Below are 114865 nucleotides of genomic sequence, written 5' to 3'. Positions count from 1 at the left end.
GCGAGCGTTATCAGGGGCGCATTACTCGCGCCGACATCCGCGAGGCAACCCCCTACAATACTTACGTGATCGATGGCCTTCCGCCCACGCCCATCGCCATGCCGGGGCGCGCCTCGCTGGAGGCGGCGGTGAATCCGTTGCCGGGTGAAACGCTCTACTTCGTTTCCCGTGGCGATGGTACGCACCACTTTTCGCGCACCCTGCGCGAGCACAACAATGCGGTGAATCGCTATATTCGCAACCGCTGACACACAGATCATGGCGAGCATTATCATGGCGTATCTATTCCGTAAGGGGCAGCAATGAGCAAGCGTGGTCGCTTCATCACCCTGGAGGGCGGTGAGGGCGTCGGAAAATCTACCAACGTGGCGTTCGTGGAGGCCTGGCTGAAAGAGCAGGGGCTCGACGTAGTGCAAACCCGTGAGCCCGGTGGCACGCCGCGTGCCGAAGCCATTCGCGAGCTGCTGCTGGATCCTGCACCTCAGGAGCCGCTGAGCGTAGACGCTGAGCTACTGCTGGTCTTCGCGGCCCGAGCACAGCATCTGGCCGAAAAAATCGTGCCGGCTCTGGAGCGCGGGGCCTGGGTGGTATGTGACCGCTTCACCGATGCTACTTTTGCGTATCAGGGTGGCGGGCGTGGCATCGATCCGGCGCGCATTGCTCAGTTGGAGTGCTTCGTTCAGCAAGGGCTTTCGCCGGATTTGACGCTGCTGCTGGACATGCCCGTCGAGGCTGCCCGCCAACGTCTGGAAGGGCGGTTGCGTGATCTCAATACCCAGCGCGACCGTTTCGAACAGGAGCAGGCCTCATTTTTCAGCGCCGTGCGTGAGGCCTACCTGGCGCGGGCCCAGGCGGCACCGCAGCGCTTTGCCGTGGTCGATGCGGCACAGCCTCTCGAAGGCGTGCAGGCGGCCATTGCGTGCGCACTGGAAACACGGATGGCGCAATGGTCGTGAATGAGATCTTGCCGTGGCACCAGGCGACGTGGCGGCAGCTGGTGCGCCTGTCCGACAGCGGTCGCATGCCCCATGCGCTGCTGCTCAGCGGCGCCCATGGGGTGGGAAAGCAGCAGCTTGCCGAAGCGCTGATCGCACGCACGCTGTGCGCGCAGCCCGGTGACCAGGCGTGTGGTCATTGCCATGCCTGCCACATGCTGGCGTCAGGCTATCACCCCGACCTGCTGAGGGTGTCGCCGGAGGAGGGCAAGCGTCAAATTCGCATAGACCCCATTCGCGAGGTCAACCGTTTCGTGTCACAAACGGCCCAGCAGGGTGGCTACCGAGTTATCGTCGTGTCACCGGCGGAGGCCATGAACATCGCGGCGGCCAATGCGCTGCTCAAGAGCCTCGAGGAGCCAGGTGAAAAGACGCTGTTCATTCTGCTCTCCGATGTACCCTCTCGCACGCTGCCCACCATCCGTTCGCGCTGCCAGCAGTGGGCGCTACCCAGCGTGGCATTCGACGAGTGCCGTGGCTGGCTGACCCAGCAGTTGGGCGGTGACGAGGCGCACTTCTGGTGGCAAGTTTCAGGCGGACTGCCCTTGCTGGCGGTAGAGCTGGCGGCGCCGGAGGAGCGGGCGCTACGCCATCAGATTCATGACTGCTTCGAGCAGCTGGTCAGAGGTGCCGAGCCGGTGGCGGAGGCGGCGCGGTTGGATCGCCAGGCGATCGATTCGATCTTGTGGTACGGTATCGCCTGGCTTGAAGACTTGATCCGGCTGGGGTTGTCGGGCGAGCAAAGTGCTTTGCATAACCCCGATCTTGCGCCGTTGTATCGGCAAGCCGTCAAGAATGGTCGCGTGCAGGATTGGTTTCGGCTGCTCGATTACGCCCGCGAGCAACGTCGGCTATTGGCTGTGGGGGCCAACCCCAATCCGCAACTGGTGCTGGAGGCCTGGCTGGTGCGCTGGTCGGCCCTGCTGCGCTCATGACAACGTGTTACTGACGAGGTGGTGATGGTTGCTCAAAAAGCACTCTCCTTGACCATACCGGATGTGCCCACGCTGCTCGCTGCCTATATGCCTTTTCTGGATCGCGGCGGGATCTTCGTCCCCACGTCTTCGCTCTATCGTCTCGGGCAGCCGGTGGTATTGCTGTTGACGCTGCCGGGAGAGACCGAACGCCTTTCTGTCAGCGGTCAGGTCATCTGGATTTCGCCCGAAGGTGTCAGCGGCCGGCGGATGCCGGGCATCGGGGTGCACTTCAGCCAACAGGATTATCCCGTTCGCGACCGGATCGAGACTTTGCTGGCCGGTCAGTTGGACAAGGCGCCGCCTTCGTTCACGTTGTAACATCGTCGTCACGCCACTCATCCCCTGCGAGATTTTCATGTTCGTTGATTCACACTGTCATCTGGACCGCCTATCCGAGCTTACTCACGGCGGCGACGTTGCTGCCACGCTGGCAGCAGCGCGTGCTGCTCACGTGCATCAGTTTCTGGCCATCTCGACCTCACTGGAAGCGTTGCCTGGTCTGGCCGCCATCGCCAGAGAATATGAGGACGTGGTGATATCGGCAGGGCTGCATCCACTGCACCAGGCTCCGGTAGAGCCCAGCGTGGAGCAGATCGTGGAGGCCGCCCAGCAGTACGACGTGGTGGCCATCGGGGAAACCGGGCTGGATTACCACTATCAGGAGAGCGTGCCTCAGGCCGCTCAGCACGAACGCTTCAAGCGTCACCTGATGGCTGCTGCCGAGCTGGAGCTGCCGGTCATCGTGCATACGCGAGAGGCCAAGAAGGACACCTTGGCCCTGCTGCGTGAATATGCCGATCCTCACGTCGGTGGGGTACTGCACTGCTTCACCGAAGATCTGGACATGGCCCGAGAGGCGGTTCGGCTCGGCTTCTACATTTCGCTGTCGGGAATCATCACGTTTCGTAATGCCGCGCCATTGCGAGAGTTGGCTCGACAACTGCCCCTCGACAGGCTGCTGATTGAAACCGATAGTCCCTATCTGGCCCCCGTGCCTCATCGCGGTAAGCCCAATGAGCCTGCCTGGGTCGTCGAAGTCGCCGAGTGCATTGCTCAGCAGCGCGGTATCACCACCGACGAGGTCGCCATGCAGACCACCGCCAATTTCTACCATCTGTTTCGTGGTGCCGTTCCCGATGCACCGCCTCATGTCAAAGAAGCGCTGGCCCAGTCGGGTCTGTTGGTATAGCGCTCGGCGCAGTTCAGGAGAAGGGCGATGACGCTGGATCGGCTACTGCAGCAACGGGGTGACGCGGCAGATATTCCCCCGCTGGATACCTGGCACCCTGCGCTGTCTGGCGACATGGATATCGTGATTCATCCAGACGGCACCTGGCAGCACGAGGGGCAGCCGTTTGCGCGTCCGGCGGTGGCGAAGCTGCTGGCAAGCCTGCTACGCCTGGACGATGAGGGGTACTGCCTGGTGACACCTGCAGAGCGCTGGCGCGTTCAAGTAGTGGATCGTCCTCTGCTGATCGTGGAAGCGGATTTCTACGATGATGCCTGGTGGTTCAAGACTCAGTTCGACGATGTGGTGCGGCTGGACCACCAGCACCCGCTGACGCTGACCGCCACCCCCGACGGAGAGCTGGCCCCCGAGTGTGCGGTGCGCTTTGGCCTGGCCGCGCGCCTGCATCGCAACGTGTTCTATCGGCTGGTCGAGCAGGCCCAGATACACGAGCTGGCCGGTGGCCGCAGCGAATGCCGCCTCTACAGTGCGGGTGAATGGCATCGGTTGGGCATTTGGGATAACGGCGTGGCGGGTGAGGTATCGTGAAACTGACCGCCGAACAGCAGGCCGTCGTTCGTCATGGTGCCGGGCATGCGCGGGTGGCGGCGGTAGCAGGAGCCGGTAAAACGACCACCATGGCCGCACGCGTGCTGCACCTGTTGGCGCAGGGAGTCTCCCCACGTCGGATGCTGGTGCTGATGTTCAACCGCTCGGCCAAGGATGATTTTCAACGCCGCCTTGCCAAAATGGCACCGCAGGGGCAAGCCCTGCCGGATGTGCGTACCTTCCATTCGCTCGGGCATCGGCTCACGCAAAGTTTGTGTCGTTGGGGGGCGTTGGCGCCGCGGCGACTGCTCTCTGCCGAGTGGCAGATGGAGCGTCTGCTGCGCCATGCAAGCCTCAATGTGCTGGACGATGCCGAGCAACGCGATGCCGCCCTGGAAGGGGACCGCCTGGAAGCGCTGGCCCATTTTTGTGCTCTGGTCAAAGCAGAAATGTTGCCTGCTGCCACGCTGTATGAGCAACTGAGCTACGAGCCTGACACCGATTACTTTCCGGCGGCCTTCGGCGAGGCCGAGCGCCTGCTGGAAGCCGAAGGCGTCATGACTTACGCGGACTTGCTCTACCGCCCGCTGCAAGCGCTGGAGGCCGAGCCTGTTTTGCGTCAGCGGGTCGAAGGGTTCCTCGACCACGTCATCGTGGATGAATACCAGGATATCAATACCGTTCAGCAGCGGCTGTTGGCCGTGCTGGCAGGCCCTGATGCCAGCGTCATGGCAGTAGGAGATGCCAATCAGTGCATCTATGAATGGCGGGGTGCCAGGCCGGACACCATGCTGGAAAACTTTACCGCCACGTTCGGCACCGCCACGGATTACCCGCTCTCCACGACCTTTCGCCATGGACACGCGCTGGCGCTGACGGCCAACCACGCCATCATGGCGAACCAGCGCCGCCCCGACCAGCTATGCCTGGCGGCTGCCCAGAATCCGAAGACTCAGGTCCGCGTGGGGCAGGGCAGCCGCCTGTTGCTGGATGCCTTGATGGACTGGCAGGCCCAGGGGCGGGCATTGAGTGATGCCAGCCTGCTGGTGCGCAGCTGGGCGCTTTCGGTGCCTTTTCAGCTGGCGCTGCTGCAGGCCGGGGTGCCTTTTCGGCTGCTGCGTGAGGATCGCTTCGTGTTTCGCCTGCCGCTGGTACAGGCACTGGCAGGCTATTTGAAGCTGTCGCGGCGGGCCGAGTTGCTGCACGATCCCGAGCATCTGCTGCTGTTGCTGTCCCAGCCCGCGCCGTTCGTGGCCCGTGAGCGCCTGCAGCGCCTGGCGTCTCAGCTGGCGGCCACCCAGCGCTGGCCAGAGCGAGATGACGCCGTGCTGTCCGCGCTCAAACCCTTGCAGCGGCGCACGCTGAAAAAACGCTGGGAGCTGCTGTGCGAGCTGCCGCGTTTGGCTGGCTGGCCGCCAGCCCGGCTGCTGCATCACGTGGTGGATACCATCGATGCCGAGAAAACCCTCAAGCGCGCGGCTGCTCGGCGCGATAAAGGCGAGGAAGACGTGCGTCTGCTGGACGTGTTGATCGAACAGGCGGAGAGCGTCCAGGATCCTGATGCCTTCATCGAGCTGCTGGAGCGCCCAGTGGAAAATCAGGCTCAGGGCGTGTTGATTACCACGGTGCATGGTGCCAAAGGTCTGGAGTGGCCGCTGGTGGCGGTGGCCGGCGTCAATGAAGAGGACTTTCCCCACTACAGCCGTGACAACCCGCTCAGCGATGAGCGTCTGGAAGAGGAGCGGCGACTGTTTTACGTGGCCATCACCCGCGCCAAAGAGCAGCTATTGGTGCTGCACGACGGTGGCGCTCATCGCCCCAGCCGGTTCATTGGTGAAAGCGCCTGGCAGGATGCCGTGCGTATTGCTGAATGCCTGCATGATGAGGGCGGTAGCGCCGAGGCGCTGGAGGTATCGTCGCCTAGCCTGGTGAGACGCTACCTCGACCGGTTGGGGCGCAGTGATATCGTTCTGGCCGCCGCGCAGCTCAAGGAAACCCCTGCGGATTATCAAGTGACCATGTCGTTCTACCCGGGCCAGCGTCTGCGACATGCCGTGTTTGGGGAAGGGGAGGTGGCGGCCGTGGAGGGCAACCCGTCGGACCCCGTCATCGACGTGAGGTTCGTGCAAGCGGGGCGCCGACGGCTGATCGCACGACGTGCGCCCATCGAACATATTGAGACACCGGTGTCGCCAGTCTGACCAGCGCCACCGGTGTTGGGTAGGCTTACATGTTCGGATAGTTCGGGCCGCCACCGCCTTCGGGGGCTACCCAGGTGATGTTCTGGGCCGGGTCCTTGATATCGCAGGTCTTGCAGTGTACGCAGTTCTGGAAGTTAATCTGGAAGCGTGGCTTGCCCTGATCATCCTCAACCACCTCATACACCCCTGCCGGGCAGTAGCGCTGAGCGGGTTCAGCATACTTGGGCAGGTTGTCACGAATCGGCAGCTCTGGGTCTGCGAGGCGCAGGTGGCAGGGCTGATCCTCTTCATGGTTCGTATTGGACAAGAACACCGAGGTGGATTTATCAAACGACAGTTTGCCATCTGGTTTCGGGTAGTTGATCTTCTCGAACTCAGCGGCTGGCTTTAACGCGCCGTGGTCGGTAGTGGTGTCATGAATGTTAGGTAGTTTATTGCCCAACAGCTGGTTCACGAAGTTATAGGCGCCGCCGCCAACCGTGCCATATTTGTGAATGGCAGGGCCGAAGCTCGCACTCTCTTTCAACTCCTGGTAAGCCCAGCTGGCCTCCCACAAGCGTTCGAAGCTGGCCAGCGTCTGGCCACCCTCGTCGCCGCCCTTGATGGCCTCGAAGACGCTTTCTGCCGCCACCATGCCTGATTTCATGGCAGTGTGCAGCCCCTTGATCTTGGCAAAGTTCAGCGTGCCCGCGTCACAACCAATCAGCAGGCCACCGGGGAAGGTCATCTTGGGCAGGCAGTTGAAGCCTCCCTTGGCAATCGCGCGCGCGCCATAAGCCACCCGCTTGCCGCCTTCCAGATATTGGCTGAGCACCGGGTGATGCTTCATGCGCTGGAATTCGTCGAAGGGCGAGAGCCACGGGTTCTGGTAGCCAAGATCCATGATCAGCCCCACCACGACCTGCTGGTTTTCGGCGTGATAGAGAAACCAGCCGCCGTGGGTCTTGCTGTCCAGCGGCCAGCCGGAGCCGTGAACTACCAGGCCGGGTTCGTGCTTCTCGGCGGGTACATCCCACAGCTCTTTCAGCCCGATGCCGTAGTGTTGGGGGTCTCGGCCAGCATCCAGCGAGAACTGCTTGATCAGACGTTTGCCTAGATGGCCTCTGGCACCCTCGGCAAAGAGCGTGTACTTGGCGCGCAGCTCCATGCCGGGCATATGGCCATCCTTGGGGGTGCCATCGGCACCGATGCCCATGTCACCAATCAGGATGCCGCGCACCACGTCATTCTCGATGATCACTTCCTGGGCGGCGAAGCCCGGAAATATCTCGACGCCCAGCGATTCCGCCTGCTCACCTAGCCAGCGGCACAGGTTGCCTGCGCTGATCACGTAGCGAGTCAGTTCACCCCCGGTGTTGTGCATGCTCTTGGGTACCAGCGCATTGGGGATTTTCTGCGCCTTTTCGGCATCCTTCAGCAAATAGACATCGTCGCGCGTGGCGGGCGTATTCAGGGGAGCGCCGCGCGCTTCCCAGTCGGGAAACAGCTCCGCCAGGGCACGGGGTTCGAATACCGCGCCAGACAGAATATGCGCTCCCACTTCAGACCCTTTCTCGACCACGCAAACGGTCAGCTCTTGCTCCGCTTCGTTGGCCTGCTGCATCAAACGGCAGGCGGCGGCCAAGCCAGAGGGGCCTGCGCCCACGATGACCACGTCAAAATCCATTACATCGCGTTCAACGGTTTCCACCTGGTTTCTCCTTATTCTCATAAGCGCCACCCACCGATGCTAGCGATTGAGCACTAGCTTATGAAAAGATGGCCTTAATTTAAAACGGTCGTTTGCTTCTGGTTGTCTCCCATGATAGGCATAATACCTGTGTCAGGTAACCCCTACGATGGCAAAAGCGCACTTTACGGTAAAAGCCGCCAGCGACTACGACCAAGGCCGCAGTGATTAGGTGTTGTTGCATAAAGGTAGGCTGTGGCAAATTGATAGGGTTTTTCATTTACTAGCCTATCAAACGCTTGCATGAATTTTTTTACGCTGCCATCCGAGCAGCGTCTGTTCAGGTCAACGGCTGTCATCCAGGCCAAGCGAGGAACCTATGAAAGTATTGGTCGCGGTAAAACGCGTCATCGACTACAACGTCAAGATCCGCGTCAAGGCGGATCATTCCGATGTGGATCTGACCAACGTCAAGATGGCCATGAACCCCTTCTGCGAAATCGCCGTGGAAGAGGCCGTGCGCCTGAAAGAGAAGGGCGTGGCCACCGAGGTCGTGGCCGTGACCGTGGGCCCCAAGGCCGCCCAGGAGCAGCTGCGCACCGCGCTGGCGCTGGGGGCCGACCGCGCTATCCACATTGAAACCGACGAGCGCGCCGAATCGCTGGCGGTGGCCAAACTGCTGGCCAAGGTGGTGGATGAGGAGCAGCCTGGTCTGGTGATTCTTGGCAAGCAGGCCATCGACACCGACAACAACCAGACCGGCCAGATGCTGGCGGCGCTGACCAATCTGCCCCAAGGCACTTTCGCCTCGGAAGTCGCCATCGATGGCGACAAGGTGAACGTCACTCGTGAAATCGACGGCGGCCTGCAAACCGTCGCCCTCACGCTGCCCGCCATCGTCACCACCGACCTGCGCCTCAACGAGCCGCGCTACGCCAAGCTGCCGGACATCATGAAGGCCAAGAAAAAGCCGCTGGACGTCAAGACCCCCGCCGACTACGGCGTTGAAGTGGCCTCCAAGGTCACGCTGCTCAAAGTAGAATCCCCGGCGGAGCGTAAAGGCGGTATCAAAGTCGCCTCGGTGGACGAGCTGATCGACAAACTGAAAAACGAAGCCAAGGTGCTTTAAAAGGAGCTGATCTCATGAGCATTCTGGTACTTGCCGACCTGCATGAAGGTCAGTTGGCCAGCGCCACCGCCCACGTCGTGGCAGCCGCCCAGGCGATCGGTGGCGATATCGATGTACTGGTCGCCGGTGAAGGCGTCCAGGCCGCCGCCGAAGCCGCCGCGACACTCGACGGCGTGAGCAAGGTGCGCGTGGCAGACAACGCCGTCTACGCCCATCAGCTTGCCGAGCCCATGGGCGCGCTGCTGGTTGAGCTGGCGGGCGATTACACCCACGTGCTGACCAGCGCCTCCACCACCGGCAAGAACGTGCTGCCCCGCTGGCCGCGCTGAAAGACGTCAGCCAACTGTCGGAAGTGATTGGCGTCGAGAGCGCCGACACCTTTCTGCGCCCGATCTACGCCGGTAACGCCATCGCCACGGTGAAAAGCGACGACCCGCTGAAAGTCATCACCGTGCGCACCACCGCCTTCGATGCGGTAGGCAGCGGCGGTAGCGCCAGCGTGGAAGCCGTGGACGTGGTCGTCGACAACGCCCAGTCCAGCTTTGTGAAGCAGGAGCTGGCACAAAGCGACCGCCCGGAACTCGGCGGTGCCAAGGTCGTGATCTCCGGCGGCCGCGGTATGGGCAATGGCGAGAACTTCAAACTGCTGGACGGCATTGCCGACAAGCTGGGCGCGGCCATCGGTGCGTCTCGTGCGGCGGTGGATGCCGGCTTCGTACCCAACGACATGCAGGTCGGCCAGACCGGCAAGATCGTCGCCCCCGAGCTCTACATTGCGGTGGGTATTTCAGGCGCGATTCAGCACTTGGCGGGTATGAAAGACTCCAAGGTGATCGTCGCGATCAACAAGGACGAAGAGGCCCCGATCTTCCAGGTAGCCGACTACGGCCTGGTGGGGGATCTGTTCGAGATCCTGCCGGAGCTGGAGAGCAAGCTGTAAGCAGGAACGCCGTTTTACCAAAAGCCGACGTCGCAAGAGGTCGGCTTTTTTAATGGCGATGAATTCGATAAACTGAAAATAGTTGACTAAAGTACTGGGATAAAGAAGTCGTCGCGCTGGCAGAAAAATTGCGGGGGCGGCAGTTGAAAAGGGTGAAGCAAGACCGCACCTTAGGTAGTGAACGTTATAGAAGCCACTCAAGGAGAAGATAGCATGGCCCATACCCTTCCTGAATTACCGTACGCTTACGATGCACTCGAGCCGCACATCGATGCGATGACGATGGAGATCCACCACTCTCGTCACCACAACACCTACGTGACCAACCTGAACGGTGCCCTGGAAGGCACTGGTCTGGAAGATATGCCGGTAGAAGAGCTGGTTGCCAATCTGGATCGCGTGCCGGAAGAGAAGCGTCAGGCCGTGATCAACAACGGTGGTGGTCACGCCAACCACTCCATGTTCTGGCAGATGATGTCTCCCAATGGTGGCGGTCAGCCCCAGGGTGATGTTGCCAAGGCCATCGACGCCGAGCTGGGTGGCCTCGATGCGTTCAAGGACGCTTTCAAGAAAGCGGCGCTGGGCCGTTTTGGCAGCGGCTGGGCGTGGCTATCTGTCACACCCGAGAAGAAGCTGGTCGTCGAGAACACGCTCAACCAGGATAGCCCTCTGATGCATGGCAACACGCCGCTGCTGGGTCTGGATGTATGGGAGCACGCGTACTACCTCAAGTTCCAGAACAAGCGCCCCGACTATGTTGACGCATTCTTCAGCGTCGTGAACTGGGAAGACGTCGAGCGTCGCTACCAAGCTGCCAAGGCCTGATAATGGTCGAAAATTGCGCCTGAGCGCGTGATTTTGCAGCCAAAGCCGCCCCCTTTCAGGGGGCGGCTTTTTTTGTTTCTGGGTATAGCGCTGGGTATGGCTTGTCAATAACCTGTGGATGAAAAAATACCATATATGCTTGAATTGATTTTCTGGTGGTCTATATATAGTATGCGTGGAGAATTTCAGAGGGGTGGCGCCATTGCCATGCGTTACCCGAAAAGTGTCGCTATGAAAAGGAAAATAGCCATGGAAATCCAAATTTATAGCAAGCCTGCCTGCGTACAGTGCACCGCTACCTATCGTGCGCTGGACAAGCAGGGTTTGGAGTACACCGTGATCGACATTACGGAAGAGTCAGGCGCGCAGCAGCAGGTCGAAGCTCTGGGCTATCGTCAGTTGCCGGTCGTCGTGGTAGGTGAGGATCACTGGTCCGGCTTCCGCCCTGACCGTATCCAGGCGCTGGCGTAGCTCCGCTGCCATGCACACGGCCACGGTGGAAACCAGACAGGCGGGTACGCTGGTCTATTTTTCCACCAAGTCAGGCAATACCCACCGGTTTATCGAAAGGCTTGGCTTGAGTGCCCAGCGGCTGCCATTGAATCGTGAAGAGCCCACTCCACGCGTCACGCAGCCTTACATATTGGTGACGCCTACCTACGGCGGTGGCCATGCACAAGGCGCCGTACCGGGGCAGGTGATTCGCTTCTTGAACGATGAGCACAATCGGCACCTCATTCGAGGTGTCATTGCCTCGGGTAATACGAATTTTGGTGAAGCTTACGGGTTGGCAGGGCGCATCATCGCGCAAAAGTGCCAGGTACCGTTGCTTTATCGCTTTGAACTGTTTGGCACCGATGACGATGTCGCCAAGGTCCGCAAAGGAGTAGAAGAGTTTTGGAAACGTCAAGCTCAGTCTCTAACAACGTAGCGTCCACCAGCGCCGCTACCAAGAAGTCGGCAGAAGCGAAACGTCCTGCTGCGGGTACCACCGAAGCGCGTACGCTGGATTATCATGCGCTCAACGCGATGCTCAATCTGTACGGTGCCAACGGTGAACTGCAGTTGGACAAGGACCGCGAAGCAGCGCGTCAGTACTTCCTTCAGCACGTCAACCAGAACACGGTTTTCTTCCACTCGCTGGAAGAGAAGCTGGACTACCTGGTGGAAGAGGGCTATTACGAGGCCAACGTACTCGATCAGTACAGCTTCGAATTCATCAAGTCGCTGTTCGAGCAGGCGTATGCCTACAAGTTTCGCTTCCCCAGCTTCCTGGGTGCCTTCAAGTACTACACCAGCTATACGCTGAAGACCTTCGATGGCAAGCGTTACCTGGAGCGCTACGAAGATCGCGTGTGCATGGTTGCGCTGACGCTGGCTCGTGGGGATGAAGCGCTGGCCAAGTCGCTGGTGGATGAAGTGATCAGTGGTCGCTTCCAGCCAGCCACGCCGACTTTCCTGAACTGCGGCAAACAGCAGCGCGGTGAGCTGGTGTCATGCTTCCTGCTGCGTATCGAAGACAACATGGAGTCGATCGGTCGGTCGATCAACTCGGCGCTGCAGCTCTCCAAGCGTGGTGGGGGGGTGGCGTTCCTGCTGACCAACATCCGTGAGTCTGGCGCGCCGATCAAGCGTATCGAAAACCAGTCGTCGGGCATCATCCCCATCATGAAACTGCTGGAAGATGCGTTCTCTTACGCCAACCAGCTGGGGGCTCGTCAGGGTGCCGGGGCTGTGTACCTGAATGCTCACCACCCTGACATTCTGCGTTTCCTCGACACCAAGCGTGAAAATGCCGACGAAAAGATCCGCATCAAGACGCTTTCGCTGGGCGTGACCATTCCGGACATCACGTTCGAACTGGCCAAGCGCAACGACGACATGTACCTGTTCTCTCCCTACGATGTAGAACGGGTCTACGGGGTGCCGTTTGGCGATATCAGCGTCACCGAGAAGTACCATGAAATGGTGGCGGATGCGCGCATTCGCAAGCAGAAGATCAATGCTCGCGCCTTCTTCCAGACGCTGGCTGAGCTGCAGTTCGAGTCCGGTTACCCGTACATCATGTTCGAAGATACGGTCAATCGCGCCAACCCGATTGCCGGTCGCATCAACATGAGCAACCTCTGCTCCGAGATTCTGCAGGTCAACACGCCGACCGAGTATGACGACGACCTGGGATACCGCGACATCGGTCAGGACATCTCCTGCAACCTGGGCTCGATGAACATTGCCAAGGTCATGGATTCGGGCGATATCGGCACCAGCGTCGAGATCGCCATTCGCGGCCTGACTGCCGTGTCCGAAATGAGCAACCTGAGCAGCGTGCCCTCGATTGCCGAAGGGAATGCCAAGTCGCGTGCGATTGGTCTGGGGCAGATGAACCTGCACGGTTTCCTGGCGCGTGAGCACATCTATTACGGCTCGGAAGAGGGGTTGGATTTCACCAACCTGTACTTCTACTGCGTCGCGTTCCATGCCATTCGTGCCTCGAACCAGCTGGCCATCGAGCATGGCGCCACCTTCGCCGGTTTCGAAGACTCCACCTACGCGTCGGGCACGTTCTTCGACAAGTACACCGACCAGGCCTGGCTGCCGCGTACCGAAAAAGTACGCCAGCTGTTCGAACGCAGTGGTATTGCGCTGCCGACCCAGGAAGATTGGCAGGCCCTGAAGGCCTCGGTCATGGCGCACGGCCTGTACAACCGCAACCTGCAGGCAGTGCCGCCCACGGGCTCGATTTCCTATATCAACAACTCCACCTCCAGTATTCATCCGGTGGCGGCGAGAATCGAGATTCGTAAAGAAGGCAAGCTGGGGCGGGTCTATTATCCGGCGCCGTTCTTGAATGAAGAAAACTTCGATTATTTTCAGGATGCCTATGAAATTGGCCCCGAGAAAATCATCGATACTTATGCAGAAGCGTCGAAGCATGTGGATCAGGGGTTGTCACTGACACTGTTCTTCCCTGATACCGCTACCACTCGGGATATCAACAAGGCGCAGATCTATGCATGGCGGAAGGGCATCAAGACCCTTTACTACATTCGCTTGCGCCAAAGCGCGCTGGAAGGCACCGAGGTAGAAGGCTGTGTCTCCTGCACGCTGTAACGATATCCCCACTGGCATGTGATGACGTTTAGAAGAGAGCGCTGATGACAACGATGCAACGCCTGTCGCGGGTTAATGCGATCAACTGGAACCGTCTGCAGGACGATAAAGATCTGGAGGTGTGGAACCGCCTGACCAGCAACTTCTGGCTGCCGGAAAAAGTGCCGCTGTCCAACGACATTCAGTCGTGGAACACGCTGACTCAGCAGGAAAAGCAGCTGACCATCCGGGTCTTCACCGGCCTGACGCTGCTCGATACCATCCAGAGCAGCGTGGGTGCGCCGGTGCTGATGGAAGATGCGCGTACGCCCCACGAAGAAGCGGTGTATACCAACATTGCCTTCATGGAATCGGTGCATGCGCGCTCCTACAGCTCGATTTTCTCGACGCTGTGCGCGACCCGGGACGTGGACGATGCGTTCCGCTGGAGTGAGGAGAACCCGTCGCTCCAGCTGAAGTCCGAGCTGATCCTCAAGCGCTATCGCTCCGATGACCCGTTGATGCGCAAAGTGGCCAGCGTTTTCCTGGAGTCGTTCCTGTTCTACTCTGGCTTCTATCTGCCCATGTACTGGTCCAGCCATGCCAAGCTGACCAATACCGCTGACCTGATTCGTCTGATCATTCGTGACGAAGCGGTGCACGGTTACTACGTGGGCTACAAGTTCCAGCAGGCGCTGGCGGAGGCCACCCCGGAACGTCAGCAGGAAGTGAAGGATTATGCCTACGAGCTGCTGCTGGAGCTGTACGACAACGAAGTGCGCTACACCGAGTCGCTCTATGATGCGGTGGGCTTGACCGAAGACGTGAAGAAGTTCCTGCACTACAACGCCAACAAGGCGTTGATGAACCTCGGTTTCGAGCCGCTGTTCCCCAGCAGCGTCACGGACGTCGACCCGACGATCATGGCGGCGCTGTCCCCCAGCGCAGACGAGAACCACGACTTCTTCTCGGGGTCCGGCTCGTCCTACGTCATCGGCAAGGCGGTCGCTACCGAAGACGACGACTGGTCGTTCTGATCGGTCCATTAGTGTGCCACTCAGCGGGAGCCTCAGGGCTCCCGTTTTTTTATGGACGATGAAAAGATTTCGTTATTGAATGTTAATGATAAATATTGTCATTTCTTCTATTGATGGTAGGCTATGCACGCTAACGATTTAAACGCAAATCGTTCTTATATTTGGTGAGCCTTGGCGAGCTGGTGCAGATGGCGCGCTGAGCAGTGATGGAGAGACGACGTGCTGAAAAGGCCCTTCTTTGCCTTGAGCGGATATTGGCTTGCTGGAATGCTGGCCAGTACATCGCTGATGGCGAGCGATGAAACGATGGATCAGGCGGCCCAGAGTGTCGAGGCCCAGCAAGTGCAATCTGAGCTGCAGCAGCAAATCGACAGGGCCGACGAAGCAACTCGAGAACAGTTGGAAGAACTGCGCCAACTGGAGCAGGAGACGCGGCAGATGAGCGCTTCCAATGCTGCCCTGAGCAGTCGCCTGGCCAGTGAGGCGGAGCGCCAGCAGCGGTTGGCCCAGGCGTTGGATACGCTGAGCGATACACGTGCTGCGCTGCCGGTCATCGAGCAGGATATGGCCGAACAGCTCACCCGATGGATCGAGTCGGATCTGCCTTTCCTGCGTGGCGAGCGTTTGGCACGGGTAGAAGGGGTAGAGGTATCCTCCCAGGAGAGCGCCGAACGGATTGCCGAGCTGCTCGAAGCCTGGCGTGCAGAGCTGGCATACGGCCGCCAGGTAGATAGCTGGCGGGGGCGTTTGCAACGCGACGGCGGGGCTCCTCGGGAAGTCGATTATCTGCGTATTGGGCGTATTGGCCTCTATTACCTGACGCCGGATGGCCGTGAGGGCGGCGTATGGGACCAGCAGCGCGGCGAATGGCTGGCGCTGGAAGAGCGTGCACGCCGAGAAGTGCGTAATGGCCTGCGTATTGCCGATGATCAGCGTACGCCTGAACTGCTGCAATTGCCGCTATCGATCACCGCCACAGGAGCGCCGTAATGAAACTATTCAGCTATCGGCGCGGCGTGCACAAGATGGCCTGCCTGCTGCTGGCCATGAGCGTTTGGGCGAGCGCCCCGGCCATCGCCCAAAGCAGTGATGTCACGACGCTACGTGATGCCCGCGAAGCAGCAGAGGCGCGAGACCAGGCGCGGCTGCAGTCGTTTCTGGAAGATCAGGACGCCCTGGCCGCGGCCCTGGAGGAAGCGCGCGCCGCGCACGCAGCCGCCGAGCAGGAGCAAGCTGCCCTGCAGGCGCAACAGCAAGAGCAGACCGAACAGGCCGAGGCTCTGGCTCAGCGTCAGGATGAGCAGGGGGAGGCCCTTGCGGCACTGTTGGCCGATCTGACACGGCACAGCGAGGAGTTGCGTAACGAATTGGGGGGTGAAAGCTGGCTGACGTTGACGCCCAACGCATTGCCCCCGCGCCTCAACGACGTCGAAGTGCTGGAGCGTGAGCACCTGGAGAGCGTGGTAGACCGGCTGGCAGCCTTGACCATGAACACCGGGCAGGCCGAGCGTCTCGAGCTGCCCGTGGCAGACGGTGCTGGCGAGGTTGCGCCTCGTCAGGTGGTCCGTTTGGGGGATTTTGCCGCTTTCACGGAGTCGGCACTGCTCCGCAAAGGGCAGGATGACCAGAGCCTGGCCGAGCTGCCGCGTACGCCGTCGGAAATCCGCCGCCTGCTCGCCGCCTACCACCAAGGTGAGAGCCGTGAATTTGCCATCGACCCTACCCAGGGCAGCGTACTGCAGGCGTTGGCACAGCAGCCCAGTCTCTGGGAGCGTTTCCAGCAGGGGGGGTATGTCGGCTATGTGGTCGTGGTGCTGGGGGGTATCGGTCTGTTGGTGGCGCTGGCGCAATACCTCTATCTGCTGCTGGTGAGCGCACGGGTGCGTCGTCAACGCCGTCAGTTGGAACAGCCGCGAGCCGACAATCCGCTGGGCCGAGTGCTGCAGCGATTCAAGGACATGGACAAGCATCAAACGCCCGAAGCCCTCGAAGCCCGCCTGGATGAAGCGGTGCTGGCAGAGCTGCCGCGTATCGAGCGAGGCCAGCCCATCGTCAAACTGTTGGCCGCCATTGCGCCGCTGCTGGGCCTGTTGGGTACGGTGACGGGCATGATCGTCACCTTTCAGGCCATTACCGTGTTCGGTACCGGTGACCCGCAGCTCATGGCCGGGGGGATCAGTCAGGCGCTGGTGACGACGGTGTTGGGGCTGGTGACGGCGGTGCCGCTGCTGTTTGCACAAACGGCACTGTCCAGCCGAAGCCGGTTCATTACGCAAGTGATCGAAGGGGAGGCCAGTGCCACCCTGGCCGATCACCTGGAAGCGCAGTCTGCCCATCCCGGGCAAGCGGTGAACTGATATGCCGACGTTGCCCCTTTGGCTGGAGCCGGTGGAGCGGCTGTTGGACGCCGGTGGCGCGGTGCTGGTGGTGCTGGCGCTGGTGGCCGTGCTGGTGTTCGCCATGGCCATCGAACGCTGGTGGTACTACCGCATCAGCTGGCGACGTGCGCGGCGTCAGCTGGTGCACCGCTGGGCAGCACGTAGCGACCACCGCAGCTGGAGCGCACGGACGCTGCGCGATGTGTGGAGTGCGGCCCTGGTGGCCAAGCTGCGTCGGCCGCTGCCCTGGATCAAATTGCTGGTGGCGTTGTGCCCGCTGTTGGGTCTGCTGGGCACGGTCACCGGCATGATCACCGTGTTCGACAGCCTTTCCATGAGTGACACCCATCAGGCCAGAGCCATGGCCGATGGCGTGGCCCGAGCCACGCTACCCACATTGACAGGCATGGCCATTGCCGTGGTGGGCATGCTGTTTATCAGCCGTTTGGAGCACGTGATTCGCCGCGAAGACCAGCGTCTGCATGACCGCCTGGCACGTGCCCTGGAGGAAAATGATGCGTAGACGCCGTTCCATAGAGGCCGTCGAAGAGAGCAATGAAGTCAACCTGACCCCGATGCTGGATGTGGTCTTCATCATGCTGATCTTCTTTATCGTGACGACCAGCTTTATCAAGGAGAGTGGCGTAGAGATCGAGCGCCCGGAAGCGGCCGCCGCCACACAGCGTCCGGACGCCCAGGTGCTGATCGCGATTACGCCGGAAGGAGCCGTCTGGGTGGATGGTCGTCCGGTCGATGCCCATCGCATCGGTCAGGAAGTGGCCGGCATGCTCAGTGGCGATGGCTCGGTGGTCATCCAGGCCGATAGAGCGTCCACCACTGGGCTGCTGATCGAAGTGATGGATCGCCTGCAGCAGGCAGGTGTAGAGCAAGTGGCGGTGGCGGCTAGTCGGAGTGCGCCATGATACGCCACGGGTTCTCGCTGCTGGCTGGTGCTGCGCTGGCGATGGGGCTGTTCTGGATGCTGGCGCTGCTGGTGGCACCGCCGGAGCGCAGCGTCGACGAACCAGTCATGTCCATGGCCATGACCATGGTGGAAGCGCCTGAGCAGGCTGCCGAGCCGGAAACGCCGCCGCCAGAGCCTGCCCAGGCGGCTCCTGCAGCTCCCCCTCCTGCACCAGCGCCTGCCCCTGCGCCGGTCGCGACGAGTCAGATTGTGCTGCCCGATCTGGCTTTGCCGGATGCACCGGTAGAGCCGCTGGAGTTGGAGAGTGAACTGCCGGAGCTGACCGAGGCAAGGCCAGAGCCGACGCCACAGCCACGTCCGGAGCCGCAGCCTGCGCCAGAACCCACGCCGGAGCCTGCCGCAGAGCCTGCGTCGCGCTCCGAGCCATCCACGGCACTCGCGACGGCCGAGCGTGAAGCGGCGCCTGCGGCAGAGCCCGCACCTTCCAATGAGCCGATGAGTGTCGGGCAGGTGGCGCCCACGAGTCGCGTCAATCCCACGTACCCCACCCGCGCCCAGCGGCGTGGCATGGAGGGCTTTGTCGAGGTGGAGTTCGTCATTCGGCGTGATGGCAGCGTCGATGGCGGGACGATTCGCGTCCTCAACGCACAGCCGCGCCGGGTGTTCGAGCAGGCGGCGGAGGAGGCCATTGCACGCTGGCAATTCGAGCCTAGTCAACAGCTGCGCCGTGCCACTCAGCGCATCGAATTTCAGTTGCGGTAAGCCCGTCGAGGGAGCGTTATGCAGCGTTTATTGGCAATTGCAGTGCTCTATGTGTGGAGCACGATGGCGGTGGCGGATGTGCCACTGAGTGAAGATATCATTCTCGACCTGAACGGGTTGCAGAGCCAGTTGGCGGAGCTTTCCGGTGCTGGTGCAGAGAATGAGTCGTTGGGCACCATTCTGAACCGTGCGCGCTCCCAGGCCGCCAGGTTGGCCTCGGGCAATCGAGCCGATCAGTGGGCCAGCGCGCTATACCATCAGTTGGCGGCCAGTGCGCTGGTGCGTCAAGAGGCGCCCGAGGCGGCAGCGGATGAGCTGGCCAGTGCCCGCCAGCGTACCAGCGTGCCGAACAGCCAACGGCTGCGCTGGTTGCGTGACGAAGCCTCCCTGCGCCGTGCGGCAGGTCAGCGCTCTCAGGCCATCGAGCTCTACGCGCAGTGGCTCGGCGAGTCGGCGGGTCATGAGCGCTACCTTGAGTCGGTTTGGGCGTTGGTGCGCCTATTGGCAGAAGAGGAGCGCTGGGAAGAGGCCCTCGAATGGCTCACCCCCCAGCTGGAGCCGGGTAGAGAACTGAGTGATGCCCAGCAGGCGCTGGTCAACGTCGTGTTGCGCCATGCAGGCGAAGGCGAGCAGGCACTGGCCTGGCTGCTGGAGAGCCTGAGCGAGCGCAGCAGCGCCGAGGAGTGGCGTCAGGCGGCTGGATTGGCGCAGCAGGCGGGGCTGCTGGGCGCTGCCGCCGGCGTCTGGGAAGCGGCCTGGCAGATGGGCAAGTTCACTGCACCCGAGGATCGTTTGACCCTGATTCGGCTGCACCTGGCAGGGGGCACGCCAGCGCGTGCCGGTGAGCATCTGGAGGCAGCGCTGGAAGCAGGGGAGCTGCCTGATGATGAAGAGACGCTGCGCCTGCGAGCCACGGCCTGGCAGCAGGCCCGGCATGTCGAGCATGCCCTGAACGCTTGGCAGGCGCTGGCTGAAACCACTCGGGCGGCTGACGATTGGCGCCAGTATGGTCAGTTGGCCTACGCGTGGGGCAATGAGTCGCTGGCGAAAGAGGCGCTCTTGCGAGCGGCGGAGCTGGGCGACGAACAGGCCGAGCAGTGGCTTGGCTATTTCGATTGAGGGGGCTCAGGGGCTGAGCCGTGCCGCCCGAGTGGGCGGCAGCCAAGGGGCGGTCAGTCTGCCAGGGTCAGGGAAAAGTCGCTCCAGGTGGGCGCGTGATCCGAAGGTCGCTCCATGGCACGCAGGGGATAGTCGATACCTGCATCGGTGACTCGCTGTGCCAAGGGAGGCGAGACAAGGATGTAGTCGATGCGCAGCCCGCGCTTGGGTTCCTGGTCAAAGCCCTTCGAGCGGTAGTCGAACCAGCTGAACCATTCGCTGTTGTCGGGGTGGCAGAGCCGATAGCTGTCGCTGAGCCCCCACGCCTTGATGCCTGCCAGCCACTCCCGCTCGATGGGTTGAAAGCTGGCCTTGCCATCACGCAGCCAGCGCTTTCGGTTGGCTTCCCCAATGCCGATGTCCTGGTCTTCGGGTGAAATGTTGAAGTCACCCATGACGGCCAGATGCTCTTCCGAGGAGTGCTGCGTGGCCAGCAGATTGGCCAACTGCTGGTAAAAGCGCTCCTTGTGCGGAAATTTGGTGGGGTGGTCGACGTTCTCGCCCTGGGGGAAATAGCCGTTCCACACGGTGACCGGCTGGCCGTCGGTGGTCAGCAGGCGCACGCCGATCATGCGTCGCTGGGCATCTTCCTCATCATCAGGAAATCCGTAGAAAACCTGCTGAGGTTTCTGTCGGCAGAGCAAGGCCACACCGTAGTGGCCCTTTTGGCCATAATGAAAGGTGTGGTACCCCATGGCTTCCACGTCGGCCAAGGGAAACTCGCTATCCTGCACCTTGATTTCCTGCAGGCCGATCACATCAGGGCGATGGGTGTCGATGAGCGCTTGAAGCTGATGCAGCCTTGCCCGGATACCGTTGATATTGAAAGACACCAGACGCATCAGGAGGGCTCTCCCGAAGAGGAGTCGCTCCCCTTGTCGGGGTGGATGGCAATGTTCTGGCCACTTTGCTGGCGTGCCAGCTTGCGCACTGCCTGCAGTTTGCGCTGTTGCTGTTTCTTGGCCACGAAACGGCGTGATGAGGTCACCTGATCCGGGTTTTCATGGCGCCACTTTTTGTAATCCTTGCGGCGACCGGTGCGGATCGTCACCTTGTCTGCCAGTGAACGAGTCTTTTTTTTACGCGTCATCGTCGCGCTCCTTGGGTTAATTTATGCCTCATTCTAACAGGCAAGAGCGCTCCTTCGACAGCAGAGCGCGCTCTTATCGCCAAGCCCTGCTACAATGCGCGATTCGTGATGCCTAACCTCCACAGCAATGGACAGATACACAGCCTATGAGCGAGTCGGAACAGATCACAGCATCGGACCAGAACCGCAAGCCTAAACGCCGTCGTCGCAAGCCGCGTCGTCGTCAGTCGAACTGGGATCTTCGTCAGTTTCAGGTGCCCGCCGTTGCCGGCAAGTGGCGCTTCCATGACTTTGATCTGCCGCTGCCCTTGATGCGCGCTATTCATGCCCAAGGCTATGAATACTGCACTCCCATTCAGGCAGAGGCGCTACGCCACACGCTGTTGGGTGGCGACATTGTGGGCAAGGCCCAGACGGGTACTGGCAAGACCGCTGCCTTCCTGATTTCAGTGCTGGCCTACTTCCTGGAAGAGCCCGCGCCGGACGGTCAGAAGCCGGGGGCTCCCCGTGCGCTGATCATCGCCCCCACCCGCGAACTGGCGCTGCAGATCGAAAAAGACGCCAAGGCGCTCGCCCGCTTCACGTCGCTGAACGTGGCCAGCGTGGTCGGTGGCATGGATTACCAGAAACAGCGTGAGAGCCTCGGCAAGAAGCTCGATATTTTGGTGGCCACGCCTGGCCGTCTGCTCGACTTCCATCAGAAGCGCGATATCGACCTGTCCGAAACCGAAGTGCTGGTGCTCGATGAAGCGGATCGCATGCTTTCCATGGGGTTCATCCCGGATGTGAAGCGCATCATCCGCTATACCCCCAAGAAAGAGGAGCGTCAGACGTTCCTGTTTTCGGCCACCTTCACCGACGACATTCTCAATCTGGCCAGCCAGTGGACGCAGGAACCGGCCCATGTCGAGATCGAAGTCACGGTAGAGAATCAGGCCGATATCGACCAGCGCGTATACCTGGTGTCGGATGACGACAAGCAGCGCCTGTTGGTCAAGCTGCTGGAGCAGGAGAGCTTCGAACGGGTCATGGTGTTCGGCAACCGTCGGGATCTGGTACGCAAACTCGATGACCTGCTGAAAAAGGCAGGCGTGAGTGCCGCCATGCTGTCGGGTGACGTGCCCCAGAATCAGCGGATCAAGACGCTGGAAAGCTTCCGCGAAGGCGAGATCCAGGTGCTGGTGGCCACCGATGTGGCCGGTCGTGGCATCCATATCGAAGACGTCAGCCACGTGATCAACTACACCCTGCCGGAAGACCCGGAAGACTACGTGCACCGTATTGGCCGCACCGGTCGTGCCGGTGCCAAAGGGGTATCGATCAGCTTCGTGGGTGAAGAAGACGCCTTCTCGCTGCCGGAAATCGAGCGCTACATCAACGGCAAGCTGCCCTGCGAGCATCCGCCGGAAGGCATGCTGTAACGCACATGCTGGATAACGCGCTCAAGGCCGATATTCAGCAAGCGTACCGTAACGTGGTGGAGCAGTTAGCGCTGACCCCACGCTACGGTCAGCGGCTGATGATTGCCGAGATTGCCCGCACCCTGGGCGATATTCAGTGCGACAGCGATGGCAAGCGCACCAGCGACAGCCACGTCTGTGTGCTGGAAGCCGGTACCGGCACGGGCAAGACGCTGGCGTATCTGATTGCAGGCTTGCCCATTGCCAAGGCGAAGGGCAAGCGGCTGATCGTGTCCACGGCCACGGTGGCTCTGCAAGAGCAGGTGTTGCATCAGGACCTGCCCTCGCTGGCTGAGCACAGTGGCATCGCCTTTCGCTACGCGCTGGCCAAAGGGCGCGGGCGCTATGTGTGCGTGGCGCGGCTGGACCAGGCCCTTGAGGGCAGTGAGTCGAACCCGACCATGTCGCTGTTCGAGCACTCCCTGCAAAGCGATAGCAGCGACTATCAGGTGCTTGCCAGCGACCTTGCCGATGCCTATGGCAAAGGCGAGTGGCAGGGTGACCGTGATACCTGGCCTGACACCATCGATGATGCCCACTGGCGTCAGCTCACCGTCGATCACCGCCAGTGTACCGGGCGCCGCTGCGGCCATTTCGGTGCTTGCGCCTTCTTCCGCTCGCGCCGTGAGCTGGAAGATGCCGATGTCATCGTGGCCAACCACGATCTGGTACTGGCGGACCTGGCCCTGGGGGGCGGCGCCATTCTGCCGGACCCTGCCGACTGTATCTTCATCTTCGACGAAGGCCATCACCTGCCGGACAAGGCGCTGTCGCACTTTGCCCACCGCTTCGCGGTGCATGGCTGTCTGCGCTGGCTCAAGACCCTGCGCAGCAGCTTGACCGATCTTCACCAGGGGCTGGCGGTTCAGCCCATCGTGGCCCGGCTGCTGGCCAGCCTGCCTGAAGTGCTGCATGGCTTGGAGCCTGCCCTGGGGGACGTGTTCAGCCTAGGGCACCAGCTGGCCGGGCGCGAGCAGGGGCTGGCGGATGAAGAGCCCAGCCACCAGCAGCGTTTCGAGAAGGGCGAGGTGCCGGAAGCGCTGCGCGAGCAGGCGCGGCAGCTGCTGGTGATGTTTGCCACGCTATCGCGCAGCCTGGAAAGCATTGCCGATATTCTGCGTGAGAGCCTGGACCCGGACAAGCAGACGGGGCTGGACCGCGATCAGGCCGAAGCCTGGCTACCGCTGGTGGCGCTGCTGCATGGTCGCGCCCTGGAAGCCCACGCGCTCTGGCAGGCGTTCAGCGAGCAGGACCCGCCCAATGCGCCGCCCTGGGCGCGCTGGATCACGTTGAGTCGTGTGGCCGGGGAGCCCGAAATCGAGTTCTCCGCCAGCCCTGTCTCGGCGGCGCACACGCTGGCCAAGCATTTGTGGGGGCGCTGCCATGGTGCGGTGGTCACCTCCGCCACCTTGACGGCACTGGGGCGCTTCGAACGTATTCAGGAGCGCGCTGGCCTGGCCAGTCGCTATCGGTACCAGGCGCTGCCCAGCCCCTTCGATTATGCCAACGCGGTGCTGCGCGTGCCTGCGGAAGCCACGGACCCCAGCGACCGAGAGGCCCATGAGCGTGCCATCGTGCGCTGTGTCTCCCAGTTGGGGGAGGATGAAGCGGTGCTGGTGCTGTTTTCGTCCCGGGCCCAGCTCAGGGCGGTGGAAAAAGTGCTGCCAGCGGCCTTGAAAGAGCGCCTGTTGGCGCAGGATGCGCTGCCCAAGCGGGAGTTGATCGAACGGCATCGTGCTGCGGTCGATAGCGGCAAGGGGAGCATCATCTTCGGCTTGGCCAGCTTTGCAGAGGGCATCGACCTGCCTGGGGATTACCTGACTCATGTAGTCATCACTCGGTTACCCTTTGCGGTGCCCGATGACCCGGTGGGTGCCACGTTGGCCGAGTGGATCGAAAGCCAGGGCGGCAACTCTTTCATGCGTATCAGCGTGCCCGATGCTTCCATCAAGCTGGTGCAGGCCTGTGGTCGGTTGATCCGCAAGGAGAATGACCGGGGCGTGATCACGTTGCTGGACCGCCGCGTGATCACGCGGCGCTACGGTCAGGCGCTGCTGGATGCTTTGCCGCCCTTCAGGCGTGACATTCAGGCCTGAACTCGGCAGCGGGTGATGCTCATGAAAAACGCCCCGCCAGAGGGATCTGGCGGGGCGTCGACAGGTTGGCTTCAGGCAATACGTTTGGCCAGCACCGGAGCAAGCTTTTCGTTCATGCGCGTAAAGGTTTCGACGGTCGTGTCCCAGTCGATACAAGCGTCGGTGATCGAGACGCCGTACTGCAGTTGACTCAGGTCGGCGGGCACTTTCTGGGCACCCCAGCCAATGTTGGACTCGACCATCAGGCCGATGATGGAGCGGTTGCCTTCCAGAATCTGGTTGGTCACGTTTTCCAGTACCAAGGGCTGCAGGGCCGGGTCCTTGTTGGAGTTGGCGTGGGAGCAGTCGATCATGATGTTGGCCGACAGCTTGGCCTTGCTCAGCTCTTTTTCGGCCAGCGCGACGCTGACGCTGTCGTAGTTGGGCTTGCCGTTGCCGCCACGTAGTACCACGTGGCCATAAGCGTTGCCCCGGGTACGGATGATGGCGACTTGGCCGGCCTGGTTGATGCCCAGGAAGTTATGCGGGTTGGCGACCGACTGCAGGGCATTGATGGCGACATCCAGGCTGCCGTCGGTGCCGTTCTTGAAGCCGACCGGGCAGGAGAGGCCTGAGGCCATCTCGCGATGGGTTTGTGATTCGGTGGTACGGGCGCCAATGGCTGACCAGCTGATGCAGTCCTGCAGGTACTGTGGCGAGATCGGGTCCAGCGCTTCCGTGGCCAGGGGCAAGCCCATTTCGGCCAGGTCGACCAGCAGTTTACGGGCGATGTGCAGGCCTTCGTCGATTTCGAACGAGTCGTTCAGGTGGGGGTCGTTGATCAGTCCTTTCCAGCCCACGGTGGTGCGCGGCTTTTCGAAATAGACGCGCATCACGATGTACAGGCTATCGCTCACCTTGTCGGCCAGCGCGCGCAGGCGGCGGGCGTAATCCAGTGCGGCATCCACGTCGTGGATGGAGCAGGGGCCCACGACCACCAGCAGGCGCGGGTCGTTGCCATCCAGGATGTTCTGAATGACGCGACGGCCTTCCACAACGGAGCGCTCGGCGGCTTCGGTGAGGGGAATGGCCGACTTCAGAGCGTCGGGGGTGGTGAGAACATCCTGAGCGAGGACGTTGAGATTGCTAACCTGTTGATCAGACATCTTGCTACCTGTACATGCGCGATGGGCGAAAAGTGGTTACTACTATGGCGCGTCACGGTGGTAAAAATCAATTGTTACGGAACTTTGCATTAAGGAAAAATGTCAGCCACAGGGTTTCAAGAAAGGGGGTAAGCGCTTTAAGCGCTTGATGCGCTGCTAAGAACGCGTAACATTGGATGACATTGGCGTTATGCCACCAAACGCCCTCCAGAACAGGTGAGCCACCAGGCCTCATGGGCCTCGAGCTCTCCATGACGATTAACCAATGCCCAAGGGACACTATGCTGCTTGCTGTGAAGGCCCGATCAACAGGGCGACAAGAATATGAAGCGGCCGGTGTGACACCGGCGCGGAAGGAGCGTGTGAATGGGCACTCGTGAAACGGACCAGCAGTTGGTTGAGCGTGCCCAGAAAGGCGATACACGCGCTTTCGATCTTTTGGTTAAGAAGTATCAGCACAAGATCATTGGCTTGATAGGACGCTACGTGCACGACCACGCCGAAGTGCAGGATGTGGCGCAGGAAGCCTTCATCAAGGCGTACCGTGCGTTGGGCAAGTTTCGTGCAGAAAGTGCTTTCTATACCTGGATGTACCGGATCGCCATCAATACGGCGAAGAACCACCTGGTATCCAGAGGGCGTCGTCCACCCGGCAGTGACCTGGATATCGTCGATGCCGAAATCGTCGATCAAAGCGGCCGCTTGGCCGACTCCGAGTCTCCCGAAGCTTCCATCGCGCGGGACCAGTTGGAAGCCGCTGTGTTCGAAGCCATCGAGCGCTTGCCGGATGACCTGCGCACGGCCATTACCCTGCGTGAGCTGGATGGGTTGGCCTACGAGGACATCGCGCAAATCATGCAGTGCCCGGTGGGTACGGTGCGTTCGCGTATTTTTCGTGCCAGGGAGGCGGTAGACGAGCATATCCGCCCGCTGGTCACCACGGCGCGCAACAGCCGTGAAGAGCCCTGAGCGTTGGGCCGCTGCCTGCGCATGGACACAAACATTTACGTTTTTACTTTTTTTGTGAACTGTCTGGCGAGTCAGGCGTCATAAGGGCTGCTAGCGTTATTGAGTTGAGCTGCCGAGCAGCCCAATCATGTTGCCTGCCAACTTGGCAATGGCGTTGTGCAGACGGTGATAGATAACCTGAGTCTTGGCCTGTGAGGTTTTGCGGCTAAAACACGCACTAGCCGTGTTGTCGTGAAGCTTCTTCCAACACAGTGTGAGGGTGTGAAGTATGAGTCAAAACACACGGGAGTCACTTTCCGCATTGATGGACGGTGAAAGTGATGAGCTGGAACTTCGCCGAGTGTTGAAATCACTACCTGACGACGCCGACGCGGCAGAGACTTGGCGCCGCTATCATCTGGCGCGCAGCATGATGCAGCGTGAGCGCGAAGTAGATGTCAGCGTCGACCTTTCGGCAGGCATCATGGCTCGACTGCATGACGAGCCGGTACCGATCACCGAGCCGGTCACGGCGGCGAATCATCGTACGGGTGGCATCTCGTTTGCCCGCGGTACTGGCGTGGCAGCGGCCGTATCACTGATGGTGATTACGGGCGTACAGTTCTTCAATAGCGGTACAGGGTCGAGCGGCCAGCCTGATGGCAACATTGCCGTTCAGCCCGGCGCTGGAGTGGGTGCGCAGGTACAACCGGTCAGTTTGTCTGGTGCCCAGACGGGAGCCTTGGCAGCCTCCGATATGCCGATGTTCGAGCCCACGCCGTTCCGGATCAATGGGCAGGCAGGCAATAGCGGCTTGATGAACGTCAGCGAAGCCGGTTTCGCGGCTCCGTCTGCGCCGCAAAGCGTCATGGCTCAGCAGCCAACGTCCATCGATATCGATCAACTGCGCCTGTTGCAGTCCTATCTGGAGCAGCACGCTCAAGGCGCCGCCAGTGGCGGTGGTGACAGCTGGATGCCGCTGATGCGTTCCTCGGTCACTGAGCCGTTGGGCCAACGTTGATGGCGGACAGGGTAGTCTGAGCATTATGGCGATGGACAAGTGCCGACAGTGGGGAATTCAGGCCGTCGCGTCTGCTGGGCTGGTAAGCCTATTCTCCTTCTCCATGCCGGTCATCGCAGAGCAGTCCGCTTTCAGCTGCGATGACCTCACTTCATTGACCGAGCCTGCCAGTGCTCAAGAGTGGCTGGTGCTCAGCAAACAGGCCGGTCATTGCTACGATTTCCAGGCCAGAGCCGTCTCCATCGATGCCTTGGGAGTGCGCACTCTGGCGCTTTCGCATCGTATCCGAGATGGCATTCGACAACAGGTCGTTCAACACCTGGATGGCCCTTCTGTCAGTGTTGAGCGTCAGTCGGCCGTGGGCTATCGCGCCCGCTTCATTCCTGAAGATCGAGAGACCGGCAGCGCAGCGGAAGCCTGGGCGGCTCACGTGGCCCATTATTACGAGATCGAGCTGCTCAACGATGATCGCGTGGCGGGCCGCGAAGCCGTGCAGCTCAAGTTCGTGCCTCAGGATGGTGAGCGCTATCAGCATGAGTGGTGGCTGGACAGAGAGACGGGGCTGCTGCTCAAGCATGTCATGCGCGATAGTCAATCGCGGGCGCTGGAAACGTTTCAGATCACACAACTACAGTCACCGGTGCTTTATGAGGGCGTGATTGCAAATCCTGCTTCGCCGGAGGAGCCTGTAGTGAATTGGCAGGCGGAGTGGCTGCCGGATGGTTTCGTTTCTCAGCCGGTCGAAACGAGTTCGTTGTCGAGTCAGCGTGTCTACAGCGACGGCTTGGCTTCGGTCAGCTTGTTTGCAGCGCCTGTGGAGCAGCAGGCGCTCTCGGAAGGTAGCCATCAGTTAGGCGTTTCTACGGCCACGGTATCGGTCGTGGAGGTCGATGATCAGCGTTGGCAGCTGGTAGGCGTTGGTGAGCTGCCAGCTGCTGTCATGCGCCGTATCGTTCAGTCCATCGTGATTCAGCCCTGATGTCATTGGCCGAGCCCACACCCTGTTCTGCGCTCTATCGCACTGGCCGAGTAACAGGGTATGTCGAAGGGCGATTGGTGGTGGATGTATCGGTGGCCAGTGAATGTGATGCCTGCGCCAAGGGGCGGGGTTGTGGCATGGGCCTGCTGGCGCGCCGCCAGCACCAGCGTGTCGAGGTGCGGCCTGAGTGTCTGGAAAGCCAATTGTCAGAGCGTTACCCTTTGGGCAGTGCGGTGACGCTGACGTTGGAACGGCAAGCCGTTGGCTATCTGGCGCTCTTGGTCTATGCCGCGCCTATGCTGCTGGCGCTGGTCGTGTCGGGGGCGATTGCCAGGGTGGCAGAGAGCCAATGGATCAGCGCGGGTGCCTTTTTTGGTACCTTGGCGTGCGCCTTGGTGGCGCTTAGATTTCTCATGCGCGGTGGGATGGAACGCTTCCGTCCGCGTTTGGTCAGTTAGTTGTCCTGTAGCTCGCTAAGAGTTGCACTTCCATGGTGTCGTCCCTGCTTGACTAGGAGCTGTTTCATGAAGCGCTTGGTTCTCCCCTCAACGTTATGGTTATGCCTGGTTGCGCTGTTCATGGTGGGTCAAAGTGCCCAGGCGCAAACCTTGCCCGATTTCACGGTGCTGGTAGAAGAAGCGGCGCCGGGCGTCGTCAACATTTCTACCACGCGCACGGTGCAGCGCAGCAGCTCGCCGTCGGCACAAGGGTTTGGTGGTCAGGAAATTCCCGAAATCTTCCGCCACTTTTTTGGTGACAGTTTTCCAGCGCCGCCCAGTGGTGGTCAGGGGCGTAGCCAGGAACGACAGTCATTGGGCTCTGGCTTCATCATCAGTGAAGATGGCTACGTGATGACCAACGCCCACGTCGTGCAGGGTGCCGATGAAATTCTGGTGCGCCTCAACGACCGTCGCGAACTGCCCGCCGAGCTGATCGGCAGCGATGTGCAGACCGACGTTGCCTTGCTCAAGATCGATGCCAGCGACCTGCCCGTGCTCACGTTGGGGAATTCCGATGAGCTCAAGGTAGGGGAGTGGGTGGCGGCCATTGGCTCGCCTTTCGGCTTCGACCATTCGGTCACTGCGGGTATCGTCAGTGCCATCAACCGTACGCTGCCACAGGACGCTTACGTCCCCTTCATCCAGACCGACGTGGCCATCAATCCGGGTAACTCCGGTGGTCCACTGTTCAATCTGGAAGGTGAAGTCGTCGGTATCAATTCGCAGATCTTCACCCGTAGCGGTGGTTTCATGGGGCTGTCGTTCGCTATTCCGATCAACGTCGCCATGGACGTTGCCAGCCAACTTCGTGAAGATGGCCAGGTGAACCGTGGTTGGCTGGGCGTGATGATTCAGCCGGTGTCTCGTGATTTGGCCGAGTCGTTTGGCATGGACGAAGCCATTGGCGCGCTGATTGCCGACCTGGACCCCGAAGGTCCCGCCTCGCAGGGTGGCCTGCAGGCTGGGGATGTGATTCTGGAAGTCAATGGCGAAGAGGTCGATCGCTCCAGCACGTTGCCGCGCCTCATCGGGCGTGTTGCCCCTGGCAGCGATGTGGAGCTGACCCTGATGCGTGATGGTGAGCAGGTGACTGAAACCATCGAACTGGGTAGCTGGCCGGATGCTCAAGGCGTCGAGCAAGCTTCCAGCAGCAACAGTCAGATGCGACTAGGTGTCGCTGTGGTCGAAGTGGATGAAGCCACTCGCGAACGGCTCAATATCACAGGGGGTGTTGAAGTTCGTCAGGTAGAGCCAGACAGCGTTGCCGCTCAGGCCGGGCTTCGCCCGGGAGATATTCTGGTTAGCCTGGATCACCGCAGCGTTGCCTCTGCCGATGAGCTGGTGCGCATCGTCGAAAGCTTGCCCACCGACCGCGCTATTCCGCTGCGCCTGTATCGTGATGGGCGCTCGCTGTTCGTGGCGTTGCGTCTGGAATAACCACACCTTTCGTTCCTTCCAGTCCGGCGGTTCTCGCCGGACTGCTGTTCCTATCCCCCGCATATCGCTACAATAGCGCTTATCTTTTGACGAACTTTGGCAATGCAGTGGTGCGGTGTTCACGTTACGCCTTGTTGGCGCTGTCCCCAACACCATCGCTTGCGTACCAATAAGGCAGAACACACTCGATGTCTCATGACGTTTCCGGCGGAAAGCTCAAGCATATTCGCAATTTCTCCATCATCGCTCACATCGACCACGGTAAATCGACGCTTTCCGATCGTTTGATTCAGACTTGTGGTGGCTTGTCCGAGCGTGAACTGAAGGAGCAGGTGCTCGACTCCATGGATATCGAGCGCGAGCGCGGCATTACCATCAAGGCGCAGTCGGTCACGCTGGACTACACCGCGGCCGATGGTCAGGTCTATCAGCTCAACTTCATCGATACGCCAGGGCATGTGGACTTCTCCTACGAAGTATCCCGCTCGCTGTACGCCTGTGAAGGGGCGCTGCTGGTAGTGGACGCCGCTCAGGGCGTCGAAGCTCAGTCGGTGGCCAACTGCTATACCGCCATCGAGCAGGGCCTGGAAGTCCTTCCGGTGCTCAACAAGATCGACCTGCCCCAGGCCGACCCGGACCGCGTTTCTCAGGAAGTGGAAGAAATCATCGGCTTGGATGCCACCGATGCCTGCCAGGTGTCGGCCAAGAGCGGTATTGGTATCGACGCACTGCTGGAGCGCCTGGTGCGTGACATTCCGCCCCCCAAAGGGGACCCGGACGCGCCCTTGCAGGCGCTGATCATCGATTCCTGGTTCGACAACTATCTCGGCGTCGTTTCGCTGGTGCGGCTGTTCGACGGTACGCTGCGCAAGGGTGACAAGATTCGCATCAAATCGACCGGGCGGGATTGGAACGCCACCGAAGTAGGCATCTTCACACCGCTGCGTAAAGAGACCAATATTCTGCGCGCGGGTGAGGTCGGTTTCGTGGTTGCCGGGATCAAGGAAATTCATGGTGCCCCGGTCGGTGATACCATCACCCACACCAAAACCCCCGATGTCGAACGCCTGCCGGGCTTCCAGAAGGTCAAGCCGCAGGTATACGCCGGTATGTTCCCGGTCAGCGCCGATGACTATGAAGACTTCCGCGATGCGCTGGAGAAATTGGCGCTGAACGATGCGTCGCTGGAGTACGAGCCGGAAAACTCGGATGCCCTGGGCTTCGGTTTCCGCGTGGGTTTCCTCGGCACCCTGCACATGGAAATCATCCAGGAGCGCCTGGAGCGCGAATACGACCTGGATCTGCTCACGACTGCACCCACGGTGGTGTATGAGCTGGGCATGAAAAATGGCGACATCAAATACGTCTCCAACCCCTCCAAACTGCCGGACATGGCCGACGTCGACGAGATGCGCGAGCCCATCGTGCGGGCCAGTATTCTGGTGCCCCAGGAGTACGTGGGCAACGTGATTGCCGAGTGCGAGCAGCGCCGTGGTACCCAGCTGGACATGCAGTTTCTGGGCAACCAGATTCAGCTCACTTATGAGCTGCCGATGTCGGAAGTGGTCATGGACTTCTTCGATCGCCTGAAGTCGATTTCTCGCGGTTACGCGTCGCTGGAGTATAACTTCGAGCGTTTTGAAGCCGCCAAGCTGGTGCGTCTGGACGTCTTGATCAATGGCGACAAGGTAGACGCGCTGGCGGTCATCATCCATCGGGATCATGCCCACACCCGCGGCCGTCTGCTGGTGGAGAAGATGAAAGAGCTGATTCCGCGGCAGATGTTCGACGTGGCCATCCAGGCTGCCATTGGCGGGCAGGTGGTTGCTCGTTCTACGGTGAAGGCTCTACGTAAAAACGTCACGGCTAAGTGTTACGGCGGCGACGTCAGCCGTAAGAAAAAACTGCTGGAAAAACAGAAAGCCGGTAAAAAACGGATGAAACAGGTGGGGCGTGTCGAAATTCCCCAGGATGCCTTCCTTGCTGTGCTCAAGGTCAACGACTAGGGACTCGACCTCACATGGATTTTTCATTATTACTGGTACTTGCCGTCGTACTCTCCGGGGCCATCTTTCTGCTGGATGTGCTGGTGCTGCGGCCCAAGCGCCGTGAGCGGGTGGCCACTGCCGAAGCCGCCACGGTAGACGGGCTGGACGATGCCAGCCGGGAAAAGCTTCTCAAGGAGCCCTGGCCGGTCGACTACTCTCGCTCTTTCTTTCCCGTGTTGCTGGTCGTACTGGTGGTGCGTAGCTTCATCGTCGAACCGTTCCAGATTCCCTCGGGTTCCATGAAGCCGACGCTGGAAGTAGGTGACTTCATCCTGGTGAACAAGTTTGCCTATGGCCTGCGCCTGCCCGTGGTGCACCACCGCTTTCTGGAAGTGGACGACCCGGAGCGTGGTGATGTCATGGTGTTTCGCTTCCCTGACGAGCCCTCGGTCAATTTCATCAAGCGCGTAGTGGGCCTGCCCGGCGACCGTGTTCGGTATGAAGGCAAGCAGCTCTATGTGAACGGCGAAGCAGTCAGCAAGGTGCTGGTCGAAGAAGGCCCGGCCTTGTCTCCCCAGCAGCTGTTGCTCGAAGAGCAGCTGGGTGAAGTGAGCCATTTCATTTATAACAATCCGCGTGATCCTGGCCCGCAAATGCGTGAGGTCGTGGTGCCGGAAGGGCACTATTTCACCATGGGCGATAACCGTGATCACTCCAACGATAGCCGCTACTGGGGCTTTGTTCCGGAAGAAAACATCGTCGGGCGCGCCTTTGCAGTCTGGATGCACTGGGATGGTGGTTTGCCCAGCTTCAGCAGCGTGCGTCGCATCGAATGAAGCACCTGTTAAACAACAAGGTCAGCGTGGTTATTTTGTATAACGTCAATGACGTAGGAGCACCGTGAGCAATTCCTTAACCGCTTTTTGCCGACGAATCGGCCATACCTTTGGCGACCCAACGCTACTGGAACTGGCCATGACCCATCGCAGCTATGGTGGTCGCAACAATGAGCGCCTGGAATTTCTGGGTGACTCTATCGTCAACTTTGTCATCGCCGAAGCGCTGTTTCAGCGCTTCCCCCAGGCGCGAGAAGGTCAGCTTTCCCGCCTGCGCGCGCGTCTGGTCAAGGGGCAGACCTTGGCCGAGCTGGCCCGTGAAATGTCGTTTGGCGAGTGCCTGCGACTTGGCTCGGGAGAGATGAAAAGCGGCGGTCACCGCCGTGAATCCATCCTGGCCGATGCCGTCGAGGCCGTGATCGGGGCCATCTACCTGGATGCAGGTATGGACGCCGTGCGTGACCGTGTACTGGCCTGGTATGCGGAGAGGCTGGAAAACATCTCTCTTCAGGATACTCAGAAGGACCCCAAAACGCGCTTGCAAGAGTTTCTCCAGTCACGCCAGGCCGCGTTGCCTCGCTACGAAGTGGTCTCGGTCAAGGGCGAGGCGCATGCCCAGACGTTTACCGTGGAGTGCTACATCGATCTGTTGAGCGAGCATACCACTGGTAAAGGTCCTAGCCGCCGACATGCAGAACAACAGGCGGCGGAAGAAGCCCTGTCCTATCTTGAACAACCCCCTGGAGACAAATCATGAGCCAAACCTGCGGATTCGTGGCCATCGTTGGCCGTCCCAACGTAGGCAAATCAACCCTCATGAACCGGATTCTGGGGCAAAAGATCTCGATTACCTCTCGGCGGCCGCAAACAACCCGCCATCAGGTGATGGGTATCAAGACCGTCGATGAGACGCAGTTCATCTACGTGGACACCCCGGGCATGCACATCATGTCCAAGGATCGCAACAAGGCGATCAACCGATTCATGAACCAGGCAGCCACCCAGGCGCTGCGTGACGTGGATTGTGTCGTCTTCATCATCGATCGTACGCGCTGGACCGAGGAAGACCAGGCGGTGCTCAAGCGTCTGGAGCATGTCACGGCGCCGGTGATTCTGGCAGTGAACAAGGTCGACCGCCTGCAGGACAAGGCCGACCTGCTGCCCTGGTTGGCGGAGGTGGGGGCACGGCGTGAATTTGCTGCCGTCATCCCCATTTCAGCGAAGCACGGCACGCAGGTCGAAGCGCTGGAAGAAGAGGTGGCCAAACACCTGCCAGAAAGTATTCACTTCTTCCCTGAAGACCAGATCACCGACAAAAGTCTGCGCTTCATGGCCGCCGAGCTGGTGCGCGAAAAGGTCATGCGTCAGCTGGGCGACGAGCTGCCCTATCAGATGACCGTCGAGATCGAGGAGTTTCGCGAGACCGAGCGGGTGACCCATATCAGCGCGTTGATTTTGGTGGAGCGCCAGGGCCAGAAAGTGATTCTGATCGGTGAAAACGGCGATCGGATCAAGAGTATCGGCCGAGAGGCGCGGCTGGACATGGAGCGTGCCTTGGGCACCAAGGTCATGCTCAACCTGTGGGTCAAGGTCAAGCGAGGCTGGTCGGACGATGAGCGTGCCTTGAAGAGCCTGGGTTACGACCTGGATTGAGCGCGGCCATGACCCCCGAGCCTGCCTTTCTGTTGCACCGCAAGGCGTATCGGGAAACCAGCGCGCTGGTCGACCTGCTGACGCTCAACCACGGGCGCATCCGTGCGGTGGCTCAGGGCGGGCAGCGCCCCGGTTCGAAATCGCGCCAGCGTTTGCAACCCTTTACACCGCTGTTCATCGCTTGGCGCGGAGAGCGTGAGCTGAAGCGGCTGACCTTGATGGAGTCCCGGGGACAGACCGCGCTGCTGGCGGGTGAAGGGCTGTTGTGTGGCCTTTATGCCAATGAAATTGCCACCCGCTTGCTGCCGCTGGAACTGGCATCCGCGAATGTGTTTGCCTTTTACAGTGCGCTGCTGGAGGCGCTTCCGGTGCCCGCCGCGCGCGGGTTGGCGCTGAGACGCTATGAGTGGGCGCTACTGGAAGCCCTGGAAGCCACACCGCGCTTCTGCACGCCTCAAGGTGCCTCTCTGGACCCTCACGGGCGCTACCGATTCGAGGCGGCCAGTCGTGCATTCTTGCCCGCCGTGCGGGGGATCGACGGCCGCGCCTTGCGCTATATCGAGCAGGGTGACTGGGAATCAGAGAGCCTGGCCAGCGCCTTGAAAGCGCTCATGCGAGCAGCGCTGGCGCCCCACCTGGGGGCAGTGGCACTACGCTCGCGAGAGCTGATGATGGATTTGGCCCGTCGCCGTCAGCGCTAGGCGGGCCTCTCTCATACAAGCAATTCTCAGAGAAGTAATACTCAGACAAGCAATGATGGCCTCTGTGTGCCATCCAATGGAGAGTCACGATGCATCCTCCTCGTATTCTACTGGGTGTCAACATCGATCACGTCGCCACCCTGCGCCAAGCACGGGGCACCCGTTACCCGGACCCCGTTCAGGCAGCGCTGTTGGCCGAAGAGGCCGGTGCCGATGGCATCACGGTTCACCTGCGTGAAGACCGCCGTCATATCCAGCCCCGCGACGTACGCCTGCTGGCCGAGATGCTCAACACGCGCATGAACCTCGAAATGGCCGTGACCGAAGAGATGCTGGTCCTGGCCGAAGAAGTGCGGCCTGCCCACGTTTGCCTGGTGCCGGAAAAGCGCGAAGAGCTGACCACGGAAGGTGGCCTGGACGTGGTGGGTGGGTTCGAACAGATTGCCGCTGCCTGCCAGCGTCTGGCAGCCGCGGGCTGTGACGTATCGCTGTTCATCGATCCCGATGAGTCCCAGATCGACGCGGCCAAGCGCGCTGGAGCGCCCACCATCGAACTGCACACCGGTGCCTATGCCGAAGCTCGGCCGGGCAGCGAAACGGCCAACGCCGAGTATGACCGCCTGAGCTCGGCAGCGGTCCATGCCGTCTCGCTTGGGCTGGTGGTCAATGCCGGGCACGGGCTGCACTACCACAACGTGGAAGCCATTGCTGCCTTACCCGGTGTCAACGAGCTGAACATCGGTCACGCGATCATTGCGCGCGCCCTTTTTGTGGGCCTGAAAGAGGCCATTCAGGAAATGAAGCGGCTGATAATTGCTGGCCAGGAGGCGGGCCTGATGGCCGCGTTGGATGCCCATGAGCACGAGCACGCGCATGACGAGCATGATGGTCATCACGGCTGCTGCGGGCATTGAATGATCGTTGGCATCGGTTCTGATATTGCTCGCGTTGCTCGGTTTAGCCAGGCCCTGGAGCGCCACGGCGAGCGTTTTGCCGAACGCATTCTGGGCCAGCAAGAGCAGCAGGTATGGCGGGCCAAAGGCTGCCCGGTGGCTTATCTGGCCAAGCGCTTCGCGGCCAAGGAAGCCTTCGTGAAAGCCTTGGGCCTTGGCTTGCGCCAGGGCATGCAGTGGGGAGACATCCAGGTGCTTAACGACGCGCTGGGCAAGCCCGGATTACACCTGCATGGTGAGGCCCAGCGGCTCTTCGCAGCCAGCGGCGCCGCCACGGCGCACATTACCCTCAGTGACGAAGCCGAGTATGCTGTGGCATTCGTGGTGCTGGAGCGCTGATCGCCCCAATCACATGCCGTTTCTCCTTGTTTACTCCAGTAAGCCATCGCGGTATTGGGCAAGTCGCGTCATGGCGGCGTAAAGCTCTTCCAGCAGCGTATCGACATGGCGTAGCCCGCTGGTGCGTAGCCGAGTTTCCAGGGTTTCCACCAGCAGGGCCAACTCGGGTGCACCGCAGTAGCGGCTGGCCCCGTTCAGCCCGTGCACCCAGTCCAGCAGTTCGTTCAGTTCGTCTGCCTGGAAAGCCTCGCGCATTTGTCGTTCGTGCTCTTCCAGGCTGTCGATCAGCCTGACCAACTGCTGCTTGGCCAATGATGTCTTGCCGCCTGCCAAGCGCGTCCCCAGGGTGAGATCCACGGCAGGCAGGGCGCTGGGCAATGCCAAGGGTTCTGCCAAGGGTTCTGGTGTGGCCGGTGGGGTATCTGCCTCAGTAGAAGTTGGCGTGATGTCTTGATGCCCCGGGTCGGGCGTAATACCCAGAAACCGCTGCATGAGCTGCTGCAACTGTACGTCATTGATGGGTTTGATCAACACATCGTCCAGCCCTTCACTCAGCCACTGCTGGCGTTCGTTATTCAGTACGTGGGCGGTGACCGCGATGATGGGGCAGCGTGCCCAGCTGCCGTTGACGCGACGCAGCGCTTTGGTGGTTTCGATGCCGTTCATGTCGGGCATGCGAATATCCATCAGTACCATGTCGGCGGTATGCTGGCGCGCGAACTCCAATGCTTCTCTGCCGCTGGCAGCCAAGACGATGCGCAGCGTGCTGCTCTCCAGCATGGCCTTGAGCAGCTCACGGTTGGCAGTGTTGTCGTCAACGATCAGCAGCGTCAAAGGGGCGCCTTGGGCAGGCTTGTTGGCAAGCTCCAGGGGTTTTGGCTCCTGACCCGCTGGCAGTACCGTGGGCTGCAGCAAGCGTCGTACCATCGTGACCAGTTGGGCGCGGGTGAAGGGCTTGCAGAGCAGGTCACCGCCATGGGGAAGGTCCCAGTGGGGCAGTTCAAAGCTGGTGGTGTTGGCCAGAATGATGACTGGGCAGGGGGTCTGGGCAATGATGTTCTGCCAATAGCCCTTACGTTCGCCGCCAAAATCATCGTGTTCGAGGCTGACCATCAGCAGTGCCTCATTGTTTAAGATCGATGAACGATACAGGGCGAGCGCCCCAGCGTTCCAGCAAGTGTTCCAGCACGTTTCGAGTGGGCAAGTGAGGTTCGTGCAAGCGCACGATCGGATTGTCCAGCACGAGTTCTGGAGGGCGCTCGTCTGCCTGATGGGCGAGCAGGGGGAGCGTAAACGAAAAAGTCGACCCTCTGCCCAACTCGCTTTCGACTCCAATCTCGCCGCCCATGCGTTGAATCAGCTGGCGGCAGATCGACAGGCCCAGACCGCTGCCTCCAAACTGTCGGGAGTGGCTGGGCTCTGCCTGAGAGAAGGCGCTGAACAGCTGCTGCTGGTGTTCGTCGCTCAATCCAATACCGGTATCACTGACGCTGATGTGCAGGACGACGTGCTGACCCTCCTGGTTGTCCAGCATGACGCGCACGATCACATCGCCCTCATTGGTGAATTTGAGGGCATTGCCCAGCAGGTTGTTCAGCACCTGATGGATGCGTAGCGGGTCACCGCATAGCGGGGTCGGCACGTCGTCATACACCATGGCGACCAGGTTGAGCTGCTTGCGCTGCGCTTCTGGGGCATGCAAGCCAATCACTTCATCGACCAGCGCCACGATATCCACGTCCACTTCTTCCAGTGTCAGGCGGTCTGCTTCTAGTTTCGAGAAATCCAGCACGTCGTTGACCAGCATCAGCAGGTTGTCACAGGCCCGGCGTACATGGTCCAGCCACTCCTTTTGGCGGTTGTCGAGCGACGATCGGCCCAGCAGCCGACAGAAACCGATGATGCCATTGAGCGGTGTACGTATCTCATGGCTCATGTTGGCCAGAAATTCAGACTTCACGGCGTTGGCTCGCAGCGCGCTGCGGTGTGCCAGATCAAGCTTGATGTTCTGCTCTTCGATGGTCTCCATGGATTCCTGGAGTTCACTGGTGGCTTGCTCGATCTGGCTCTGCATGTTGCGCCGGGCGTGCTGGAAATACTCCGCCAGCCGATTGATATGCTGGGCCAGTTGGCGCAGCTCGATGGGGTTGGCAGGAGTGATCTGCAGGCGGTCATCGCCTCTCGACAGTCGGTAAAGTGCCTGGCTGGCTTCTTCGATGGGGCGGGTGACATAGCGGCTGATGGCAAAGGCGATCAGAAACAGCAACAGGCCCAACAGCATGCCGCCCAGGCTGAGGCTGGCAATCAGCTTGTAGCGCTCCAGCACCAGCGTGCGGATATCCATCTCGGCTTCCAGCCAGCCATTGTTCGTGCGTCCACGACCGCTCAGTGACTCGCTGGTCAGCGGTACCTGAACGCGCCACAGATCGTCTTCCATGGCGATGGTCGTCGTTTCCGGGGCGTGCAGCCGAGCCGGGGGTGGCAGCGAGGTACCCATCACCAGCAGGCGATTGCCTTGTTCATCGAAGAGGGTGACGGCTCGTAGGTGGCGCTGCTCGAGCAGTTTTCCCGCGAGACTCTCCAGGCGTTGCGAGTCGCCATCGGCCATGGCCTGGCCCAGGCTGGGAGCCAACAGCTCGCCAGTACCGACCAGCCTTTCCTCGAGTACCGCACGGCCTGTGGCGTCGGCGTGAAAGACGAACAGAAACGCCATCATGGCATACACCAACAGTGGAAAACCCAGCAGGGCAAACAGCAGGCGCGTGTTTAAAGACATGAAAGAAGCTCATCGAATCCAGAAGGTTGCCTGTCCAGGCATGGGCAGCACCGATATAATGCAGCATAACGGTTACGATAAGGAATGTGTGATGAATTATCCCACGCTTGAAGATGTGGTCGGCAACACACCGCTGGTACGTCTGAAAAGAATCACGGCAGGCCGCAACAATACGCTGCTGGCCAAGCTGGAGGGCAACAACCCGGCAGGCTCGGTCAAGGACCGCCCAGCGCTGTCGATGCTCAGCGAAGCAGAAGCCCGTGGTGACATTCGTCCCGGTGATACGCTGATCGAGGCGACCTCGGGCAATACCGGCATTGCGCTGGCCATGGCGGCCGCCATCAAGGGTTACAAGATGGTGCTGGTCATGCCTGAAAATGCTTCCGCCGAGCGCAAGCAAGCCATGGCGGCCTATGGCGCCAGGCTCATCTCAGCGAGCAAGGAGGGGGGCATGGAAGAGGCACGCGATATCGCCGACGCCATGATTGCCCGAGGCGAGGGCAAGCCGCTCAACCAGTTTGCCAACCCGGACAACCCGCTGGCGCATTATCGCACCACCGGCCCGGAGGTGTGGCGGCAAACCGACGGTGAGATCACACACTTCGTCAGCTCCATGGGTACTACGGGCACCATCATGGGCGTGTCACGGTATCTCAAGGAGCAGAACCCGGCGGTGCAGATCGTCGGGCTGCAGCCGGCCGATGGCGCCAGTATTCCCGGCATTCGCCGCTGGCCCCAGGAGTACCTGCCCGCCATCTTCGAAGCGCCGAGAGTCGATGTCACGCTGGACATCGCCCAGCAGGAAGCCGAAGAGCACATGCGTCGCCTGGCCCGGGAAGAGGGTATTCTGGCAGGGGTTTCATCCGGCGGCAGCCTGGCAGGTGCGCTGCGCATCGCCGAACAAACCGAAAACGCGGTCATCGTGTTCGTCGTCTGTGACCGTGGTGATCGCTATCTCTCCACGGGCTTGTTCGCCCCGGAGGTATGAATGGCCATGTTGGGTAAGCGGCGGCCTCCACGCCCCGTCTCGGGCCATTCGGGCCTGGCACGCACGCCAAGTGGGCGAGCCGCAAAAGAGCAGACTGGCGAGCTCTCCGGTGCGCCGCTGGTCGTCGAGCGGCTGGCCCATGATGGCCGAGGGGTGGCTCACAACGCTGCCGGGAAGACCGTATTCATCGACCGGGTGCTGCCCGGCGAGGAAGTGGAGGTCGCGGTCCATGTGACCCGCAAACGCTTCGATGAGGCGCATGTCAAAGCTCTGTTGACTCCCTCGCCCCTGCGCGTGACGCCGCCCTGTGCCCACTTTGGCCAGTGCGGAGGGTGCGATTTGCAGCATATGGCACTCGACACCCAGCGCCACCACAAACGTGAGGTAGTCGCTGAGCTGCTGGCACGGCAGGGCCTGGCCCATGATGCCATCGGCTTGCTCCACGGGCAGACCACGGCGTATCGCCGTCGGGCGAGGCTGGGTGTCAAGGTGGATAGCCAGGGCAAGGTGCACCTGGGGTTTCGCGCCGCCAGCACGCATCGGCTGGTAGATATCGACACCTGTCCAGTGCTGGTGCCTGCCTTGCAGGCGCTCATTGCCCCTCTGCGAGCGCTGTTGGCGAGCCTGGAAGCCCCGCGCTCGGTCGGCCACCTCGAACTGCTGGCGACCCCGGATGCGACGGTCGTGCTGGTGCGTCAGTTGAAGGCACAGCCTGACGATGAGCTGCGCTGGCAGCGTTTCGCTGAGCAGCACCAGGTACATGTCGGTGCCTGGCTGGGGCGCGAAGCGCCCCAGCTGCACTGGTATGGTGCGCCACCTTTGCTGAGAGAGCGCTTTGACATGCAGGCGCTGGGCATCGACGCCAGTACATTGCCATCCAACCTGTCGCTTGACTTTGCGCCGGGAGATTTTTTGCAGGTCAATGCCGAGGTGAACCAGCAGATGGTGGCACAAGTGGTAGGCTGGTTGGTGCCCAAGCCCGGCATGGTGCTGCTGGATCTGTTTGCCGGTATCGGCAATTTCAGCCTGCCGTTGGCCGCTGCAGGCGCTCGCGTTCATGCGGTCGAAGGGAGCCAAGGCATGGTCGAACGGCTGCGCGACAATGCCCATAACGCCCGCGATGCCGATGCAGTCCTGGCGGTCAGCGCAGAACAAGCGGATCTCAGCAATGCCGAGTCCGTGGCCAAGGTGCTGCGGCAGCACCCTGTGGATGCGCTGGTGCTGGATCCGCCGCGTAGCGGTGCCGAGGCGGTGTGTCAGGCGCTGGGCCGCCATCGCCTTGCCCGGGTCGCGTATGTCTCCTGCGACCCGGCAACCCTGGCTCGCGATGCGGCACATCTTGTGCATGCAGGGTATGCTATCAAGCACGTTGTCGTGGCCGACATGTTCGTACATACGGCGCACATGGAAACGCTGATGCTGTTTGAATATACGGGCTAGCGTGCCATTTGCAGCAAGCCGCCACCCAAAAGGATGAGTCATTGTCATGGTGAAAGTGCGTGAAGACCAGCCGCTGACAGAAAGCGGAAAGGTGGACATACAACAATGGTTAACGCGCCTTCAGGAAGATGTGCGCCTGCGTGAGCCCGAGCGCCTGCTTCAGGCCTGCGAGCTGGCCGACCAGTTGGAGCGAGAAGCTCCCCGCACCCATCGTGTGTGGCTGTCGCCAGGTTCCAGTTTTCGCATGGGCCTGGAAATGGCCGATATTCTGGCCGATCTCAAGCTCGATCAAGCCACGCTGGAAGCTGCGGTGCTGTATCGCGCCGTGCGCGAAGGGTTGCTGAGCCTCGACGCGGTGACCAAGCGCTTTGGCGATGAAGTGGCGAAGCTGATCGATGGCGTACTGCAGATGGCCGCCATCAGCTACCCCTTGGCGCCCAACCATGGCATGAGCCAGCATAACCAGCAGGAAAACCTGCGCAAAATGCTGGTCAATATGGTGGGAGATGTACGGGTCGCGTTGATCAAGATTGCCGAGCGCACCTGCGCGCTGCGTCAGGTCAAGGACGCCCCCCGGGAAAAATGCCTGCAGGTGGCCAGGGAAGTGGCCGATATCTACGCGCCGCTGGCCCACCGCCTGGGCATTGGCCAGATCAAGTGGGAGCTGGAAGATCTTTCGTTCCGCTACCTGCATGAGGACGAGTACAAGGCGATTGCCAAGCTACTGGCAGAGAAGCGCCTGGACCGCGACCGCTATATTCACGATGTGGTCGAAACCCTCAAGACCCTCATGGAAGCCCAGCATATCCATCGTTACGATGTCAGTGGCCGGGCAAAGCATATCTACTCCATCTGGCGCAAGATGAAGCGCAAGCGGATCGATTTTTCCCAGGTCCACGACGTGCGCGCCGTGCGCATTCTGGTACCCGAAGTCACTGACTGCTACACCGTGCTGGGTATCGTCCACTCCCGCTGGCACCACGTGCCCAACGAGTTCGACGACTACATCGCCAACCCCAAGAAAAACGGTTATCAGTCGCTGCACACGGCGGTCATGGGGCCGGAAAACAAGGTGCTGGAAATTCAGATCCGCACCTTCGGTATGCACGACGAGGCCGAGCTTGGGGTGTGTGCCCACTGGCGCTACAAGGGCCACGATACCAATGCCAAGAGTCGCAGCTACGAAGAAAAGATCGCCTGGCTGCGGCAGGTGCTGGAGTGGCAGGACGAAGTGGGCGGCTTTGGCGACCTGCGTGAAGGCCTCTCCAGCGATGTCGCCCCTGACCGCATCTACGTCTTTACCCCGGATGGGCACGTTATCGACCTGCCGCGTATTGCCACGCCGATCGATTTTGCTTACCGGGTGCACACCGAAATTGGCCATCGCTGCCGAGGTGCCAAGGTTAACGGTCGCATCGTCCCGCTGAACTACAAGCTGAAAACCGGCCAGCAAATCGAGATTCTCACTGCCACCAAAGGCGGCCCCAGCCGCGACTGGCTCAACCCCAGCCTGGGCTACGTACGCACCTCGCGGGCGCGGGCCAAGATCCAGGCGTGGTTCAAGTATCAGGCCCGGGACCAGAACCTGAACGAAGGGCGCACGCTGTTTGAGCGTGAAATGCGCCGCCTGGATGTGGAAGGGCTCGACCTGCCAAAACTGGCCAAGGCGGTCAATTACCAGAACGCTGACGACATGTACGCCGCGCTGGGCGCCGGTGACCTGCGGATAGGCCAGGTACTGCATCAGGCGCAGCAGCTGTTTGGCGAGACCGATGACCAGGAGCAGTTGGACCGACTGCTGGCCAAGCCTCGCCGCCAGCCCAGCAAGGCCACCAAAAGCGACATTACCGTGCTGGGCGTGGGCAACTTGAAGACCAGCATGGCCAACTGCTGCCGACCGGTGCCCGGCGAGCCGATTGTCGGCTTCATCACGCAAGGTCGTGGGGTCACCGTGCACCGTCAGGACTGCACCAATATTCTCCAATTGCGCATGGAGGAGCCTCAGCGCATTATCGAAGTGGAATGGGGCGAGCGCGCCCATACCCGCTATCCGGTGACCATCGAGATTCAGGCCTGGGACCGTTCGGGTTTGCTGCGCGATGTCACGGGCCTGCTGGGCAATGAAAAGGTCAATGTACTGGCGGTCAACACGCTGACCGATACCGACGAGGGCATTGCCCGCCTGCGCATCACCCTGGAGGTGGATGGCCTGGAGTCCCTGGGACGGCTGTTCTCGCGTATTCAGCAGTTGCCCAACGTGACCGAGGTGCGCCGCCTGCGTAACGCCGACCCCGAAAAAAGTGCCCGTAAAGGAGGGGCCTGATGCGCTACCGCCTGGAAGACCTGTTGACGCTGATGGCCGTGCTGCGTGACCCGCAGCAGGGCTGCCCGTGGGACGTCAAGCAGCACTGGGACACCATCGTGCCGCATACCCTGGAAGAAGCCTACGAAGTTGCCGATGCCATCGAGCGGCGTGCTTTCGATGAGCTGCCCGGAGAGCTGGGGGACCTGCTGTTTCAAGTGGTCTATTACGCCCAGTTCGCCGTCGAGGAGCAGCGCTTCGATTTCCACGATATCGTCCACACGTTGACGGAAAAGATGCTGCGTCGCCATCCGCATGTGTTTCCAGAGGGGACGCTGGCGTCTCGCCGCCCGCCTGGCATGAGCGCAGACGCCGTCAAAACCCAGCAGGTCAACAGCCGCTGGGAAGCGCTCAAGGCCGAAGAGCGCGCGCAGCGCAGCGTCGAAGAGGTATCGGTGCTCGACGATGTACCGCGTAACCTGCCTGCGCTGAGCAGGGCGACCAAACTCTCCAAGCGGGCCGCCCGAGTGGGTTTCGACTGGCCCGATGCCCGCGGCGTACTGGACAAGATTCGTGAAGAGCTGGTAGAGGTCGAAGAGGCGCTGGCCGTCGGCGACCGCCAGCATGCGCAGGAAGAAGTGGGTGACCTGCTGTTTGCGGTCACTAACCTGGCGCGTACTCTGGGGGCCAACCCGGAGCAGTGCCTGCGCCAGACCAACAGCAAATTCGAGCGCCGCTTTCGCCATGTCGAAGGCGCACTTGCCAGGGCCGAGCGACCGCTGGGTCAGGCGACCCTGGAAGAAATGGAATACCACTGGCAAGCCGCGAAAGCCCAGGAACAATGCTAATAACTCACCATATCAACGCGACCCCGCAAGGAGGCCCCGCCAATGAGCCATGATCTACACGAGTCGCTGCGCGATAATGTCCGTATTCTGGGTGACAGTCTTGGGCGTACCATCGCCGATGATCTGGGCCAGTCGTTCGTCGACAAGATTGAAACCATTCGTGCCCATGCCAAGCGGGGTCGCCAGGGCGACACCCTTCAACAGCGGCAGTTGATCGAGTATCTGCGTCAGCTACCCGAGCGGGACCTGCTCCCGGTGACCCGCGCATTCAACCAGTTCTTGAATTTGGCCAATATCGCCGAGCAGCACTACCGGGCACGGTTCCGTCGGGTGGAGGATTACAAACCAGGCACCCAGCCGGTACTGGGCGAGCTGCTCAGTCGCGCCCAGCAGGCGGGCAACTCCCCGCGCAAGCTGGTCGAAACCCTGGCCAACATGCGCGTGGAGCTAGTGCTCACTGCCCACCCCACCGAAGTCATTCGCCGCACCCTGATTCAGAAGTATGACGCCATCGACGAGTGCCTGATCGCCATTGAAAGCTCCGAGGATTACCCTGAGCGTGGCGCCCGCGCTCAGGGGCGGCTGGAAGAGCTGATCAGCCAGGCCTGGCACACCGACGAGATTCGTCACGAACGTCCCACTCCGGTGGATGAGGCCAAGTGGGGCTTTGCGGTCATCGAGAACTCCCTGTGGCAGGCGGTGCCCGATTTTCACCGCGACCTGGATAGCCTGTTGCTGGAAACGGTAGGCGAGCGCCTGCCGCTGGATGCGGCGCCCATTCGCTACGCCTCGTGGATGGGGGGTGATCGCGACGGCAACCCCAATGTCACGGCGAAGGTGACCCAGGAAGTGCTGCTGCTGGGCCGTTGGATGGCCGCCGATCTCTACCTGCGGGATCTGGAGCAGCTCAAGACCGAGCTTTCCATGTGGAAGGCCAACAGCGCCTTGAAGGCCGAAGTGGGCGATGTCGCCGAGCCTTACCGGGAGCTGCTCAAGCGGCTGCTGACTAAAATGGAAGCCACCCGCGACTGGGCGAAAGCGCAGTTGGATGGCCACAACTACGACGGCGGGCCGATCATTGAAACCCGCGACCAAATCTACGCGCCGCTGCTGGCCTGCTACCGCTCGCTGTGCGATGTGGGGCTGGACACCATCGCCAACGGCGCGCTGCTGGATACCCTGCGCCGCGTAGCTGTGTTCGGCGTTACGCTGACCAAGCTCGACCTTCGCCAGGAAGCCAGCCGCCACGCCCAGGTCATGGAAGAACTCACCAGCTCGCTGGGGCTAGGTCATTATCAGGAGTGGAGCGAAACCCAGCGTCAGGAGTTTTTGCTTTCCGAGCTGGCCTCGCGCCGTCCATTGATCCCGCGCCGCTGGGAGTGTTCCGCCGAATCACGAGAAGTGCTGGATACGTTCAAGGTGATTGCCCAGGAGCATGCCGAAGCGCTGGGCACCTATATCATCTCCATGGCAGGCGAGCCTTCCGATGTACTGACCGTGGCGCTGCTCATGAAAGAGGTGGGCGGCCAGGTGACGCTGCCCATCGCGCCGCTGTTCGAGACGCTCAACGACCTGGACCACGCCGGTGCTGTCATCGATCAGCTGCTGTCGCTGCCGGGTTACCGAGCGCTCACTCAGGACCGTCAGGAAGTCATGATCGGTTACTCCGACTCTGCCAAGGATGCCGGGCAGCTGGCGGCGGCCTGGGCGCAGTACCGCGCCCAGGAAGCCCTGGTCAACGTGTGCGAGAAGCACGGCGTGGATCTGACGCTGTTCCACGGCCGCGGCGGCACCGTGGGCCGCGGGGGCGGCCCGGCCCATGCGGCGATTCTCTCTCAGCCGCCAGGGTCGGTGAACGGCAGCCTGCGGGTAACCGAGCAGGGAGAGATGATTCGCTTCAAGTTCGGCCAGCCGGACATTGCGCTGCGCTCCATGGAGATCTACGCCTGCGCGGTGCTGGAAGCCACGCTGCTCCCGCCGCCTGCACCACAACCGCACTGGCGCGAAGAGATGGACCAGCTGGCCAAGGTTGCCCACGCGGCTTATGTGGGCGTGGTGCGTGAAGACCCGAATTTCGTCCCCTATTTCCGCGCGGTGACGCCCGAGGGCGCGCTGGGCAGGCTGCCCTTGGGTTCGCGGCCCGCCAAGCGTCGCCAGGATGGCGGCGTGGAAACGCTGCGGGCGATTCCCTGGATCTTTGCCTGGACGCAGATTCGCCTGATGCTGCCCGCCTGGTTGGGCAGCGGTGAGGCCTTTGCCCGACGCCTGGAGGAGCCGGGCGGCCTGGAAGTGCTGCAAGAGATGCGCACGCAGTGGCCATTCTTTGGCACCTATCTGGACATGCTGGAGATGTTGCTGGCCAAGGCCGATGTGGCCATTGCGGCTTATTACGAGCATCGCCTGGTCGACGAGCCTGCGCTGAAGGCGTTGGGCAAGCAGCTGCGAGAACGCTTTGCGCGGCTGGAGCTGGTGGTGCTGGACATTCTTCAGCAGGAGCGGCTGCTGGAGAATACGCCGCTGATCCGTCAGGCCATCGATGTTCGCAACCCTTACATCGACCCGCTCCACGGCCTGCAAGCCGAGCTGCTGCAGCGTAACCGGGATGCTGACGGCGCCATCAGCGCCGATCTCTCACGGGCGCTGATGGTCACCATGGCAGGCATCGCTGCCGGGCTGCGCAATACCGGCTAGTCGCACCGTGGGCCAGCGCCGTCACTCCTCGGGTGGCGGCGCTTTTGTTTATGTTGGGCTGCTGTTTTCGTTGAGCTTTTATCGCCGCACTCCAGGGGAGGTGCACCATGCACGCAGATGCTCAGGCCGTGATGGTCTTCTGGTTTCAAACCTTAGAGCCCGCTCAATGGTTCAAGAAAGACGCGAATATGGATCGACAGATTGGCGAGCGCTTTGGCCCACTGCTGGAGCGAGCAGCAGCCTGCGAGCTGTTTGAATGGCGCGGGACGGCCCATGGGCGGCTGGCGGAGATCCTCGTGTTGGACCAGTTTTCCCGCAATATTCACCGTGACGACGCACAGGCCTTTGCCAATGATGCATTGGCACTGGCGCTGGCCCAGGAAGCGGTGGCCAGCGGCGCAGACCAGTCGCTCTCCACCGTGGAGCGCAGCTTTTTATACATGCCCTACATGCACAGCGAGTCGCTTGCCATTCATGCCGTGGCCATGCAGCTGTTTGACCAGCCGGGCCTGGAAAACAACCTCGACTTTGAAAAGCGCCATCGTGTGATTATCGAACGCTTTGGGCGCTACCCGCATCGCAATGAGGTGCTGGGCAGGCCCTCCACACCTGAAGAAGTCGCCTTCCTCCAGCAGCCGGGCTCCTCTTTTTAACCCAATGGGATGACGTAGCGCTTTATGCCGTTAAGAACCTCTACCCGTATCAACAAGTACATCAGTGAAAGCGGCCTGTGCTCCCGCCGCGAAGCCGACCGCTTCGTGGAGCAGGGCAATGTCTATATCAACGGTCGCCGGGCCACCACGGGGGATCAGGTGGTGGCGGGAGATCGGGTCAAGGTGAACGGCCAGGAGATCGAACCGCAGGAAGAGAAAGACCTGGTATTGATCGCGCTGAACAAGCCGGTGGGCATCGTCAGCACCACGGAGTCTGCCGAAAAGGACAATATCGTCGAGTTCGTCAAGCACGGCACGCGTATCTTTCCCATCGGACGGCTGGACAAGGACTCCCAGGGCCTGATCTTTCTTACCAACAATGGCGATCTGGTCAACAAGATTCTGCGCGCCAACAATCATCACGAGAAAGAGTACGTGGTGACGGTGGATAAACCGATCACCGATGAGTTCATTGCCGGTATGCAGGGCGGGGTGCCCATTCTAGGCCAGGTGACCAAAAAGTGTCGCGTGGTCAAGGAGTCTACTTTCGTCTTCAATATTACGCTGGTGCAGGGGCTGAATCGTCAAATTCGCCGTATGTGCGAATACTTCGGTTACGAAGTGACGCAACTGGTGCGTACACGCATCATGAACGTCTCCTTGAAAGGCCTGGCGCTGGGAGACTGGCGCGATCTGACGCCCCGTGAGATCGAGACCATCATTGCCCTGACCGAAACCTCGCAAGCCGCACCGGAGAAGAAAAAAAGCGACAGGCCTGACTACAGCGGCAACAGACATGGCGCTAAAGGTAAACCACCGGCAGCGAAAAAGGCCTCACCAGGTGCCCGTTCGGGTGGCAAGAGCCGTCAGGACTCCAAGGGGAAAGTAGTCGCGTCGGGTAAGCCAGGCGCCAAAGCAAAGCCAACGGGAAAACCGGCTGCCAAAGGCAAGGGCAGGCCCGGCAGTAAACCCGGTGGCAAGCCGGGCGCGGGCAAGAGTGCCATCAAGGGTGGTCGACCTGGCGGGGGCAGAACAGCCGCCGGTAAGCCGTCTTCCCGGCGCAAATAGTCAGCCAGGGCCCATCATGAACTCATGGATGCTTTTCGGGCTGGCGCTCTATGCAGCGGCCAGCGTCGTGACCTATGCCACCTATGCATGGGACAAGCGGGCGGCGATCAAGAAGCGCCGGCGGGTGAGCGAAAAAACGCTGCACTGGCTGGCGCTGTTGGGGGGTTGGCCGGGGGCGTGGTGCGCGCAGCAGCAGCTGCGCCACAAGACCCAAAAAACCGCTTTTCGGCGAGTTTTCTGGGTCACGGTGGTGCTCAACCTGGCCTGTCTGGCGGCTGTTCTGGCGCTTACGCAACCTTGGCCGAGTTGAACAGGAAGTTGGCGATCAGTTCCTTGCCGCCTTCGGTGGCAAACGACTCCGGGTGAAACTGAATGCCGTGGATGGGGTAGTCGCGGTGCTTCACGCCCATCAGCTCGAACTCGCCTGCGGCCTGCCAGGCGCTGCGCTCGGCAAAATGCTCGGCGGTCAGCGCGCCGACCGTGGCGGTCACTTCCAGGCACTCGGGTAGGGTGGTGGCGTCGGCAATCAAGGAGTGGTAGCGCATCACTTCCAATTGGTCGGGGACGCCCTGGAACACCGAGCGGTCATCGTGGTGAATGGGGCTGATCTTGCCATGCATGGGCAGCGGTGCCTTGACGACCTTGCCACCAAAGACATGCACGATTCCCTGCATGCCCAGGCACACTCCCAGCAGTGGCGTCGTCTTGCCGAGTTTTTCGATGACCTCGGCACACACCCCGAAGTAGCGCGGGTCGTCCGGCGAGCCCGGCCCCGGCGAAATGATGATGCGGTCCGGGGCCATGGCCTCGATGGCCTTGAAGTCGATCTGGTTGTTCCGCTTCACCACGATCTCGAAATGCGGCAGCTCCCCGCGATTCTTTTCGGCAGTGAGAATTTCACCGATGAACTGGTAGAGGTTGTAGGTGAACGAGTCGTAGTTGTCGATGATCAGCACCTTCATGCGGGGCTCTCCGTTTCCGTGCTCATAAAGGGGGCTAGCGCCTTGCGGGTACCGGCAAACTTGCGACGAATCTCCTCGTACTCATCCTCGGCATTGCTGTCGTAGACGTTGCCGCCGCAGGTTTGCACGTAGGCGCGTTCACCGTTGACGAACACCGTACGAATCGGAATGGCGAAGGTGCAGTCGCCATTGAAGGAAAACTGGCCCACTGCGCCGCCATAGGGGCCGCGACCGTCGGTTTCCAGGTCGTCGATGATCTTCATGGCCTCGATCTTGGGAGCGCCGGTCAGCGTTCCGGCAGGGAAGTTGCTGGCCAGCGCGGTGAACATGTCTTCGCTCTCGGCAATAATGCCGACGATCTCGCTGGAGATGTGCTGTACGTGGCTGAACCGCTTGATGTCCATCAGGCTGCGTACCTTCACCGTTCCAAACTGGGCCACGCGGCCGATGTCGTTGCGGTGCAGGTCCACGATCATGTTGTGCTCGGCGATCTCCTTCGGGTCGTTGAGCAGTGCGCGGGCCAGCTGCGTGTCTTCCTGGGGGGTCTGGCCACGGAGCGTGGTGCCCGCCAGCGGGAAGGTTTCCATTTCGCCCTGGCGCAAGCGAAACAGCAGTTCGGGGCTGGCGCCGATCAGCTTCTGTTCACCGAATTTGACGTAATACATCTGCGGTGACGGGTTGATGGTGCGCAGCTGGTCATAGAGCGCCAGGGTATCGCCCTGGATGCGAAAGCGCTTCTTGAATCCCACTTCACACTGGAACACCTTGCCGTCGATGATGTCCTGCTTCACTTTGGCCACGGCTTCGGCATGCTGGGCCTTGCTCATGGTGTCGCCCAGCGCGGTAATGCTGAGCGCCCCGGCAGGCTCGTCTGCTGCTTCGATCAGTGTCTGCAGAAAATCATAGCGGCTGTTGTCGTAGTAGAAGTAGGTGACTTCCCCAGTCATCTTGTCAAGGATCAAGCCATCCTTGTAAAGCCCGAAGCGGAACGTATCGAAGTCGTCGCTGGCTTTCAGCGTCAGCGAAGGCTCGAAGTACTGCATGGCGTCGTAGCCCAGATAGCCGCTGAGGCCGCCGGCGTACTTGCGGGAAATGATGTTCTGCGGAATCAGGCTGCGCAGCAGCTCGTAGGGGTTCTCGCTGGTGTACTGCTCGGCCTGACCGTCGCGGTTTTCGATGGTCAGCGTGTGGCCATTGGCGTACAGCGTATATTCGGGATCGAAGCCAATGATCGAGTGGCGTGCCATATGGCTATCTTCGCCCAGCGACTCCAGCATGTAGCAGGTGTCGAAGCGGCGCTCGATTTTCTGAAACAGGGCGAAAAAGTCGCAGTCTGCCGCCAGCGTCACGTAGTGCGGTTTACGGGGCAGTGTAAACGGCGTTGGGCCAGTGGTGTTGACCTGAGTGTGAGTGCTCATAAAGGGTCGTTCCGTGATGAAGATGACTGGTTCAGTGCGCGAGAGCCCCTGGATACCGTGGCAATACCGACCCCGAGGGTGTCGGCAATCTTGCGGTGGGGCACCCCTTCGTTGAGCAGCTTGAAAATCTGCAGGCGCTTGCTGATTTCCTGGTACTCCGCTGGGGTCAGCAGGCTGGCCAGCGCAGCGTCCATGGCCTCGGGGGTCTCGATGGCCACCAGATGGCGTACCAGCTCAGTCTGATAGTGTGACGGAGAGAGGGGCATGAGTGAGTCACCAGCGGTCGATGTAATCCGTGTTAATGTACTAGTACGCTAGTACATTAACACGGATAAACGCCGAGTCAAGAGACATCTCGGCTGGCAGCATCGAAAACTGGGATTAAAACGGCAGGTGTAGCGAAGCGCTAAGCATATTGAGGTGGCTGAGCGTGGGTGCATCGATACGCTCGTACTCGAAACGGCTGATCAACCGGTTGATGGTCATGGTGGCGCCGAAGCCTTGCAGTAGCGCCGTGCCGCCATCATCGGCCTGGGGCTGGTACGCTTCACCACGCCACTCGGTGAAGCCGGACTTGGCATAAATGCTGACGGCGCCCATGCGCACGCCTGCCACCAGGGCGCCACCCAGGCTCAGGGTGTCCATGAGCAGCGGGTTCATCTGGGAAGTAATGGGGACTTCTTCACTTTCGCGATAGGCGATCTCGGCACCGATATCCAGCCGGGGCAGCCGTTCGGGGCTGAATCCCGCGGTCAGCCGAAAGCCGGTGGTGTTGGTGTCCAGGCTGCTCAGGTCGCTGCCTTCCAGCACTACGCCGTTATCCAGCCGAATCCACTCACCATCGGGGGCCGCATAGGCAAGCAGTGCTGTATCGTCATTTGCCAGGGCGGTGGCGAAGGGCGCGGCGCTCACCAGCGTCAGGAACAGGGTGCTTGCCAGGCGGTTCATTGGCGTTCCTCTTGTCCTTGATCGTGACCTTGTCGTTATGCGTGATTGTCGCCATTTATCGAGCCAACCGTTACAGGTTAGCAACGGGCGCTGATTTCCACCACGTTAATTGCCTGTTGAGCGAGATTTTCCAGCAGGTGCTTGCCCATGGTCAGGAAGCGCTCGCCAAATACCCACTGGGGCGAGACGACCGCAGGCTGGGCGGTCTGCTCCTTTTGGCGTTGACGCTGGCGCCAGGCCAGGGCGGTCTGGCTCCAATCCTCGTGGTGTTGCAAGGTGAAGCCTTGCCGTTGCAGCAGGGTAGTCAGTGCTTCCAGACTGAGCAGGTGCGAATGTTCGGGCCCTTCCGCCCAGGGCACGGGATAGCGCAGCGCCGCCTGGTTCGGGCCGCCCACCACTTCGTGCATCACCAGCTGCCCGCTGGGGCGCAGCACTCGGCGGCACTGGGCCAGCACGCTTTCCGGGTCAGGCATGTTCATCAGGCTGTGCTGAAACACCACCGCATCGAAGCTCGCGTCGTTAAACGGCAGAGCGCTGGCATTTCCCGTCACCCAGCGCAATTTGCCGCCCATGGGAGTGGGGGTGAGTTGGCTGATGGCCCGGTTGAGCGCGCTGAAGCGGTGGGTGATATCCAGCCCGGTCATGTGCAGACCCATCGCCGCGCCCTGGCGCATCAGCCCGCCCAGCCCGGCACCGATGTCCAGTACCTCGCTTTGCGGCTCGATCAGGGCCAACAGCCTGGCCGAGGCGGCCAGGCCACCGATATGCAGTTGGTCCAGTGGCGCGAGCTGGTGCAGCGTCGGACCCTCAGGATAATGGCTGCGCAACTGCTGGAGAATCTCCTGGTCGCGCAGCCCCTGATCGTAGTGTTTCGCCAGGGGCTTTGCCATGGCGGCTACTTCTGCTCGTCCAGGCCCAGCTCTTCTATCGAGATTTCGCGCATCTTGAACTTCTGGATCTTGCCGGTGACGGTCATGGGAAACGCATCCACGAACTTGAAGTAGCGGGGGATCTTGAAGTGGGTGATTTTGCCTTTGCAGTATTCGCGCAGGTCTTCCCCGGTAATCTCGCCCGCCGTGCTGCTGAGCTTCACCCAGGCAATCAGCTCTTCGCCGTACTTTTTATCTGGCACGCCGGTGACCTGTACTTCGGAAATCGCCGGGTGAGCGTACAAGAACTCTTCGATCTCTTTCGGGTAGACGTTTTCGCCGCCGCGAATCACCATGTCTTTGATGCGACCGACGATCTGGATGTAGCCCTGATCATCCATGGTGGCCAAGTCGCCGGTGTGCATCCAGCCCACTTCGTCGATGGCCTCAGCAGTGGCTTTGTCGTTGTTCCAGTACTTGAGCATCACGCTATAGCCACGGGTGCACAACTCGCCGATTTCACCACGGGGCAGAATGCCGCCATTGCCGGGGTCGACGATCTTGCTTTCCAGGTGGGGCTGGGTGCGGCCCACGGTGGAAACGCGCTTGTCGATGGTGTCGTTCGCGCCGGTTTGCGTGGAGACCGGGCTGGTTTCGGTCATGCCGTAGGCGATTTGCACGCCCTTCATGTTCATCTTGTTGATGACCTGCTTCATGATCTCTGCCGGGCAAATGGAGCCCGCCATAATGCCGGTGCGCAGCGTCGAAAAATCGGTGCTGGCGAAGTCAGGGTGCTCAAGTTCGGCAATAAACATAGTGGGCACGCCGTAGAGCGCGGTGGCTTGCTGCTCATGAACGGCTTTCAGCACTTTGCCGGGGTCGAAGCCTTCGTCCGGGTAGATCATGGCGGCCCCATGGGTCATGCAGCCCAGGTTGCCCATCACCATGCCGAAGCAGTGGTAGAGCGGCACGGGGATCACCAGCCGGTCGGCGCTGGTAAAGCCCATGCTTTCTGCCACGAAAAAGCCGTTGTTGAGAATGTTGTGGTGGGAGAGCGTGGCCCCCTTGGGAAACCCCGTGGTGCCGGAGGTGTATTGAATGTTGATCGGGTCGTCGAACTGCAGGGTGGCCTGCAGGTCGTCCACTTCGGTCTGGCTGACGGTGTCGGCCTGACCAATGAAGTCGGCCCAGCGCCACATGCCGCTGTGCTTGTCGGCGCTTAAATTAATCACGCACTCAAGCTCGGGCAGCTTCTGTGATTTTAGTTGACCTTCCGCGCAGCTGTTGAGTTCTGGCGCCAGCTCGAACAGCATCGCCGTGTAGTCGGAGCTTTTGAATTGGTTGGCGGTGACTAAAAAGCGCGCGCCGGACTGATTCAGCGCGTACTCCAGCTCGTGGGTTCGGTAAGACGGGTTGATGTTCACGAGAATCGCGCCAATTTTGGCGGTGGCAAACTGGGTCAGCGTCCACTCGCTGCAGTTGGGTGCCCAAATGCCCACGCGGTCGCCTTTTTGTACACCAATCGCGAGCAGGGCGCGGGCGCAGCGGTTCACTTCCTGCTGAAGTTCCCGGTAGCTCCAGTGAATATTCTGGTGTAGCGCTATCAGCGCATCGTTATCCGGGTACTGGGCGGCAATTTGGTCGAACTTGTCGCCAATGGTCATGCCCAACAACGGCTTTTCTGCGGTACTGCTGGTGTAGCTAGGCAAGGTTGCAGGTGATGCCATGGTGAGTCTCCGATGTCTTTTTCTTATCTGAACGGGAAGTGACGCATTTTTAATTATTAGGTTGTTTGGGGTGGCGTTATGCTTTGCTGCTTTTGGCACACCCTTTGGCGAGTGCCACTTTGGCACTGGGTTTACGGCCAAGCTGCTGAGTGATCCAGTAGCCGGTATCGATCACTGCCTGCAGGTCGATGCCGGTATCGATACCCAGCCCTTCCAATAAATAGAGCACGTCTTCGGTGGCCACGTTGCCCGATGCGCCCTTAGCGTAGGGGCAGCCACCCAGGCCTGCCGTGGCGGCATCAATCACGCTCACGCCTTCTTCCAGTACGGCGTACAGGTTGGCGATGGCCATGCCGTAAGTGTCATGGAAGTGCGCGGCCAGCCGTTCGATGGGCACGTGTTGGGCGGTGGCTTCGACCATGCGTTTGGCGGCCAGCGGCGTGCCGGTACCGATGGTGTCCCCGAGGGAAATCTCGTAACAGCCCATGTCGTAGAGTGCTTTCGCCACCTCGGCAACTTTCTGCGGGGCGATGTCCCCTTCGTAGGGGCACCCCAGCACGCAAGAGACGTAGCCACGCACCCGCACGCCTGCCTCGTTGGCCCGTGCGAGCACTGGCTCAAAGCGTGCCAGCGACTCGTTGATCGAGCAGTTGATGTTCTTCTGCGAGAACGCTTCCGAGGCGGCGCCAAACACGGCGACCTCCTCGACGCCCACGTTCAGAGCGCCTTCCAGCCCCTTCAGGTTCGGCGTGAGGGCGGAATACACCACGCCGGGCTGGCGCTTGAGGCCGCGCATCACCTCGGCGGCATCGCCCATCTGCGGTACCCACTTGGGAGAAACGAAGCTGGCGGCTTCGATATGCCGCAGGCCGGCCGCTGCCAGGCGCTCGATCAGCGCGATTTTGGTGGCAGTGGGCACCAGGGTGCCCGGTTCGTTCTGCAGCCCGTCGCGAGGGGCCATTTCAAATAGCTTGATAGACGTAGGCAGTGCCATGGAGAAGCTCCTATTCGCTGGGGGCAAAGTCGAGCAGCACGTCACCCTGGCTGACCGTGTCGCCTGCCTGGAAGTGGAACGTGGCCACGCTGCCGTGGGTCGGTGCCGTCATGGTGTGCTCCATTTTCATGGCTTCCATGACCATCAAGGGCATGCCTTTTTCTACCGTGGTGCCGAGTTCGACCAGCAGCGCCACGACGGTGCCGTGCATGGGGGCGGTGAGGGTCGCCTCGGTTTCCTGATGGCCGTGGTTGATGGCGTCGATACGCTGCCAGAGCAGGCGGGTTTCGCCGCTGGGTTCGGCCATCACGACGACATTGCCATCCCGGTAGGCCTGCAGGCGACGACGATGGCCGTCGAGGGTCACCGCCACTGCATCGCCTGCCAGCGGTTGCAGGCTGGCGCTGAGCGTGTGCTCGCCGATGGTCAGCTGCCACTGGGCGTCCAGGTTCTTGCGTTTGCCCTCCACCACGACCAGGCTGCCACTCTCCGAGCCTTGTGCCGCGCTGGGGTCGCACAGCGTGATGCGGATGGTGTGCGGGGCATTGAGCCGGAAGCCGTCGTGGCGGTCCCAAGGGGAGTCGCTTTCGCACTCCTGGGCTAATTGATGCAAACCAATCAGCGCGGCGCTGGCATAGTCTTCTGTAGAAAACTGACGCGGAGCAAACAGGGTCGCTTCGTTGCGCTCGATAAAGCGGGTATCCAGCTCGACGTTCTTAAAGCCAGGGTGATTGGCTAAGCGCTGTAAGAAGGCGCGGTTGGTGACCACGCCCTGCACATCCAGCGCCGCCAGCGCCCGGTTGAGAGTGGCTAGCGCAGCGTCGCGGTCAACCCCATGCACAATCAGCTTGGCGAGCATCGGGTCGTAGTGCATCGACACGGTATCGCCGCTCTCCACGCCGCTATCCAATCGCACTTGATCAGCGCCTAGTCCTGCGCCTTCCAAGTCCAGCGCGAAGCGGGTGAGCAGGCCAGTGGCGGGCAAGAAGTCCTGCTCCGGGTCTTCGGCGTAAATGCGTGCTTCAAAGCTGTGGCCGGTAATGGTCAGCTCGTCCTGGCGGCAGGGCAGCGGCTCGCCCATGGCGACTCTCAATTGCCACTCCACCAGATCCTGGCCGGTGATCATCTCGGTGACGGGGTGCTCCACCTGCAGGCGGGTGTTCATCTCCATGAAATAGAAAGCGCCGTCCTGACCTGGTGAAGAGTCCAGCAGAAACTCCACCGTGCCCGCGCCCACGTAGCCGATCTCCTTGGCAGCGCGTACGGCGGCGTCGCCCATGGCGGTGCGCAGTTCGGGCGTCATGCCAGGGGCGGGGGCTTCTTCGATGACTTTCTGGTGGCGACGCTGCACGCTGCAGTCGCGCTCGAAGAGGTACACGCCTTGGCCGTAGCGGTCACAAAAGACCTGCACCTCTACATGGCGGGGCTGCACCAGATACTTTTCGATCAGCATGCGGTCGTCGCCAAAGGCGGCTTTTGATTCCCGGCGGCAGCCGTCCAGCGCCGCCTTGAAGCCTTCACCGCTTTCGACCACGCGCATGCCCTTGCCGCCGCCGCCTGCGCTGGCTTTCAGCATCACCGGGTAGCCAATCTTGTCGGCTTCGGCGCGCAGCAGGGCGTCATCCTGGTCGTCGCCATGATAGCCCGGTACCAGCGGCACCCCCGCGTTGGCCATGCGTGCCTTGGCCGCCGATTTGTCGCCCATGGCGGCAATGGCGGAAGCGGGCGGGCCAACGAAGGTAATACCGGCCTGTTCCAGCGCTTTGACGAAGGTGCCGTTTTCGGACAGAAAGCCGTAACCGGGGTGAATGGCGCCGGTGCCGGTGCGTTGGGCGGCGTCGATCACTGCCTCGATGTTCAGGTAGCTTTCCCGGGCGGCCGCCGGGCCAAGACGCACGGCCTCGTCGGCTTCCCGCACATGGCGGGCGGTGGCATCGGCATCCGAGTAGACCGCCACGGTTTTCAGCCCCAGACGGCGGGCGGTGCGCATCACGCGGCAGGCAATTTCACCCCGGTTGGCTACCAGTAGGGTATCGAAGGGGGTCGGGGTAGGCGTCATGAGCGTGGCTCCGCAGCGTGTTTGTGTTCTTCAGGAGATGTCCAGGCGGGGCGGCGCTTGTCGAAAAAGCTGGCGAGGCCCTCTTGGCCCTCGTCGCTCACTCGCAGCTGGGCGATGACCTGGCAGGTGTGCTCGCGGGTGGCATCCGAGTCCGGGGCCTGGGCCACGCTGGCCAGCAGGGCTTTGGTTGCCCGCTGCGCCTGAGGAGAGCCCTTGGCCAGGGTGCCGATCATGGTATCGATGGCGTGATCCAGCGCATCGTGTGCGACTATCTGGTGGGCGAGCCCCAGCTGCAGCGCGGTAGGGGCATCCATGATTTCGGCGCTCAGCGCGTAGCGGCGCATCTGCCGTTGGCCAAGGGCGCGCTGGACGTAAGGGCTGATCACGGCCGGTGACAGGCCGATATTGACCTCCGACAGGCAAAACCGAGCCTTCTCGGAAGCGATGACGATGTCGCAGCAGGCGGCAAGCCCGACCGCGCCACCGAACGCGGCGCCCTGAACGCGGCACAGGGTGGGGCAGGGCAGCGTGTCGAGCCCGTGCATCAGCGCCGACAGCTTGCGGGAGTCGGCGAGGTTGTCTTCCAGGTCGTAATCGACCATGCGCTTCATCCAGTTCAGGTCAGCGCCTGCGGAGAAGCTTTTGCCTTCAGAGCCGAGCACCATCACCCGTACGTCCCCTGAGCTTGCCAAGTCGTGCAGCTTTTCCAGGTGCACGTTTAGCTCGGCAATCAGGCTATCGTCAAAGGCGTTATGCACCTCTGGGCGGTTTAAGGTTAGGCGAGCGATACCCGCCTCGATGACTAATGTTGAGTAAGCCATGATGTTCGCCCCTTACATCCGGAACACGCCGAAGCGCGTCTGTTTGATTTCTGCGTTCATGGCGGCGGCCAACGAGAGACCCAGCACGTCGCGGGTTTGCAGCGGGTCAATGACTCCGTCATCCCACAGGCGCGCGCTGGCGTAGTAGGGGTGGCCCTGGTGCTCGTACTGGTCGCGGGTGGGCTGTTTGAAGGCCTCTTCGTCTGCCTTGCTCCATTCCCGGCCTTCTCGTTCGTACTGCTCGCGCTTCACCTGGGAAAGTACGCCTGCTGCCTGCTCGCCGCCCATCACGGAAATACGCGCATTGGGCCACATGAACAGCAGATTGGGGTCGTAAGCGCGCCCACACATACCGTAGTTACCCGCGCCGAAGCTGCCGCCAATCAGCACGGTGTATTTCGGCACGTTGGCGCAGGCCACGGCGGTGACGAGTTTAGCGCCGTGCTTGGCAATGCCCTCGTGCTCGTACTTGGAGCCCACCATGAAGCCGGTGATGTTCTGCAGGAAGACCAGCGGAATCTTGCGCTGGGCACACAGTTCGATGAAGTGCGCGCCTTTCACGGCGCTTTCCGAAAACAGCACGCCGTTGTTGGCGACGATACCCACCGGGTAGCCGTGGATATGCGCAAAGCCGGTCACCAGGGTGTCGCCGTAGTAGCGCTTGAACTCATCGAAATCAGAGCCATCGACGATACGGCCGATCACTTCGCGCACGTCGTAAGGTTTTTTCAGATCGGTGCCGACGATGCCGTACAGCTCTGCGGGGTCGAGTCTTGGCGGCCTGGGGGGGTGCATGGCGAGCTGGCCACGCTTTTGCCAGTTGAGCCGGGACACGCAGGCCCGTGCCAGTTGCAGCGCATGGGCGTCGTTTTCGGCGTAGTGGTCGGCTACACCGCTCACTTTGGCGTGAACATCCGCACCGCCCAAGTCCTCGGCGCTGATGCTCTCGCCCGTGGCGGCTTTCACCAGCGGCGGGCCGCCCAGGAAAATCGTTCCCTGCTCTTTGACGATGATCGACTCATCCGCCATGGCAGGTACATACGCACCGCCAGCGGTACAGGAACCCATAACCACAGCAATTTGCGGGATGCCTTCAGCGGACATCGTGGCTTGGTTGTAGAAAATACGCCCGAAGTGGTCGCGGTCGGGGAAGACCTCGTCCTGGCGGGGCAGGAAAGCCCCGCCAGAATCCACCAGGTAGATGCACGGCAGGCGGTGCTTGCGGGCAATTTCCTGGGCACGCAGGTGCTTTTTCACCGTTAGCGGAAAATAGGTGCCGCCTTTTACCGTGGCATCGTTGGCCACGATCACGCACTCCACCCCCGATACCCGACCAATCCCGGTGACCACCCCGGCGGCGGGCACGTCGCTGTCGTAAACGTGATGGGCTGCCAGCGCAGAAAATTCCAGAAACGGCGAGCCTTCATCGATCAAGTGGTCGATACGGTCACGTACGAACAGCTTGCCACGGCTTTCGTGGCGGGTGCGGGCGTTGGCGCCGCCGCCCTGGGCGATGGCCGCGGTCAGCTCACGCAGCTTGTTCACTTCCCCCAGCATGGCGGCCTCGTTGGCCTGAAAAACATCGCTGCGCGGGTTGATCTGTGTCGAGAGTGTACTCATGGCGCAAACCTTCCTGAGTCGATTAATGGCTTTCGGTGAAGAGTTCGCGACCAATCAGCATGCGGCGAATTTCGCTGGTACCGGCGCCAATTTCGTAGAGCTTCGCATCGCGCAGCAGGCGGCCGGTGGGGTATTCGTTGATGTAGCCATTGCCGCCCAGTAGCTGGATGGCATCCAGCGCGACCTGGGTGGCCTTTTCAGCACAATACAGAATCACCCCGGCGGCATCCTTGCGCGAGGTCTGGCCCCGGTCGCAGGCGCTGGCCACGGCATACAGGTAAGCGCGGCAAGCATTCAGCGTGGTGTACATGTCGGCCACTTTGCCCTGTACCAGCTGGAACTCGCCGATGGATTGGTTGAACTGCTTGCGCTCGTGGATATAGGGAATGACCACGTCCATGGCGGCCTGCATGATGCCGATGGGGCCGGCGGCCAGCACGGTGCGCTCGTAATCCAGCCCGCTCATCAATACCCGCACGCCCTTGCCTACCTCGCCCAGCACGTTCTCGGCGGGCACGCGGCAGTCCTGAAACACCAGCTCGCAGGTGTTGGAGCCGCGCATGCCCAGCTTGTCGAGCTTCTGGGCGGTGGTGAAGCCGGGCATGCCTTTCTCGATGATGAATGCGGTGATGCCCTTGGAACCTGCCTCCGGGTCGGTCTTGGCGTAGACCACCAGCACGTCGGCATCGGGGCCGTTGGTGATCCACATCTTGTTGCCGTTGAGCACGTAGTGGTCGCCATCTTCCTTGGCGCGCAGCTGCATCGACACTACATCGGAACCGGCACCTGGCTCCGACATGGCCAGCGCGCCCACGTGCTCACCGCTGATCAGTTTGGGCAGGTATTTGGCTTTCTGCTCGGCGGAGGCGTTGATCTTCAATTGGTTGACGCACAGGTTGGAGTGCGCGCCATAAGAGAGGGCCACCGACGCACTGGCACGGGAGATCTCTTCCATGGCAATGCAGTGCGCCAGATAGCCCATGCCGCTACCGCCATCCTCTTCCGGGACGGTAATGCCCAGTAGCCCCATGTCACCAAACTTCTGCCACAGGTCATTGGGGAACTCGTTGTTACGGTCGATCTCGGCGGCTCTGGGCGCTATTTCGCTGGCGGCAAACGCATTGACCTGTTCGCGCAGCATGTTCAGCTCGTCATCGAGGCCAAAATTCAGTTCTGTGTAGTGGGAAAACATGCTCAATCACCTTGTCATCGTTGCTTGTTGATTGTTAATGGACCGTGTCTGCTGGCGGTATTCGAGCGGCTTATTTGGAAGTGGCCGGGTGCTTCTCGTTCAACTCTTCCAGCGCCTGGCGGCAGCGGATTTCGGCACTCTCCAGCTCCAGTTGCACCATGGTGATGTCTTTCATCTGCTGCTCCAGCGCGGCCTTGCGTTCGCCGATCTTGCTGAGCATCAGGTGCAACTGCTTTTCACTGCCGCTGCGCGTTTCGTCCCACAGCTCGAACAGTTCGCGAATCTCGGCCAGTGAAAAGCCCAGCCGTTTGCCGCGTAGGGTCAGCTTCAGGCGTACGCGGTCCTTGCTGCTGTAAATGCGTGTTTGCCCACGGCGAGAAGGGTGCAGCAGCTCCTGGTCTTCATAAAAACGGATGCTGCGAGTGGTGACATCGAACTCGCTGGCCAACTCGCTGATCGTGTAGGTTTTGCTCATGGTCGTTATTCTCGTCGATAGGGGGATGTCCCTATGGAACACTGACCATGAGGCTAAAACAAGTTTACGTTAACGTAAAGTAGTGAGTGGCTATCGTTGGCAAGCGTTTAAAATTTGCAAGCTGTTGAAATTTAGCGATTTCAGCGTTTTAAAGCGCTGCGCTATCGTGGTGCGTAGACCAAAGTTGTAATTGTAATACCCGGTGCTGGGTTGCTAGTTTGCACCTACAGCTTACGTTCAGGTAAGGATGCGTTGTCGGTTACTCCGTCGCGCTTCCCACCCTACAAGAACAACAAGAGGCGTCCTACCTCATGCGTGCAGATGAAGTGACCCAGAGGCCAGTGCTCGAAACGCGAGGGCTGACCAAAGAGTTTCGCGGCTTTACGGCCGTGGATAACGTCAACCTACAGGTGCAGGAAGGGCATATCCACGCCCTGATCGGCCCCAATGGTGCCGGCAAAACCACGGTGTTCAACCTGCTCACCAAGTTCCTGCCTCCAACGCGCGGTGAAATTCTCTACCGTGGCCAGCCGATTACCAGCAAGAAATCCAATGAAATTGCCCAGCTGGGCCTGGTGCGCTCGTTTCAGATTTCGGCAGTGTTTGCGCACATGACGGCGCTGGAAAACGTGCGTGTTGCGCTGCAGCGCCAGTTGGGCACGTCGTTTCATTTCTGGAAGTCCGAAAAAACGCTGGATCACCTCAATGATCGTGCCCTGGCCTTGTTGGATGAAGTGGGGCTGCGTGAGTATGCCGATACATTGACGGTCGAAATGCCCTATGGCCGCAAGCGCGCCCTGGAGGTGGCGACCACTCTGGCGCTGGACCCCAGCATGATGCTGCTGGACGAGCCTACCCAGGGCATGGGTGCCGAAGACGTGGACCGCATCGTGGCGTTGATCAAGCGCGTTTCCCAGGGGCGTACCGTGCTGATGGTGGAGCATAACCTGAGCGTGGTCAGCCGCTTGTGTGACCGCATTACGGTATTGGCCCGAGGCGCGGTATTGGCGGAAGGCGACTACGGCAGCGTTTCCCGCAACCCGCTGGTACGTGAAGCCTATATGGGCAGCGAAGCTGCCAGTGAGGAGGCCGCCGTATGAAGACTGCAGAAGCCCTCGAACATCCGGTCGCAGAGACTCAAAGCCTGGAAATGCTCCGTGTGCAGGACCTGCACGCCTTCTATGGCGAGTCGCATATCCTTCATGGGGTCAATTTCAACGTCAAGCGGGGCGAGCTGGTGACGCTACTGGGTCGCAACGGTGCAGGGCGTAGTACCACGCTAAAGGCCATCATGAACATGGTGGGGCGCCGCACCGGCTCCATCGTCATCAATGGCAGCGAAACCCTGCGCATGAAGCCTCACCATATTCCTCGTCTGGGTATTGGCTATTGCCCTGAAGAGCGCGGCATCTTTGCCAGCCTGGACGTGCACGAAAACCTGCTGCTGCCGCCCACGGTGCGCTCCGGTGGAATGAGTCTGGATGAGATCTATGCCATGTTCCCCAATCTGTACGAGCGGCGCAAGAGTCAAGGAACTCGGCTCTCTGGCGGTGAACAGCAGATGCTGGCCATGGCGCGCATTCTGCGCACCGGTGCGCGGTTGCTGCTGCTCGACGAGATTACCGAAGGCTTGGCCCCGGTCATCGTGCAGAAGCTGGGCGAAGTGCTGGTGCAGCTGAAAGAGCGGGGCATGACCATCGTACTGGTCGAGCAGAACTTCCGTTTTGCCGCGCCGCTGGCCGACCGCCATTTCGTCATGGATCACGGCCAGATCGTCGAAGAGATCACGGCGGCGCAGCTGCCTTCGCGCCGCGAGCACTTGAACAGCATGCTGGGGGTATAGACACCGCACACAACGCATCCTTTGATTGCACTGCTCACGCTTCACTCAACCACAATCACAACCATTGAACGTCCGCATCACCACAGCGTCCGCATCACAACAACAAAGGCCCCAAGGGCCAGGAGACGAGCATGATCTTTACCAAGAAAACGCTGGCCGCCAGCATTGCCGTGGCTGCCACTGCCAGCATGATGGCGTCTGCCGCCCAAGCCGAGATCAGCGACGGCGAAGTGCGCATTGGCTATCTGGCCGATATGTCGGGCACCTACCGAGATCTGGCGGGCCCGGGCGGTCAAACGGCCATGGAAATGGCCGTGGCCGACTTCGGCGGTAGCGTCAACGGTGCCCCCATCGTGATTTTCAGCGCCGACGACCGCAATAGTGCGGACGTTGGCGCCAACACCGTGCGCGAGTGGATCGACCAGCGCAACGTGGACATGGTGGGCGGTCTGGTGGCTTCGTCGGTGACCATTGCGGTCACCAAGGTGCTGGAAGAGAACAACGGCCTGGGCATCGTGTCCGGGTCGGCAGCCTCCAGTATCACCAACGAGCACTGTACCCCCAACCATATTCATTGGGTCTACGACACTTATCCCCTGGCCAACGGTACCGCCAAGGCGGTCGTCGAGCAGGGCGGCGATACCTGGTTCATGCTGACCGCTGACTACGCTTTTGGTCATGCTCTGGAAGGCGACGTGACCCGAGTGGTGGCCGTCAATGGCGGTGAAGTAGTGGGCGGTGTCCGCCATCCGTTCCCCACCAGCGACTTCTCCTCCTACATTCTTCAGGCCCAGGGCTCCGGTGCCAAGATCGTGGGCCTGGCGAACGCCGGGGCAGACACCGTGAATGCCATCGCCACAGCAAGCCAGTTCGGCCTGACCCAAAGCGGCCAGCAACTGGCGGGCCTGTTGATCTTCCTCAACGACGTGCACGCGCTGGGCCTGGAAGCCACCCAAGGGCTGCTGCTGACCACTGGCTGGTACTGGGACATGGACGACGAGTCGCGTGAGTGGGCCGAGCGTTACTACGATCAAGTGGGTCGCATGCCGACCATGGTTCAGGCCGGTATCTACTCCAGCACCATGCATTACCTCAAGGCCGTAGAAGCTGCTGGTACCGATGACCCGGAGACCGTTCGTGCGCAAATGGCCGAGATGCCGGTAGAGGACTTCTTTGCCCGCAATGGCCGTATTCGTGAAGATGGCCGCATGGTTCACGACATGTACCTGGCCCAGGTGAAAACGCCGGAAGAGTCGACCGGTGAGTGGGACTTGTACAATATCCTCAGCACCATTCCCACCGAAGAAGCCTACCGCCCGCTCTCTGAAAGCCAGTGCTCGCTGGTGAACAACTGATCGGCACATCACGCTGAACAGCACCAGGCGGGCAGCCCCGCCTGGTGACAAGGAGAATCACACCATGACGATGATATTCGGCGTGCCACTGGCCGTCTTCATGGGCCAGCTAACGCTTGGGCTTGTGAATGGAGCCTTTTATGCGCTGCTTAGCTTGGGCCTAGCGGTTATCTTCGGGCTACTGAAGATCGTCAACTTTGCCCATGGGGCGCAGTACATGCTGGGCGCCTTCGCGGCGCTGCTGGGCTTTCGCTATCTGGGTATCAACTACTGGCTGGCCCTGGTGCTGGTGCCCGTAGTGGTGGGTGGTTTCGGCATGCTGATGGAGCGTTTTCTGCTGCGTCGCATTGCCCACCTGGACCACCTGTACGGATTGCTGCTGACGTTCGGGTTGGCGCTGATTTTTGAAGGCACTCTGGTGAACTTCTTCGGGGTTTCCGGGGCGCGTTACGCCACCCCGGAGATTCTGCAGGGTGGTCTCAACCTGGGCTTCATGTTCTTGCCCACCTATCGGGCCTGGGTGCTGGTGGCGGCATTGACCATGTGCTTGTTCACCTGGTTCATGATCGAGCGTACGCGGCTGGGCGCCTATCTGCGGGCCGGCACCGAAAACTCTCAATTGATGCAGGCGTTTGGCGTCAACGTTCCGTTGTTGATCACCTTGACCTACGGGTTCGGCGTGGGCCTGGCGGCCTTTGCCGGAGTGCTGGCAGCACCGCTTTACCCCGTTTCACCCACCATGGGTTCCAGCCTGCTGATCGTGGTGTTTGCGGTGGTGGTCATCGGCGGTATGGGCTCGATTCTGGGCGCTATCGTAACGGGATTGGGCATGGGAGTCATCGAAGGATTGACCAAGGTGTATTACCCCGAAGCCTCCAATACGGTCATTTTCCTGGTCATGATCCTGGTGCTCATGTTACGCCCCGCTGGGCTGTTCGGTAAGGAGGCTTAATCATGGCAACGTCGCATACTTCATCAGCCGTCGCGCTGCCTTCCGCCGTGCAGGAGCGTCAGCGTCGGGCCAGGCTGCGTCGCAACATGTTCTACCTTGCACTCATCGTCGTCGGGCTGGTGGCGCCTTTCGTCGCTTACCCCGTGTTCTTGATGAAAATTCTCTGCTTTGCCCTGTTTGCCTGCGCTTTCAACCTGCTGCTGGGGTATGCCGGGCTGCTGTCGTTTGGCCATGCGGCCTTTCTGGCAACGGGCGGTTACGTGACCGGGTATCTGCTGGCCAGCTACCCGGGGCTGACCCCGGAGCTGGGCATACTGGCAGGCACGCTGACCGCTACCCTGTTGGGGGCAGGTTTCGGGCTGCTGGCCATTCGCCGCCAGGGGATCTACTTCGCCATGGTCACGTTGGCGCTGGCTCAGCTGGTGTTCTTCGTGTTCGTGCAGGCCCCCTTTACAGGGGGAGAGGATGGCCTGCATGGGGTGCCGCGAGGGCACCTGTTCGGGTTCATCAGCCTGCGCAACAACCTGAGCATGTACTACTTCGTGTTTGCCGTGTTCCTGCTGGGCTTTGCTCTGATTCAGCGCACCGTGCACTCCCCTTATGGGCAGGTGCTCAAAGCCATCCGTGAGAACGAGCCCCGTGCAATCTCGTTGGGCTACAACGTCGATGCCTACAAGCTGCTGGCATTCGTCCTGTCGGCAGCGCTGGCCGGGCTGGCCGGGGCGACCAAGACCGTGGTGTTCCAGCTGGCGTCGCTTACCGATGCTCACTGGCACATGTCCGGCGAGGTGATTCTGATGACCCTGCTGGGCGGTGTGGGTACGCTGCTCGGGCCGGTAATGGGGGCGGGTCTGGTGGTCAGCCTGCAGCATATTCTGGCCCAATCGCCGCTGGGCAACTGGGTAAGCGTCATCCTGGGCATCATTTTCGTGGTGTGTGTGCTTAGCTTTCGCAGTGGTATCGTGGGCGAGCTGGCCAAGATATACCGCAAGAACTTCAAGTAGCGCCCGGGAAGAGCCGAGAAACTGCGTCTGTCTGTGGATTTGGGTGCCCTTGCGGCACCCTTTTTTATGGGTGAGACGGCAGCTGGCTTGAGGGGGCTTGGGTAGGGTGGCGTTTCTACGCCAAAGGTCGTGGGGGATTCGGTTGCGCAAATCCGCCTAAAAATATAAGTTAACGTAAACGTCAACGTGACCGATAACGATAATATTCGGCGAGGCTTCTGACTGAGTTCAGGGGCTCGCCGCAGCGGAGACCGCCATGAATTTTGAGCTGAGTGAAGACCAGGTTGCCTTTGCCGATATGGCGCGTGGGTTTGCCCAGAACGAGCTGGAGCCCCATGCCGCTAAATGGGATGCCGAGGCTTTTTTCCCGGTGGACGTGATTCGCAAGGCAGGCGAGTTGGGGTTCTGCTCCCTGTATGCCCCGGAGCGCGTGGGCGGGCTGGGGCTTTCGCGGCTGGATGCCAGCATCATTTTCGAGCAGCTCTCCATGGGCTGTACCTCCACTACGGCATACCTCACCATCCACAACATGGTGACCTGGATGCTGGCGGATTTCGGCACGCCAGAAGCCGTGGAGCAGTGGGGCGAGCGATTGGCGACCGGTGAGCTGCTGGGCTCCTACTGCCTGACCGAGCCCAACGCGGGCTCCGACGCCGCATCGCTCAAGACCACCGCCCGGCGCGACGGTGAGCATTACGTGCTGAATGGCAGCAAGATGTTCATTTCCGGGGCAGGCAGTACCGATTTCCTGGTGGTAATGGCCCGTACCGGCGGCGAAGGGGCGGGCGGCGTGTCTGCCTTTGCCGTGGATGCCCAGAGTGACGGGATCAGCTACGGCCGCAAAGAAGACAAGATGGGTTGGAATAGCCAGCCCACCCGGATGATTACCTTCGAAGACGTGCGTGTGCCTGCCAGCCACCTGCTGGGTAAGGAAGGCGACGGCTTCAAGATCGCCATGAAGGGGTTGGACGGTGGACGCATCAATATTGCCACCTGCTCGATCGGCACCGCCCAGCAAGCGCTCAACAAAGCCCGTGAATACCTGCTGGAGCGCAAGCAGTTCGGCAAGCGACTGGCCGATTTCCAGGCCCTGCAGTTCCGTTTGGCCGACATGGTGACCGAGCTGGTGGCTGCCCGCCAACTGGTGCGCATGGCCGCGGCCAAGCTGGACGCTGGCCACCCGGATGCCACGGCCTACTGCGCCATGGCCAAGCGGTTTGCCACGGATGTAGGGTTCAAGGTGTGCGATGAAGCCTTGCAGCTTTACGGTGGCAATGGCTACATCAAGGAGTACCCCATGGAGCGCTACGTGCGTGATACCCGCGTACACCGCATTCTGGAAGGCACCAATGAGATCATGCGGCTGATCATATCCCGCCGTGTGCTGGCCGATGGCGCCGCCGAACTGTAGCCCCGGCGCCCGAGCAGATAAGGATGAGGCAATGAGTTGCGTACTGTTTGAAGAGCACACGACCCAGGACGGCCATGTGATCGGCGAGATCACGCTCAACGCCGAGCGTTCGCTGAATGCGCTGACCCTGGAGATGATCGACGCGCTGCTGCCCCGCTTGACCCAGTGGCAGGAGGATGAGCGTGTGGTGGCCATTCTGCTGGACAGCGCAGGCGAAAAAGCCTTCTGTGCAGGGGGCGACGTGGTCAATCTCTACAAGGCCATCACCGGCGATGGTGAGCCGGACTTCCCCGAGCGTTTCTTCGAGCGTGAATATCGGCTCGACTACCTGATGCACACCTTCGCCAAGCCGATCATCTGCTGGGGGCATGGCATCGTGATGGGCGGTGGCATGGGGCTGCTCAGTGCCAGCAGCCACCGTATCGTCACTGAAACGTCGCGGCTGGCCATGCCGGAAGTGACCATTGGCCTATATCCCGATGTGGGGGCCAGCTGGTTTCTCAATCGCCTGCCCAATGGCACCGGGCGTTTTCTGGCCATGACCGGAGGCCAGATCAATGCCCCCGATGCGCTGCATCTGGGTCTGGCAGATCGAGCAATTGCCAGCCACCACCGTGAGGCGTTGGCCCAGGCGCTGCTGGAAGCCCGCTGGGGAGAGGGGGAGCAAACCGATGCCCATGGCGTGGTCAACCGCGTGTTGCGCGAGTTGGAGCAGGCTTCTCAGGCGGCGTTTGCCGAGCTGGAAGCGCCTGTCTACAAGGCGTCTTCACTGATACGCGAGCTGATGGACCACGATACCGTCGAGCAGCAGGTGGCGGCGGTGCTGGGAGTCGACAGCGACGACCAGTGGTTCAGTAAAGCCCAGCGCACTCTGGCCCATGGCAGCCCGGTCTCTTTGCGGCTGATCGATGAGCAGCTCAAGCGCGCCCGGCACATGTCGCTGGCTGAAGTGTTCCAGTTCGAGCTGGCGCTTTCCGTGCAGTGCTGCCGCCATGAGGAGTTCCCCGAAGGCGTGCGTGCACTACTGGTCGACAAGGATGGCCAGCCGCGCTGGCGTTTCCCGGACGTGGCCGCGGTGCCGCCCAGCTTCATGGAGGAGTTGCTGACATCCCCCTGGGAGACCAGCCCTCTGGCGGATCTTCAATAACGCGCGCTGTCTCTTTCGAGAGCGCTATTCAATCGACTGCTGACCAATCTCAACAAGGATAACAACATGACCAGCGTAGCCTTCATCGGCCTGGGTAATATGGGCGGCCCCATGGCAGCCAATCTCGTGAAAGCCGGTTTTCAAGTGCGGGCCTTCGACCTGGCCGCCGAGGCCTTGGAAACCGCCCGTGCCCAAGGCTGTGACACCGCCGCCACCGCCCAGGCCGCGGCGGCCGATGCCGATTTCGTGATCTCCATGTTGCCGGCGGGCAAACATGTGCGGGGGCTGTACATGGAGGGCGACGCGCCGCTGTTCGACGTCATCAAGGCGGGCGCCCTGGTGATCGATTGCTCGACCATCGACGCCGACACCGCGCGTCACGTCGCCGCCGCTGGCGCTGAAAAGGGCATCGGCTTCGTGGATGCGCCAGTCTCCGGTGGCGTGGGCGGTGCCCAGGCGGGCACGCTGACCTTCATTGTGGGCGGTTCGGGTGCCCAGTTCACTCAGGCGCAGCCCGTGTTGCAGGCCATGGGCAAGAACATCTTCCACGCCGGAGACCACGGGGCAGGGCAGGTGGCCAAGGTATGCAACAACATGCTGCTCTCGATCCTCATGGCAGGCACCTGTGAAGCCATCAACATGGGCGTCAAGAACGGCCTGGACCCCGCCGTGCTGTCGGAAATCATGAAGCAGAGTTCCGGCGGCAACTGGGCGCTCAACGTCTACAACCCCTACCCGGGAGTCATGGAAAACGCTCCCGCCTCCAAAGGTTATCAGGGCGGCTTCCAGGTGGACCTGATGATCAAGGACCTGGGCCTGGCCATGGATGTCAGCCAGCAAAGCGCCTCTGCCATTCCCATGGGCTCGGCTGCCCGAGCGCTGTTCACCTTGCACAAGGCGGGTGGCAACGGCAAACTCGATTTCTCCAGCCTGCTCAAGCTGTATCAGGATAAAAGCGAGGAGTGAGTGGTAAAGAGTGAGGGGTGAGTCGTAAAAAGTGAGTCGTGAGTGTGGGCATATGGGTGGGGTGGGAGGCAGCTTTAGCTCGCGACCGGTTGGCTAAGTCCTTGACTAAGCCCCTTGACCCGTAAGTGTGCCATTCACCACTCACACCCACCCAAGGCATACTCAACAACCGATTGAGCCAAACACAAGGACTGCCATGATTACACTTTGGGGCCGCAACAACTCCACCAACGTCAAGAAAGTGCTCTGGGCACTGGAAGAGCTGCAACTGCCGTACGAGCAAATCATGGCAGGCCTGCAACACGGGGTAAACGATACGCCGGAATACCTCGCCATGAACCCCAGTGGCCTGGTACCCCTGCTCAAGGATGACGTCACTCAAAGCCTGCTGTGGGAGTCCAACACCATTCTTCGCTACCTGGCGGCGCAGTACGGCCCCAATCCGTTATGGATCGAGGCACCCGCCCAGCGGGCACGCATGGAAAAGTGGATGGACTGGTCGACCAGCCTGCTCACGCCTGCCCATCGCACCATTCTGATGGGCTATGTACGCACTCCACCCGAGCAGCGCGACAGTCAGGTACTCGATCCCGCCATCGCCACTTGTGAAAAACTTTTCGCTCAACTGGACACCACGTTGAGCCAGCAGCCCTGGTTCTCCGGCGAAGACTTCGGCCTGGCTGATATCGCCATCGCCCCGTTCACCTACAACCTCTTCAACAGCGGCCTCTCCTGGTCATCCTACCCCCATCTACAGCGCTGGACAGAGCAGCTCGCCGAACGCCCCGCGTACCGTAAGGTCGTGATGATTCCTGTGACGTGAAGGAAGGGGGGCGCAACTGCCGGGGCCGCTGTCGCAATGCTCAATCAATCTATTGGCCGTTGGTACAGCACTCACATTGGGTGCGTTTGTGGGAGGACGCTTTAGCGCGCGACGATCAAACCACCCAAACCCAATTAAAACCCCGCCTCCAGCAACACCAGCTCCTGATCCAACCCCTTCAACACCTCACACCCCAGCCCATGCCGCTCCGCGCTCTCAATCAACGGCCCCAAAATAGCGCCGCGTTCGGTAAGCCGCTTCGCCTCCACATCCTGCAACATCGAAGCCTTGTTATTTGCGGTGTTTTCTACCACCTGCCACACCAACGCCAGCCAAGCGGCTTTCCCTTCACCACCGTTTGGCGGTGCAATACCTTCTTTTTCTAGAATCGTCGCCACTTCCTCTACCACAGCTATCACACGCCCTGAGTAGGCATCGCTGCGCAGCGCTCCATTACGTACGCCATGCAGCGCTACCAACGGGTTGATTGCTGCGTTTACCGCTAATTTCTGCCATAGGCGGCTGCGAATATCACCTACCGCCGTGGCGGTAAATCCGGCGTTACTCAGCAGTGCAGCCAGGGTGGTCGCTAATGCTGTGTGCTGATTGTCCAAATCCCCGACAAACGTAGGCCCGCGACCAGCGTGGACGACACTATCATCGCCGGTTACATAAGCGCCTTGCGTGGTCGTCGCGCACAGTACCGGGCCGTGCCATGTTTGGCTGATGCGCGGCTGGGCATAAAAACCGTTTTGCCATAGCACCAGGGGAGTCGAGGAGGGCAGTACGCAGGCGACACTCGCCAGCGCCGCCTCGGCAACCATCGCTTTGGTGGTGATGTGCACGAAAGCTGGCGGTGCCGCCGCACCAGCCGCCAATCGTTCAGCAGTGAACGAAGGCAAGTGTTGCACACGTGTTTCGCCTTCCGGCGTGGTCAGTATTTGCTGCCCAGGCAGTGGGCGGCGGCCAATGACGGCCACCTCAGCAAGCGGTGCCAGTGAATGTGCCAACAAGCGGCCAATGGCCCCGGGGCCAAGAATCCAGTGGGTGGTCATGGTACAAGCCGTCATCGAGGGTGTGCGTCAAGCTTATCGTGTTGAGAGTCAGGTAGCTCGCATAGTGGATGGACGAACGCTGGAAACGTGGAAACCTCGTCTAACCTTATGCGCGGCAAGCAGTGTATCGTAAGCCCAAACCGCAGGCGCAGTAGGGGAGCCTGCATCGTGATTTCGTGAGCCATTTTGGCCGATACATGCACGTATCGGCCCACAATAATATGGCCGCGATACTGAAGGGAGTGGCGGAGTTGGCATTAAAACAACAATATCGCGTACATGAATGGACGGGGCAATTCTGCGACGCCATGCTGGAGCAGGATTATCGTCGCACCATGATGGAGGGGGCACGGCATACGTTTAGCCTCGCTGTCAGTGTGGCGGCGCTGGTATTCGCCATGTTCGCTATTTCTGATTACTTTTTGTTGGGACCCGGTGAGCGGTTCCAAAGAATAATGGCCATGCGTGCGGTGGTGGTCGGGAGCTGTTTGTGGGTGGCATTTTTTGTGAGGCATTGGGGTGGGAATGTCTACCGCCACTGGCTGCATGCGCTGCCATTATGGGTGCTGGCCACTGGCGTCATCCTGATCGTTCCGCTGCGCCCTGAAAGCCTGCCTACTCAAATCACGGCGGTGGTGGTCGCTACCATGGCGTTTTTTCTGTTGATCCCTAATCTGCTCACCGTGGCGCTGCCCGCTAGCCTGTTCTTGAATATTGGATTTCTTTTGGCGGCACTGCAATTTACGGGTATCGATGCCATTGTTGCATTGCGTATTGCGCTGCTATTGATCATGGGCGTCGTGGTGGGGTTCTGCGCCCTGTTGCGCCTGGAGAGCCTACAGCGCAAGCAGTATGCCCTGCTTTGTGAAGAGCGTGGTCAGAACCAGCTACTGCATCAGGAAATAGCTCGCCGAAAAGCATTGGAAGAACAGTTGCGCCACGTGGCCGAGCACGATGCGCTGACGCTACTCAATAACCGTGCGCACTTCATGATGCTGGCCAACAAATCGTTGCAGCGCTGTGGCGTCGAGAAAGCGCCTTTTAGCTTGTTCATGATCGATGTGGACCATTTCAAGCGCATCAACGATACCTGGGGACATCTCTATGGTGACTGGGTGCTGACGCGTATTGCCGAGGTATGCGAGCAGTTGCTGTGGCCGGGTGATGTCATCGGCCGCTTTGGTGGGGAAGAGTTCATCGTCGCTTTGCCCAATACGACTGCCAGCGATGCGCAGCAGGTAGCCGAACGCTTGAAGCAGCGGGTAGCGGAACTGGCCAGTACGGGCGACATGGCATCGCTGCGCCCGAGCGTGACTATTGGTGTAGCCACTGCCCAGGATGGCCATAGTGAACTTGACGACCTGATCCAGCGCGCCGATGAGTTGTTATATGTGGGCAAGCGAGCAGGGCGTGATCGGGTAGTGGTATGTACGGATGGCTGAGGTGATAAGGTAAAATATATTTGATGCTTAAACAACGTCGAGGCGGTGAGTGGCTTGTTGAACTTAAAATGTCATATTAAAAGCATAGGATGGCTCTAGTAATATTGTCTGATGGTCAAGTTTTTGGCTGATTAGATTTCCTAAGTTTTGGTGAGTGATAATAAATGAGCAATTTAATAGTTGAGAGTCTTCATGAAGCGCAACTAGGGCTAACTGCGCTATTAGAAAATGCTGTTGCCCTATCTTCCATTGAGCAGGCTGCCTGCTTGCTGGTAAAAACGTTGAAAGAAAGTGGGCAGGTGTTTAGTTGTGGCAATGGGGGCTCAATGTGTGATGCCATGCACTTTGCCGAAGAGCTTTCAGGGCGTTATCGGCTTGACCGCCGTGCTCTTGCTGCTAGCAGTATTAGCGATGTTGCCCATATTAGCTGCGTTGGAAATGATTATGGCTATGAGTATATTTTTTCACGTTACCTGGAAGGCCATGCCAAAGCAGGGGATTGTCTGTTGGCAATAAGCACCAGTGGGACCAGTCAAAATGTCATAAAGGCCGCCCGTTATGCGAAAGAAAATGGCGTAAATGTGATTGCGTTGTGCGGTAAAGAAGGCTCCCCTTTGGAACGTGTTTCGGATGTGACTATTTGTACACCTGCAGGTTCATATGCGGATAGAGTGCAAGAACTGCACATTAAAGTTATTCATATATTGATAGAGCAGGTGGAGCGAGAGCTTTTTCCAGAGAATTATCTGTAAAGCCGTATTTCAGTTACATAAGTTGTTATGAACAAGCCAGCAATGCTGAATTCGAAGATTCGTTTAGAATACAGGCGAATGGCCTAACGTGCGCTAGCGTGTTTGTAGAAAATGGAAGGTGTTCCAAGCGCTCACCGTCTGCAACTGGATGTTACTTCAGGTATGCATATGCTGTGCGTTGCGGCATCGAATTAATACGGGAGATGTCTTGCAGGGTCTGTAACGACGCGAACCCCTGAAAGGCGCTGAATCGGCGTTTCTTTTTGAAACGAATCTGGCATCATTGATAATTATTCTTATGTTGATGTTGGCAACATATTCTATCGAGAGGGCTAGGCATGGCGTTGAGTACAAAGGGATGGGTCGCGACGGCAGCAGGCGTAGTGGTGGTTGGCGCTGGTGGGTATGTCGCAGCTCAGGCGATGGTGGGCAATCAGGTGGAGCAGGCGCTGGTCGATAGCTTCGCTGAGCTGGATCGGTCGGTCTCCTACGAGGTGCATGATGTGCAGATCGACAAGGGCCTCTTCGATACCCGAGCCACGGCCACGATCGCCATGCGCGGGTTCGAAGACGCCACGGCGGACGTCAACCTGTTCGTCAAGCACGGGGCGCTGAGCGCCGATATTACCGGCGATATCGTGCCCAATCAGGCGCTGGTGCAGGGCATCATCGATATCGACCTCAAGGCAACACGTTCCGCCATCGCAGGGCAACTGAGCGCCGCCGAGCTGGATGGCGTGGCGCTGGACGTACTGATCGACCAGCTGGTGGTGGCGCTCGATCGAGGTGCCGACGGGCATTGGCACCTGGATACCCGGGCTCAGGAGATCACCTACCATGGCGACAATGAAACCGTGCGCATGGCGACGCCACGGCTGATCCTGAACACTCGTCATCACGAAGGCGAACCCGTGCTGTTGCAGAGTCTCGACATACCGCGCACGGAAATATTCGTGGAAGGCGTGCGGGTCTACCTGGAGGGTATGGAGTCGGAGAGCGAGTCACGAGGGGAGACCATCGTCCACCAGAGCGGCCATTTCCGGATTGCCGAGATGGGCGTGGACGATACGTCCTTTGGTAGCCTGGCCTTCGAGGTGAGTGCCGACAACTGGGACCTGGAGGCGCTGCAAGCCTTTCAGGAAGCCTATGCGCCGCTCATGGCCATGCACCTGGACGCCGAAGAACGCGGCGTACCGGTGGGCGCCGAGCAAGAGCGTTTGCTGATGGCCGAGGCTCTGGAAAGCAGCTACGCCATGCTGGTTGCCAGCCCCACCATGGCCATCGACCCCCTGCAGGCCCATATCGTACTGCCCGACCTGGGCATCGACTTCAAGCCTCGCTTCACCACACACATGGCCTTCGACGGTCAGGACCTCGCCAAAGGAGCGCTCTACGGAGCCTTCTGGCCGGTTGGGCAGCCGTTACCCGAGGGCCTGATGAGCGAAGAGCAGATGATGAGCCCCTTCGAGGCTCAGGAGTATCTCAGCCGTCGCCTGAGCCTGGCGTTGACCGTAACCACACCTCCCGATCTGGTATTGGGCTTTATTCCGATGCCGTTTGCCGCCATGCTGGATAGCGAGGCGGAAGAGCAGGAAGTGCTTTGGCAAGAAGGAAGCCTGATGATCAATGGTCAGCCGATCATGTAATGGGGCACACCCGCTCTCCATGAATCTGGGTCTACGGAAGGAAATATCATGATGCTGACTGTGGTTATCGTGCTGGTGGTGGTGGCTCTGATCGCCGTCTATATGGTGTCGGTGTACAACCGACTGGTGTCGCTGCGCAACCGCTTTCAAAACAGCTTTGCGCAAATCGAGGTGCAGCTGAAGCGGCGTCACGACTTGATTCCCAACCTGGTGGAAACCGCCAAGGGCTACCTCAATCATGAGCGGGAAACGCTACAGGCGGTGATCGAAGCGCGTAACACCGCCGCCGCTGGCCTGAAAGCCGCCGCGGCCAACCCCGGCAGTGCCGAGGCCATTGCGCAGCTGGGAGGTGCAGAGGGCGCGTTGACTCAGGCCATGGGGCGGCTGAACGTGGTCATGGAGGCCTACCCGGACCTGAAAGCTTCGCAGAACATGCAGCAGCTGTCGGAAGAGCTGACCAGCACCGAAAACAAGGTGGCGTTTGCCCGTCAGGCGTTCAACGACGCGGTGATGCACTACAACACCTATCGCCAGAGTTTCCCGCCGATTGCCGTGGCGGGCATGCTGGGGCATGGGCAGGATGCCACGCTGCTGACCTTCGAAGACAGCGCCCAACTGCAAACGGCGCCGAGCGTCTCGTTCTAGACGTGATGCCCAGGCCCGGGTGACCACAGGGAGGCCAATGCCATGGATTTCTTTACCGCACAAGACCACGCCAGGCGCAATACGGGGCGTTGGGTGGTGCTGTTGCTCCTCGCCATCGTCTCGTTGATCGGCGTGACCACGCTAGTGGTGGCCATTGCGCTGTACATGATGGGCGCCAGCGGCAGTCAGGCTCAGTCGGTCGAGCAGGGGGTGTTGACCATGCTCTCCTGGGAGCTGCTGGTGGCGGTGGCTGTCGGCGTGCTGGCGCTGGTGGGGTTCGGGGGGCTGTACAAGCAGCGCCAGCTGCGTCGAGGCGGCCGTGTGGTGGCGGAAGCGCTGGGCGGCCGTCTGATCAACCTCGACACGCGCGATCACGACGAGCGGCGGATCCTGAATGTAGTCGAGGAGATGGCCATTGCCTCCGGGACGCCGGTGCCTGCGGTATACGTGCTGGAAGAGGAGGGGATCAACGCCTTTGCGGCCGGTTATCAGCCTGCCGATGCGGTGGTGGGCATTACCCGAGGTGCCATTCGGCAGCTCACCCGCGATGAGCTGCAGGGGGTGGTCGCCCATGAGTTCAGCCATATTCTGCACGGCGATATGCGTCTGAACATCCGGCTGGTAAGCCTGCTGCATGGCGTGCTGCTGATTGGTCTGGCAGGCGGCATGATGTTGCGCAGCTTGCGCTTTCGAAGAGTCAGCAACAACAAGCGCGACAACTCGGCGGCGATAGTGCTGGGCCTTGGGTTGGCGCTCACGTTGATCGGCTACGCGGGCACTTTCTTTGGCGGGCTGATCAAATCGGCGGTGAGCCGTCAGCGGGAGTATCTGGCCGATGCGGCAGCCGTGCAGTACACCCGCAACCCACAGGGGATAGGCGGCGCGCTGGTGAAAGTGGGTGCCCATGCCAAGGGCTCGCACCTCTTGGCGCCCCAGGCTGCCGAATTCAGCCACCTGTTTTTCAGTCAAGGAGTGTCGTCGGGGCTAAGCCAGCTCATGGCGACGCATCCGCCGCTCAAGTCGCGCATTCAGCGCGTTCTGCCCGACTGGCACGGTCGTTTCGAAGCCTTGCAGCCAGCGCCTTCGGAGCAAGAGCCCGACACCCCTGGTGCCGAGGCAGACAAACGCCCCCAGAACCACCGGATGGGCGGGATGCCCACGTCTCCCGAGGCGCTGTTCAGTATGGCGGCCATGCAGGTGGCGCTGGGGGCCATGGGGCAGCCCGATCCACGCCACTTGCAAAAGGCCCGCGACGTGATCGATGCCTTGCCCGCCACCCTGGTAGAGGCCGCCCATGACCCCTACAGTGCCAGGGCGCTGATCTACGCCATGCTGCTGAGCAACGATGATGCCGAACGCACACAGCAGTTGGCGGCGCTGGAGGCCGTGGCGCTGCCGGATGTGTTCGCCGCGCTGCACGCCCTGAAGGAGCAGGTGGCTCGGCTCGACGTACAGCTACGCCTGCCGCTGATCGAACTTGCCCTGCCTGCGCTCACCTCGCTTTCTACACAGCAGGCCCAGCACTTCAGGCTCTGCCTGGAGCGTTTGATCCATAGCGACGGCAAGGTCAGTCTGTTCGAGTGGACGCTCTACCAGCTGCTGCTGAGCCATCTGAGCGAGCGTCACGGCGGCGCCGAAACCCTGACGCTGGAACAGACCCAGGCCGAATGTCAGCGCCTGTTGGGCGTGTTGGCTGAGGCGGGAGTGGCGCCAGGGCAGGCGGGTGACGAGGCCGTGGCTGCCGCGCTGCGGGCTGCCCAGGCCTCGCTGCCCTTTACGTTGTCTTCCCTGCAAGACGCCGATGACATGCAGGCGCTCAGCCTGGCCGTAGAGCGCTTGCGCCGCTTGAAACCGCTGCATAAAGCCCGCTTGCTGAACGCCATGACCCGCTGTGTAGAACACAGCGGCGTGATTCGCGCCGCCGAGGCAGAGCTGTTCCGCGCGGTGGCCGATATGCTCGGCTGCCCAGTGCCGCCGCTGTTGGAAGAGCCCGACAGCGATACTCACTCCATGGGGTGAACGCCCATGCCCTCATCGCTCCTGCTGTTACTGGCCGATGCCGTGCTGCTGTTGCATGTGCTGTTCGTGGCCTTCGTGGTGCTGGGGCTACTGGCTATCTACCTGGGCGGCCTGCTGGGCTGGCACTGGGTACGCCACCGCTGGTTTCGGCTTGTTCATCTAGGCGCCATTGGTTATGTGGTCGTGCAAGCGTGGCTAGGAGCCGTCTGCCCGCTCACCACCCTGGAAATGGCGCTGCGTGCCGAAGCCGGTTCAGCCACTTACGCCGGTTCCTTCATTCAACACTGGCTCCAGCGGCTGCTCTACTACACGGCACCGGAGTGGGTGTTCGTGGCGGTATATACTCTGTTCGGTAGCCTGGTGCTGGCCAGCTGGTGGGTGGTGCGGCCCGTTGCCCGCCAGCGGGGCTGAGGTTTGCAGGGGCCTGCCCTAGCCCGTAATGCGTTGCAATCGTGCTGGCGGGGAACGCGAGGTGCGTTAGGCTGAGGGGTACGTACGCCGTTTCGCCAAAGGGCCTGCCAGGGCAGGCGTCTGCTGGAGAAAGGGCGATCATGCAGAGTGCCAAGCGTAAAGAGGTGCAGGATGACCAAACGACCAAATGGACAGGGTGACGCTTCGATAGCCACCGTTTCGTGCAAGACCGAGCTGCTGCTGGCGGCGTTGGAGCGGGGCGGCAGCTGCCTGGAAACAGGGCGCTACTTGATCAGCTATCGAGACGGCCAAGTGGAAGAGGGCATCAAGGCGCTGCAAGCCCTTAACTTCCGTATTGCCGACGCGCGCGATTTCAGCGAGCAAGCGGTCAGCCTGGACGAAACCGGTGACGCCGAGGCGCTGGTATTTCCAGAGCTGGCCGTAGCCCTGGTGGGGGGCGATGCCTTGCAGCACCATGGCATGGACGTACTGGACAAGCTCGCGGTGAATAGCCCCATCGAGATCATCGAGCCCGAATATTTTGCCTTTTTGGAAAACTCGGAGTACTTGCGCGGTTTTCTGCGTGCCGCGACCACCATTGCCCGTGACATGGGGGTGGAGCTGGAGATGGAAAATGCCGTCGAAAAGCCAGAACAAGAGGGCCGCACCACCACCTGGGGGGTTGGCCCGTTGCCGAGTACCCGCCAGCCAATGGAGTGGGGCAGGTATCAAGGTCGCCGTGCTGGATACCGGGATGGACCTTGGCCACCCGGAGTTTGCGGGCCGTGAATTTGTCTCGCGCAGCTTTGTCGGCGAGCCGGTGCAGGACCTCAATGGGCATGGTACACACTGTATTGGAACCGCCTGCGGCCCGACGTCTCCCTGCGGTGATACCCCCCGTTACGGGGTTGCCTTCGATGCCCAGGTACTGGTGGGTAAAGTGTTGACCAACTCGGGCAGCAGTACGGGCGCAGGCGTGTTGGCAGGTTTGAACTGGGCGATTGCCAATCGCTGTGAAGTGATCTCCATGTCACTGGGCAGCCAGAGCCCGGTACAGGCCGCCTACACCCATGCCGGTGCGGCAGCGCTACGCAACGACTGCCTGGTGATGGCAGCGGCGGGCAATTCAACCCTGCCCACCGGCGCCCCGGCGAACTCGCCCACGGTGATGTCGGTGGCTTCCCTGGACCCCAACCTGTCGGTGTCCAGCTTCTCCAATCATGGCAAGATCGAGCTGGCTGCCCCCGGGCGCGACGTGTTGTCTGCCTGGCCTCGGCCGACCTGTCACAAGGCCATCAGCGGTACCAGCATGGCGACTCCGCACGTGGCGGGGTGTGCGGCCCTTTGGGCCCAGTCGGATGCTTCATTGCGAGGCCGAAAACTGTGGGATCAGTTAATAGCCTCTGCCCGGCCTTTGCCGCTATCGCAAGAGCAGGTAGGCGCGGGGCTGGTACAAGCCCCTTAGGCGGCGTGGTGCGCTGGCGGTCTTCTCCGGCCGTCCAGCGCATGCCCATCAACACGTGTGGCATTGATTTTCGGGAGATACCTTCAATGGCAACGGTAACGCTTTGGCTGATCACGATCTCCAGCGATCAGCCCATCCATGACATCGCCACGCGTCTCAGCGCCGAAGGGCTTACCGTCCGCGAGGTGCTGGAGGAGATCGGCTGTATTACCGGCGCCGCCGATGACGCTACCGTACAGCGGCTCAAGCGCGTGCAAGGCGTGGTAGACATCGCCCCGGATACGCCGATGGATGTGGGGCCACCAGGTACGGATGAGACGTGGTGATCATGGCTTTTTGCGAGCTCATCAATCGAATGTTGCCGATTTAGTCAGTCCGCCTTGAGCGCACTCGCTTCCCCGCCGTGCTACTGCGGCTCCCCGTACTTTTCTTGCTGCCCGTCTTGCTGCCGGTACTCTTGCGCCGTGCGTAGCTCTTTTTGCTGGTTCCGCTGCGTTTGGCGGGGCCTGCGGCTTCGCCTTGGGCGGTTTGCAGGCTGTGGCGCAGTTTGCTGGCATCGCTTTGGCGCAGCAGGGTGTGCAAGTCTTCCAGCAGGGCGTGTTGGAAGGCGTTGGGGTCGTCCTGGCGTTCGGAGATCGCGCGCAGGCGCTGCTCCCAGAGAGCGGTGCGTTCGGGAGTGCTGACGGCGCTGGGCAGGGCGGCGATGAGGGCGACGCCAAGCTGTGAGGCGCGCAGGGCTTTTTGCTGGCGTACCAGGTAGCCGCGCTGCACCAGGGTTTCGATGATGCCGGCTCGGGTGGCTTCGGTGCCCAGGCCGTCGGTGTCGCGCAGGGTGCGGCGCACTTCCGGGTCGTCCACGTAGCGGCCAATGTTCATCATTGCCTTGATCAGGCTGGCGTCGGTGAAGGGTTCTGGCGGTCGGGTCTCTTTCTCTTCCACACCTGCACCGAGGGCCTGACAGGCCTCGCCTTGGGTCAGTGGTGGTAGCGGCGGGGCCTCTTCTCGGGTGGTGAACAGCGGTTTCCAGCCGGGGTCGAGAATGCTCTGTCCCCGCGCGCGGAAGGCTTCGTTCAACAGGGTGAACTCGGCTTTGACCTCGAAGGTGCGCAGCGGGCGATAGAACTGTGCCATGACGTTGCGCACGATCAGTCGAAACACATGCCCTTCGGTGGCGGAAAGCTGGCTGAAATCGGCGGGCTTGCCGGTGGGGGCCAGGGCGTGGTGCGCCCCTACCTGTTTGTCATTCCAAGCTTTTGAACGCAGGGTAAAGTCGGCTCCCTGGAGCCACCCGCGCAGGGTGTCGTCGTGCTGGCAGGCGCTGGTCAGGGTTTGTCTGGCCAGCGGCAAATGCTCCTCGGGCAGGTAGCGGCAGTCGGAGCGGGGGTAGGTAATCAGCTTGTGCTGCTCATACAACCGCTGGCAAATATCCAGCACCATCTGTGCAGAGAGGCCATGACGACGGGCGGCATCTACTTGCAGCGCAGAGAGCGAGTAGGGCAGCGGCGAGGCCTGGCGCTTCTCCTGCTGGTCTAATGTGGTGAGCGTGCCGCGTGCGCCGGGCAGTTGAGCGGCCAAGGCATCGGCGGGGGTGCGGTCAATCAAGCGCCCTTGTTCATCCAGGGGCTGGTGCTCTTTGGGTGCCCACCAGGCGCGCAGCTGGCCCTGGGCCACCTGAAGGTCCACCCACAGCGGGTAAAAGGGGTGGGGCACAAAATCACGAATGGCGTTGTCGCGCCGCACGATGAGCCCGAGTACCGGGGTTTGCACACGGCCCACGGAAAGCACGCCGTCGTGGCCTGCCTGGCGGCCGGTGAGGGTCCAGGCGCGGGTCAGGTTGATGCCGTACAGCCAGTCGGCGCGAGCGCGTGCCTGGGCCGCTTCGAACAGCGGCTGGAACTCGCTGTTCGGCCGCAGGCTGGCCAGGGCGCGGCTGACGGCGGGTCGGTTGAGGTCACTGACCAGCAGCCGCTGTACCGGGCCACGATATTTCAGGTGTTCGATCACTTCCTGTACCAGCAGTTGGCCTTCGCGGTCCGGGTCGCCCGCGTGCACCACGCTGGTGGCTTGCTTGATCAGTTTGCGAATCACCGCCAGCTGGCCACGTGCCTTGGGGCGCGGAGCCAGCTGCCACTGCCGGGGCACGATGGGCAGCCTGTCCAACCGCCACTGCTTGTCGGCCGGGTCGTAGGCCTCCGGTGGGGCTTGCTCCAGCAGGTGGCCCAGGCACCAGGTCACGATGGTATCGCCGCATACAATCGCTCCGTCCTGGCGTTGGCCGCCGGGCAGGGCATCGGCAATGGCCCGCGCCAGGCTGGGTTTCTCGGCGATAATCAAGCGCATGGGGTGTGATCCTGGAGGCAGTGAAGAACGAAAGGGCATGGTAGCAGAAGTGGCCAACGGGTTAGAGTCCTGATACATGAAAATGTATACAGGTGTCGCGGACATGCGACGATGATTTTTTGCGTATAGTTTTTGTATAAAATTAGCTGATTGAGTAAGCTGGCTCAAAAGCATCCGAAAAGGCGATCTCCATGCGCGAACGCGGCAGAACACGACGTTTACTGGGGCTGGGTGCCCGCACCGGCGGTGCCCTGCTGAAGACTCGGCTGGGCGGCCAGGCAGATTGGCAGGCACTGGGCGAAGCGCTGTTCGAGGGGCTTTCCGAGTTGAAAGGCCCGGCCATGAAGCTGGCGCAGATCATGTCGCAGTGGGACGATTTGTTGCCGCCAGAGCTGGCCAACGAGCTGGCGCGCCTGCAGCGTCAGGCAGAGCCGATGCCGTGGCCCAAAATTCGCGAGGCGTTGGTGTTGCAGTACGGCGATATCGACAAGCACTTTCAAAGCATCGAAGAACGCCCGTTCGCCAGCGCCTCCATGGGCCAGGTGCACAAGGCCGTGACCCATGACGGTGAAACCGTGGTGCTCAAGGTGCAGTACCCCGGGCTTGCCGAGGTGCTGGAAAGCGACCTGAAGCAGGTCAAGCGGATCATGGCCCTGGGCCGCTGGTTCAAGGTGCCCCAGGCACGGCTGGATGCGCTGTTCGAGGAGTTGGCGGCAGGCCTGCGTGACGAGCTGGATTATCACGCCGAGGCCCAGGCGCTGGCGCGCTATCGCGAGCGCTACCTGAGCAACCCGGCGCTGGTGATCCCCGAGCCGTTGTTCGAGCTTTCCGGGCAGCATGTGCTGGCCATGCGCTACGTGGGCGGAACGCCGCTGCGTGAGCTGGAGAGCGTCGACGATGCTACCCGCCAGCAGATAGCCGTGGCGCTGGCCGACTGGATCACCGAAGAGCTGTTCACCTACCGCGAGCTGCATGCCGACCCCCACGCAGGCAACTTTGCCTGCGACGAGCAGGGCAGGCTGGTGATTTATGATCTGGGCGCCGTGATCCCGGTGCCGGAAGCGCGCCTGAAAGCCATGATGCAGCTTCTGGATGCCACCCTGGCACAGGACCCCATGGCCATGGACGATGCGCTGATGAAGATGGGCGGACGCCAGGGGCAGGGCGCTCCGCTGGCGCTCTACAAGGAGTCGGCAGAGTGCATCACGCCGCTGTTTGCGCCCGGCCAGCAGGACTTCAGCGATGTGCGTGTACACCGCCGACTGCGTGAGCTGACGCCCAAGGTATGGGCAGCCATGGACCGGCTGCAACCGCCAGCGGATACGTTGCTGCTTTCCCGAGCCCTGAACGGCCATTACTGGAATCTGGTAAGGCTGAAGGCGCGCCTCGACATGCATGAGCGCACGCAGCCACTGTTGGCCTGGGCGCGCACGCCCTGAGGGGGCATTCTCCCTGAGCGATTGTCGCTGCGGCAGCGTGGTCAGCCATGCTAGACTACGGCGCTTTGAAAACGCGTATTGAAGACAGTGGAGACGGCAATGCTGGCGGTATGGGTCGATCAACTGCTGGGATTTGCCTCTGGGGCACTCTCGGCCATCAGGCAGCAGGAGCACTACCCGGATTTCATGACCTGGGTGCGTGCCGAAGGCGCTGCATCCTTCAACGATAACGTGGCGACTGCGCAGGCGCTGGCGCCCATTTTATGGTCGCAGACGCCGCTGGAGCGGCTGAATTTCGCCAGCGAGCCGCTGGCCACCCCCGGGCGCAACGAGCCCTGCTGGTGTGATTCGGGCCGCAAGTACAAGCAGTGCTGCTACCGGGTCAGCTTCCCTACCGACATTCCCGAGCAGATGATGTGGATGCTCTCGCTGCGCGAGTGGAAAGGCGCCACCCTCAAGGCTGCCCTGGAGAGCCAGCAGGCACCGCCCCAGGCGCTGCTGGAAGCCGGGCTGATCGCGGCAGAAAGTGGCCAGACCGGCCGCGCCATGCAGATACTGGAGTCGCTGTTCGATGGCAGCGACTGGTCGCGGCTGCCCGAACAGGCCGAGCCCGCCTTCGAAATTCTGCTCGATATCTACCAGGAGCGCGGGTTCACCCGCAAACGCGCCGACCTGCTGGACGAAGTGATGGAGCGGGGGCCGCTGTTCTTGCGCGGCGTGGCCCTCGAGCGGCTATGCCTCATGCACCTGGATAACGACGATCTCGACAGCGCTCGCGGGGCCTTTGTCAAAGCCCAGCAGGCGCTGCCCGACTCGCCGACGCTGGCCTATATCGAAGCCATGCTGCTGCTCCACGAAGGCCATGAGCAAGAGGCCAAGGAACGAGCCGATTTCTGGTATCGTCGCCTGGCACGCCAGGGCGGGCTGGATGACGAGCAGCTCGATTTTCTCGCCGCCCTGGCCGATAACCCTGGGGCCACCCTGGCCGACCAGCTATTGAGCGCCGAAGAGGACATGGCCACGCCGCTGGTGGCCCTGCAGGCGCTGCTGGCTGCGCTGCCCACCGCGCCGCTGTTGACCCTTACCCGTGACGATGAGCGGGGTCGTTTGCTGTACACCACCACCGCCCGTGAAGAGACGCTGTTTGCCGCCTGGCATGAGCAGTTCCAGGTGCTGGTGGACGAAGAGGTGGCGCTGGGTTTTCGGGAAGACCCCTGGGTCAACGCCATCGACTGGATGTCCGAGCTGTGCGCCCACCCCGAGTGGCTGGATGCCCCTCAGGTCGTGCAGGATTTGACGCTGGCGCTGACCAGCCGCTTTGGCAGCCTGCCGTGGATGGCACCCAGCCTGCTGGAGCCTCTGGCGCTGCGCCTCTCGCGCTGGCTGGAGCAGGCTCGGGCCGCTGGTGAAGGCAGCCTGTGCTGGGACGATGCTGACAATGCCATGCTGCTGCGCACCGGCTTGGCGCTGGTAGTGGGCATGGAGCGGGGCGCGCGCCAGCACTCTCGTGAGCTGGCCGAAGAGCTGCTGGCCATCGACCAGGAGGATAGCCTTGGGCTGCGTGAACTGGTGCTGGACCAGTTGCTGCGCGATGACCGCAACGAGGAGGCTCTGGCGTTGACCAACGAGCCGCAAAAGGACGACGGCTCGCTGGTGCTGGGACTCTTGATGGGACGCACACTGGCGCTTTATCGCCTGGGCCAACAGGAAGCCGCAGAAGCGGCGCTGGCCGATGTGATGGCCCACAGCCGCTATGCGCTGGAATTGATCTGCGCGGAAAACCCGCGCCCCTCCATGCCCCATCCGGATGGCCAGGTAGACCCAGGCTCCCGTGCGGAAGCCTGGCAGTACCGCACCCTGATGCGTGACCAGTGGCGCACCACGCCAGGCGCACTGGCCTGGCTGGAGCGCCACCGCTAGCGGGAAGCGATATTGGGCGTGGGCACCAGCTGCTTGTCGCGGCTGATCCAGATGGCCAGCAGGATGGCGGGCAGGCCCAGCAGGGTGGCAACCACGAAGAAGGTGGCGTAGCCCTGCGCCGTGACCACCAGACCGCCAAAGCCGCTCAGGAATTTGCCTGGCAGCGTCATCAAGGATGAGAACAGCGCATACTGGGTGGCGGTATAGGCCCGTGAGGTGAGGCTGGAAAGAAACGCAATGAACACTGCGCTGGCCAGGCCATTGGCCAAGTTGTCACCAATAATGGTGATGACCAGCATCGGCACCTGGTTACCGATCAACGCCAGCACGGCAAACAGCAGGTTGGTCAGCGTGGCGGCCGCCGCGCCGAGAATCAGCACTGGGCCAATGCCGTAGCGGGCCACCAGTAACCCTCCCAGCAAACCACCGGTAATGCTCATGGCGATGCCGAAAATGTTGGTGACGCTGGCGATGGTGCCCAGTGAGAACCCGAGGTCGATGTACAGCGGGTTGGCCATGGAGCCCATGGCCAAATCACTGATCCGAAACATGCCAATGAACACCAGAATACCCAGTGCCTTCACCCCGTAGCGGCGAAAGAAATCGGTGAACGGACAGACGATGGCCCCAATCGCCCAGGCGGTGATGCGCCGAAACGTTCTGGGTTGGCCGCGGCTGGCGCGGAGGAAGGCGCGCACCCTGGGCTCATGGATCAGCTGCACGCTCAGTGATGCGCGCAGGGGCTCTGGGCGAATCAATACCGTCAGCACCCCGATCCCCACCAGCGCCGCCATGCTCAGGTAGGCGGCGCTCCAGGAAAAGGCCGACGCCACGTAAAGCGCGCCGGCCCCCGCCGCGATGAGTCCCCCGCGATAGCCAATGATATAGGTCGAGGCCATGGCCGCCTGAAGGTCGTCGTTGGCCGATTCGATCCGGTAAGCATCGATAGCGATGTCCTGAGTGGCCGAGCCAAACGCCACCAGCAGCGCAAAGGCCGCTACCCAGCCCAGGTTGTTTACTGGGTCGAGCCCGGCCAGCCCCACCAGCCCTGCGGCAATCATCCCCTGTGCCAGCAGCATCCAGCCTCTACGCTGCCCGAAGGTGCGGGTCAATAGCGGCAGGGCCAGCCGGTCGACCACCGGCGCCCAGAAGAACTTGATGGAGTAGAGCATGCCGATCCAGGCGAAGAAGCCAATGGCGGCGACTTCCACGCCATCGCTGCGTAGCCACGCCGAGAGAGTCGAAAATACCAGCAAAAAGGGCAGGCCAGCGGAAAAACCAAGAAACAGCATGGTGATGACCGGCGCCTTGAGATAAATGGCAAGTGCCGCCAGCCAGCTACGCTGGGGGGTAGGGGTGGGCATGGGGTGTTTCGCTCCAAAAGAAAACCAGGCCGCAAGGCCCGCTAAAAACCGGTCGGTGGTAAACTGGGCCCGACATCCTATCAAGCCGACAGCTTACCGGAGAGGAGTTTTCCATGTCGATTACCGCCCATCAGGTCGTCACTTTGCATTATGTCCTCAGCGACGTGCTCAGCGATGGCAGTACCCGTGTGCTGGACGACTCCCGCGCGCGTGAACAGCCCCTGGAGTACCTGCATGGCCACGATAATATTCTGCCTGGCCTGGAGCGTGACCTGGAAGGGCGCTCTGCTGGCGATGAGCTGCGGGTCACCTTGACCCCGGCAGACGCTTATGGCGTTCGCAATGAAGCGCTGGTGCAAGAGGTGAGCCGAGCATCGTTTGGCAGCGCGGAGCTTGCACCGGGCAGCCGTTTTCAAACCGAAGGCGAGGCCGGTCCGCAGATCGTCACCGTACTGAGTGTCGAGGGCGATAGCGTGACCGTGGATACCAATCACCCGCTGGCCGGACACACGCTGCGCTACCACGTGACGCTGCTGGACGTGCGCGAGGCGACCCGCGCCGAATTGGCCAAAGGCCATCCGCTGCCGCCGGGTACCGAGCACAGCAAGGTCGAAGACCGCAAAGTGCTCTAAAACTGACCTATATCAAGTTCGCGACGCCCCATAGTGCGGTGGTTTTCAAAGGTTGACCCAGGTCAGTTTTCCCCTGCTCGAAACCCGTACGATGGCCTCATACATCACGGCGGGAGGGGAACATCATGTACTGGGACGATGCAGTCATTTTCGGCTTGGTAACTGTCGCATTGGTGATCGCGTTTATGGTGGGCTGGGTTGGCTTCGTGGTGCGTGATCATCTACGCAAGGATGAACGCAAGAAGCCTTGATCCAGCAGGCTGTAGCAGTCGTCAGGGGAGGGGGTTTACATGGTAAGTGTAAACTTCCTTTTGTTTACCACTGGGCTTACTTTTTTTATGCCTGTGGTAAATTAGTTGACAGCCGTTGAAGGGTTTTGGCCTGATGCTCTGGTAAAGTGTCCTTCATTGAACGCATCCCCTTACCAGGAACCGATCGGCCATGAACACTGTGCTGCCACGTACTGCTGTAACGCCTCTCACTCCCTTGAAATGCTTCCACACGATGGTGTTTGGACTGCTCTTGGCCCTGTGTGCTCCGGCTCTGGCTCAGGCACAGGCGTTGAACCTGATCAATGGGGATACCACCCAGAAAATCGCCATCAGTGACTTGCGTGAGCAGCCCAATACCACCTTTACCGTTTATGACCCCTATCAGGGGCGTGATGTGGAAATGCGTGGGATCCCATTCCGTGAGTTTCTGGTGGAGCACTTTGGTGCGGTGCCTCCGCAGCTGCATTTCACGGCCTGGGACGATTACGAAGTGAGCCTGGGGGGCTGGGACAATCCGGTCTGGTATCTGGTCACCGTGGAAGATGGTGAGCCGCTGACGCTGCGCTCCCGGGGCCCGGTGCGTCTGGTGGAGCGTGAATACTCTGGCCGTGATACCGAAAACCTGCGTGAGTTTAACGACTGGGTCTGGATGATTCGCAGCATCGAGGTGCAGTGGTGAGTGCAGCGCCACCAGGAGATCCCAAACGTCGCCCTCGCTACATAACGTGGCTCTCCTTGAGCTTGATGAGTTTCATGGGCTTGATGGTATTGATCGTCTATGAGTCTCGTTGGGTCTACCCGGAAATCCAGGCCTACTTCAGTCAAACCGGCAGCCTGACCGGGCAGCAGCTGGCGACTCGGGCGAGAGGCTACGTGCAGAGCGCCCAAGAGTCGCTGCTGGTGGCGACGTCTCCGCTGGACATCAGCGAGGCCAACCATGCGCTGGATCTCGCCTATGGGCTTTTCGATGTCAGTGTATACCGTCAGAACTACTCCTGTACCCTGCCCAGCTTGGCACTGGTCGACGAGATGACCGAACGCCTGGAACAACAGCAGATCGAACCCATCGATGCGGCTCATGCGCTGTTCATCGTCGTGGACTGTTTGACGCGCATTGAAATGCACCAGCTGGATCTGCGCGGTAGCGTCATCAATGACTTTTCCGAAAGCACCCGACGCCACAACCAGGTATTGACCTACTCCAGTCTGCTGATCTTCGTGCTGGGCCTGGTGTTTTGGGCGATGCATGAGCGGCAGCTGCGTCAGACGGAACACGCCACTGCCGAAAAGCTGGACTGGATGGCCCGCGCCATGCGCGACCCGCTCACGGGGGTCGGAAATCGCAGTGCACTGCATCAGGACGTGGTGAGTCGCGAGGGTGAGTCGCTGGGACTGATCCTGATCGACATCGATTTTTTCAAGCAGTACAACGATGCGCTGGGGCATCCTCAGGGCGACCGACTGTTGCGCCAACTGGCAAGCATGATCGAGCAGGCGCTGGGGCTGACGGCCCAGCTTTATCGATTGGGAGGCGATGAGTTTGCGGCGTTGCTACCGTGCCCTTCCAATAGCGTACTGGCACAGCAGTGCGAAGCGCTTCAGGCGGCGCTCGATGCGGCCGAGTACCCGCATCCCGCTCACCCGGATAAAAAGCGCGTGACGCTTAGCGTTGGCGCCACGCGTTTCATTGCCATGGCAACGGCCTTTGCCGGTGCCTACGAAGCGGCGGATAAAGCCCTGTACCAGGTCAAGACCGCCGGACGTGATGGCTGGCAGATGACTGCAGGCGCATGACGTCGGCATACATGGGGGCCAGGCGGCCCAGCATGTCGTTACGTGCGGCTAGCGGTATCCCTTCCTCCATCATGGCCTCGTTCAAACACTCTACTACTCGGTTGAAGTGAGCATCGGTGATGCCCATGGTCTGGTGAGCACGGTCCATGGGCGGGCCTTCGAGGCTCGAATGATCGCTTGGATTGGTGTCCACCAATGCTGGGCAAGATCAACCCTGAAAGGTAAAAAAGAGTAAACAATGGGGAAGTCGGTATGGGTATCTGGTGTCGGTGGGTCGCCTTGGCTAGAGTAATTTGAGAAACAGTGTTCGTTAACTTGAAGATCATCTTGACGAGGAGAACCACCATGTCCCATGAAACCGAAGAGGTGTTGCAGAAGCGCCGCTCGCGCCGCCAGGTACTGGCCAGCCTTGGGCTGGGTGCCGCAGCGCTTTATGTCGCCCCTACGTTCCTGTCGATGGGACAGGCAGAAGCGCGTGGTCGCCGCTCACGTCACAGCTACTCGCGGCCCAGCTACTCGCGGCCCAGCTATTCACGCCCTCGGCACAAGCATCATGCCCATCGTGATGAGCGTTACTACCGTCCCTATGATCGTCGCCGGGCTGGCTATTCACGCCCGCATCGATCCCGCTGGGAGCGTGATGGCGTCATCGAAATCCGCCTTAGTCGCGTGCTGCCCAGGTGGTAACCGGTCATGGCCATCCCTAATGAGCACGACTACCATCTGACCAGTATTGGCCCCTGCCTGCGCCTGGTAGAGGCGGAGGAGCTCTTGCCCGTGTTGCAGCAGGCGATGCCAGGCTGGCCCATCGAACGCTGCTCGGCGTTGCCGGAAATCCCCGAAATCTGCGTTTGGCAGCACCCCGACGGCTACTGGCAGGAAGCTCCCGCGCTGCCCCAAGGTGTCTTGTTGGACACTGATGTCGGCACTGCCTGTAGCGTCGTCGCCGATTTGGCCGGGGCGTTCCTGCATCGCCACCCTGAGCTGGTGGGCTTGCACTGTGGCTCGGTGGAGCTCAACGGGCAGCTGGTGATTTTTCCCGATGCCCACCGTGCTGGAAAAAGTACCTTGACCTCGGCATTTGCTGCCGCAGGCTGCCGTGTATTCGGGGATGATGTGCTGGCGCTCACTCCTGACGGTGAAGGCATCGCGCTTGGCGTGGCGCCGCGTTTGCGGTTACCGGTCCCGGAGGCCTTGTCGGTAGATTTTCAGCACTTCGTGGCCTGCCATCTTGGTCCTTTCGACGACCGTTACGGTTATCTGAACTTGTCGAGTTCCCAACTGGCAGCCCATGGCGACCGCTCCCCGCTGGGGGCCGTGCTGCTCATCGACCGAGACTCCACGTTGACGGCCCCCCAACTGACACGCCTGCAGCCCGGCGATGGCCTGTGGCAGTTGTTGCAACAGAACTTTGCCGAGCACGAGTCGGATCAGGCGCTGATGGATCGCTTCCTGCCGCTACTGCAGCGGCTACCGTGCTTTCTGCTGCGATACTCGGATGCTTATGAGGCAGCCCTGTGGCTGGCACAGTGCTGGGAGGGTCAGCCGTTCTCTGCAGATCGGCAGCAGGGGCAATCGGTGGCAAGTGCTGAACGGGCGGAGGTACCGGCGCTGCCCTTGGACGACGCCCGCTACTGGCACACCAGCCCGGCGGCCTTCGAGTGGTCGCTGGGCGATGAGCTGTTCGTGATTGGCCAGAACGGGGGTGATATTCATCGAATGAACGCGACCAGCCGCGCAGTATGGGCTCTATTGCAGCATGAGCCGATGAACCTGCAGGAATTGAGTGAGACGCTCGTGGCGTTCTTCGAAGGGGCGTCGCTGCTGCAGGTAACGCGTGACGTGGCACAGTTGCTGGCCAATCTGGCTAAGGCGGGCTTGCTGCACAGCGTTGAAGCAGAGGTTGACAGGGTGACTGAGTGACCGGCTAACGCCAATGGTCGCGCCAGGCCTTCAATACCCGCTCGGGGTACCAGGTTTGCCCGAGGCTGCCGTTGTAGCGAGCCAGAGCGCGGGTGAAGTCACCCCGCTCAACGGCAAGGTAGTGAGCCAGAATGGTGCTGCCGTAGCGCAGATTTCGGTTGGGTTCGGTCAGGTCGTCCATGGGCAGGCCCAGCTCGGCGACCCAGAAGGGCATGATCTGCATCAGCCCAACGGCCCCCGCCGAAGAAACGGCATCTGCCTTGAAGGCGCTCTCTACCTGAATCAGCGCCAGCACGAGGTCGGGGGGCAGGCCGGCCAGATGGGCCTCCTGATACACCCGCGTCAGCAAGGCCATCCGCATGTCTGGGTCATTCATGAAACGCGACAGTGGCGCATCCTGACGGGTGCGCCACTGTTGAAGTTTCCACTGGTGATAGGGCGTTTGCAGCGCGGCTGCATCGAGGGTCGAACGCAGCGGGGGCTCCGCTGCGTTTACCGTGAGGGCGCTGCTGAGTCCCAGCACTGCGAGCCCCAGCATCAGGGCTCGCACCAGGCCGTACCGCATGAGGGGCCGATCAGCCCTGTGCCAGGCCCGCTTTGTCACGCAGGAACTCGACGATCGTGTCGGCGGGTACCATGGTGGCGTCGCTGTCGCGGCGGCCCCTGTACTCCAGCTCGCCGTTGTCCAGACCACGGTCGCCGATCACCAGGCGGTGCGGCACGCCCATCAGTTCCAGGTCGGCGAACTTGACGCCGGGACGAGTGTCGCGGTCATCCAGCAGCACGTCCAGACCTGCCGCCGTGAGTGCCTGGTAGAGGCGCTCAGACTCTTCACGCACCCGCTGAGACTTGTGGGCGTTCATGGGCACCAGCGCTACCTGGAAAGGCGCGATGGCGTTGGGCCAGATGATGCCTGCATCGTCGTGGTTCTGCTCGATGGCAGCGGCAACCACACGGGTCACGCCAATGCCGTAGCAGCCCATGAACGGGTGGCTGGTCTTGCCGTTGTCGCCCAGTACGCTGGCATTCATGGCCTGGGAGTACTTCTGGCCCAGCTGGAACACATGACCCACTTCGATACCGCGTTTGATCAGCAGGGTGCCTTGACCATCCGGCGAGGGGTCGCCCTCTACCACGCTGCGCAGGTCGGCGACCTGGGGCAGGGGGGCGTCGCGCTCCCAGTTGATACCGAAGTAGTGCTTGCCATCGACGTTGGCGCCCGCGCCGAAGTCGCTCATCAGCGCCACGCTGCGGTCGATGATGATCGGCATGTCAAGGCCCACGGGGCCCAGGGAGCCCGGGCCGGCTCCTACTGCTGCACGAATCTCTTCTTCGCTGGCCATGGTCAGGGGTGCCTTGACCTGCGGCAGGTTCTCTGCCTTGACCTCGTTCAGCGCGTGATCGCCACGCACCAGCAGAGCAATCAGGCCACCTTCTGCGGCGTGGACCATCAGCGTCTTGAGGGTCTTTTCGATAGGCAGGTTGAACTGTTCGACCAGGGCGGCAATGGTCTTGGCATCGGGGGTGTCGACCAGACGCATCTCTTCGCTGGGCGCGCTGCGCTCTACCTGACTGCCCAACGGGGCGGGCAGGGCTTCGGCTTTTTCGATGTTGGCGGCGTAGTCGGAAGCGTTGGAGAAGACGATATCGTCTTCGCCGGAGTCGGCCAGCACATGGAACTCATGAGAGCCGGTGCCACCGATGGAGCCGTTATCGGCAATCACCGGGCGGAAGTCGAGCCCCAGGCGCGTGAAGATGCGCGTGTAGGCATCGTACATGGCCTGATAGGTCTCTTTCATCGACGCTTCATCGAGATGGAAAGAGTAGGCATCCTTCATGATGAACTCACGCGAGCGCATCACGCCGAAACGGGGGCGAATTTCATCGCGGAACTTGGTCTGAATCTGGTAGAAGTTCACCGGCAGCTGCTTGTAGCTGGAAATTTCCCGGCGCACCAGGTCCGTGATGACCTCTTCATGGGTGGGGCCCACGCAGTAGTCGCGGTCGTGGCGGTCCGTCAGGCGCAGCAGCTCGGGGCCGTACTGCTCCCAGCGGCCCGACTCCTGCCACAGGTCGGCGGGCTGTACGGCGGGCATCAGTACTTCCTGGGCTCCGGCGCGGTTCATCTCTTCACGCACGATGGCTTCGACCTTGCGCAGCGTGCGCAGGCCCAGCGGCAGCCAGGTATACAGGCCCGAGGTCAGACGGCGAATCATACCGGCGCGCAGCATTAACTGGTGGCTGATGACTTCAGCGTCGGCCGGGGTTTCTTTCAAGGTGGCGATCAATAGTTGGCTGGCGCGCATGGGCGTGAGCATTCCTTGGGTTGTCGATGGTGCTGAGTATGAGAAGCGCGTTGCGCTTAATCCAGCGTTGAAAGCGGCATTGTACGGCCAAGCGGGGAAGGCGGCAAAATCCTGTGTAGACGTCAGGGCGTGTGCTTAGCACGAAATATGCTAAACTCGACCCGTTTTGTAACGCGATAGCCTGCGCCTATAACAAGCGTGTCACTTCATATGATGGCTATCGTTACATTGAAAATTCCGAGGGAACCTCCATGCAGCAAGCAGTGCGCCGTTGGTTGACGGGGGCGGTCGTTGGTGTCTCCATTGTGGCATTGAGTGGGTGCGGTACGCTTTTCTATCCGGAACGCAAAGGCCAGCTGAGCGGTGATGTCGACCCCGTGGTCGCCATTGCCAATAGCGTTGGCCTGCTGTTCTTCATCGTGCCGGGCGTGATCGCCTACGCAGTGGACTTCTCCAACGGCACTATCTACCTGCCCAGCGAGAACAGTGCGTCCGTGGATATTCATCATCTCGACGATGCCATGGACGTGGCCTCGCTGGAGAAGTTGCTGTCCGACAAGGCCGGTCAGCCGGTAACGCTGGAGAACGAGCTGCTGGTCATCGAAGAGATGAGCAGTCTGGATGAAGCGCTGGCCATGGTGCGCATGTCCGGCGTGTTCGATGAAGAGCGCCTGGCCAACATGGAACCAGCGGTGATGTAACCACCGTACACCGCTGGCCGATAGACGCCCTGCCATCCACGATGGCGAGGCGTTTTTTTAGCGATCCTTCTGGTGCGCGCGGGCGTTGAATGTGCCGATCTTGAGTACCACAAGCCCCGCCACCAGGCCCCAGAAAGCCCCGCCCAGTCCCAGTAGCGTCACGCCGGAACCGGTGAGCAGGAAGGTCACGATGGCGGCATCGCGCTGTTCGCTCTTCTCGAAAGCGCCCGCCAGGCCCGTGCCCAGCGTGCTCAGCAGGGCAATGCCCGCCAGTGCCATCACCAGAACGCTAGGCAAGGCGCTGAACACCCCGGTTACGGTGGCTCCGAAGATGCCCATGGCGATATAGAAGACCCCGGCAGCCACCCCGGCGGTGTAGCGCCGCTTAGGGTTGGGGTGGGCGTCTGGGCCCAGGCATACCGCCGCACTGATGGCCGCCATGTTGAGCGCATAGCCGCCAAACGGCGCCAGCAGCAGGGTAGCGCCACCGGTCCAGGTGATCAGCGGTGAGCTGTTGGGGCGATAGCCTGCGGCCCGTAAGACGGCCACGGCGGGCAGGTTCTGGGTCGCCATGGTGATGACGAACAGCGGAATGCCGATGCTGATCAGCGTCATCGGGTTGAATACCGGGGCGGTAAAGACCGGCAGCGTAGGCGCCAGCGGGATCGGCTGGGTCGAGATCTGGCCTTGCCACAGGGCCAGCCCCACGCCCACCAGCAGGACTCCCGGCACCGCCAGTGAGGGCCAGCAGCGCCGCCCCGCAACCCAGGCGGCCAGCATGGCCAGCGGCAGCAGCCACTGGCTTTCCATGACGTTGAACAGCTCCAGCCCGAAACGCAGCAGAATGCCCGCCAGCAGGGCCGAGGCGATGGCGCCGGGAATATGGCGCATCAAACGCTCGAACAGCCCGGTGACACCGCACAGCGTGATCAACAGCGCCGAAAACAGAAACGCGCCGATGGCTTCTTCGATGGGAATTCCCGGCAGGCTGGTGGCCAGAAAGGCGGCTCCCGGCGTCGACCAGGCGGTCAGCAGCGGCATGCGGTAACGCAGCGAAAGCCCCAGCGAGGTGATGCCCATGCCGATGCCCAGCGCCCATAGCCAGGAGCTGATCTGGGCCGTGGAGGCGCCCGCAGCGGCGGCCGCCTGGAAAATGATCGCAGCGGAGCTGGTATAGCCGATGATGACGGCGACGAAACCGGCAATCAGCGTAGACAGGCTCATGTCCCGCCATAGATGAGGCGAGTCAGATGATGAAGAGGGCAGCGTCGTTGGCGTGTCCATGGGTGGCTCCCACGTGGTTATGTTGAGCGTGCGCTATAACGCACGGATGGTCACGCTAACATTGTGCGTTATGACGCACAACTATTTTCTGGCATGATAGTCATCCGACCAACCCCGCTATCTGAATCCGACCGTCAGGAGAGTCGCATGGCTTTAACGCCGCATACCATTGCCGAGCATATTTCAGGAACGGTGAAGCAGCTGCGCAAGGAGCGGGGCTGGAGCCTCGATCGCGCGGCCAGTGAAACCGGGGTCAGCAAGGCGATGCTGGGGCAGATCGAACGTGGGGAGTCGAGCCCCACGGTGGCCACCTTGTGGAAGATCGCCAGCGGGTTTCGGGTGTCGTTTTCTACCCTGTTCGACAGTGACAAGCCCGCGCTGGGCGAGCTGCATCGGGATGGGTGGGAGTCGGTGTGGGGGGATGACAGCGCGGGCATGCAGGCGCGCCTGCTGTTCCCCTACGACCCCCTGCTGGGGTTCGAGATGTTCCTGATCGAGTTGGCCCCGGGGGCCATGAGCGAATCCACGGCCCATGCCAGCGGCGTGGTGGAGCACATCGTGGTGGTGGAAGGCGAGATGGAGCTGCGCATCGACGAGCGCTGGCAAACCCTGGGTGTTGGCGAGGGGCTGCGCTTTTTCGCGGACCGGCCCCACGCCATGCGCAACAACGGTACGTCGCGGTTACGCTTTCACGATGTGATTCACTACCTGCCGGGGGCGGCCTCGGGGGCTTGAGCGCGTAGCCAATTCAGCTCTTCGGCCCAGATCTCGGGCTCGATGGTTTCGAGAATCATGGGAATACCATCGATGCGCGCATCCTGCATGATCGTGGTGAAGGCCGCCAGACCAATGTTGCCTTGCCCCAGGCTGTGGTGCCGATCCACACGGCTGGCGAAGGCGCTTTTGGCATCGTTGAGGTGCATGCCGCACAGATATTCGAACCCCACCACGCTGCCCAGTTCGTCCAGCGTGGCGCGGGTCGCTTCGGCGCTGCGCAGGTCGTAGCCTGCGGCAAAGGCGTGGCAGGTGTCGATGCAAACGCCGACCCGGCGCTTGTCGTCCACCTGCTCGATGATGCTGGCCAGATGTTCGAAGCGCCAGCCCAGGTTGGTGCCCTGGCCTGCGGTGTTTTCGATGACCGCGGTCACGCCCTGAGTGGCATCCAGAGCCAGGTTGATGGATTCGGCAATGCGCGACAGGCAGTCGGCTTCGCTGATCTTGTTCAAATGGCTGCCGGGGTGGAAGTTCAGCAGCGTCAGGCCCAACTGCTCGCAGCGCTGCATCTCATCGATGAAGGCGGCCCGCGACTTGTCGAGGCCCTCCGCCTCAGGGTGCCCCAGATTGATCAGGTAGCTGTCGTGGGGCAGGATCTGCGCTGGCGCGAAGCCATGGATGCGGCACGCCCGCTTGAAGGCTGCGATGGCCTCGTCAGTGAGCGGTTTGCCCTGCCACTGACGCTGGTTTTTGGTAAACAGGGCAAACGCCGTCGCCCCGATCTCCACCGCGCGCTGCACGGCCTGATCAGCGCCACCGGCCGCGCTGACATGGGCACCAAGATACTTCATTGTCATCCTTCTTTTCGGTTGTCGAGATAGCGCTGGAAAGCAGCTGGTTCGTCGGTAATGGCACTGTTGATGCCCCAGGCCCAGCGGCTTTGAAACGCACTGGGATCGTTGGCGGTATAACACAGGATCTGATAGCCATCCCGGCGCATGGCAGCGGCCTGGGTGCGCTTCAGCCGGGGCCAGTGGGGGTGAATGCTGAACGCCTGGATGGCGGCACATTGGGCGCGCCACTGCTTGGGCAAACTGCCGTAAAGCGCGCCCAGGGCGAGAGCTTCTCGGGGCGCATGCCGACGGCTGTGGGCCAGTGCGGCCCTGTCAAAAGAGGAGACGATGCAGCGCTCGGCAGGTAGCGCTGCCAGCAGCATGGGCAGCACCGCATCGACCAGGGCAATGGGGTCGCGCCCCTTGTTGACCTTGATTTCCAGATTGACGCCCATTTCCAGCTCATTCAGCAGCGCCAGCATGGCCTCCAGGCTGGCCATGCGTTCCCCCGCAAAGCGGTCGCCGAACCAGCTGCCCACATCCAGCGCCTGGGCCTGGCGCCAGGTCATGTTGGCCAGCTCGCCGCGCCCGTCCGAACAGCGGCTCACATCGCTGTCGTGCCAGATCACAGGCGTGCCATCCCCCAGCAGTTGAACATCCAGCTCAACCCAGCGAGCCCCCGCCTGATGAGCGGCGCGCACGGCGGTGAGGGTGTTTTCGGGGGCGGCCGCAGAGTAGCCGCGGTGGGCGATCAGTGTGGGTACTTCAATGGCAGGGTGGGTCATGGACGATCCGTCTTGTGGTGACCAGGCGTGTTATAAAATGGCCCTTAGTCTAGCATGTACCCGTGACAGGCGTGTGTCGGCCAGAGGGTTGGACGACTTGATTTCAGCGCCCCGACACGGTTGGATAGCGAACCCGTGCCGTCCCCGTCATGTGTTTTCATCAAACGGGGCTCAATGCGATCATTCACGGCAAACGATAATTCATAACAAGCGATACCCCATCGCCAATCACAGGAGTTTTTTGATGTCCAAGCGTATTCAATTTTCCACTACCGGTGGCTCCGACGTACTCGAGTGGGCCGAGGTCGAGCCTGTCGCACCGGCTGCCGGTGAAGTCCGTATCGCCAACAAGGCCGTTGGCCTGAACTTCATCGATATCTATTTCCGCACAGGCTTGTACCCGGCCCCCAGCATGCCTTCTGGCCTGGGCACCGAGGGCGCAGGCATCGTCGATGCGGTGGGTGAGGGCGTCACGCATCTCAAGGTAGGTGACCGCGTGGCGTATGCCCAGGGTCCGCTGGGCGCCTACGCCGAGCTGCACACGCTGCCCGCGGCCAAGGTGGTCAAGCTGCCGGATTTCATCGACTTCGAAACGGCGGCGGCCAGTATGCTGAAAGGCTTGACGGTGCAGTACCTGCTGCGTCAAACCCAGCCGCTCAAGGGCGGCGAGACCATTTTGTTCCACGCGGCGGCCGGGGGCGTAGGCTCGATTGCCTGCCAGTGGGCCAAGGCGCTGGGCGTGAAGCTGATCGGCACCGTCAGCTCTCAGGAGAAGGCTGACCTGGCCATGGCCAATGGCGCCTGGGCCACCATCAACTACACCGAAGAGAACGTCGTCGAGCGGGTGCGCGAGCTGACCAACGGTGAAATGTGTGATGTGGTGTACGACTCCGTGGGCAAGGACACCTGGGAGATGTCGCTGGATTGTCTCAAGCCGCGCTCGCTGATGGTCAGCTTTGGTAACGCGTCTGGCCCGGTGGATGGCGTCAATATCGGTATCCTGAATCAAAAGGGAGCGCTGTTCGTCACGCGTCCCAGCCTGAACGGCTATGCGGATACCCGCGAGCGGCTGGAAATGATGTGCGAAGAGTTCTTCGCCATGATCGAAAGCGGCAAGATTCGCATCGATGTCGCCAACCGCTATCCCTTACAGGAAGCAGGCAAGGCCCAGGATGCGCTGCAGAGCCGCAAGACGACCGGCTCGACCATTCTGCTGCCCTGAGTCGCTCGCCTGAGCCGGGGGCTAGTCCACGTCGACATAGGCCCCCAGCTGGCGCATGCGCCGCTCGAAGCTGGCCACGTTATCCACCAGCTGGTCGGGGCCGACGGCCACGCACTCGGCCAGAATCGCTTCGCTGAGCGTGATGGCCGAGAGCAGCGACGGAAAGAAGTGAGGCGTGGCGTTGGCGACGGTGAACGTCACGCTGGCGCCAGGCACCAGCGGTGAGCGCAGGGTGTCGGTGATCACGATGGCCTGCACGCCGTTGGCGCGGGCAATCTCCAGCGCTTTGACCGTTTCGGCGCAGTAAGGCTCGAAGCCGAAAGCCACCACCACGTCCTGTTCGTCGAAGGGCGCCAGCTCCGTCAGGAGCCCGCCCTCCTGTCCGCGAATCAGCGTCACGTCGGGCATGGCGATACGCCCCACGTAGGCAAAGTGGTAGGCGCAAGCAAAGGTATCGCGAAAGCCGATCACGGCCACCCGGCGAGCCGCCAGTATGCGCTCGGCGGCGTCTTTTACCCGCGCTTGGTTATCCGCCGTGAAGAGCCTGCCAATGTTGTCGAAAGCGGCATCACCCACCTCCACGAACAGCGCCTCTTGCGGGTTGCGCACCTGCTGCTTGAGCCGACTGGCACGGCCGCTCAGCTCGACCGGTGCGGCCTGCACCGCCGATTGAAAAACCTCCCGAAACGACTCGTAACTCTCGAAGCCCAGCCGCTTGGCCAGCCGGACCAGAGTGGAAGGCGTCACCGACGCGGACTGGGCCGTTTTACGCACTGACTGAAACGCCATTTCCGTCGGGTGTTCCAGCACATAGCTGGCCGCCCGTTTGAGCTGTGGGCTGAGCGTGGCGTAGTGCTCGGCCAGCTGCCGGTGGACGCTTTCCAGGTCGGGCGCAGGGCGGGTGGCGTGGTCAGGCATGGGGCTCTCTTTGATGAAGTTTAAAACGTTTGTGCCAATGATAAATGTTTTTGTCACGAATGTATTGATTATCCCCCAGCAGTGTCCTATCGTTCGGCAGTACGTTTGTTTCTCTTTTTCTATTTAAAGGAACAATCGTTCCCTTATTTGTTTTTTCCGAACGAGGTTACCAACAGCATCATGTCTGCCGACGCGCCCGCGCTGCCCACCTATGAAACGCTCCTGATCTCTCTGGATGAACACGTGCTGACCCTGCGGTTCAACCGACCCCACCGGCTGAACGCGGTGATTGAAACCCTTTATGAAGAGCTGCTCGACGCCCTGCGCTTTGCCCAGCACGCAGCGCAGGTAAGAGCGGTGATCCTGACCGGAGAGGGGCGCGCCTTTTGTGTCGGCGCGGATATGAAAGCCCATGGCGGCGCCCAGCGCTCGCTGTTTCAGCGGCGGGCTTATCTGCAGTTGGGCAATGATGCCTGTGAAGCCATCGACCAGCTGGGCAAGCCGGTGGTGGCGGCGGTGAATGGCTATGCCTTGGGGGCGGGGGCAGAAATGGCCGTGGCCTGTGATTTCATCGTCATGGCCGAGGATGCCCAGATCGGCTTCCCCGAAACCAGTATTGGCACCTGTGTCGGGGGCGGTGTTTCGAAGCGCCTGCCCCAGTGGGTGGGCCTGGGCCAGGCGCGCCGCCTGCTGTATCTGGGCGACCGCATCGATGGCGTGGAGGCCACTCGGATCGGTCTGGCACTGGCCAACCATCCGGGAGCCGAGCTGATGGCTCAGGCCCAGGCGCTGGCTACTCGGCTGGCCGGGCAGGCGCCGGTCTCCATGGCGATGCTCAAGCCGCTGCTCAATCGCGCCAGCGAAACCAGCATGGAAAGCCAGCTTCAGCAGGAGCTGGACGCCGTGTTTACCTGCTCGATCACCGATGATTGGCAAGAAGGGGTCGATGCCTTTGCCGCACGACGTGCCCCGCGTTTTCAGGGCAAATGAGCCGGCTGCCACCTTGCCATCCTTTTATCGTCCGTTTTGCCCTACAGGTCACGTCATGCACCGCTTCAATGAATCACCCGGCTCCCGCAGCCCGCTGCACACACTGCTTTCCCCAACGGGTATCGCTATCGTCGGTGCCTCTGCCGACCCGACCAAGCGCGGCTACAAAGCCCTGCTGGGGTTGATCAAGGGCGGCTATGAGGGGGCGATCTACCCCATCAACCCCAAGGCGGAGCAGATCCTCGACATTCCGGCCTGGCCCTCACTGGCGGACATGCCGGGTACGCCGGAGCTGGCTCTGCTGTGTACCCCGGCTGCCAGCGTACCGGCGCTGATTGCCGAGTGTGGCCGTCAGGGGATCAAGGGCGCGGTAGTGCTGGCCAGCGGGTTCGGCGAAACCGGGGCGGCAGGGGCTGCCCTGGAGGAAGCGATGATGGCGGCGGCCGAGGCGCATGGGGTGCGCATCATCGGCCCCAACACCTCCGGTCTGTTCAACCTGCATCAGCGCATCAACCTGCTGGACCTGGCCAATGTCAGGGCAGGCGACATCGGTATCGTCTCGCAATCGGGCAATATGCTGCTGGCGCTGGCCCTGGAAGCACAGCATAACGGCCAGGTAGGATTCAGTAGCTATATTGGCCCCGGTAACCAAAGCGACATTGGTTTCAACGACTACCTGCGCTATCTCGGTGAGGACCCGCATACCCGAGTGGCGACCCTGTACGTGGAAGGGTTTCGGGATGGACGGCGCTTTCTGGACGTGGCCCGCCAGGTCACGGCGCACAAGCCGGTGGTGGTGTACAAATCCGGCGCCACCGAGCAGGGGCAAAAAGCGGCCAGCTCGCACACCGGCGCCCTGGCAGGCAGCTACCAAATGACGGTAGACCTGCTGCGTCAGGTGGGTGTCAGCGTGGTGCAGTACTCCGACGAGATCCTGCCTGTTGCTGAAGGCCTGGGGCAGTTGCAGCAGGCGCCCGGCAAGCGGGTCGCGGTGATTTCCGACGGCGGCGGCCAGGCCACCATCGCCGCCGATCGGCTCGCCGAAGCCGGGCTGAGCCTGGCGACGCTGGCACCGTCCACGCGTCACGCTCTGGAAGAGGTGCTGCTTCCCCAAGCGGCGCTGGACAACCCTGTGGATGTGGCGGGCTCCTCGGATGCCTGCCCGTCGCTGCTGGCTCGCTGTGTCGAAATCGTGATGGCCGACCCCGGCGTCGACAGCGTCTTCCTGGTGGGCATGTTTGGTGGCTACAGCCTGCGGTTTTCCGAGTCGCTGGCCGACGACGAGCTGCAGGGGGCAAAGCAACTGCTGGCGTTGGCCCAGGGCAGCGAAAAGCCGTTGGTGGTGTACAGCCTGTACGCGCCCATCAAGCCGCCTGCGCTACGCCACCTGCATGAATCAGGGCTGCCGGTGTATGCCTCCATCGAACACGCGGTCAGGGTGTTGGCGGCGCTGGGCGAGCGAGGCGAGTACCTGACGCAGGTTCGGCGCCTGGAGACGCCCTGGCAGCCCACGGCCAAGGGAGTCGCGCTGCTCGCCGGGGCCCGAGCAGAAGGGCGCGACCTGTTCGAGTTCGAAGCCAAGGCACTGTTGGCCGAACACGGCATTGCCGTGCCACCCCAGTGGTGGGTAAGCCAGGCCGATGAGCTGACATCGGTCATCGAACAGGCAGGCCAGCAGCCCTTGGCCATGAAGGTGGTGTCGCGGGACATTCTGCACAAATCCGATGCGGGCGGCGTCAAGCTCCACCTGAGCGGGGCAGAGGCGCTGCGCGAGGCGTTCCAGGCCATCCAGCACAATGCCCATGCCTACGACCCCCGGGCCCGCTTCGAAGGCGTGCTGGTGAGCCCCATGGCCCAGCCAGGGGTCGAAGTGATCATCGGCATGTTCCGTGACCCGGTATTCGGGCCGGTGGTGATGTTTGGCCTGGGCGGCATTTTCGTGGAGGTGCTGGAAGACGTTGCCTTCCGGGCTCTGCCGCTGAGCGAGCGGGATGCCTACGCCATGGTGGAACAGATCAAGGCGCAGAAAGTCCTCGACGGCGTGCGCGGCGCTGCCGGTGTGGACAAACCGGCCCTGGTGGCTCTGCTGATGCAGGTCTCGCGGCTGGTGGAGGCCTACCCCGAAATTCAGGAACTCGACTTGAACCCCGTGCTGGCCTATCCGCAGGGGCACCCTACCGGGTATGCCATCGTGGATGCCCGCATTATCGTGGAGCGCGACCAATGATGATGACGTTGCCCAGCTTGACCGATGCCACCCTGACGCTGCACGAGCGGGTCGCCACGCTGACCTTGAACCGCCATGACGTGCGCAACGCCTTGACCGGCACGGCACTGGTGGATGACATCCTGGCCACGGCTCGTTGGGTCAATGCTTGCCCAGAGGTATCGGTGCTGGTCATCACAGGAGCAGGCAGCGCCTTCTGTGCAGGCGGCAATGTCAAGGACATGGCCAACCGCAGCGGCGACTTCGCTGGCGACGTGGCAGAAGTCGCCGAGCGTTATCGTCAGGGTATTCAGCGCATGCCGCTGGCGCTTGCCCAGGTGGAAGTGCCGATCATTGCCGCCGTGAATGGTGCGGCCATCGGTGCCGGGTTCGACCTGGCCAATATGGCGGATTTACGTATTGCTTCCCGCAAGGCGAGCTTCGGCGAGACGTTTCTCAATCTGGGCATCATCCCCGGCGATGGCGGTGCCTGGTTCCTGCAGCGCCAGATCGGCTATCAGCGTGCTTTCGAACTGACCCTGTCAGGCCGCGTGATCGATGCCGACGAGGCGCTTGCCTACGGCGTCGTGCTAGAAGTGGTCGAGCCTGAACAGCTCATGGAGGCTACCATGGTCCATGCAGCGCGTCTGGCCAGCCAGCCCCCCAAGGCCACACGCCTGACCAAGCGGCTGATGAAAATGGCACCGGACATGGAGCTGAAAGCCTTTCTGGACGTTTGCGCCGTGTTCCAAGGGCTGTGCCATAACGAGCCAGAGCACCTGGAGGCCGTCGAACGCCTGCTGGCGCGCCTGCATCGCCCAGCCTGACGCTGAACCTGCACCTCCCCCTGGTACGCCTCTAACGCTCGGTTTTGCCGAGCGTTTTGCGGTTCTCTGCGCAGTGAATGACGGTTATCCAGAGGCTGTACGGCATGACTGCGATCGTCTAATGTAATGAGAAGATGGCGGAGGGAGTCGCGCCGCTGTAACGCTCAGGGAGATGGCACTCTATGTCCATGGAAAGTTTGGGGCTTGCGCCCAGCACGTTGGTCTTTGTGGTTCTTGGACTCACCCTGGCGGCGTTTGTCTGGGGGCGCTTTCGCTATGACCTGGTGGCCTTGGCGGCCTTGCTGGGCTCGGTCATGCTGGGGCTGGTACCCGCAGACGATGCGTTCATGGGCTTTGGCCACCCGGCGGTGATCACCGTTGCCGCCGTGCTGGTGCTGAGCCGTGGTTTCGAACGCTCGGGGGTGGTGGACGTCATTGCCAATCAGGTGCTCAAGGTCGGGGAGCGCCTGATGCTGCAGCTGCTGGTGCTGGTGGGCACGGTGGTGCTGTTGTCGGGGGTCATGAACAATGTCGGGGCATTGGCACTGCTGTTGCCGGTGGCCATGCGGCTGGCGCGAGAACACGATACGTCGCCCTCGCTGCTGTTGATGCCGCTGGCGTTTGGCTCGCTGCTGGGCGGCCTGACCACCCTGATCGGTACTCCGCCGAACATCATCATCTCGGCGTATCGTGGCAATATCACGGGCGAAAATTTCGGCATGTTCAGCTTTACGCCCGTGGGTGCTGCGGTGGCGTTGGCGGGTCTGGCCTTCATTGTGCTGGTGGGCTGGCGATTCACCCCCAAACGCAATGCCCAGTCGGCGGGTGATGACATGTTCGACACCGCCAATTACCTGGTCGAACTCAAGGTCAGCGAGGCCTCCAAAGCCAACGGACTGACGCTGCAACAGCTGCGCGACGAGCTGGAAGAGACCATTCCCGTGCTGGCGGTGGTGCGCGACGATGACCGGCGGGCAGGCTACCGTTTCCACGGCGTACTGCGCGAGGGCGATATCCTGCTGCTGGAGGCAGGCCCCGATGAATTGAGGCTGCTGGAAGACAAGGTGGGCCTGAGCGTCATTGCCGAGCCTGACGACGCCGAAGAAGACGAAAGCGACGAGCAAGCGGCGAAGGAGCGCCAGCCCGTCGATACCGAAGGGCTGCAGTTGATCGAGGCGGTGGTGCGCAACGACTCGATGATGGTCAATCGCAGCGTGCGCCAACTGCGCCTGCATCATCAGTTTGGCCTGCATCTGGTGGCGGTGGCCCGTGACGGCGCCCGACTCAAGCAGCGGCTGCGTGACATTCGCTTTCAAACCGGCGACGTCCTGCTGCTGCAGGGCAGTGAAAACGAGATCGCCGACAGCCTGGCCACGCTGGGCTGCCTGCCGCTGGCCAACCGCGAGCTGAACCTGGGCCAGCCGCGCAAACTGCTGCTCTCGATCGGTATTTTCGTGCTGGCCATTATCGCCATGCTGCTTGATCTGCTGCCCGCTGCGGTGGCCATGAGCACGGCGGCGCTGGTGTCGCTGTTGATCGGCGTGCTGCCGCTGCGAGAGGGGTATCAGGCCATCGACGGGCCGGTGATCGTGCTGCTGGCGGCCATGCTGCCCGTGGGTGAAGCGCTGGAAACCAGCGGCGGGGCAGCGATCATTGCCAACGCGCTGCTGACCTTTGGCCTGGAGTGGCCGGTGATCGTCTCCCTGGCGGGACTTTTTCTGCTCTCCATGCTGCTGTCGAACGTGGTCAATAATGCCGCTGCCGCGCTGCTGATGGCGCCCATTGCCGCCAGCCTGGCCAATGGATTCGACGTTTCCCTGGACCCCTTCCTGATGGTGGTGGCCGTCAGCGCCTCTTGTGCCTTCCTCACGCCTATCGGTCATCAGTCCAACACCCTGGTGCTGGGGCCAGGGGGCTACCGCTTTGGTGATTACTGGAAGCTGGGGTTGCCGCTCTCGCTGGTGGTGATGTGCGTGACGATACCGATGATTCTGTGGGTCTGGCCACTATAAGCAATACCTCATCGGCTTTTGGCTATGTTCGCGTGATCGATTATCGAAAATTTTGCTAATCTATTACGCACATGGATCAATCAATAACGAACAGGCCGGGCTTATGAACCAGCAGTATCGCCAGGATGCCATTGTCGAGCTGGTGCGCCAGCATGGTTACATGAGCATCGAGCAACTGACCGAACATTTTGCGGTAACGCCCCAGACCATCCGGCGTGATCTGAATACCCTGGCCAATGATGGGCGCGTCCGGCGCGTGCATGGCGGTGTAGGGGTCGAGTCGAGCACGGTGAACACCGCCTACAGCACGCGCAAGACGCTGCACCTGGAAGAGAAAGAGCGGATTGCCCGCTGCATGGCCCAGCATATTCCTCACCATGCTTCCCTGTTCATCAATATCGGTACCAGCAACGAGATGATTGCCCAGGCGCTGCTGGAGCATCAGGGGCTGGAAATCATCACCAACAACCTGAACGTGGCTGCCATCCTGCAGCACAAGGAAGACTTCACGGTGATCATCGCCGGGGGGCAGGTGCGTTCGCGGGATGGCGGCATCATCGGTGAAGCCACCATCGACTTCATCAATCAGTTCAAGGTGGATTACGGCATCATCGGTATCAGTGGTATCGATGAAGATGGCTCGCTGCTGGAGTTCGACTACCAGGAAGTGCGCGTGGCCCAGGCCATTATCGCCAACTCTCGTCGGGTGTATCTCGCTGCCGACTACTCGAAGTTTCACCGTAACCCGGTGGTGCGTCAGGGCAATCTGTCGCAACTGGATGCGCTGTTCACCGACCGTCGGCCGCCGGAGTCGATTACCCGTCTGCTTACCCAGCACGATGTGGCGCTGCACATCGCCTGACCCAGCGGGAAAGGCGTCGCCACCTTGGCAAGTTTCATACTTGAGCATTGCGAGCCGCTGGCGTAGCCTTGGAGCATAATAAAACGAAACAAAACCGACAAAATCGAAAGAACCCTACAACAAAGTGAACACGATATGTCCTCCTTCATTCTTGCCATCGATCAAGGTACCACCAGCTCTCGTGCCATTCTCTTCGACCGCCAGGGCCAGGTAGCGGCCGTTGCCCAGCAGGAGTTTCCCCAGCACTTTCCCAAGGACGGTTGGATCGAGCACGACCCGGAGGATATCTGGGACTCCGTAGTGGAGACTTGCCGAGAGGTGCTGGCCAAGGCCCAGGTCAGTGCCGAACAGATAGACGGTGTCGGCATCACCAACCAGCGAGAAACCACGGTGGTATGGGATCGCGCCACGGGCAAGCCACTCTATAACGCCATTGTCTGGCAGGATCGGCGCACCTCCGAACGCTGTCAGGCGCTGCGGGACGAGGGCCATACCGAGGCGGTGCAGGCCAAAACCGGCCTGCTGATCGACCCCTATTTCTCTGCCACCAAGCTGGCCTGGATACTCGATCGGGTCGAGGGCGCCCGCGAACGGGCGGCCAAGGGTGAGCTGGCCTTCGGTACCATCGACAGTTTCCTGATCTGGCGCTTGACCGAAGGCCAACAGCACGTCACCGATGCCACCAACGCCTCGCGTACGGCGCTGTTCAATATTCATGAGCAGCGTTGGGACGATGAGCTGCTGGCGCTGTTCGACGTGCCCGCCAACATGCTGCCAGACGTGAAAGACTCCAGCGACGACTTTGGCACGATGGCAGCCCACTGGCTGGGAGCTGCCTTGCCCATCGCCGGGGTTGCGGGTGACCAGCAGGCAGCTCTGGTCGGGCAAGCCTGCTTCAAACCCGGCATGGGCAAAAGCACTTACGGCACGGGCTGTTTCATGATCGTGAATACCGGCGATACGCCGTCGGTTTCCCGCAACCGCCTGCTGACCACCGTGGGTTACCGGATCAACGGCAAGCCCACCTACGCCATGGAGGGCAGTATCTTCGTGGCCGGGGCGACCGTGCAGTGGCTGCGTGACGGACTGAACCTGTTTGCCGACGCCTCGGAAACCGAAGCCTTGGCCCAGAAAACCCGTAGCGGGCACAGCGTGTACCTGGTGCCTGCCTTTACCGGGCTGGGTGCCCCCCATTGGGACCCCAAGGCCCGCGGCGCCATTTTTGGCCTGACTCGGGATACCGGGATCGCCGAAATCGTCGCGGCCGGGCTGCAGGCGGTGTGTTACCAGACTCGAGACCTTCAGCTCTGCATGAACGATGACATGGATGCCGCGCCAGGCAACCTGCGTGTCGATGGCGGCATGGTGAAAAATAGCTGGGTGATGCAGTTTCTGGCCGACATGCTCAACGTGCAGGTGGATCGACCGACGATTCTGGAAACCACGGCGCTGGGGGCGGCGTATCTGGCCGGACTGCGGCTGGGGTGGTACGACACCCTGGAAGAGATCGAACAGCTGTGGCGCTGCGAGAAGAGCTTCACGCCCAGCATGGAGGAGGCGACTCGCGAACAGCTTTATCAGGGCTGGTTGGATGCCGTTTCCCGCGTGCGCTCCACGTAGTCTCTATATCACGCCTATTTGCTGCCTGGATTCAAGCAATAAACGCTGCCCAAACAAGGGTGGCGTTTTTTTATTATGTTTTTTCAGTATTCAGGTTTTTGTTAGCACTCTTACTTGTTTTTCAAGTTTCATTTAAAACAGTCGTTTAACTGCGCTTGTGAAAGTAACCATCAGCACTTTCATGGTTTTGACGTTTCTGTAGTCAAGCTACAACCGCGCCTGCTGCCAAGGGTGCATTGTGAGTATTGCCCCCGTGAACCATAGTGAAGTCATGGATCAGGGCGGTGTCTTGTTATCCCGATACGCCGCAGGGTTCCTTGCTACACACCGAGGCGCTGACGTTTTACCAAAGCGCCAAAGGCGAAGGTCTTGTAACGCTTGTGACCGTTTCGCAGTTACCGAACTGGGCACTTACCCGGCCCAGCATGAGTAGCAATGTCATCATTCTTCATTAATAAGATGGCTGCTTGATTACCACACTTCGTGAACAGTAACAGGCAGCGGCTGAGCATACCATGAGGGACTTACCATGAACTGCATCGAATTGAGCCAACAAGCTGACCGTATCGCTAGCGCTTTCAGTAAACAGGATCTGGCCAAACTGGTCCTGGCGCTAAAAGGCAATCGCGAGTCGCTGCAACACGCGGTCGAGGTTATCGACACCATCGACAGCCGACTGGGGTGTACCCTGGAAGAGGCCTGGGATGAAGTGCTGGCCGGCGACTCTCAACTGGCGGTGGTACACGACGAGTAGGTCGTCACTCGCTTGCTGAACTGATTGGCCCCCTGCCAGTGATGGCAGGGGGCTTTTTATTGGGCGTGCACCGCAAGCGGGGTTTTTACGCCAGGCTGGCGGGTTCGCTGGGGGGGCGAGAAGTATCGCGGTTTTCCGCAAAGTAGGTGGCCAGGCGTGCCTCGGCCTCTTCACCGAACAGCACGCGGCAGGCTTCTTGCAACCCGCTGGAGTGGCGTAGCTGCTCGTGATGAACCACCATCGACACCTTGGCACGCCGACGCAGAAAATCTTCCAGCTGGGTGATCATTTCATGGTCTCGGGCATGCTCGATTTCACAGCGGATGTACTCGGTGCCTTCGATGAGAATATCGGCCTCCGAAGGGTCCTGGCGGATTTTTTCCAGCATCGGGATGGCCTGTTCGGCATAGCGTCGCCACAGCCGAGAGGAGAGCGGCTCGGAGGAGGTGGCGGCCGTCATGGCGTCCAGATTCATGCGCTTGGCCTGGTCCATGAACTGCTGCTTGACCGGCTCGGGTGGCTCACCGTACCAGTGAAAGCTGGGGTCGGGCAGGGTAACGCCCAGTTTCATGACTTCATCGGAAATTTCATCGCCCACGTTCAGGCAGTCGGTCAGCTTGCCGCCAAAGATGCTGATATGCGCGCTTTCCGGGTTGGTATCGATGACGTGCTTGCGTGACAGCTGCAGAAAGTCTCGGTCGCTGCCTTGTTCGGCCTTGATGGCCAGCGGCCGCACGCCGCAGCGGGTGGAGATGATGTCATCCTGGGTCAGCGGTTTGTCCAGTGTCAGCCTTTTGTTGATGTTTTCCAGCACGAAGGCGATGTCGTCTGCCGTGACATCGACCTCAGGGTTTTCCATGTGCGTATCGGTGGTGCCGATACAGGTACGATTGCCCATGGGGATCACGAAGAACAGACGGCCATCATCGGCAAAGAAGGCCAGAACGCGCTTGGTCGCCGTGAGCTGGGGCACGATGAGGTGAATGCCCTTGGAGTACAAGTGCTGATGGGTGGTCTTCTGGCCCGTCAGGGCATTGTGCTGGTCGACCCACGGCCCGGCGGCGTTGATCAACACTTTGGAACGAATATTGAAGGTCGTGCCGTCCATGACGTTGCGGGCGCGGGTGACCCAGTGTTCGCCATCGCGTTCGGCGCCCAGCGACTCGACGTAATTGGCGGCGACGGCACCGTAGTTCAACGCATGGCGCACGAAGTTGAAGACGAAGCGGGCATCGTTGTCGTGCAGGTAGGCATCGGAATATTCGAACCCGCCCACGGCCTCCTTGATATCGATGATGGGCTCTTCCTGCTTGAGTTTCTTGGGAGACAGCAGGCGGGGCAGGCGTGTAAAGCCATTGCCCATCAGCCAGTACAGCCAGGTACCCGCCCACAGATAGCGGGGCGAGTGCCGAAAACCTTGGGTGATGGTGGTCAAAAAGCGAATTTCTTCCACCGTCGAAGGATAGCTCTTGATCAGGTGGTTACGGCTCTTGCAGAGCTTGCGCACCAGGGCAAAGTCCTTGCTTTCCATATATTTGATTCCCCCCCAAACCAGGTTGGAGGAGTGCATGCTGGTACTGCCAGCGAAGTCACCACGGTCAATCAGGGCCACTTTGGCGCCTTTGCCTGCCAGCGCCGCAGCGCTGGCTGCACCATTGATGCCACCACCAATGATCAGTGCGTCAAAGTCATCGGTGTGCAATTTCTCTACATTACGGTTACGCAGTTTCATGGCGGATCCACTTATCAAGAAAAAGCCCCAGGTTGGCACGCGGTCGTCATTGACTCCGAAACGATGGGCGGGCTTGCGCCCGCCCAAGGGCTCAGCGAGTGCCTGCGGCCATCCAGGCTTCCATCATTTCGTCGTAGGGCACGGTGGTACCCTGCGGCATTTCATCGTCGAGTTTTGGTTTGGGCGCGCCGTCCTGATCCAGCCAGTATTGGGGGTCACGCTCTTCGTTGAGTACCGGGGCATAGCTGTCGAATACATTGGCCCGAGCCAGGCGATTCATGGTGTTGTCCATGTCGGCCGCCAGCTTGTCCAGACCTTCCTGGGGCGTGACTTCACCGCTCATGACCGGTGCCAGGTTTTGCCACCACAGCGGTGCCATGCGCGGATAGTCAGGCACGTTGGTGCCGGTCGGCGTCCAGTTGGACTCGTTGGGACTGCGGTAGAACTCCACCAGGCCGCCGAGTTTGGGGGCCATTTCGGTCATCTGGTCCGAGAAGATGTCGGATTCACGAATGGGTGTGAGGCCGTGCATCAGTTTTTCCAGCGAGGTGGTCTTGGCCACGGTGAACTGGGCGAACAGCCAGGCCGCCGTACGACGGTCTTCGGGCGTGGAGTCGAAGAAGGTCCAGGCACCTACGTCCTGATAACCCACTTTCATGCCTTCTTCCCAATACGGGCCCGTGGGCGAGGGTGCCATGCGCCACAGCGGGTTGCCTTCGTCATCGGTCACGGCCACGGAGGGGTCGGTCATGTCGGCAGTGAAGGCGGTATACCAGAAGATTTGCTGGGCAATGTGACCCTGCGCAGGCACCGGCCCGGCTTCACCGAACGTCATGCCCTGGGCTTCGGCGGGGGCAAAGTCACGCAGCCAATCCACGGCTTTCTGCATGGCAAATACCGACGCCGGTGAGTTGGTGGCACCACCGCGGCTGACGCTGGCGCCCACCGGCTGGCTCTCCTCGTTCACGCGGATGCCCCAGTCGTCGACGGGATTGCCAAACGGCACCCCTGGGCTGCCCATGCCGGCCATCGAGAGCCAGGAGTCGTGGAAGCGCCAGCCCAACGACGGGTCGCGGCGACCATAATCCATGTGGCCATACACTTTGGTGCCATCGATCTCGCCCACGTGGACGGTAAAGAACTCGGCGATATCCTCGTAGGCCGTCCAGTTGGTGGGAACGCCCAGGTCGTAACCGTAGATTTCACGGAACTGTTCCTGCAGGTCTTCACGCTGGAACCAGTCATAGCGGAACCAGTAAAGGTTGGCGAACTGTTGGGTCGGCAGTTGGTAGACGCTGCCATCAGGCCCGGTGCCGTACTGCAGGCCGATGAAGTCGTCCAGGTCCAGCGTAGGCAGGGTGTAGTCTGCCCATTCGTTGGCCATGGCCTCGGTCAGGTTGATGGTGGTGCCGTAACGGATATGCGTGCCGATGGAATCGGTATCGTTGACGAAACCGTCATAGATGCTGTTGCCGGACTGCATCTGGTTCTGCATGGTGTCCACCACATCACCTTCGCCGATGATGTTGTGGGTGATGTTGATACCGGTCAGCTCGCTGAACGCCGGGGCCAGCACTTCGCTTTCGTAGACGTGGGTCGTCAGACCCTCGGCGACGGTC

General features: G+C 61.1%; 105 protein-coding genes and 2 pseudogenes (2 of these 107 cut by a window edge). 78 read left to right on the top strand and 29 right to left on the bottom strand.

All coding sequences use genetic code 11. The features are described 5' to 3' along the window. The 7 genes in view from mltG to RVM27_RS01890 are tightly spaced (at most 54 nt apart) and all read left to right on the top strand, a layout consistent with a single transcriptional unit that may run on beyond the window. Positions 1–248, top strand: the final stretch of a protein-coding gene (mltG, locus tag RVM27_RS01920; protein ID WP_498957739.1) for an endolytic transglycosylase MltG. Its footprint begins 760 nt before the window's first position; 248 of the gene's 1008 nt are visible here — the last part of the coding sequence; its start codon lies beyond the left edge, outside the window; it ends in the stop codon at positions 246–248. A gap of 54 nt (positions 249–302) precedes the next feature. After that, complete coding sequence (gene tmk / locus RVM27_RS01915; protein WP_498957230.1) at positions 303–956, top strand: dTMP kinase; 654 nt, start codon at positions 303–305, stop codon at positions 954–956. Further along, a complete protein-coding gene (locus tag RVM27_RS01910) occupies positions 947–1930 on the top strand; it encodes a DNA polymerase III subunit delta' (protein ID WP_498957229.1) in 984 nt (327 codons plus the stop codon). The genes tmk and RVM27_RS01910 overlap by 10 nt, the downstream gene beginning before the upstream one ends. A gap of 24 nt (positions 1931–1954) precedes the next feature. Next, positions 1955–2290, top strand: coding sequence for a PilZ domain-containing protein (locus RVM27_RS01905; RefSeq protein ID WP_498957228.1), 336 nt, complete (start codon positions 1955–1957; stop codon positions 2288–2290). 37 nt (positions 2291–2327) lie between these two features. After that, a complete protein-coding gene (locus RVM27_RS01900; RefSeq protein ID WP_498957227.1) occupies positions 2328–3161 on the top strand; it encodes a TatD family hydrolase in 834 nt (277 codons plus the stop codon). Positions 3162–3188: 27 nt separating this feature from the next. Beyond that, positions 3189–3749 (top strand): DUF1285 domain-containing protein, encoded by a 561-nt coding sequence (locus RVM27_RS01895; RefSeq protein WP_189462866.1) that lies wholly within the window; start codon positions 3189–3191, stop codon positions 3747–3749. Next, complete coding sequence (locus tag RVM27_RS01890) at positions 3746–5950, top strand: ATP-dependent helicase (RefSeq protein WP_498957226.1); 2205 nt, start codon at positions 3746–3748, stop codon at positions 5948–5950. The genes RVM27_RS01895 and RVM27_RS01890 overlap by 4 nt, the downstream gene beginning before the upstream one ends. Positions 5951–5975: 25 nt before the next feature. Here RVM27_RS01890 and RVM27_RS01885 read toward each other — a convergent pair whose 3' ends face one another. Next, the gene (locus tag RVM27_RS01885; RefSeq protein WP_498957225.1) at positions 5976–7640 is read right to left on the bottom strand and encodes an electron transfer flavoprotein-ubiquinone oxidoreductase; all 1665 of its coding nucleotides are present in this window, start codon (positions 7638–7640) and stop codon (positions 5976–5978) included. Positions 7641–7998: 358 nt separating this feature from the next. On the opposite strand from RVM27_RS01885, the gene RVM27_RS01880 reads away from it, so the two are divergent. The 13 genes and pseudogenes from RVM27_RS01880 to RVM27_RS01820 all read left to right on the top strand — a co-directional run bounded on the left by RVM27_RS01880 (position 7999) and on the right by RVM27_RS01820 (position 19824). Then, a complete protein-coding gene (locus RVM27_RS01880) occupies positions 7999–8748 on the top strand; it encodes an electron transfer flavoprotein subunit beta/FixA family protein (RefSeq protein ID WP_498941076.1) in 750 nt (249 codons plus the stop codon). A gap of 14 nt (positions 8749–8762) precedes the next feature. Beyond that, positions 8763–9688, top strand: a pseudogene (locus tag RVM27_RS01875) (electron transfer flavoprotein subunit alpha/FixB family protein). 213 nt (positions 9689–9901) lie between these two features. Next, positions 9902–10513 (top strand): superoxide dismutase, encoded by a 612-nt coding sequence (locus RVM27_RS01870; RefSeq protein ID WP_039177232.1) that lies wholly within the window; start codon positions 9902–9904, stop codon positions 10511–10513. Between the two features lie 249 nt (positions 10514–10762). Beyond that, on the top strand, positions 10763–10984 hold the full coding sequence (gene nrdH, locus RVM27_RS01865) for a glutaredoxin-like protein NrdH (RefSeq protein WP_039177227.1): 222 nt from the start codon (positions 10763–10765) through the stop codon (positions 10982–10984). A 10-nt stretch (positions 10985–10994) separates the two neighbouring features. Further along, positions 10995–11444, top strand: coding sequence for a class Ib ribonucleoside-diphosphate reductase assembly flavoprotein NrdI (gene nrdI / locus RVM27_RS01860; RefSeq protein ID WP_052196365.1), 450 nt, complete (start codon positions 10995–10997; stop codon positions 11442–11444). After that, positions 11411–13624 carry a class 1b ribonucleoside-diphosphate reductase subunit alpha gene (nrdE, locus tag RVM27_RS01855; protein ID WP_084123752.1) on the top strand — a complete coding sequence of 738 codons (2214 nt, stop codon included), beginning with the start codon at positions 11411–11413 and terminating at the stop codon, positions 13622–13624. The genes nrdI and nrdE overlap by 34 nt, the downstream gene beginning before the upstream one ends. 44 nt (positions 13625–13668) lie before the next feature. Beyond that, a complete protein-coding gene (gene nrdF / locus RVM27_RS01850) occupies positions 13669–14640 on the top strand; it encodes a class 1b ribonucleoside-diphosphate reductase subunit beta (RefSeq protein WP_039177224.1) in 972 nt (323 codons plus the stop codon). Positions 14641–14859: 219 nt separating this feature from the next. Beyond that, on the top strand, positions 14860–15630 hold the full coding sequence (locus RVM27_RS01845) for a DUF3450 domain-containing protein (RefSeq protein ID WP_498941083.1): 771 nt from the start codon (positions 14860–14862) through the stop codon (positions 15628–15630). Further along, entirely contained in the window at positions 15630–16997 is a 1368-nt protein-coding gene (locus tag RVM27_RS01840; RefSeq protein WP_498957224.1) for a MotA/TolQ/ExbB proton channel family protein, read from the top strand. Before RVM27_RS01845 ends, RVM27_RS01840 begins: the two co-directional genes overlap by 1 nt. A 1-nt stretch (position 16998) precedes the next feature. Continuing rightward, positions 16999–17541 carry a MotA/TolQ/ExbB proton channel family protein gene (locus RVM27_RS01835; RefSeq protein WP_039177218.1) on the top strand — a complete coding sequence of 181 codons (543 nt, stop codon included), beginning with the start codon at positions 16999–17001 and terminating at the stop codon, positions 17539–17541. Then, positions 17534–17941 carry an ExbD/TolR family protein gene (locus tag RVM27_RS01830; RefSeq protein WP_039177216.1) on the top strand — a complete coding sequence of 136 codons (408 nt, stop codon included), beginning with the start codon at positions 17534–17536 and terminating at the stop codon, positions 17939–17941. Before RVM27_RS01835 ends, RVM27_RS01830 begins: the two co-directional genes overlap by 8 nt. Then, complete coding sequence (locus RVM27_RS01825; protein WP_287808427.1) at positions 17938–18705, top strand: energy transducer TonB; 768 nt, start codon at positions 17938–17940, stop codon at positions 18703–18705. The genes RVM27_RS01830 and RVM27_RS01825 overlap by 4 nt, the downstream gene beginning before the upstream one ends. Before the next feature lie 18 nt (positions 18706–18723). Beyond that, positions 18724–19824 (top strand): hypothetical protein, encoded by a 1101-nt coding sequence (locus RVM27_RS01820; protein ID WP_287808426.1) that lies wholly within the window; start codon positions 18724–18726, stop codon positions 19822–19824. 53 nt (positions 19825–19877) lie between these two features. On the opposite strand, the gene xthA is transcribed toward RVM27_RS01820, so the two are convergent. Both xthA and RVM27_RS01810 read right to left on the bottom strand, forming a co-directional pair. Further along, the gene (gene xthA / locus RVM27_RS01815; protein ID WP_039177208.1) at positions 19878–20705 is read right to left on the bottom strand and encodes an exodeoxyribonuclease III; all 828 of its coding nucleotides are present in this window, start codon (positions 20703–20705) and stop codon (positions 19878–19880) included. After that, positions 20705–20953 (bottom strand): hypothetical protein, encoded by a 249-nt coding sequence (locus RVM27_RS01810; protein ID WP_016913576.1) that lies wholly within the window; start codon positions 20951–20953, stop codon positions 20705–20707. The genes xthA and RVM27_RS01810 overlap by 1 nt, the downstream gene beginning before the upstream one ends. 146 nt (positions 20954–21099) lie before the next feature. Between RVM27_RS01810 and rhlB the strand changes: the two genes are divergently transcribed. After that, on the top strand, positions 21100–22374 hold the full coding sequence (gene rhlB, locus RVM27_RS01805; RefSeq protein ID WP_039177199.1) for an ATP-dependent RNA helicase RhlB: 1275 nt from the start codon (positions 21100–21102) through the stop codon (positions 22372–22374). Positions 22375–22379: 5 nt separating this feature from the next. Beyond that, positions 22380–24509, top strand: coding sequence for an ATP-dependent DNA helicase DinG (gene dinG, locus RVM27_RS01800; protein WP_498957223.1), 2130 nt, complete (start codon positions 22380–22382; stop codon positions 24507–24509). 71 nt (positions 24510–24580) lie between these two features. Here the strand turns inward: dinG and RVM27_RS01795 are convergent, their stop codons facing one another. Further along, positions 24581–25654 (bottom strand): 3-deoxy-7-phosphoheptulonate synthase, encoded by a 1074-nt coding sequence (locus RVM27_RS01795; protein ID WP_039177196.1) that lies wholly within the window; start codon positions 25652–25654, stop codon positions 24581–24583. 366 nt (positions 25655–26020) lie between these two features. Between RVM27_RS01795 and rpoE the strand changes: the two genes are divergently transcribed. From rpoE to acpS, 12 genes are all read left to right on the top strand, one after another. Further along, positions 26021–26623 (top strand): RNA polymerase sigma factor RpoE, encoded by a 603-nt coding sequence (gene rpoE, locus RVM27_RS01790; protein ID WP_039177195.1) that lies wholly within the window; start codon positions 26021–26023, stop codon positions 26621–26623. 268 nt (positions 26624–26891) lie between these two features. Beyond that, positions 26892–27623, top strand: a complete 732-nt coding sequence (locus RVM27_RS01785) for a sigma-E factor negative regulatory protein (RefSeq protein WP_498941094.1) — start codon at positions 26892–26894, stop codon at positions 27621–27623. A gap of 25 nt (positions 27624–27648) precedes the next feature. Continuing rightward, a complete protein-coding gene (locus RVM27_RS01780; RefSeq protein ID WP_498941097.1) occupies positions 27649–28602 on the top strand; it encodes a MucB/RseB C-terminal domain-containing protein in 954 nt (317 codons plus the stop codon). After that, on the top strand, positions 28602–29060 hold the full coding sequence (locus RVM27_RS01775) for a SoxR reducing system RseC family protein (protein ID WP_498941098.1): 459 nt from the start codon (positions 28602–28604) through the stop codon (positions 29058–29060). Before RVM27_RS01780 ends, RVM27_RS01775 begins: the two co-directional genes overlap by 1 nt. A gap of 66 nt (positions 29061–29126) precedes the next feature. Further along, positions 29127–30539 carry a DegQ family serine endoprotease gene (locus RVM27_RS01770; protein WP_498957222.1) on the top strand — a complete coding sequence of 471 codons (1413 nt, stop codon included), beginning with the start codon at positions 29127–29129 and terminating at the stop codon, positions 30537–30539. Positions 30540–30727: 188 nt separating this feature from the next. After that, a complete protein-coding gene (lepA, locus tag RVM27_RS01765) occupies positions 30728–32545 on the top strand; it encodes a translation elongation factor 4 (RefSeq protein ID WP_039177184.1) in 1818 nt (605 codons plus the stop codon). Between the two features lie 14 nt (positions 32546–32559). Then, positions 32560–33363: a signal peptidase I gene (lepB, locus tag RVM27_RS01760; protein ID WP_039177182.1), complete on the top strand. Its 804-nt coding sequence runs from the start codon at positions 32560–32562 to the stop codon at positions 33361–33363. 64 nt (positions 33364–33427) lie between these two features. Then, positions 33428–34120, top strand: a complete 693-nt coding sequence (gene rnc / locus RVM27_RS01755) for a ribonuclease III (protein ID WP_039177180.1) — start codon at positions 33428–33430, stop codon at positions 34118–34120. Continuing rightward, positions 34117–35016 (top strand): GTPase Era, encoded by a 900-nt coding sequence (gene era / locus RVM27_RS01750; RefSeq protein WP_287808414.1) that lies wholly within the window; start codon positions 34117–34119, stop codon positions 35014–35016. The genes rnc and era overlap by 4 nt, the downstream gene beginning before the upstream one ends. Before the next feature lie 8 nt (positions 35017–35024). Next, positions 35025–35717 (top strand): DNA repair protein RecO, encoded by a 693-nt coding sequence (gene recO / locus RVM27_RS01745; protein WP_287808413.1) that lies wholly within the window; start codon positions 35025–35027, stop codon positions 35715–35717. An 89-nt stretch (positions 35718–35806) separates the two neighbouring features. After that, positions 35807–36631, top strand: coding sequence for a pyridoxine 5'-phosphate synthase (pdxJ, locus tag RVM27_RS01740; protein ID WP_287808412.1), 825 nt, complete (start codon positions 35807–35809; stop codon positions 36629–36631). Then, the gene (acpS, locus tag RVM27_RS01735) at positions 36632–37009 is read left to right on the top strand and encodes a holo-ACP synthase (RefSeq protein ID WP_096923133.1); all 378 of its coding nucleotides are present in this window, start codon (positions 36632–36634) and stop codon (positions 37007–37009) included. Positions 37010–37039: 30 nt separating this feature from the next. Here acpS and RVM27_RS01730 read toward each other — a convergent pair. Continuing rightward, positions 37040–39785 (bottom strand): annotated as a pseudogene (locus tag RVM27_RS01730) (ATP-binding protein). A gap of 91 nt (positions 39786–39876) precedes the next feature. On the opposite strand from RVM27_RS01730, the gene cysM reads away from it, so the two are divergent. From cysM to RVM27_RS01690, 8 genes are all read left to right on the top strand, one after another. After that, a complete protein-coding gene (gene cysM / locus RVM27_RS01725; protein WP_287808409.1) occupies positions 39877–40773 on the top strand; it encodes a cysteine synthase CysM in 897 nt (298 codons plus the stop codon). Then, positions 40774–42213: a TRAM domain-containing protein gene (locus RVM27_RS01720; protein ID WP_287808408.1), complete on the top strand. Its 1440-nt coding sequence runs from the start codon at positions 40774–40776 to the stop codon at positions 42211–42213. Between the two features lie 46 nt (positions 42214–42259). Beyond that, positions 42260–44536 carry a RelA/SpoT family protein gene (gene relA, locus RVM27_RS01715; protein WP_498941246.1) on the top strand — a complete coding sequence of 759 codons (2277 nt, stop codon included), beginning with the start codon at positions 42260–42262 and terminating at the stop codon, positions 44534–44536. Continuing rightward, on the top strand, positions 44536–45363 hold the full coding sequence (mazG, locus tag RVM27_RS01710) for a nucleoside triphosphate pyrophosphohydrolase (RefSeq protein WP_498957220.1): 828 nt from the start codon (positions 44536–44538) through the stop codon (positions 45361–45363). The genes relA and mazG overlap by 1 nt, the downstream gene beginning before the upstream one ends. Positions 45364–45405: 42 nt before the next feature. Further along, positions 45406–48054, top strand: a complete 2649-nt coding sequence (gene ppc / locus RVM27_RS01705; protein WP_498957219.1) for a phosphoenolpyruvate carboxylase — start codon at positions 45406–45408, stop codon at positions 48052–48054. Positions 48055–48161: 107 nt separating this feature from the next. After that, entirely contained in the window at positions 48162–48707 is a 546-nt protein-coding gene (locus RVM27_RS01700; RefSeq protein ID WP_039177153.1) for a DUF924 family protein, read from the top strand. 24 nt (positions 48708–48731) lie between these two features. Further along, positions 48732–49775, top strand: a complete 1044-nt coding sequence (rluF, locus tag RVM27_RS01695; protein WP_498957218.1) for a pseudouridine synthase — start codon at positions 48732–48734, stop codon at positions 49773–49775. A 16-nt stretch (positions 49776–49791) separates the two neighbouring features. Beyond that, entirely contained in the window at positions 49792–50085 is a 294-nt protein-coding gene (locus tag RVM27_RS01690; protein ID WP_498957217.1) for a DUF1294 domain-containing protein, read from the top strand. Here the strand turns inward: RVM27_RS01690 and RVM27_RS01685 are convergent. From RVM27_RS01685 to RVM27_RS01630, 12 genes are all read right to left on the bottom strand, one after another. Continuing rightward, entirely contained in the window at positions 50063–50737 is a 675-nt protein-coding gene (locus RVM27_RS01685; protein ID WP_096923128.1) for an anthranilate synthase component II, read from the bottom strand. The genes RVM27_RS01690 and RVM27_RS01685 overlap by 23 nt on opposite strands. Beyond that, positions 50734–52155, bottom strand: coding sequence for an anthranilate synthase component I family protein (locus RVM27_RS01680; protein WP_287808402.1), 1422 nt, complete (start codon positions 52153–52155; stop codon positions 50734–50736). The genes RVM27_RS01685 and RVM27_RS01680 overlap by 4 nt, the downstream gene beginning before the upstream one ends. Beyond that, a complete protein-coding gene (locus RVM27_RS01675; RefSeq protein WP_058578061.1) occupies positions 52152–52421 on the bottom strand; it encodes a Trp family transcriptional regulator in 270 nt (89 codons plus the stop codon). Before RVM27_RS01675 ends, RVM27_RS01680 begins: the two co-directional genes overlap by 4 nt. A gap of 115 nt (positions 52422–52536) precedes the next feature. Continuing rightward, positions 52537–53103, bottom strand: a complete 567-nt coding sequence (locus RVM27_RS01670) for a hypothetical protein (protein WP_039177136.1) — start codon at positions 53101–53103, stop codon at positions 52537–52539. A 77-nt stretch (positions 53104–53180) separates the two neighbouring features. Further along, positions 53181–53993, bottom strand: coding sequence for a class I SAM-dependent methyltransferase (locus tag RVM27_RS01665; RefSeq protein ID WP_287808401.1), 813 nt, complete (start codon positions 53991–53993; stop codon positions 53181–53183). Between the two features lie 5 nt (positions 53994–53998). Next, positions 53999–55699 (bottom strand): AMP-binding protein, encoded by a 1701-nt coding sequence (locus RVM27_RS01660; protein ID WP_287808400.1) that lies wholly within the window; start codon positions 55697–55699, stop codon positions 53999–54001. A gap of 76 nt (positions 55700–55775) precedes the next feature. After that, positions 55776–56693 carry a hydroxymethylglutaryl-CoA lyase gene (locus RVM27_RS01655; protein ID WP_287808399.1) on the bottom strand — a complete coding sequence of 306 codons (918 nt, stop codon included), beginning with the start codon at positions 56691–56693 and terminating at the stop codon, positions 55776–55778. Between the two features lie 10 nt (positions 56694–56703). Next, a complete protein-coding gene (locus RVM27_RS01650) occupies positions 56704–58752 on the bottom strand; it encodes an acetyl/propionyl/methylcrotonyl-CoA carboxylase subunit alpha (RefSeq protein ID WP_498957215.1) in 2049 nt (682 codons plus the stop codon). After that, positions 58749–59573 (bottom strand): enoyl-CoA hydratase-related protein, encoded by an 825-nt coding sequence (locus RVM27_RS01645; protein WP_287808397.1) that lies wholly within the window; start codon positions 59571–59573, stop codon positions 58749–58751. Before RVM27_RS01645 ends, RVM27_RS01650 begins: the two co-directional genes overlap by 4 nt. A gap of 12 nt (positions 59574–59585) precedes the next feature. Continuing rightward, positions 59586–61193, bottom strand: coding sequence for a carboxyl transferase domain-containing protein (locus tag RVM27_RS01640; protein ID WP_287808396.1), 1608 nt, complete (start codon positions 61191–61193; stop codon positions 59586–59588). 22 nt (positions 61194–61215) lie between these two features. Then, entirely contained in the window at positions 61216–62385 is a 1170-nt protein-coding gene (locus RVM27_RS01635) for an isovaleryl-CoA dehydrogenase (protein WP_081194056.1), read from the bottom strand. 70 nt (positions 62386–62455) lie between these two features. Further along, positions 62456–62860 (bottom strand): MerR family transcriptional regulator, encoded by a 405-nt coding sequence (locus tag RVM27_RS01630; RefSeq protein ID WP_039177116.1) that lies wholly within the window; start codon positions 62858–62860, stop codon positions 62456–62458. A gap of 311 nt (positions 62861–63171) precedes the next feature. Here RVM27_RS01630 and RVM27_RS01625 point away from each other — a divergent pair, with 311 nt between their 5' ends. The 9 genes from RVM27_RS01625 to RVM27_RS01585 all read left to right on the top strand — a co-directional run bounded on the left by RVM27_RS01625 (position 63172) and on the right by RVM27_RS01585 (position 72361). Continuing rightward, positions 63172–63960, top strand: a complete 789-nt coding sequence (locus RVM27_RS01625; RefSeq protein ID WP_498941267.1) for an ABC transporter ATP-binding protein — start codon at positions 63172–63174, stop codon at positions 63958–63960. Continuing rightward, the gene (locus tag RVM27_RS01620) at positions 63957–64703 is read left to right on the top strand and encodes an ABC transporter ATP-binding protein (RefSeq protein ID WP_039177107.1); all 747 of its coding nucleotides are present in this window, start codon (positions 63957–63959) and stop codon (positions 64701–64703) included. Before RVM27_RS01625 ends, RVM27_RS01620 begins: the two co-directional genes overlap by 4 nt. A gap of 131 nt (positions 64704–64834) precedes the next feature. Next, the gene (locus tag RVM27_RS01615) at positions 64835–66058 is read left to right on the top strand and encodes an ABC transporter substrate-binding protein (RefSeq protein WP_498957214.1); all 1224 of its coding nucleotides are present in this window, start codon (positions 64835–64837) and stop codon (positions 66056–66058) included. Between the two features lie 64 nt (positions 66059–66122). Further along, positions 66123–67010, top strand: coding sequence for a branched-chain amino acid ABC transporter permease (locus RVM27_RS01610; protein WP_039177102.1), 888 nt, complete (start codon positions 66123–66125; stop codon positions 67008–67010). A gap of 2 nt (positions 67011–67012) precedes the next feature. Further along, a complete protein-coding gene (locus tag RVM27_RS01605) occupies positions 67013–68014 on the top strand; it encodes a branched-chain amino acid ABC transporter permease (RefSeq protein WP_039177099.1) in 1002 nt (333 codons plus the stop codon). A gap of 256 nt (positions 68015–68270) precedes the next feature. Further along, on the top strand, positions 68271–69425 hold the full coding sequence (locus RVM27_RS01600) for an acyl-CoA dehydrogenase family protein (RefSeq protein ID WP_039177097.1): 1155 nt from the start codon (positions 68271–68273) through the stop codon (positions 69423–69425). Positions 69426–69456: 31 nt separating this feature from the next. Further along, positions 69457–70572: an enoyl-CoA hydratase/isomerase family protein gene (locus RVM27_RS01595; RefSeq protein ID WP_096923119.1), complete on the top strand. Its 1116-nt coding sequence runs from the start codon at positions 69457–69459 to the stop codon at positions 70570–70572. Between the two features lie 66 nt (positions 70573–70638). Beyond that, positions 70639–71538, top strand: a complete 900-nt coding sequence (gene mmsB, locus RVM27_RS01590) for a 3-hydroxyisobutyrate dehydrogenase (protein WP_287808391.1) — start codon at positions 70639–70641, stop codon at positions 71536–71538. 196 nt (positions 71539–71734) lie between these two features. Then, positions 71735–72361 carry a glutathione S-transferase family protein gene (locus tag RVM27_RS01585; protein WP_081194047.1) on the top strand — a complete coding sequence of 209 codons (627 nt, stop codon included), beginning with the start codon at positions 71735–71737 and terminating at the stop codon, positions 72359–72361. Between the two features lie 134 nt (positions 72362–72495). On the opposite strand, the gene RVM27_RS01580 is transcribed toward RVM27_RS01585, so the two are convergent. Continuing rightward, positions 72496–73416 carry a ketopantoate reductase family protein gene (locus RVM27_RS01580; protein ID WP_081194046.1) on the bottom strand — a complete coding sequence of 307 codons (921 nt, stop codon included), beginning with the start codon at positions 73414–73416 and terminating at the stop codon, positions 72496–72498. 251 nt (positions 73417–73667) lie between these two features. On the opposite strand from RVM27_RS01580, the gene RVM27_RS01575 reads away from it, so the two are divergent. The 9 genes from RVM27_RS01575 to RVM27_RS01535 all read left to right on the top strand — a co-directional run bounded on the left by RVM27_RS01575 (position 73668) and on the right by RVM27_RS01535 (position 82122). Next, the gene (locus RVM27_RS01575; protein ID WP_081194262.1) at positions 73668–74858 is read left to right on the top strand and encodes a GGDEF domain-containing protein; all 1191 of its coding nucleotides are present in this window, start codon (positions 73668–73670) and stop codon (positions 74856–74858) included. A 164-nt stretch (positions 74859–75022) separates the two neighbouring features. Then, positions 75023–75610 carry a D-sedoheptulose-7-phosphate isomerase gene (locus tag RVM27_RS01570; protein ID WP_081194045.1) on the top strand — a complete coding sequence of 196 codons (588 nt, stop codon included), beginning with the start codon at positions 75023–75025 and terminating at the stop codon, positions 75608–75610. Positions 75611–75948: 338 nt separating this feature from the next. Then, positions 75949–77256, top strand: coding sequence for a YdgA family protein (locus RVM27_RS01565; protein WP_498941283.1), 1308 nt, complete (start codon positions 75949–75951; stop codon positions 77254–77256). Between the two features lie 48 nt (positions 77257–77304). Then, a complete protein-coding gene (locus RVM27_RS01560; RefSeq protein WP_039178383.1) occupies positions 77305–77901 on the top strand; it encodes a LemA family protein in 597 nt (198 codons plus the stop codon). Between the two features lie 42 nt (positions 77902–77943). Further along, positions 77944–79920, top strand: coding sequence for a M48 family metallopeptidase (locus RVM27_RS01555; RefSeq protein WP_287808387.1), 1977 nt, complete (start codon positions 77944–77946; stop codon positions 79918–79920). Between the two features lie 6 nt (positions 79921–79926). After that, on the top strand, positions 79927–80331 hold the full coding sequence (locus tag RVM27_RS01550) for a DUF2784 domain-containing protein (protein WP_287808386.1): 405 nt from the start codon (positions 79927–79929) through the stop codon (positions 80329–80331). 171 nt (positions 80332–80502) lie between these two features. Next, a complete protein-coding gene (locus RVM27_RS01545) occupies positions 80503–81120 on the top strand; it encodes a hypothetical protein (RefSeq protein ID WP_287808385.1) in 618 nt (205 codons plus the stop codon). Continuing rightward, positions 81086–81796, top strand: a complete 711-nt coding sequence (locus tag RVM27_RS01540; RefSeq protein WP_287808384.1) for a S8 family serine peptidase — start codon at positions 81086–81088, stop codon at positions 81794–81796. Before RVM27_RS01545 ends, RVM27_RS01540 begins: the two co-directional genes overlap by 35 nt. Positions 81797–81882: 86 nt before the next feature. Beyond that, the gene (locus tag RVM27_RS01535) at positions 81883–82122 is read left to right on the top strand and encodes a hypothetical protein (protein WP_498941288.1); all 240 of its coding nucleotides are present in this window, start codon (positions 81883–81885) and stop codon (positions 82120–82122) included. Positions 82123–82162: 40 nt separating this feature from the next. Here RVM27_RS01535 and RVM27_RS01530 read toward each other — a convergent pair whose 3' ends face one another. Then, entirely contained in the window at positions 82163–84136 is a 1974-nt protein-coding gene (locus tag RVM27_RS01530) for a DNA topoisomerase III (RefSeq protein ID WP_287808381.1), read from the bottom strand. 191 nt (positions 84137–84327) lie between these two features. Between RVM27_RS01530 and RVM27_RS01525 the strand changes: the two genes are divergently transcribed. Together RVM27_RS01525 and RVM27_RS01520 are read left to right on the top strand one after the other, a co-directional pair. Beyond that, positions 84328–85575, top strand: a complete 1248-nt coding sequence (locus RVM27_RS01525; RefSeq protein WP_287808379.1) for an ABC1 kinase family protein — start codon at positions 84328–84330, stop codon at positions 85573–85575. Between the two features lie 99 nt (positions 85576–85674). Continuing rightward, positions 85675–87495: an SEC-C metal-binding domain-containing protein gene (locus RVM27_RS01520; RefSeq protein ID WP_287808377.1), complete on the top strand. Its 1821-nt coding sequence runs from the start codon at positions 85675–85677 to the stop codon at positions 87493–87495. Here the strand turns inward: RVM27_RS01520 and RVM27_RS01515 are convergent. Beyond that, complete coding sequence (locus tag RVM27_RS01515) at positions 87492–88859, bottom strand: AmpG family muropeptide MFS transporter (protein ID WP_287808376.1); 1368 nt, start codon at positions 88857–88859, stop codon at positions 87492–87494. The two genes, RVM27_RS01520 and RVM27_RS01515, sit on opposite strands and share 4 nt — an antisense overlap. A gap of 113 nt (positions 88860–88972) precedes the next feature. On the opposite strand from RVM27_RS01515, the gene RVM27_RS01510 reads away from it, so the two are divergent. From RVM27_RS01510 to RVM27_RS01495, 4 genes are all read left to right on the top strand, one after another. Beyond that, positions 88973–89491 (top strand): FKBP-type peptidyl-prolyl cis-trans isomerase, encoded by a 519-nt coding sequence (locus RVM27_RS01510; protein ID WP_016913647.1) that lies wholly within the window; start codon positions 88973–88975, stop codon positions 89489–89491. A gap of 125 nt (positions 89492–89616) precedes the next feature. After that, the gene (gene ccoM, locus RVM27_RS01505; RefSeq protein WP_016913649.1) at positions 89617–89742 is read left to right on the top strand and encodes a cytochrome c oxidase subunit CcoM; all 126 of its coding nucleotides are present in this window, start codon (positions 89617–89619) and stop codon (positions 89740–89742) included. Positions 89743–89932: 190 nt separating this feature from the next. Next, a complete protein-coding gene (locus RVM27_RS01500) occupies positions 89933–90442 on the top strand; it encodes a hypothetical protein (protein ID WP_498957213.1) in 510 nt (169 codons plus the stop codon). A 65-nt stretch (positions 90443–90507) separates the two neighbouring features. Further along, the gene (locus tag RVM27_RS01495; RefSeq protein ID WP_498957738.1) at positions 90508–91557 is read left to right on the top strand and encodes a GGDEF domain-containing protein; all 1050 of its coding nucleotides are present in this window, start codon (positions 90508–90510) and stop codon (positions 91555–91557) included. On the opposite strand, the gene RVM27_RS01490 is transcribed toward RVM27_RS01495, so the two are convergent. Beyond that, complete coding sequence (locus tag RVM27_RS01490; RefSeq protein WP_498957212.1) at positions 91511–91705, bottom strand: globin family protein; 195 nt, start codon at positions 91703–91705, stop codon at positions 91511–91513. The genes RVM27_RS01495 and RVM27_RS01490 overlap by 47 nt on opposite strands. Positions 91706–91902: 197 nt before the next feature. On the opposite strand from RVM27_RS01490, the gene RVM27_RS01485 reads away from it, so the two are divergent. Then, positions 91903–92244 carry a hypothetical protein gene (locus RVM27_RS01485; RefSeq protein ID WP_287804333.1) on the top strand — a complete coding sequence of 114 codons (342 nt, stop codon included), beginning with the start codon at positions 91903–91905 and terminating at the stop codon, positions 92242–92244. A 6-nt stretch (positions 92245–92250) separates the two neighbouring features. Then, positions 92251–93480 carry a PqqD family protein gene (locus RVM27_RS01480; RefSeq protein WP_287804335.1) on the top strand — a complete coding sequence of 410 codons (1230 nt, stop codon included), beginning with the start codon at positions 92251–92253 and terminating at the stop codon, positions 93478–93480. A 4-nt stretch (positions 93481–93484) separates the two neighbouring features. On the opposite strand, the gene RVM27_RS01475 is transcribed toward RVM27_RS01480, so the two are convergent. Then, positions 93485–94018 carry a transglycosylase SLT domain-containing protein gene (locus RVM27_RS01475; RefSeq protein ID WP_287804337.1) on the bottom strand — a complete coding sequence of 178 codons (534 nt, stop codon included), beginning with the start codon at positions 94016–94018 and terminating at the stop codon, positions 93485–93487. A 37-nt stretch (positions 94019–94055) separates the two neighbouring features. Next, positions 94056–95786, bottom strand: a complete 1731-nt coding sequence (locus RVM27_RS01470; RefSeq protein WP_287804339.1) for a proline--tRNA ligase — start codon at positions 95784–95786, stop codon at positions 94056–94058. 251 nt (positions 95787–96037) lie between these two features. Between RVM27_RS01470 and RVM27_RS01465 the strand changes: the two genes are divergently transcribed. Next, positions 96038–96487 (top strand): hypothetical protein, encoded by a 450-nt coding sequence (locus tag RVM27_RS01465; protein WP_016913658.1) that lies wholly within the window; start codon positions 96038–96040, stop codon positions 96485–96487. A gap of 57 nt (positions 96488–96544) precedes the next feature. On the opposite strand, the gene RVM27_RS01460 is transcribed toward RVM27_RS01465, so the two are convergent. Beyond that, on the bottom strand, positions 96545–97771 hold the full coding sequence (locus tag RVM27_RS01460) for a benzoate/H(+) symporter BenE family transporter (protein ID WP_498957210.1): 1227 nt from the start codon (positions 97769–97771) through the stop codon (positions 96545–96547). Between the two features lie 147 nt (positions 97772–97918). Here RVM27_RS01460 and RVM27_RS01455 point away from each other — a divergent pair, with 147 nt between their 5' ends. Beyond that, a complete protein-coding gene (locus RVM27_RS01455; protein ID WP_016913660.1) occupies positions 97919–98506 on the top strand; it encodes a helix-turn-helix domain-containing protein in 588 nt (195 codons plus the stop codon). Here the strand turns inward: RVM27_RS01455 and nfo are convergent. Both nfo and RVM27_RS01445 read right to left on the bottom strand, forming a co-directional pair. Continuing rightward, positions 98476–99336 (bottom strand): deoxyribonuclease IV, encoded by an 861-nt coding sequence (gene nfo, locus RVM27_RS01450; RefSeq protein ID WP_498957209.1) that lies wholly within the window; start codon positions 99334–99336, stop codon positions 98476–98478. The two genes, RVM27_RS01455 and nfo, sit on opposite strands and share 31 nt — an antisense overlap. A gap of 2 nt (positions 99337–99338) precedes the next feature. Further along, the gene (locus RVM27_RS01445; protein WP_498957208.1) at positions 99339–100103 is read right to left on the bottom strand and encodes a PI-PLC domain-containing protein; all 765 of its coding nucleotides are present in this window, start codon (positions 100101–100103) and stop codon (positions 99339–99341) included. A 244-nt stretch (positions 100104–100347) separates the two neighbouring features. On the opposite strand from RVM27_RS01445, the gene RVM27_RS01440 reads away from it, so the two are divergent. Continuing rightward, entirely contained in the window at positions 100348–101325 is a 978-nt protein-coding gene (locus tag RVM27_RS01440; RefSeq protein WP_039178320.1) for an NADPH:quinone reductase, read from the top strand. 21 nt (positions 101326–101346) lie between these two features. On the opposite strand, the gene RVM27_RS01435 is transcribed toward RVM27_RS01440, so the two are convergent. After that, complete coding sequence (locus tag RVM27_RS01435) at positions 101347–102243, bottom strand: MurR/RpiR family transcriptional regulator (protein ID WP_287804349.1); 897 nt, start codon at positions 102241–102243, stop codon at positions 101347–101349. A gap of 180 nt (positions 102244–102423) precedes the next feature. Here RVM27_RS01435 and RVM27_RS01430 point away from each other — a divergent pair, with 180 nt between their 5' ends. The 7 genes from RVM27_RS01430 (at position 102424) to RVM27_RS01400 (ending at position 111514) form a co-directional block, all read left to right on the top strand. Next, positions 102424–103233: an enoyl-CoA hydratase/isomerase family protein gene (locus RVM27_RS01430; RefSeq protein ID WP_287804351.1), complete on the top strand. Its 810-nt coding sequence runs from the start codon at positions 102424–102426 to the stop codon at positions 103231–103233. Between the two features lie 55 nt (positions 103234–103288). Further along, entirely contained in the window at positions 103289–105460 is a 2172-nt protein-coding gene (locus RVM27_RS01425; RefSeq protein WP_498957207.1) for an acetate--CoA ligase family protein, read from the top strand. Next, complete coding sequence (locus RVM27_RS01420; protein WP_498957206.1) at positions 105457–106266, top strand: Clp protease/crotonase-like domain-containing protein; 810 nt, start codon at positions 105457–105459, stop codon at positions 106264–106266. Before RVM27_RS01425 ends, RVM27_RS01420 begins: the two co-directional genes overlap by 4 nt. A 182-nt stretch (positions 106267–106448) precedes the next feature. After that, positions 106449–108278 carry an SLC13 family permease gene (locus tag RVM27_RS01415; protein ID WP_096923092.1) on the top strand — a complete coding sequence of 610 codons (1830 nt, stop codon included), beginning with the start codon at positions 106449–106451 and terminating at the stop codon, positions 108276–108278. 103 nt (positions 108279–108381) lie between these two features. Beyond that, on the top strand, positions 108382–109140 hold the full coding sequence (locus RVM27_RS01410; RefSeq protein ID WP_016913669.1) for a DeoR/GlpR family transcriptional regulator: 759 nt from the start codon (positions 108382–108384) through the stop codon (positions 109138–109140). A gap of 135 nt (positions 109141–109275) precedes the next feature. Then, positions 109276–110760, top strand: a complete 1485-nt coding sequence (gene glpK / locus RVM27_RS01405) for a glycerol kinase GlpK (RefSeq protein ID WP_096923091.1) — start codon at positions 109276–109278, stop codon at positions 110758–110760. 529 nt (positions 110761–111289) lie between these two features. Continuing rightward, positions 111290–111514: a hypothetical protein gene (locus RVM27_RS01400; RefSeq protein ID WP_039178304.1), complete on the top strand. Its 225-nt coding sequence runs from the start codon at positions 111290–111292 to the stop codon at positions 111512–111514. Positions 111515–111599: 85 nt separating this feature from the next. On the opposite strand, the gene RVM27_RS01395 is transcribed toward RVM27_RS01400, so the two are convergent. Both RVM27_RS01395 and RVM27_RS01390 read right to left on the bottom strand, forming a co-directional pair. Further along, positions 111600–113246 (bottom strand): glycerol-3-phosphate dehydrogenase/oxidase, encoded by a 1647-nt coding sequence (locus tag RVM27_RS01395; RefSeq protein WP_498957205.1) that lies wholly within the window; start codon positions 113244–113246, stop codon positions 111600–111602. 91 nt (positions 113247–113337) lie between these two features. Beyond that, positions 113338–114865, bottom strand: partial view of an ABC transporter substrate-binding protein gene (locus tag RVM27_RS01390; RefSeq protein WP_096923089.1) — the 3' portion only. 212 nt of this gene lie beyond the right edge of the window; only the last 1528 of its 1740 coding nucleotides appear in the window; its start codon lies beyond the right edge, outside the window — the gene reads right to left on this strand; its stop codon occupies positions 113338–113340.

It is taken from the genome of Halomonas sp. KM007 (assembly GCF_050709225.1).
GTDB classification, from domain to species: domain Bacteria; phylum Pseudomonadota; class Gammaproteobacteria; order Pseudomonadales; family Halomonadaceae; genus Vreelandella; species Vreelandella hamiltonii.
Note: the sequence above shows the minus strand (reverse complement) of the source record. Positions and strands in the feature narration are given on the sequence as shown.

Coding starts and splice junctions, on each gene's coding strand:
- RVM27_RS01775 (WP_498941098.1), top strand. CDS start 28,602: ATGTCATTGGCCGAGCCCACACCCTGTTCTGCGCTCTATCGCACTGGC.
- RVM27_RS01560 (WP_039178383.1), top strand. CDS start 77,305: ATGATGCTGACTGTGGTTATCGTGCTGGTGGTGGTGGCTCTGATCGCC.
- RVM27_RS01840 (WP_498957224.1), top strand. CDS start 15,630: ATGAAACTATTCAGCTATCGGCGCGGCGTGCACAAGATGGCCTGCCTG.
- RVM27_RS01480 (WP_287804335.1), top strand. CDS start 92,251: ATGGCCATCCCTAATGAGCACGACTACCATCTGACCAGTATTGGCCCC.
- RVM27_RS01580 (WP_081194046.1), bottom strand. CDS start 73,416: ATGACCACCCACTGGATTCTTGGCCCCGGGGCCATTGGCCGCTTGTTG.
- tmk (WP_498957230.1), top strand. CDS start 303: ATGAGCAAGCGTGGTCGCTTCATCACCCTGGAGGGCGGTGAGGGCGTC.
- pdxJ (WP_287808412.1), top strand. CDS start 35,807: ATGCATCCTCCTCGTATTCTACTGGGTGTCAACATCGATCACGTCGCC.
- rluF (WP_498957218.1), top strand. CDS start 48,732: ATGCCGTTAAGAACCTCTACCCGTATCAACAAGTACATCAGTGAAAGC.
- RVM27_RS01810 (WP_016913576.1), bottom strand. CDS start 20,953: ATGACGCGTAAAAAAAAGACTCGTTCACTGGCAGACAAGGTGACGATC.
- RVM27_RS01570 (WP_081194045.1), top strand. CDS start 75,023: ATGAGCAATTTAATAGTTGAGAGTCTTCATGAAGCGCAACTAGGGCTA.
- RVM27_RS01435 (WP_287804349.1), bottom strand. CDS start 102,243: ATGCCTGACCACGCCACCCGCCCTGCGCCCGACCTGGAAAGCGTCCAC.
- RVM27_RS01670 (WP_039177136.1), bottom strand. CDS start 53,103: ATGAACCGCCTGGCAAGCACCCTGTTCCTGACGCTGGTGAGCGCCGCG.
- RVM27_RS01910 (WP_498957229.1), top strand. CDS start 947: ATGGTCGTGAATGAGATCTTGCCGTGGCACCAGGCGACGTGGCGGCAG.
- RVM27_RS01895 (WP_189462866.1), top strand. CDS start 3,189: ATGACGCTGGATCGGCTACTGCAGCAACGGGGTGACGCGGCAGATATT.
- RVM27_RS01610 (WP_039177102.1), top strand. CDS start 66,123: ATGACGATGATATTCGGCGTGCCACTGGCCGTCTTCATGGGCCAGCTA.
- RVM27_RS01415 (WP_096923092.1), top strand. CDS start 106,449: ATGTCCATGGAAAGTTTGGGGCTTGCGCCCAGCACGTTGGTCTTTGTG.
- RVM27_RS01630 (WP_039177116.1), bottom strand. CDS start 62,860: ATGAGCAAAACCTACACGATCAGCGAGTTGGCCAGCGAGTTCGATGTC.
- RVM27_RS01555 (WP_287808387.1), top strand. CDS start 77,944: ATGGATTTCTTTACCGCACAAGACCACGCCAGGCGCAATACGGGGCGT.
- RVM27_RS01440 (WP_039178320.1), top strand. CDS start 100,348: ATGTCCAAGCGTATTCAATTTTCCACTACCGGTGGCTCCGACGTACTC.
- RVM27_RS01720 (WP_287808408.1), top strand. CDS start 40,774: ATGGCCATGTTGGGTAAGCGGCGGCCTCCACGCCCCGTCTCGGGCCAT.
- dinG (WP_498957223.1), top strand. CDS start 22,380: ATGCTGGATAACGCGCTCAAGGCCGATATTCAGCAAGCGTACCGTAAC.
- RVM27_RS01880 (WP_498941076.1), top strand. CDS start 7,999: ATGAAAGTATTGGTCGCGGTAAAACGCGTCATCGACTACAACGTCAAG.
- RVM27_RS01650 (WP_498957215.1), bottom strand. CDS start 58,752: ATGACGCCTACCCCGACCCCCTTCGATACCCTACTGGTAGCCAACCGG.
- RVM27_RS01430 (WP_287804351.1), top strand. CDS start 102,424: ATGTCTGCCGACGCGCCCGCGCTGCCCACCTATGAAACGCTCCTGATC.
- RVM27_RS01600 (WP_039177097.1), top strand. CDS start 68,271: ATGAATTTTGAGCTGAGTGAAGACCAGGTTGCCTTTGCCGATATGGCG.
- RVM27_RS01500 (WP_498957213.1), top strand. CDS start 89,933: ATGAACACTGTGCTGCCACGTACTGCTGTAACGCCTCTCACTCCCTTG.
- RVM27_RS01565 (WP_498941283.1), top strand. CDS start 75,949: ATGGCGTTGAGTACAAAGGGATGGGTCGCGACGGCAGCAGGCGTAGTG.
- RVM27_RS01460 (WP_498957210.1), bottom strand. CDS start 97,771: ATGGACACGCCAACGACGCTGCCCTCTTCATCATCTGACTCGCCTCAT.
- RVM27_RS01545 (WP_287808385.1), top strand. CDS start 80,503: ATGACCAAACGACCAAATGGACAGGGTGACGCTTCGATAGCCACCGTT.
- RVM27_RS01425 (WP_498957207.1), top strand. CDS start 103,289: ATGCACCGCTTCAATGAATCACCCGGCTCCCGCAGCCCGCTGCACACA.
- RVM27_RS01635 (WP_081194056.1), bottom strand. CDS start 62,385: ATGTTTTCCCACTACACAGAACTGAATTTTGGCCTCGATGACGAGCTG.
- RVM27_RS01680 (WP_287808402.1), bottom strand. CDS start 52,155: ATGAGCACTCACACTCAGGTCAACACCACTGGCCCAACGCCGTTTACA.
- RVM27_RS01510 (WP_016913647.1), top strand. CDS start 88,973: ATGTCGATTACCGCCCATCAGGTCGTCACTTTGCATTATGTCCTCAGC.
- RVM27_RS01400 (WP_039178304.1), top strand. CDS start 111,290: ATGAACTGCATCGAATTGAGCCAACAAGCTGACCGTATCGCTAGCGCT.
- RVM27_RS01605 (WP_039177099.1), top strand. CDS start 67,013: ATGGCAACGTCGCATACTTCATCAGCCGTCGCGCTGCCTTCCGCCGTG.
- RVM27_RS01905 (WP_498957228.1), top strand. CDS start 1,955: ATGGTTGCTCAAAAAGCACTCTCCTTGACCATACCGGATGTGCCCACG.
- RVM27_RS01690 (WP_498957217.1), top strand. CDS start 49,792: ATGAACTCATGGATGCTTTTCGGGCTGGCGCTCTATGCAGCGGCCAGC.
- RVM27_RS01410 (WP_016913669.1), top strand. CDS start 108,382: ATGAACCAGCAGTATCGCCAGGATGCCATTGTCGAGCTGGTGCGCCAG.
- RVM27_RS01550 (WP_287808386.1), top strand. CDS start 79,927: ATGCCCTCATCGCTCCTGCTGTTACTGGCCGATGCCGTGCTGCTGTTG.
- RVM27_RS01470 (WP_287804339.1), bottom strand. CDS start 95,786: ATGCGCGCCAGCCAACTATTGATCGCCACCTTGAAAGAAACCCCGGCC.
- RVM27_RS01830 (WP_039177216.1), top strand. CDS start 17,534: ATGCGTAGACGCCGTTCCATAGAGGCCGTCGAAGAGAGCAATGAAGTC.
- RVM27_RS01495 (WP_498957738.1), top strand. CDS start 90,508: ATGAGTTTCATGGGCTTGATGGTATTGATCGTCTATGAGTCTCGTTGG.
- RVM27_RS01530 (WP_287808381.1), bottom strand. CDS start 84,136: ATGCGCTTGATTATCGCCGAGAAACCCAGCCTGGCGCGGGCCATTGCC.
- RVM27_RS01445 (WP_498957208.1), bottom strand. CDS start 100,103: ATGACCCACCCTGCCATTGAAGTACCCACACTGATCGCCCACCGCGGC.
- RVM27_RS01770 (WP_498957222.1), top strand. CDS start 29,127: ATGAAGCGCTTGGTTCTCCCCTCAACGTTATGGTTATGCCTGGTTGCG.
- acpS (WP_096923133.1), top strand. CDS start 36,632: ATGATCGTTGGCATCGGTTCTGATATTGCTCGCGTTGCTCGGTTTAGC.
- lepB (WP_039177182.1), top strand. CDS start 32,560: ATGGATTTTTCATTATTACTGGTACTTGCCGTCGTACTCTCCGGGGCC.
- rhlB (WP_039177199.1), top strand. CDS start 21,100: ATGAGCGAGTCGGAACAGATCACAGCATCGGACCAGAACCGCAAGCCT.
- glpK (WP_096923091.1), top strand. CDS start 109,276: ATGTCCTCCTTCATTCTTGCCATCGATCAAGGTACCACCAGCTCTCGT.
- RVM27_RS01700 (WP_039177153.1), top strand. CDS start 48,162: ATGCACGCAGATGCTCAGGCCGTGATGGTCTTCTGGTTTCAAACCTTA.
- RVM27_RS01585 (WP_081194047.1), top strand. CDS start 71,735: ATGATTACACTTTGGGGCCGCAACAACTCCACCAACGTCAAGAAAGTG.
- RVM27_RS01615 (WP_498957214.1), top strand. CDS start 64,835: ATGATCTTTACCAAGAAAACGCTGGCCGCCAGCATTGCCGTGGCTGCC.
- RVM27_RS01640 (WP_287808396.1), bottom strand. CDS start 61,193: ATGAGTACACTCTCGACACAGATCAACCCGCGCAGCGATGTTTTTCAG.
- RVM27_RS01625 (WP_498941267.1), top strand. CDS start 63,172: ATGCGTGCAGATGAAGTGACCCAGAGGCCAGTGCTCGAAACGCGAGGG.
- RVM27_RS01820 (WP_287808426.1), top strand. CDS start 18,724: ATGCAGCGTTTATTGGCAATTGCAGTGCTCTATGTGTGGAGCACGATG.
- nrdI (WP_052196365.1), top strand. CDS start 10,995: ATGCACACGGCCACGGTGGAAACCAGACAGGCGGGTACGCTGGTCTAT.
- nrdH (WP_039177227.1), top strand. CDS start 10,763: ATGGAAATCCAAATTTATAGCAAGCCTGCCTGCGTACAGTGCACCGCT.
- RVM27_RS01780 (WP_498941097.1), top strand. CDS start 27,649: ATGGCGATGGACAAGTGCCGACAGTGGGGAATTCAGGCCGTCGCGTCT.
- RVM27_RS01665 (WP_287808401.1), bottom strand. CDS start 53,993: ATGGCAAAGCCCCTGGCGAAACACTACGATCAGGGGCTGCGCGACCAG.
- RVM27_RS01395 (WP_498957205.1), bottom strand. CDS start 113,246: ATGAAACTGCGTAACCGTAATGTAGAGAAATTGCACACCGATGACTTT.
- recO (WP_287808413.1), top strand. CDS start 35,025: ATGACCCCCGAGCCTGCCTTTCTGTTGCACCGCAAGGCGTATCGGGAA.
- RVM27_RS01655 (WP_287808399.1), bottom strand. CDS start 56,693: ATGGCACTGCCTACGTCTATCAAGCTATTTGAAATGGCCCCTCGCGAC.
- ppc (WP_498957219.1), top strand. CDS start 45,406: ATGAGCCATGATCTACACGAGTCGCTGCGCGATAATGTCCGTATTCTG.
- nrdF (WP_039177224.1), top strand. CDS start 13,669: ATGACAACGATGCAACGCCTGTCGCGGGTTAATGCGATCAACTGGAAC.
- RVM27_RS01485 (WP_287804333.1), top strand. CDS start 91,903: ATGTCCCATGAAACCGAAGAGGTGTTGCAGAAGCGCCGCTCGCGCCGC.
- RVM27_RS01785 (WP_498941094.1), top strand. CDS start 26,892: ATGAGTCAAAACACACGGGAGTCACTTTCCGCATTGATGGACGGTGAA.
- xthA (WP_039177208.1), bottom strand. CDS start 20,705: ATGCGTCTGGTGTCTTTCAATATCAACGGTATCCGGGCAAGGCTGCAT.
- ccoM (WP_016913649.1), top strand. CDS start 89,617: ATGTACTGGGACGATGCAGTCATTTTCGGCTTGGTAACTGTCGCATTG.
- RVM27_RS01645 (WP_287808397.1), bottom strand. CDS start 59,573: ATGGCTTACTCAACATTAGTCATCGAGGCGGGTATCGCTCGCCTAACC.
- RVM27_RS01835 (WP_039177218.1), top strand. CDS start 16,999: ATGCCGACGTTGCCCCTTTGGCTGGAGCCGGTGGAGCGGCTGTTGGAC.
- rpoE (WP_039177195.1), top strand. CDS start 26,021: ATGGGCACTCGTGAAACGGACCAGCAGTTGGTTGAGCGTGCCCAGAAA.
- RVM27_RS01535 (WP_498941288.1), top strand. CDS start 81,883: ATGGCAACGGTAACGCTTTGGCTGATCACGATCTCCAGCGATCAGCCC.
- RVM27_RS01660 (WP_287808400.1), bottom strand. CDS start 55,699: ATGGCATCACCTGCAACCTTGCCTAGCTACACCAGCAGTACCGCAGAA.
- RVM27_RS01595 (WP_096923119.1), top strand. CDS start 69,457: ATGAGTTGCGTACTGTTTGAAGAGCACACGACCCAGGACGGCCATGTG.
- mazG (WP_498957220.1), top strand. CDS start 44,536: ATGCGCTACCGCCTGGAAGACCTGTTGACGCTGATGGCCGTGCTGCGT.
- RVM27_RS01490 (WP_498957212.1), bottom strand. CDS start 91,705: ATGGACCGTGCTCACCAGACCATGGGCATCACCGATGCTCACTTCAAC.
- RVM27_RS01870 (WP_039177232.1), top strand. CDS start 9,902: ATGGCCCATACCCTTCCTGAATTACCGTACGCTTACGATGCACTCGAG.
- RVM27_RS01675 (WP_058578061.1), bottom strand. CDS start 52,421: ATGCCCCTCTCTCCGTCACACTATCAGACTGAGCTGGTACGCCATCTG.
- RVM27_RS01900 (WP_498957227.1), top strand. CDS start 2,328: ATGTTCGTTGATTCACACTGTCATCTGGACCGCCTATCCGAGCTTACT.
- RVM27_RS01825 (WP_287808427.1), top strand. CDS start 17,938: ATGATACGCCACGGGTTCTCGCTGCTGGCTGGTGCTGCGCTGGCGATG.
- RVM27_RS01465 (WP_016913658.1), top strand. CDS start 96,038: ATGCAGCAAGCAGTGCGCCGTTGGTTGACGGGGGCGGTCGTTGGTGTC.
- RVM27_RS01515 (WP_287808376.1), bottom strand. CDS start 88,859: ATGCCCACCCCTACCCCCCAGCGTAGCTGGCTGGCGGCACTTGCCATT.
- RVM27_RS01685 (WP_096923128.1), bottom strand. CDS start 50,737: ATGAAGGTGCTGATCATCGACAACTACGACTCGTTCACCTACAACCTC.
- cysM (WP_287808409.1), top strand. CDS start 39,877: ATGAATTATCCCACGCTTGAAGATGTGGTCGGCAACACACCGCTGGTA.
- lepA (WP_039177184.1), top strand. CDS start 30,728: ATGTCTCATGACGTTTCCGGCGGAAAGCTCAAGCATATTCGCAATTTC.
- RVM27_RS01520 (WP_287808377.1), top strand. CDS start 85,675: ATGCTGGCGGTATGGGTCGATCAACTGCTGGGATTTGCCTCTGGGGCA.
- RVM27_RS01795 (WP_039177196.1), bottom strand. CDS start 25,654: ATGTCTGATCAACAGGTTAGCAATCTCAACGTCCTCGCTCAGGATGTT.
- RVM27_RS01455 (WP_016913660.1), top strand. CDS start 97,919: ATGGCTTTAACGCCGCATACCATTGCCGAGCATATTTCAGGAACGGTG.
- mmsB (WP_287808391.1), top strand. CDS start 70,639: ATGACCAGCGTAGCCTTCATCGGCCTGGGTAATATGGGCGGCCCCATG.
- RVM27_RS01620 (WP_039177107.1), top strand. CDS start 63,957: ATGAAGACTGCAGAAGCCCTCGAACATCCGGTCGCAGAGACTCAAAGC.
- RVM27_RS01525 (WP_287808379.1), top strand. CDS start 84,328: ATGCGCGAACGCGGCAGAACACGACGTTTACTGGGGCTGGGTGCCCGC.
- RVM27_RS01475 (WP_287804337.1), bottom strand. CDS start 94,018: ATGCTGGGGCTCGCAGTGCTGGGACTCAGCAGCGCCCTCACGGTAAAC.
- relA (WP_498941246.1), top strand. CDS start 42,260: ATGGTGAAAGTGCGTGAAGACCAGCCGCTGACAGAAAGCGGAAAGGTG.
- era (WP_287808414.1), top strand. CDS start 34,117: ATGAGCCAAACCTGCGGATTCGTGGCCATCGTTGGCCGTCCCAACGTA.
- nfo (WP_498957209.1), bottom strand. CDS start 99,336: ATGAAGTATCTTGGTGCCCATGTCAGCGCGGCCGGTGGCGCTGATCAG.
- RVM27_RS01540 (WP_287808384.1), top strand. CDS start 81,086: ATGGACCTTGGCCACCCGGAGTTTGCGGGCCGTGAATTTGTCTCGCGC.
- RVM27_RS01420 (WP_498957206.1), top strand. CDS start 105,457: ATGATGATGACGTTGCCCAGCTTGACCGATGCCACCCTGACGCTGCAC.